116 protein-coding genes (1 of these 116 cut by a window edge) are annotated in these 114454 nt (G+C 47.7%); 71 read left to right on the top strand and 45 right to left on the bottom strand.

Annotated features, from left to right (window positions below; all coding sequences use genetic code 11):
- Positions 1–326 carry the 3' portion of a type VI secretion system baseplate subunit TssE gene (gene tssE, locus Q1A40_RS06860; RefSeq protein ID WP_299998708.1) on the top strand. It extends 127 nt beyond the left edge of the window, so 326 of the gene's 453 nt are visible here — the last part of the coding sequence; its start codon lies off the left edge, out of view; the stop codon is at positions 324–326.
- 14 nt (positions 327–340) lie between these two features.
- Complete coding sequence (locus Q1A40_RS06855) at positions 341–643, top strand: hypothetical protein (RefSeq protein WP_299998707.1); 303 nt, start codon at positions 341–343, stop codon at positions 641–643.
- 22 nt (positions 644–665) lie between these two features.
- Here Q1A40_RS06855 and Q1A40_RS06850 read toward each other — a convergent pair whose 3' ends face one another.
- Complete coding sequence (locus tag Q1A40_RS06850; protein WP_299998706.1) at positions 666–1547, bottom strand: Kdo hydroxylase family protein; 882 nt, start codon at positions 1545–1547, stop codon at positions 666–668.
- A gap of 702 nt (positions 1548–2249) precedes the next feature.
- Positions 2250–3668, bottom strand: a complete 1419-nt coding sequence (locus tag Q1A40_RS06845) for a PLP-dependent aminotransferase family protein (RefSeq protein ID WP_299998705.1) — start codon at positions 3666–3668, stop codon at positions 2250–2252.
- 174 nt (positions 3669–3842) lie between these two features.
- On the opposite strand from Q1A40_RS06845, the gene Q1A40_RS06840 reads away from it, so the two are divergent.
- Positions 3843–4016, top strand: coding sequence for a DUF1127 domain-containing protein (locus Q1A40_RS06840; protein ID WP_299998704.1), 174 nt, complete (start codon positions 3843–3845; stop codon positions 4014–4016).
- 78 nt (positions 4017–4094) lie between these two features.
- Here the strand turns inward: Q1A40_RS06840 and Q1A40_RS06835 are convergent, their stop codons facing one another.
- Both Q1A40_RS06835 and Q1A40_RS06830 read right to left on the bottom strand, forming a co-directional pair.
- Positions 4095–4652: a DcrB family lipoprotein gene (locus Q1A40_RS06835; RefSeq protein ID WP_299998702.1), complete on the bottom strand. Its 558-nt coding sequence runs from the start codon at positions 4650–4652 to the stop codon at positions 4095–4097.
- Between the two features lie 71 nt (positions 4653–4723).
- On the bottom strand, positions 4724–5389 hold the full coding sequence (locus tag Q1A40_RS06830) for a 7-cyano-7-deazaguanine/7-aminomethyl-7-deazaguanine transporter (RefSeq protein WP_299998701.1): 666 nt from the start codon (positions 5387–5389) through the stop codon (positions 4724–4726).
- Positions 5390–5589: 200 nt separating this feature from the next.
- Between Q1A40_RS06830 and tusA the strand changes: the two genes are divergently transcribed.
- Positions 5590–5838, top strand: a complete 249-nt coding sequence (gene tusA / locus Q1A40_RS06825) for a sulfurtransferase TusA (protein ID WP_299998700.1) — start codon at positions 5590–5592, stop codon at positions 5836–5838.
- Between the two features lie 141 nt (positions 5839–5979).
- Here the strand turns inward: tusA and zntA are convergent, their stop codons facing one another.
- The 4 genes from zntA to rsmD form a co-directional block, all read right to left on the bottom strand.
- A complete protein-coding gene (gene zntA / locus Q1A40_RS06820) occupies positions 5980–8196 on the bottom strand; it encodes a Zn(II)/Cd(II)/Pb(II) translocating P-type ATPase ZntA (RefSeq protein ID WP_299998699.1) in 2217 nt (738 codons plus the stop codon).
- 102 nt (positions 8197–8298) lie between these two features.
- Entirely contained in the window at positions 8299–8925 is a 627-nt protein-coding gene (locus Q1A40_RS06815) for a lysoplasmalogenase (protein ID WP_299998698.1), read from the bottom strand.
- 103 nt (positions 8926–9028) lie between these two features.
- Positions 9029–9304 (bottom strand): DUF1145 family protein, encoded by a 276-nt coding sequence (locus Q1A40_RS06810; protein ID WP_299998922.1) that lies wholly within the window; start codon positions 9302–9304, stop codon positions 9029–9031.
- Positions 9304–9891, bottom strand: coding sequence for a 16S rRNA (guanine(966)-N(2))-methyltransferase (gene rsmD / locus Q1A40_RS06805; protein ID WP_299998697.1), 588 nt, complete (start codon positions 9889–9891; stop codon positions 9304–9306). Before rsmD ends, Q1A40_RS06810 begins: the two co-directional genes overlap by 1 nt.
- A gap of 187 nt (positions 9892–10078) precedes the next feature.
- Between rsmD and ftsY the strand changes: the two genes are divergently transcribed.
- The 4 genes from ftsY (at position 10079) to rpoH (ending at position 14601) form a co-directional block, all read left to right on the top strand.
- Positions 10079–11809: a signal recognition particle-docking protein FtsY gene (gene ftsY / locus Q1A40_RS06800; RefSeq protein ID WP_299998695.1), complete on the top strand. Its 1731-nt coding sequence runs from the start codon at positions 10079–10081 to the stop codon at positions 11807–11809.
- A gap of 2 nt (positions 11810–11811) precedes the next feature.
- On the top strand, positions 11812–12474 hold the full coding sequence (gene ftsE, locus Q1A40_RS06795) for a cell division ATP-binding protein FtsE (RefSeq protein WP_299998694.1): 663 nt from the start codon (positions 11812–11814) through the stop codon (positions 12472–12474).
- Positions 12471–13526, top strand: a complete 1056-nt coding sequence (ftsX, locus tag Q1A40_RS06790) for a permease-like cell division protein FtsX (RefSeq protein ID WP_299998693.1) — start codon at positions 12471–12473, stop codon at positions 13524–13526. The genes ftsE and ftsX overlap by 4 nt, the downstream gene beginning before the upstream one ends.
- A 220-nt stretch (positions 13527–13746) precedes the next feature.
- Positions 13747–14601, top strand: coding sequence for an RNA polymerase sigma factor RpoH (gene rpoH / locus Q1A40_RS06785; protein ID WP_299998692.1), 855 nt, complete (start codon positions 13747–13749; stop codon positions 14599–14601).
- Between the two features lie 81 nt (positions 14602–14682).
- Here rpoH and Q1A40_RS06780 read toward each other — a convergent pair whose 3' ends face one another.
- A complete protein-coding gene (locus Q1A40_RS06780; protein ID WP_299998691.1) occupies positions 14683–15150 on the bottom strand; it encodes a hypothetical protein in 468 nt (155 codons plus the stop codon).
- A gap of 329 nt (positions 15151–15479) precedes the next feature.
- Here Q1A40_RS06780 and Q1A40_RS06775 point away from each other — a divergent pair, with 329 nt between their 5' ends.
- Positions 15480–16583 (top strand): branched-chain amino acid ABC transporter substrate-binding protein, encoded by a 1104-nt coding sequence (locus Q1A40_RS06775; protein ID WP_299998690.1) that lies wholly within the window; start codon positions 15480–15482, stop codon positions 16581–16583.
- Between the two features lie 108 nt (positions 16584–16691).
- Here Q1A40_RS06775 and Q1A40_RS06770 read toward each other — a convergent pair whose 3' ends face one another.
- Complete coding sequence (locus Q1A40_RS06770; protein ID WP_299998689.1) at positions 16692–17291, bottom strand: TetR/AcrR family transcriptional regulator; 600 nt, start codon at positions 17289–17291, stop codon at positions 16692–16694.
- 198 nt (positions 17292–17489) lie between these two features.
- Between Q1A40_RS06770 and Q1A40_RS06765 the strand changes: the two genes are divergently transcribed.
- Positions 17490–18695: an MFS transporter gene (locus Q1A40_RS06765; protein WP_299998688.1), complete on the top strand. Its 1206-nt coding sequence runs from the start codon at positions 17490–17492 to the stop codon at positions 18693–18695.
- 64 nt (positions 18696–18759) lie between these two features.
- On the opposite strand, the gene panM is transcribed toward Q1A40_RS06765, so the two are convergent.
- Positions 18760–19140 carry an aspartate 1-decarboxylase autocleavage activator PanM gene (gene panM / locus Q1A40_RS06760; RefSeq protein ID WP_299998687.1) on the bottom strand — a complete coding sequence of 127 codons (381 nt, stop codon included), beginning with the start codon at positions 19138–19140 and terminating at the stop codon, positions 18760–18762.
- 396 nt (positions 19141–19536) lie between these two features.
- On the opposite strand from panM, the gene livK reads away from it, so the two are divergent.
- From livK to ugpQ, 10 genes are all read left to right on the top strand, one after another.
- Positions 19537–20646 (top strand): high-affinity branched-chain amino acid ABC transporter substrate-binding protein LivK, encoded by a 1110-nt coding sequence (gene livK, locus Q1A40_RS06755; RefSeq protein WP_299998686.1) that lies wholly within the window; start codon positions 19537–19539, stop codon positions 20644–20646.
- A gap of 60 nt (positions 20647–20706) precedes the next feature.
- On the top strand, positions 20707–21633 hold the full coding sequence (gene livH, locus Q1A40_RS06750) for a high-affinity branched-chain amino acid ABC transporter permease LivH (protein WP_299998685.1): 927 nt from the start codon (positions 20707–20709) through the stop codon (positions 21631–21633).
- Positions 21630–22907, top strand: a complete 1278-nt coding sequence (locus tag Q1A40_RS06745) for a high-affinity branched-chain amino acid ABC transporter permease LivM (RefSeq protein WP_299998684.1) — start codon at positions 21630–21632, stop codon at positions 22905–22907. The genes livH and Q1A40_RS06745 overlap by 4 nt, the downstream gene beginning before the upstream one ends.
- Positions 22904–23671, top strand: coding sequence for a high-affinity branched-chain amino acid ABC transporter ATP-binding protein LivG (livG, locus tag Q1A40_RS06740; protein ID WP_299998683.1), 768 nt, complete (start codon positions 22904–22906; stop codon positions 23669–23671). The genes Q1A40_RS06745 and livG overlap by 4 nt, the downstream gene beginning before the upstream one ends.
- A gap of 14 nt (positions 23672–23685) precedes the next feature.
- Positions 23686–24399 (top strand): high-affinity branched-chain amino acid ABC transporter ATP-binding protein LivF, encoded by a 714-nt coding sequence (gene livF, locus Q1A40_RS06735; protein WP_299998682.1) that lies wholly within the window; start codon positions 23686–23688, stop codon positions 24397–24399.
- Between the two features lie 346 nt (positions 24400–24745).
- Positions 24746–26062, top strand: coding sequence for a sn-glycerol-3-phosphate ABC transporter substrate-binding protein UgpB (gene ugpB / locus Q1A40_RS06730; RefSeq protein WP_299998681.1), 1317 nt, complete (start codon positions 24746–24748; stop codon positions 26060–26062).
- A 133-nt stretch (positions 26063–26195) separates the two neighbouring features.
- The gene (gene ugpA / locus Q1A40_RS06725; protein ID WP_299998680.1) at positions 26196–27083 is read left to right on the top strand and encodes a sn-glycerol-3-phosphate ABC transporter permease UgpA; all 888 of its coding nucleotides are present in this window, start codon (positions 26196–26198) and stop codon (positions 27081–27083) included.
- A complete protein-coding gene (ugpE, locus tag Q1A40_RS06720; RefSeq protein WP_299998679.1) occupies positions 27080–27925 on the top strand; it encodes a sn-glycerol-3-phosphate ABC transporter permease UgpE in 846 nt (281 codons plus the stop codon). The genes ugpA and ugpE overlap by 4 nt, the downstream gene beginning before the upstream one ends.
- Positions 27926–27928: 3 nt before the next feature.
- Positions 27929–28999: a sn-glycerol-3-phosphate import ATP-binding protein UgpC gene (locus tag Q1A40_RS06715; protein ID WP_299998678.1), complete on the top strand. Its 1071-nt coding sequence runs from the start codon at positions 27929–27931 to the stop codon at positions 28997–28999.
- A complete protein-coding gene (ugpQ, locus tag Q1A40_RS06710; protein ID WP_299998677.1) occupies positions 28996–29754 on the top strand; it encodes a glycerophosphodiester phosphodiesterase in 759 nt (252 codons plus the stop codon). Before Q1A40_RS06715 ends, ugpQ begins: the two co-directional genes overlap by 4 nt.
- 45 nt (positions 29755–29799) lie before the next feature.
- Here the strand turns inward: ugpQ and Q1A40_RS06705 are convergent, their stop codons facing one another.
- The gene (locus Q1A40_RS06705) at positions 29800–30114 is read right to left on the bottom strand and encodes a DUF2756 domain-containing protein (RefSeq protein ID WP_299998676.1); all 315 of its coding nucleotides are present in this window, start codon (positions 30112–30114) and stop codon (positions 29800–29802) included.
- Positions 30115–30168: 54 nt separating this feature from the next.
- Positions 30169–30666 carry a GNAT family N-acetyltransferase gene (locus Q1A40_RS06700; RefSeq protein ID WP_299998675.1) on the bottom strand — a complete coding sequence of 166 codons (498 nt, stop codon included), beginning with the start codon at positions 30664–30666 and terminating at the stop codon, positions 30169–30171.
- A 339-nt stretch (positions 30667–31005) separates the two neighbouring features.
- Between Q1A40_RS06700 and Q1A40_RS06695 the strand changes: the two genes are divergently transcribed.
- From Q1A40_RS06695 to gntK, 4 genes are all read left to right on the top strand, one after another.
- A complete protein-coding gene (locus Q1A40_RS06695; protein WP_299998674.1) occupies positions 31006–32043 on the top strand; it encodes an oxidoreductase in 1038 nt (345 codons plus the stop codon).
- A gap of 124 nt (positions 32044–32167) precedes the next feature.
- The gene (locus Q1A40_RS06690) at positions 32168–32863 is read left to right on the top strand and encodes a pirin family protein (protein ID WP_299998673.1); all 696 of its coding nucleotides are present in this window, start codon (positions 32168–32170) and stop codon (positions 32861–32863) included.
- A 94-nt stretch (positions 32864–32957) separates the two neighbouring features.
- Positions 32958–33953: a gluconate operon transcriptional repressor GntR gene (gntR, locus tag Q1A40_RS06685; protein ID WP_299998672.1), complete on the top strand. Its 996-nt coding sequence runs from the start codon at positions 32958–32960 to the stop codon at positions 33951–33953.
- A gap of 130 nt (positions 33954–34083) precedes the next feature.
- Complete coding sequence (gene gntK / locus Q1A40_RS06680; protein ID WP_299998671.1) at positions 34084–34614, top strand: gluconokinase; 531 nt, start codon at positions 34084–34086, stop codon at positions 34612–34614.
- 37 nt (positions 34615–34651) lie between these two features.
- Here gntK and Q1A40_RS06675 read toward each other — a convergent pair whose 3' ends face one another.
- Positions 34652–35533: a hypothetical protein gene (locus Q1A40_RS06675; RefSeq protein ID WP_299998670.1), complete on the bottom strand. Its 882-nt coding sequence runs from the start codon at positions 35531–35533 to the stop codon at positions 34652–34654.
- A gap of 177 nt (positions 35534–35710) precedes the next feature.
- Here Q1A40_RS06675 and celB point away from each other — a divergent pair, with 177 nt between their 5' ends.
- The 5 genes from celB to Q1A40_RS06650 are packed head-to-tail and all read left to right on the top strand — an operon-like array spanning position 35711 to position 40083.
- Positions 35711–36991, top strand: coding sequence for a PTS cellobiose transporter subunit IIC (celB, locus tag Q1A40_RS06670; RefSeq protein WP_299998669.1), 1281 nt, complete (start codon positions 35711–35713; stop codon positions 36989–36991).
- 35 nt (positions 36992–37026) lie between these two features.
- Complete coding sequence (locus Q1A40_RS06665; protein ID WP_299998668.1) at positions 37027–37992, top strand: N(4)-(beta-N-acetylglucosaminyl)-L-asparaginase; 966 nt, start codon at positions 37027–37029, stop codon at positions 37990–37992.
- On the top strand, positions 37985–39457 hold the full coding sequence (locus Q1A40_RS06660) for a leucyl aminopeptidase family protein (protein ID WP_299998921.1): 1473 nt from the start codon (positions 37985–37987) through the stop codon (positions 39455–39457). Before Q1A40_RS06665 ends, Q1A40_RS06660 begins: the two co-directional genes overlap by 8 nt.
- 1 nt (position 39458) lies before the next feature.
- The gene (locus tag Q1A40_RS06655) at positions 39459–39770 is read left to right on the top strand and encodes a PTS sugar transporter subunit IIB (RefSeq protein ID WP_299998667.1); all 312 of its coding nucleotides are present in this window, start codon (positions 39459–39461) and stop codon (positions 39768–39770) included.
- A gap of 1 nt (position 39771) precedes the next feature.
- Positions 39772–40083 carry a PTS lactose/cellobiose transporter subunit IIA gene (locus tag Q1A40_RS06650; RefSeq protein ID WP_299998666.1) on the top strand — a complete coding sequence of 104 codons (312 nt, stop codon included), beginning with the start codon at positions 39772–39774 and terminating at the stop codon, positions 40081–40083.
- Positions 40084–40146: 63 nt separating this feature from the next.
- On the opposite strand, the gene Q1A40_RS06645 is transcribed toward Q1A40_RS06650, so the two are convergent.
- The 3 genes from Q1A40_RS06645 to Q1A40_RS06635 all read right to left on the bottom strand — a co-directional run bounded on the left by Q1A40_RS06645 (position 40147) and on the right by Q1A40_RS06635 (position 41466).
- Complete coding sequence (locus Q1A40_RS06645) at positions 40147–40449, bottom strand: BrnA antitoxin family protein (RefSeq protein ID WP_299998665.1); 303 nt, start codon at positions 40447–40449, stop codon at positions 40147–40149.
- Entirely contained in the window at positions 40436–40723 is a 288-nt protein-coding gene (locus Q1A40_RS06640) for a BrnT family toxin (protein ID WP_299998664.1), read from the bottom strand. Before Q1A40_RS06640 ends, Q1A40_RS06645 begins: the two co-directional genes overlap by 14 nt.
- A 149-nt stretch (positions 40724–40872) precedes the next feature.
- Positions 40873–41466, bottom strand: coding sequence for a YhgN family NAAT transporter (locus Q1A40_RS06635; protein ID WP_299998663.1), 594 nt, complete (start codon positions 41464–41466; stop codon positions 40873–40875).
- A 162-nt stretch (positions 41467–41628) separates the two neighbouring features.
- On the opposite strand from Q1A40_RS06635, the gene asd reads away from it, so the two are divergent.
- The 6 genes from asd to glgP all read left to right on the top strand — a co-directional run bounded on the left by asd (position 41629) and on the right by glgP (position 52659).
- A complete protein-coding gene (asd, locus tag Q1A40_RS06630) occupies positions 41629–42735 on the top strand; it encodes an aspartate-semialdehyde dehydrogenase (RefSeq protein ID WP_299998662.1) in 1107 nt (368 codons plus the stop codon).
- 479 nt (positions 42736–43214) lie between these two features.
- Entirely contained in the window at positions 43215–45398 is a 2184-nt protein-coding gene (gene glgB, locus Q1A40_RS06625; RefSeq protein ID WP_299998661.1) for a 1,4-alpha-glucan branching enzyme, read from the top strand.
- Positions 45398–47380, top strand: coding sequence for a glycogen debranching protein GlgX (glgX, locus tag Q1A40_RS06620; RefSeq protein ID WP_299998660.1), 1983 nt, complete (start codon positions 45398–45400; stop codon positions 47378–47380). Before glgB ends, glgX begins: the two co-directional genes overlap by 1 nt.
- A 13-nt stretch (positions 47381–47393) precedes the next feature.
- Positions 47394–48677 carry a glucose-1-phosphate adenylyltransferase gene (gene glgC, locus Q1A40_RS06615; RefSeq protein WP_299998659.1) on the top strand — a complete coding sequence of 428 codons (1284 nt, stop codon included), beginning with the start codon at positions 47394–47396 and terminating at the stop codon, positions 48675–48677.
- Between the two features lie 74 nt (positions 48678–48751).
- Positions 48752–50185, top strand: a complete 1434-nt coding sequence (glgA, locus tag Q1A40_RS06610) for a glycogen synthase GlgA (protein WP_299998658.1) — start codon at positions 48752–48754, stop codon at positions 50183–50185.
- 26 nt (positions 50186–50211) lie between these two features.
- A complete protein-coding gene (gene glgP / locus Q1A40_RS06605; RefSeq protein ID WP_299998657.1) occupies positions 50212–52659 on the top strand; it encodes a glycogen phosphorylase in 2448 nt (815 codons plus the stop codon).
- Between the two features lie 38 nt (positions 52660–52697).
- On the opposite strand, the gene Q1A40_RS06600 is transcribed toward glgP, so the two are convergent.
- The 3 genes from Q1A40_RS06600 to glpE form a co-directional block, all read right to left on the bottom strand.
- Positions 52698–53462 (bottom strand): DeoR/GlpR family transcriptional regulator, encoded by a 765-nt coding sequence (locus Q1A40_RS06600; RefSeq protein WP_299998656.1) that lies wholly within the window; start codon positions 53460–53462, stop codon positions 52698–52700.
- Between the two features lie 17 nt (positions 53463–53479).
- Positions 53480–54301: a rhomboid family intramembrane serine protease GlpG gene (glpG, locus tag Q1A40_RS06595; RefSeq protein WP_299998655.1), complete on the bottom strand. Its 822-nt coding sequence runs from the start codon at positions 54299–54301 to the stop codon at positions 53480–53482.
- Positions 54302–54474: 173 nt separating this feature from the next.
- Positions 54475–54801, bottom strand: coding sequence for a thiosulfate sulfurtransferase GlpE (glpE, locus tag Q1A40_RS06590; protein WP_299998654.1), 327 nt, complete (start codon positions 54799–54801; stop codon positions 54475–54477).
- Between the two features lie 241 nt (positions 54802–55042).
- On the opposite strand from glpE, the gene glpD reads away from it, so the two are divergent.
- Positions 55043–56557 (top strand): glycerol-3-phosphate dehydrogenase, encoded by a 1515-nt coding sequence (gene glpD / locus Q1A40_RS06585; protein ID WP_299998652.1) that lies wholly within the window; start codon positions 55043–55045, stop codon positions 56555–56557.
- 59 nt (positions 56558–56616) lie between these two features.
- Here glpD and nfuA read toward each other — a convergent pair whose 3' ends face one another.
- Together nfuA and gntX are read right to left on the bottom strand one after the other, a co-directional pair.
- Positions 56617–57192 carry a Fe-S biogenesis protein NfuA gene (nfuA, locus tag Q1A40_RS06580; RefSeq protein ID WP_299998651.1) on the bottom strand — a complete coding sequence of 192 codons (576 nt, stop codon included), beginning with the start codon at positions 57190–57192 and terminating at the stop codon, positions 56617–56619.
- A 58-nt stretch (positions 57193–57250) separates the two neighbouring features.
- A complete protein-coding gene (gene gntX, locus Q1A40_RS06575; RefSeq protein ID WP_299998650.1) occupies positions 57251–57934 on the bottom strand; it encodes a DNA utilization protein GntX in 684 nt (227 codons plus the stop codon).
- A 37-nt stretch (positions 57935–57971) separates the two neighbouring features.
- On the opposite strand from gntX, the gene bioH reads away from it, so the two are divergent.
- Positions 57972–58766 (top strand): pimeloyl-ACP methyl ester esterase BioH, encoded by a 795-nt coding sequence (bioH, locus tag Q1A40_RS06570; RefSeq protein WP_299998919.1) that lies wholly within the window; start codon positions 57972–57974, stop codon positions 58764–58766.
- Between the two features lie 55 nt (positions 58767–58821).
- Here bioH and hdeB read toward each other — a convergent pair whose 3' ends face one another.
- The 8 genes from hdeB to greB all read right to left on the bottom strand — a co-directional run bounded on the left by hdeB (position 58822) and on the right by greB (position 66553).
- The gene (hdeB, locus tag Q1A40_RS06565) at positions 58822–59139 is read right to left on the bottom strand and encodes an acid-activated periplasmic chaperone HdeB (protein WP_299998649.1); all 318 of its coding nucleotides are present in this window, start codon (positions 59137–59139) and stop codon (positions 58822–58824) included.
- A gap of 14 nt (positions 59140–59153) precedes the next feature.
- A complete protein-coding gene (locus Q1A40_RS06560; RefSeq protein ID WP_299998648.1) occupies positions 59154–59471 on the bottom strand; it encodes an HdeA/HdeB family chaperone in 318 nt (105 codons plus the stop codon).
- Between the two features lie 381 nt (positions 59472–59852).
- Positions 59853–60062 carry a YdgH/BhsA/McbA-like domain containing protein gene (locus tag Q1A40_RS06555; protein ID WP_299998647.1) on the bottom strand — a complete coding sequence of 70 codons (210 nt, stop codon included), beginning with the start codon at positions 60060–60062 and terminating at the stop codon, positions 59853–59855.
- Between the two features lie 253 nt (positions 60063–60315).
- A complete protein-coding gene (gene feoC, locus Q1A40_RS06550) occupies positions 60316–60555 on the bottom strand; it encodes a [Fe-S]-dependent transcriptional repressor FeoC (RefSeq protein ID WP_299998646.1) in 240 nt (79 codons plus the stop codon).
- Between the two features lie 12 nt (positions 60556–60567).
- The gene (gene feoB / locus Q1A40_RS06545; protein WP_299998645.1) at positions 60568–62889 is read right to left on the bottom strand and encodes a Fe(2+) transporter permease subunit FeoB; all 2322 of its coding nucleotides are present in this window, start codon (positions 62887–62889) and stop codon (positions 60568–60570) included.
- 35 nt (positions 62890–62924) lie between these two features.
- Positions 62925–63149 carry a ferrous iron transporter A gene (gene feoA / locus Q1A40_RS06540; protein ID WP_299998644.1) on the bottom strand — a complete coding sequence of 75 codons (225 nt, stop codon included), beginning with the start codon at positions 63147–63149 and terminating at the stop codon, positions 62925–62927.
- 499 nt (positions 63150–63648) lie between these two features.
- Positions 63649–65979, bottom strand: coding sequence for a Tex family protein (locus Q1A40_RS06535; RefSeq protein ID WP_299998643.1), 2331 nt, complete (start codon positions 65977–65979; stop codon positions 63649–63651).
- Positions 65980–66076: 97 nt separating this feature from the next.
- Positions 66077–66553, bottom strand: a complete 477-nt coding sequence (gene greB / locus Q1A40_RS06530) for a transcription elongation factor GreB (RefSeq protein WP_299998642.1) — start codon at positions 66551–66553, stop codon at positions 66077–66079.
- Positions 66554–66790: 237 nt separating this feature from the next.
- Between greB and ompR the strand changes: the two genes are divergently transcribed.
- Together ompR and envZ are read left to right on the top strand one after the other, a co-directional pair.
- Positions 66791–67510, top strand: coding sequence for a two-component system response regulator OmpR (gene ompR / locus Q1A40_RS06525; protein ID WP_299998641.1), 720 nt, complete (start codon positions 66791–66793; stop codon positions 67508–67510).
- Positions 67507–68886: a two-component system sensor histidine kinase EnvZ gene (envZ, locus tag Q1A40_RS06520; RefSeq protein ID WP_299998640.1), complete on the top strand. Its 1380-nt coding sequence runs from the start codon at positions 67507–67509 to the stop codon at positions 68884–68886. The genes ompR and envZ overlap by 4 nt, the downstream gene beginning before the upstream one ends.
- Positions 68887–68957: 71 nt before the next feature.
- Here the strand turns inward: envZ and pckA are convergent, their stop codons facing one another.
- The 5 genes from pckA to Q1A40_RS06495 form a co-directional block, all read right to left on the bottom strand.
- Positions 68958–70577, bottom strand: a complete 1620-nt coding sequence (gene pckA, locus Q1A40_RS06515) for a phosphoenolpyruvate carboxykinase (ATP) (RefSeq protein ID WP_299998639.1) — start codon at positions 70575–70577, stop codon at positions 68958–68960.
- Between the two features lie 291 nt (positions 70578–70868).
- Positions 70869–71747 carry an Hsp33 family molecular chaperone HslO gene (gene hslO / locus Q1A40_RS06510; protein ID WP_299998917.1) on the bottom strand — a complete coding sequence of 293 codons (879 nt, stop codon included), beginning with the start codon at positions 71745–71747 and terminating at the stop codon, positions 70869–70871.
- Positions 71748–71771: 24 nt separating this feature from the next.
- Positions 71772–72173, bottom strand: coding sequence for a ribosome-associated heat shock protein Hsp15 (gene hslR / locus Q1A40_RS06505; protein WP_299998638.1), 402 nt, complete (start codon positions 72171–72173; stop codon positions 71772–71774).
- Positions 72173–72853 (bottom strand): GMP/IMP nucleotidase, encoded by a 681-nt coding sequence (gene yrfG / locus Q1A40_RS06500; RefSeq protein ID WP_299998637.1) that lies wholly within the window; start codon positions 72851–72853, stop codon positions 72173–72175. Before yrfG ends, hslR begins: the two co-directional genes overlap by 1 nt.
- A 63-nt stretch (positions 72854–72916) precedes the next feature.
- Positions 72917–75049: an IgaA/UmoB family intracellular growth attenuator gene (locus Q1A40_RS06495; protein ID WP_299998915.1), complete on the bottom strand. Its 2133-nt coding sequence runs from the start codon at positions 75047–75049 to the stop codon at positions 72917–72919.
- A gap of 320 nt (positions 75050–75369) precedes the next feature.
- Between Q1A40_RS06495 and nudE the strand changes: the two genes are divergently transcribed.
- On the top strand, positions 75370–75930 hold the full coding sequence (gene nudE / locus Q1A40_RS06490) for an ADP compounds hydrolase NudE (protein WP_299998636.1): 561 nt from the start codon (positions 75370–75372) through the stop codon (positions 75928–75930).
- 43 nt (positions 75931–75973) lie between these two features.
- Here the strand turns inward: nudE and mrcA are convergent, their stop codons facing one another.
- A complete protein-coding gene (gene mrcA, locus Q1A40_RS06485; RefSeq protein WP_299998635.1) occupies positions 75974–78520 on the bottom strand; it encodes a peptidoglycan glycosyltransferase/peptidoglycan DD-transpeptidase MrcA in 2547 nt (848 codons plus the stop codon).
- A 141-nt stretch (positions 78521–78661) separates the two neighbouring features.
- On the opposite strand from mrcA, the gene Q1A40_RS06480 reads away from it, so the two are divergent.
- The 12 genes from Q1A40_RS06480 (at position 78662) to trpS (ending at position 88545) form a co-directional block, all read left to right on the top strand.
- Positions 78662–79474: a pilus assembly protein gene (locus Q1A40_RS06480; protein ID WP_299998634.1), complete on the top strand. Its 813-nt coding sequence runs from the start codon at positions 78662–78664 to the stop codon at positions 79472–79474.
- A complete protein-coding gene (locus Q1A40_RS06475; RefSeq protein ID WP_299998633.1) occupies positions 79474–80013 on the top strand; it encodes a hypothetical protein in 540 nt (179 codons plus the stop codon). Before Q1A40_RS06480 ends, Q1A40_RS06475 begins: the two co-directional genes overlap by 1 nt.
- The gene (locus Q1A40_RS06470; protein WP_299998632.1) at positions 80000–80470 is read left to right on the top strand and encodes a hypothetical protein; all 471 of its coding nucleotides are present in this window, start codon (positions 80000–80002) and stop codon (positions 80468–80470) included. Before Q1A40_RS06475 ends, Q1A40_RS06470 begins: the two co-directional genes overlap by 14 nt.
- Positions 80457–80873: a HofP DNA utilization family protein gene (locus Q1A40_RS06465; protein WP_299998631.1), complete on the top strand. Its 417-nt coding sequence runs from the start codon at positions 80457–80459 to the stop codon at positions 80871–80873. Before Q1A40_RS06470 ends, Q1A40_RS06465 begins: the two co-directional genes overlap by 14 nt.
- Positions 80788–82023, top strand: coding sequence for a type IV pilus secretin PilQ (pilQ, locus tag Q1A40_RS06460; protein WP_299998630.1), 1236 nt, complete (start codon positions 80788–80790; stop codon positions 82021–82023). Before Q1A40_RS06465 ends, pilQ begins: the two co-directional genes overlap by 86 nt.
- A gap of 311 nt (positions 82024–82334) precedes the next feature.
- Positions 82335–82856 carry a shikimate kinase AroK gene (aroK, locus tag Q1A40_RS06455; protein ID WP_299998629.1) on the top strand — a complete coding sequence of 174 codons (522 nt, stop codon included), beginning with the start codon at positions 82335–82337 and terminating at the stop codon, positions 82854–82856.
- 57 nt (positions 82857–82913) lie between these two features.
- Complete coding sequence (aroB, locus tag Q1A40_RS06450; protein WP_299998628.1) at positions 82914–84002, top strand: 3-dehydroquinate synthase; 1089 nt, start codon at positions 82914–82916, stop codon at positions 84000–84002.
- Positions 84003–84076: 74 nt separating this feature from the next.
- Positions 84077–85234: a cell division protein DamX gene (gene damX / locus Q1A40_RS06445; RefSeq protein ID WP_299998627.1), complete on the top strand. Its 1158-nt coding sequence runs from the start codon at positions 84077–84079 to the stop codon at positions 85232–85234.
- A 60-nt stretch (positions 85235–85294) separates the two neighbouring features.
- Entirely contained in the window at positions 85295–86119 is an 825-nt protein-coding gene (dam, locus tag Q1A40_RS06440) for an adenine-specific DNA-methyltransferase (protein ID WP_299998626.1), read from the top strand.
- Between the two features lie 45 nt (positions 86120–86164).
- Positions 86165–86842, top strand: coding sequence for a ribulose-phosphate 3-epimerase (gene rpe, locus Q1A40_RS06435; protein ID WP_299998625.1), 678 nt, complete (start codon positions 86165–86167; stop codon positions 86840–86842).
- On the top strand, positions 86835–87545 hold the full coding sequence (locus tag Q1A40_RS06430; protein WP_299998624.1) for a phosphoglycolate phosphatase: 711 nt from the start codon (positions 86835–86837) through the stop codon (positions 87543–87545). The genes rpe and Q1A40_RS06430 overlap by 8 nt, the downstream gene beginning before the upstream one ends.
- Positions 87538–88545, top strand: coding sequence for a tryptophan--tRNA ligase (gene trpS / locus Q1A40_RS06425; protein WP_299998623.1), 1008 nt, complete (start codon positions 87538–87540; stop codon positions 88543–88545). Before Q1A40_RS06430 ends, trpS begins: the two co-directional genes overlap by 8 nt.
- A 63-nt stretch (positions 88546–88608) precedes the next feature.
- On the opposite strand, the gene cysG is transcribed toward trpS, so the two are convergent.
- Together cysG and tsgA are read right to left on the bottom strand one after the other, a co-directional pair.
- On the bottom strand, positions 88609–89982 hold the full coding sequence (gene cysG, locus Q1A40_RS06420; protein ID WP_299998622.1) for a siroheme synthase CysG: 1374 nt from the start codon (positions 89980–89982) through the stop codon (positions 88609–88611).
- A gap of 379 nt (positions 89983–90361) precedes the next feature.
- On the bottom strand, positions 90362–91546 hold the full coding sequence (tsgA, locus tag Q1A40_RS06415; RefSeq protein ID WP_299998621.1) for an MFS transporter TsgA: 1185 nt from the start codon (positions 91544–91546) through the stop codon (positions 90362–90364).
- Between the two features lie 283 nt (positions 91547–91829).
- Here tsgA and ppiA point away from each other — a divergent pair, with 283 nt between their 5' ends.
- The 4 genes from ppiA to Q1A40_RS06395 all read left to right on the top strand — a co-directional run bounded on the left by ppiA (position 91830) and on the right by Q1A40_RS06395 (position 95538).
- Positions 91830–92402, top strand: a complete 573-nt coding sequence (gene ppiA / locus Q1A40_RS06410) for a peptidylprolyl isomerase A (protein WP_299998620.1) — start codon at positions 91830–91832, stop codon at positions 92400–92402.
- Between the two features lie 404 nt (positions 92403–92806).
- Entirely contained in the window at positions 92807–93571 is a 765-nt protein-coding gene (locus Q1A40_RS06405) for an N-acetylmuramoyl-L-alanine amidase (protein WP_299998913.1), read from the top strand.
- A gap of 94 nt (positions 93572–93665) precedes the next feature.
- The gene (gene pabA / locus Q1A40_RS06400; RefSeq protein ID WP_299998619.1) at positions 93666–94229 is read left to right on the top strand and encodes an aminodeoxychorismate synthase component 2; all 564 of its coding nucleotides are present in this window, start codon (positions 93666–93668) and stop codon (positions 94227–94229) included.
- An 88-nt stretch (positions 94230–94317) separates the two neighbouring features.
- Entirely contained in the window at positions 94318–95538 is a 1221-nt protein-coding gene (locus Q1A40_RS06395; RefSeq protein ID WP_299998618.1) for an aspartate aminotransferase family protein, read from the top strand.
- Here Q1A40_RS06395 and Q1A40_RS06390 read toward each other — a convergent pair whose 3' ends face one another.
- Together Q1A40_RS06390 and crp are read right to left on the bottom strand one after the other, a co-directional pair.
- Positions 95539–97626: a YccS/YhfK family putative transporter gene (locus tag Q1A40_RS06390; protein WP_299998617.1), complete on the bottom strand. Its 2088-nt coding sequence runs from the start codon at positions 97624–97626 to the stop codon at positions 95539–95541.
- A gap of 96 nt (positions 97627–97722) precedes the next feature.
- The gene (gene crp, locus Q1A40_RS06385; protein WP_011412109.1) at positions 97723–98355 is read right to left on the bottom strand and encodes a cAMP-activated global transcriptional regulator CRP; all 633 of its coding nucleotides are present in this window, start codon (positions 98353–98355) and stop codon (positions 97723–97725) included.
- A 306-nt stretch (positions 98356–98661) separates the two neighbouring features.
- Here crp and Q1A40_RS06380 point away from each other — a divergent pair, with 306 nt between their 5' ends.
- On the top strand, positions 98662–99066 hold the full coding sequence (locus tag Q1A40_RS06380; RefSeq protein ID WP_299998616.1) for an OsmC family protein: 405 nt from the start codon (positions 98662–98664) through the stop codon (positions 99064–99066).
- A gap of 35 nt (positions 99067–99101) precedes the next feature.
- Here Q1A40_RS06380 and Q1A40_RS06375 read toward each other — a convergent pair whose 3' ends face one another.
- The 3 genes from Q1A40_RS06375 to Q1A40_RS06365 are packed head-to-tail and all read right to left on the bottom strand — an operon-like array spanning position 99102 to position 101236.
- Positions 99102–99971: a phosphoribulokinase gene (locus Q1A40_RS06375; RefSeq protein ID WP_299998615.1), complete on the bottom strand. Its 870-nt coding sequence runs from the start codon at positions 99969–99971 to the stop codon at positions 99102–99104.
- Positions 99972–99999: 28 nt separating this feature from the next.
- Entirely contained in the window at positions 100000–100218 is a 219-nt protein-coding gene (locus Q1A40_RS06370; protein WP_299998614.1) for a YheU family protein, read from the bottom strand.
- Position 100219: 1 nt separating this feature from the next.
- A complete protein-coding gene (locus Q1A40_RS06365; protein ID WP_299998612.1) occupies positions 100220–101236 on the bottom strand; it encodes a hydrolase in 1017 nt (338 codons plus the stop codon).
- 61 nt (positions 101237–101297) lie between these two features.
- Between Q1A40_RS06365 and Q1A40_RS06360 the strand changes: the two genes are divergently transcribed.
- Positions 101298–101900 (top strand): LysE family translocator, encoded by a 603-nt coding sequence (locus Q1A40_RS06360; protein WP_299998611.1) that lies wholly within the window; start codon positions 101298–101300, stop codon positions 101898–101900.
- A 42-nt stretch (positions 101901–101942) separates the two neighbouring features.
- Here Q1A40_RS06360 and Q1A40_RS06355 read toward each other — a convergent pair whose 3' ends face one another.
- Entirely contained in the window at positions 101943–103847 is a 1905-nt protein-coding gene (locus Q1A40_RS06355; RefSeq protein ID WP_299998610.1) for an ABC transporter ATP-binding protein, read from the bottom strand.
- Positions 103848–103964: 117 nt separating this feature from the next.
- On the opposite strand from Q1A40_RS06355, the gene kefG reads away from it, so the two are divergent.
- The 4 genes from kefG (at position 103965) to slyD (ending at position 107319) form a co-directional block, all read left to right on the top strand.
- A complete protein-coding gene (kefG, locus tag Q1A40_RS06350) occupies positions 103965–104516 on the top strand; it encodes a glutathione-regulated potassium-efflux system ancillary protein KefG (RefSeq protein WP_299998609.1) in 552 nt (183 codons plus the stop codon).
- Positions 104516–106321, top strand: coding sequence for a glutathione-regulated potassium-efflux system protein KefB (gene kefB / locus Q1A40_RS06345; protein ID WP_299998608.1), 1806 nt, complete (start codon positions 104516–104518; stop codon positions 106319–106321). Before kefG ends, kefB begins: the two co-directional genes overlap by 1 nt.
- Before the next feature lie 12 nt (positions 106322–106333).
- Positions 106334–106534, top strand: coding sequence for a YheV family putative zinc ribbon protein (locus tag Q1A40_RS06340; RefSeq protein WP_299998606.1), 201 nt, complete (start codon positions 106334–106336; stop codon positions 106532–106534).
- A 197-nt stretch (positions 106535–106731) separates the two neighbouring features.
- The gene (gene slyD / locus Q1A40_RS06335) at positions 106732–107319 is read left to right on the top strand and encodes a peptidylprolyl isomerase (RefSeq protein ID WP_299998605.1); all 588 of its coding nucleotides are present in this window, start codon (positions 106732–106734) and stop codon (positions 107317–107319) included.
- Positions 107320–107368: 49 nt separating this feature from the next.
- Here slyD and Q1A40_RS06330 read toward each other — a convergent pair whose 3' ends face one another.
- The gene (locus tag Q1A40_RS06330; protein WP_299998604.1) at positions 107369–107587 is read right to left on the bottom strand and encodes a protein SlyX; all 219 of its coding nucleotides are present in this window, start codon (positions 107585–107587) and stop codon (positions 107369–107371) included.
- Between the two features lie 230 nt (positions 107588–107817).
- On the opposite strand from Q1A40_RS06330, the gene fkpA reads away from it, so the two are divergent.
- The 9 genes from fkpA to Q1A40_RS06285 form a co-directional block, all read left to right on the top strand.
- Complete coding sequence (gene fkpA / locus Q1A40_RS06325; protein WP_299998603.1) at positions 107818–108639, top strand: FKBP-type peptidyl-prolyl cis-trans isomerase; 822 nt, start codon at positions 107818–107820, stop codon at positions 108637–108639.
- A 208-nt stretch (positions 108640–108847) separates the two neighbouring features.
- Complete coding sequence (locus tag Q1A40_RS06320; RefSeq protein ID WP_299998602.1) at positions 108848–109579, top strand: transcriptional regulator; 732 nt, start codon at positions 108848–108850, stop codon at positions 109577–109579.
- Entirely contained in the window at positions 109579–109965 is a 387-nt protein-coding gene (tusD, locus tag Q1A40_RS06315; protein WP_299998601.1) for a sulfurtransferase complex subunit TusD, read from the top strand. Before Q1A40_RS06320 ends, tusD begins: the two co-directional genes overlap by 1 nt.
- Positions 109965–110324 (top strand): sulfurtransferase complex subunit TusC, encoded by a 360-nt coding sequence (tusC, locus tag Q1A40_RS06310; RefSeq protein WP_299998600.1) that lies wholly within the window; start codon positions 109965–109967, stop codon positions 110322–110324. The genes tusD and tusC overlap by 1 nt, the downstream gene beginning before the upstream one ends.
- Positions 110325–110331: 7 nt before the next feature.
- Entirely contained in the window at positions 110332–110619 is a 288-nt protein-coding gene (gene tusB / locus Q1A40_RS06305) for a sulfurtransferase complex subunit TusB (protein ID WP_299998599.1), read from the top strand.
- Between the two features lie 124 nt (positions 110620–110743).
- Positions 110744–111118: a 30S ribosomal protein S12 gene (gene rpsL / locus Q1A40_RS06300; protein ID WP_110275007.1), complete on the top strand. Its 375-nt coding sequence runs from the start codon at positions 110744–110746 to the stop codon at positions 111116–111118.
- Positions 111119–111213: 95 nt separating this feature from the next.
- The gene (rpsG, locus tag Q1A40_RS06295) at positions 111214–111684 is read left to right on the top strand and encodes a 30S ribosomal protein S7 (RefSeq protein ID WP_259051140.1); all 471 of its coding nucleotides are present in this window, start codon (positions 111214–111216) and stop codon (positions 111682–111684) included.
- A 93-nt stretch (positions 111685–111777) separates the two neighbouring features.
- Positions 111778–113892 carry an elongation factor G gene (gene fusA, locus Q1A40_RS06290; RefSeq protein ID WP_299998598.1) on the top strand — a complete coding sequence of 705 codons (2115 nt, stop codon included), beginning with the start codon at positions 111778–111780 and terminating at the stop codon, positions 113890–113892.
- A 71-nt stretch (positions 113893–113963) separates the two neighbouring features.
- On the top strand, positions 113964–114454 hold a 491-nt coding region (locus Q1A40_RS06285; protein ID WP_299998597.1), incomplete at its 3' end, for a GTP-binding protein.

Genomic DNA, 114454 nt, shown 5'->3' with positions numbered 1-114454 from the left:
TACTCAATTGCCGTGCCGGTACGCTGGCGCATCTGCCGGACTACGGCCTGCCGGATATGACCAAAATTCTCCAGGGCATGCCGGGTGCCGCCCATGAACTGATGGGTACCCTGTCGGCTGTTCTGCTCAAATATGAGCCGCGTCTGAAAAAAATTACTGTCGTCCTGCTGGAGCAGAACGTCCCCGGCGAGTTGCGTTATGCTATTGATGCTGAGCTGAAGGGCATTGGCCTCGTACGCTATGGCACCGAGTTTATGCCCGAGGGGAGAGTGATGCTGAGGCATATGAAACAACAGCAATATATCGATACTGCAATCCGTCTGTAAGGCCAGAGAGCATCATGTCAGTAAAATCACAGCTTCTCGATAAATTGCATACCAGACAGTCTGCTTCGGCTTCATCTGTCAGTAAGAGTAAGACCGATATTGCAGAGTTTCGCTTGCGAATGACGCAACTTCAGGAGCCGATGGACGCGTGGTTGGTGGGTACCAGACTGAATATGGAGACGGTCGGTACATCCGTTACGGACCAGCTGGTTGAGGGGGGTACTTTTGAGATTGACGCCCTTGTTTTTCGTATTGACGACCGGCCTGTAAAAGTTGTGCCGACGTTCTTTTTCGTCCAGGGCTGTAAATTTTATTGAGAGATGTTTTACCTGCTAAAAACTAAATTAACCTCTTATTCGTCAGTGACTCCAGTATGCTAAGAGGAGACTGTTGCGGATTATGCATTTTATTCACCGGTAATAAAAAGGTCTGTTCCAGCATAAACTGTCCCGCCATTGCCGCATGCGGCGTCTGATCAGAAAAACAAATCCAGCTACTGCCTTGCGGGAATTCAATGGCAATCTGGGGCCCATTTTTCTGGTAATCAGCATCGGCTTTCATCGCATCATGCATCTGTAGCATCAGGTGATCGTAGTGGCTGCGATAGCTTTTGGTAATACCGACGGTATTTTGCAGCCAGCTACTAAGGACGGAATAGTTTTTCAGGCGCGGTAAAAAACGCTGTGCGAGAGCGGGGAAAGATTCACCTACACGCCAGCTACGATTTTCACCATGAGGATTAATATTGGTAAAAATACGCAGAATACGTTCGCCATAGTTGGGACGGGAAGGAAACGCATCGACATGCAGACGACTATCATCTTTGCGCCATGAGGTATTTTTAGTCCAGGCTTTCACGGGATGCAGACGCAGACTATTGGTAGGGGTATGCAATGCAGTCTGATATTCTGGCAAGATACCTGCGATCAGCTGGCAGCATGAATGATAATGTCTTTTCAGTAATTCACGAATAGCGGGTTGCTGTGTGCTATTTACGACACCAGTCAGTCTGTCCTGTAGAGGCTGATAACTGATATTCTTACGTTTAGGATCTACCCACACAGGATCAAGCAACTGCTTTTCTTGCTCGCTCAGTGAAAATGCCAGCTGGGGTAAGAAAATAACTTTGCCCTGCTCCAAGTCTTTTACGACTGAGTGTTGCTTACCAGCATCCCATTCAGAGCGAGAGAGTGAAGTGACTGCATGATTAAAAGACGTCATTATTTCCGGCATAACTGAACCCTTGCCAACAACCGTGCATTAATGATGAAAACGAAATCGTTACAATTATAGTCATTTAATAAAACAAAAATTAAACAAAACCTAAACACGAGGCAAACAAGAAAGAAACGACACTGAAAAGGCACAACATCCTAAAATGATGCCGGTACGAACGGGATAAATCCATTCCATCGACAGTTGGAATAAAAACGTCCGATCGGTCTAATACACAATGACATGAATGAATAAATTCTGCGCCATCAAATAAAATGGTGGTATCGCGGTTTTTTATGGCTTCTTCGTTAATATGTATTCCTGATGATTATTAACGACAATGTTTCTTATGAAAAATATAGCGCGAGCAAGATGGTTTATTTATTAGAACATTCAAAGTGATTTGACAAGATGATTTAACTGCATGTTTTTACTATTCTCTTTGCCATAAGTTTAGTTGAAGTGATGCTATTTAGGTTGGGTAAGATATAAAGGCTTATATATTTTTCACACTGTGCGTTACCTGAATATGGCTATTTATACCCGTCATACTTCAAGTTGCTTGGGTGTTACCTGCGTCCAGCCCGCCGAATCACAGAGTTTATCTATGCTCATCGACGGGCTGAACTGGGAGCCTACAAGCAACTCGAATTATTTTGGGTATATACTGCCGGGCAGAGAGATTTCCCGGCAGTATAAATAAAGTTTTTAGCAGTTCTCCATAGCGAAATTCAGCGCCTCACCCAGTATTTTTAGTGCGCCTTCGGTTTCTGTATTAAAAGGCAGAGCATAATTGAGTCGCAGACAATTGCGATACTTTCCTGAAGCGGAAAACAGTGAACCGACAGCAATATAGATGTTCTGGCGGCATAAGGCTTGATTCAGTCTTACGGCATCGACATTTTCTGGTAACTCGATCCACATTAAAAAGCTTCCCTGTGGACGGCTGACGCAAATACCACCAGGAAAATAGTGGCGCACCCAGCAGGTAAAGATATCCAGGTTGCGTTTGTAGTGCTGGCGCATTCGTCTTATATGTCGATGATAGTGACCGGACTGAATAAAATTAGCCACCAGTTGCTGAGTCACTGTGGTCGTACTGCCGGTACCAATATATTTCATATGCAAGGCTATATCCCAGTAGCGACCAGGAATAATCCAGCCAATTCGTAGCCCCGGAGAGAGCGTTTTTGAAAATGAGCTGCATAGCAGAACGCGCCCGTCGACATCCATTGATTTGATTGTCACCGGGCGGGGATAGTCATAGGCCAGTTCGCCATAGACATCATCTTCTATAATTGCAATATCAAAGCGTTGTGCCAGCTGGAGAATTGCTTTTTTACGCTCAACCGGCATGGTAAATCCTAACGGATTATTGCAGTTTGGTACCAGGAAAACGGCTTTGATTGGCCATTGCTCCAGTGCCAGCTCAAGTGCTTCTATACTAATCCCGGTTACAGAATCGGTAGGAATTTCGATAACTTTAATACCAAAGCCACGCAGCATCTGCATGGTGCCGTGAAACGAAGGCGATTCAACCGCAACAATATCGCCCGGTTTGCATACTGCGCGAATCGCAATCGAGAGTGCTTCTACACAACCATTGGTCACCACGATATCGTCCGGCGTGACCAGACACTCGCTGTCCAGCATCAGGCGGGCAATTTGTTCCCGTAAGGCTGGTAAGCCATAAATACTGTCGTAGCTAAGCAAGGTATTTGACTGACACTGGGCAAGCCTAGTCATCTCACGCCACATTGGTTTTATGGTCGATTGTGTCAGGTCGGGTATCCCGCTGCCGAAAGAGATCATGTTCTGGTTACTACGGGAGTTAATTAACTCCAGAACAGCATCCCACTGGGTAATTTCTATCGGCCGCTGGGCTGGGCGGGTTAGTGGCGGTACAGGATGAATAGCTTTACGCGGCGCGACAAAATAACCAGAGCGGGGTTGTGGGGTGATCAGCTGTTGGTCTTCCAGAATATGGTAGGCCTGTTGAACCGTGCTGATACTGACTCCGTGTTCTTGACTCAGAGTACGTACTGAAGGCAGGCGTTCACCGCTCTGGTATAAGCCTTGCTCAATGCGTTCAGTTAGCAAGGTGGCGAGATATTGGTAACGAGTCAAGCTGTATCCTTATTAGAACCATACAGAATCAAAAACCAGTACAGATGGTTGAAAGTAACGCCATTCAGTTAATGTTTTACTCCATCTGTATGTTAAAAAGAATCGTTTTTTGCATCTGTCTGCTTACTGTCCGGCATAGCATGATATGCCCAGAGCCATAAGAAGGAGCAGACGATGGAATTTAATGAAAACCAAGCCCGCAGACCTGTTTTTAGCCTGGGAGCTGTTTATCGGTACTTTCGCCGCAAATCATTGAACCGCAAAACGGTACGTATGTTACGGGAACTCAGCCCGGAACAATTGAAAGATATCGGGCTGAGTAAACATGATTTATCTTACTGGGATTAAGGGCAGAGATTGATGGACGATAGAGCTGAAAAAGGGAGAACAAGCCTGCGGTAGAAGGCCGCAGGCTGGAAGAGAGGGTTATTGCAATGTCAGTGTGTTCAAAATACTTTCCGCGCTTGCCTGGGCTTGGGCCTGGTTATCTGCCGGCAGAGAAATCTGCATAGTTAATAGCTGATCGTCGACTTTACCTAATACGATGGAAGAGTAAGTCGTCTGGCCTTGGGCGGAGATAATCGTATCCAGCTGTTGCAAAGCATGGCCTTTAATTTCAATGGGTTTATTTGAGACAACCTGAAGCTGCGGATCACGCGCGCGTTGCTGTTGTTCCAGCCTTTCAGCCAAGTCAGCAAGCGTGTCAGTGCTGGCTTCGCTGATAATGACAATCACCGCTTTCTGACCTGAAGTATCAGAATAGACATGCATATTGTTCGACTGAGTGCCAACTTTACCGCTTTGATCGCTGATATCTGCCGGAAGAGAAAAACTTATTTTTCCGTCCAATAAAGTCACAGTCTGTGCAGTAGTTGTACTTGCAGCAGAACTATCAACAGCTTCGGTTTTGCTGTCTTTATTGTCACAGGCAGCAAGACCCAGAACTAACAGGCTGACACCGACATATTTTACCAGTTTATGCATTGACTCTTCCTTTCCGTTAGTAAACCGCGAGGCTAATGCCGTTATTTTATCACAAGATGACAAGTATGCTTTTACCCTGGTTGCCATGCTGAATTTTTAGATTCATCGGCAAAATTTTTCAGCAGATAATTCAGGAATACGCCATAGGCGGGTAAGAAGAAGGCCATGCAGATAAGGATCTTAAAGCCGTAATCAACCATCGCAATTTCGACCCAATGTTCAGCCATAAAGGGATCTGTACTGCGCCAGAAAGCAATAAAGAAGAAGGCTATGGTATCGCTCATATTACCAAATATCATGGCAACAGAGGGGGCTATCCACCAATAGTGACTCTTGCGCAGACGGTTGAAGACTTGGATATCAAGAATTTGCCCCAGGGCATAAGCCATAAAACTGGCGATAGCAATACGGGCAACAAATAGATTGAATTGGCCTAATGCCTCCAGACCTTGCCAGCTTCCCATATAAAACAGGGACGATACAGCGTAAGAGATAGCCAAAGCGGGGATCATTACGACGAAAATAATTCGTCGTGCCAGCGGCGCGCCAAAAATACGCACGGTAAGGTCAGTTGCCAGAAAGATAAACGGGAAACTGAATGCACCCCAAGTCGTATGGAGTCCAAAAATAGAGATCGGGAGCTGAACCAGATAGTTGCTGGAAGTAATAACTAACAAATGGAATAGCGACAGCCATAGCAACGCGTTAACGCGCTGGCGTGGATTTAATTGCATCATATTGTAGCCTTTTTAGTGGTGGGGTGAGGGAACCCAATATCAAATACAACAGATGTTATTCTGTTGATTCATCATAAAGCCGGAGGATGATACTGCTTTCCATTTCCTTTGCAATGGTTAATTTTAACGCAATCGTTCACGTGGCTTGCATCAAATTCTGCCCGGCGTAAACTAGCGCAGTTTTCCCGACAGAGGCTGTTATGACCGATTTATTTGCAACACCTGACCATAATCTTGATACCACAGGACTGCGTTGTCCGGAGCCGGTCATGATGGTACGTAAAACTGTACGCAAAATGGCGCCAGGTGAAACGCTGCTGGTGATTGCAGATGATCCGGCAACCACCCGCGATATTCCAGGGTTCTGCCGTTTTATGGAGCATGAGCTGGTCGCATCAGAAGCGGCAAGTAAGCCTTACCGCTATTTATTGCGTAAAAGCCACGCTTAGAGCCCATCCTGTCAGGCTATTTTATTTGCCGTTTTGCCTTGGCAGTGTTCAGAGTTTTCGCGTACTGCGTGTACGCTGCGGTTCTTCCGCGCTGTCCGTGGCTAAATTGCTGTGGTGACAAGCTCTTAAAGCGTTCCTTGCTTATTTCTGGCGCAATAATCTTAAGGCGTTAGCGGTTACTAATGCTGTAGCGCCTGAATCGGCTAATACCGCAATCCATAATCCTGTCATACCCAACAAGGTAGTGACAAGAAACACCAGTTTTAATCCCAATGCAATCGAGATATTTTGGCGAATGGTGGTATGTGTTGCTCTGGCGATAGTTATCATCCGTGACAGTTCGGTCAGACGATTATGGGTGATGGCGGCATCGGCCGTTTCCAGAGCAACATCGGTTCCACTTCCCATCGCTATTCCCATCGTTGCTGCTTTCATCGCCGGGGCATCATTAATACCATCGCCGACCATTGCCAGTGGCGCAGACTGACCTAACTCATTAACGATACGGACCTTATCAGCGGGCAGTAAACTGGCGCGATAATCAATCCCCAGTTCAGATGCAATCGCCGCAGCAGCACGAGGGTTATCCCCGGTCAGCATGATGCCGTTCACGCCTAAAGCATTCAGCGCGTTAACAGCCACTCGTGCATCACTGCGCAGCTGGTCACGCATGGCGAGAGTGCCGAGCAATTGACCTTCGCGTAGAACCACGATGACCGTTTGCCCCTCATCTTCCTGTTGAGTAATACGTTGCTGCCATTTGGCATTCAGACTTCCGTCAGGCAGTTTGTTCGGTGAACTCAGCCGGATCATCTGTCCGGCAATCATCGCTTCAATACCGACTCCAGGTAGTACGCGATGTTGTTCGGTCACAGGTAAAGTGAGCAGTCTTTGCTGAGCTGCATTGATGACAGCCAAAGCTAACGGGTGGGTAGAACCCTGCTCGACAGCAGCAGCTAACGCCAGGAGTTGATTTTCATCGATGCCTTCTGCAGTGACAAGGGTGGTCACTTGAGGCTTACCTGCAGTCAGTGTGCCGGTTTTATCAAAAGCGATTTGCTGGATCTGGCTCAGACGCTCAAGAGCGGCCCCGCCTTTAATGAGTGCCCCGTAACGCGCTGCAGCGGCGAGGCCGGAAGTAATGGCGGCTGGTGTTGAGATAACCAAAGCGCAAGGACAGCCAATCAGTAATAACGTTAGCCCCTTATAAATCCAGGGTTCCCAGAGCTGACCAAATAGCAGAGGGGGAATTATCACAGTCAGCAGTGCCAGCGCCATAATCAATGGCGTATAGACTCTGCTGAAACGGTCGATAAAACGTTCAATAGGGGCGCGACGTTCTTCTGCTTCTTCAATCAGTCTTAAAACCCGGTCAATGGCGCTGTCGCCGGGTTCGGAAACGACTTCCAGCTGTACCAGTCGGTCAATACTGGTCGATCCTGCAGAGACATTCTCACCTTTTTGATGTTCAACCGGAATTGATTCACCGGTCAGGGCGCTTTCGTCAAAACTGGCAAATGCATTTAACAGGCGTCCATCGGCGGGTAAGCGCCCGCCAGCAGCGACTTCAATAATATCCCCCGGGCGTAATTCTGTCTGGGCGACGGTTTCACGCTGACCGTTACGAATACGAATAGCGCTATCGGGTTTTAGCGCCATTAATGCGCTGACGCCGCGGCGGGCACGGCTGGCAGCGTAGGATTCCAGACGTTCTCCAATCAGAAATAATATCAATACCATTGCCGCTTCTGCGGTAGCGCCAATAAACAGTGCGCCAATCGCAGCAACGCTCATCAGGGTTTCGATAGCAAACCAGCTACCACTGCGGATCAGACGTACCGCCTGGCGGACGATGGGGCCCAGCCCTACCAGTGTCGTAATAATAAAGGCCAGATTACCTAATGGATGATTGGCCTGTTCCAGGCCCCAGCTCACCGCCATCAGGACAATCAGGACGATAATTGTCCCATTTTCTTGCCAGAAAGAAGCGGGTGCCGCTTTCGGCGCTGCACTATCGCTGAGTTTATAGCCAGCGGAATTGACCGCCTGTTCTACCTCGCTACGAATATCCCGGCTCGATTTGACGAGTAGTTTTTCGGTCGCAAACAAGACCTGAACCTGCTTAACACCAGCGATATTTTTAACGGCATTCTCAACTTTTCGTGCACAGGCAGCACAATCCATACCTTCCACATGCCAGCTATAACGATCGTTACTGTTGATAGCTGTTGTTTCAGCCGGGGAGGCACAACCATCGCTTTCAGCGCAACAACTGTGCTTTTCTTCGGCCTTCAGTGGGCTGAATTTACTGTGTGAAAACTGTGGCGTTTTTTGAGGGCTTTGAGATGTGTTGTGCATAGCACTCTCCGGGTCATAATTATTATCTTATGGCCTATCCTAAACTCTGGAGCTAACTCCAGAGTCAAGGGTTATTTATCGGAAGTGAGCATTTTTGGTGGTTCAGATAAACAACGAACGGACAATTAAGAAATGTCCGCCAAAGTAGCAGGCTGCCACAATAGCACTGTCGACAGAGAACCGGCGACGATATTGACTGATCAACCAGACCACATTCCCCAGCAGCAATAAGCCCGCCCCCAGATATTCCGACAGGCTGGCGGCAGTATTGCGTGAGAAATAGTTAGCGCCCGCTAACCAGACCATCACCAGTGTGATACCAATGAAAGCCAGGACCGGCATACGCAGCTCATCAAGACGGCTCCAGATGGTGGCAACAAGCAGCGCGCCGACAATGATTAGAGCCAGTGGAAGAGGCCAGTACAAGTCGAAGCTGGTATGGCTGGTAAAATAGAGGCTATACAACAAATGTGAGAGAAAATAGGCGCCAAAAGCATAGAGTAGACGCTGGCGTGGAAGTAGGGTGAGCGCGTCTCCGAGCAGACTCGCCAGCAAGCCAGCAATAATTAAATAGCCTGTAGGGCCAGGGAGAGGCGCCTGTAAGGCAAGCAGCAGTAACAACAGCAGGGTTACGGGCTTAAATACCCACTTTTGCCAGGCAGGCCCTCGATAACAAGAATCAACGTATAACCAACCTGAAAAAAAGACAGCGATAAATGACCAAAGCATGGCATATCCTTATTTTAGTTGTCGTGCGTCATTCCAGTGTACTGGCAGGGAACGAAAAAGCGATGCTTAATTATCCTGTTCGCTGAACGATGTCTTGGAACCGTTATTTTCCCTGGCGAAGTTTTTTTTGCCAGACCAACAGTTCGAAGACACCAAAAAGGAAGATTTTGATCTGGGATGCACTGCTAAGTGGCGGGCCATCTTTAGGTTGAGTTGCTTTCATTAAACCCAGTTGCAGGCCGTGCATTATTACCATAAAAATGAATGCGACATTGACGAAGATATTCAGCGGGCGTGGGAAAGGTTGAACTAAATTGAGCACTAAAAATGCCCAGATACACAACATCAGCAGGCGACCCAGATTAATCAAAACAGACATCATGTGGTTCCTTGTATTTCACGTATAAACAGACGATAGGCAACTTGTCCGGCGACTTTTTCCCGGTGTAATGTCCAGGATGTGGGAACCAGCGGCATACCATTTTCTACTTCACTTTCAACGTAAATCAGTGCGCCATCCGTAAGCCAGTTATTTTTTTCCAGTAAACTGAGGGTCTCGTCGAGTAACCCTTTACGGAAGGGGGGATCGACAAACACAATATGGTGAGGTTTACCGGGTTGTGCCAGCACATTTAAGGTGTTCGCATTCAGTACATTGCCTTGGCTTGCCTGTAAAGTGGCGAGATTTTTCTGTAACTGGCGAGCAACGTTTTTGTCCATTTCAATCAGCGTGGCTGTTGCGGCATAACGTGATAAGGCTTCTAAGCCTAACGCGCCGCTCCCGGCAAAACAGTCAAGGCAATGAGCCTCGACAATATGAGGGGCAAGCCAGTTAAACAGTGTTTCTCTTACCCTGTCGGTGGTCGGGCGTAACCCGGCTGCATCAGGAACGGGAAGTTTTCGGCCACGCCATTGGCCGCCAATAATGCGAATTTGGCCTGAACCCGTGGATTGAGGTTTTTTCATTGTGCTCACTGCATACATGTTGATCTCTGATGTCTATTCTAACGCCCCAGGCTTAAGCCTGGAAACCTTATTCCTGCTGCGTGATGCTGAGGCAGGAAAGTGGTAGACTTATGCACTATTTTTTTATGCTCGTGGCAAGGCGAATCGGACCTGTGCCATAAATAAACAGCGAGGGGTGTAGTCGCAAATGGCGAAAGAGAAAAAACGTGGCTTTTTTTCCTGGCTGGGCTTTGGTCAGAAAGAGCAGCCGGAAGAACCTAAGGTTGAAGCGCAAGACGCCGTAGAGCAGTCTGAACCAGAGGTTGAAGCGGCGGATATAGCCTCACAGATAGCGACACCGGCTGAGCAGGTAGAGCCAGTTCTGGCAGAGCAGGAAGAAGATGCACGTGTCTTACTGGATGAGACCAGTGAGCCGATGGTGGACGTGAAGGAAACTGAGACTGCGGATCCTTCAATTGCAGAACCTGAGTTAGCACAGGACGGAGTATCAAAGTCTGTTGAGCAGGAGATTTTCCAGGCTCATCAAGAGCGGATCGTGACAGAAGAAGTTGCGGCGATAGAGTCTATTATTTCACATGCCGAGGCTCAAAAAACGCCTGAGGCTGCTCCGGCAGATGAGCCTGCAGAAATAGAAACTCATGCTGTCGCTGTGCAGGAAAGAATTGTTACAGAAGAAGTCGCGGCTATTGAATCCCTGCTTCCGCATTCAGCGGAAACCCGTCACGCAGAAGTCATTGAACCGGCTATTGCTCCAGCTTCTGAAAGTACAGTGACTGAAAATCAGCCAGTGGAACCCGCTGGCGAAATGATTGAGTCGGTGATGGTTTCTCCGGTTGCTGAAAGCCCGGTTAGTGAGGAGCAGCCAGAAGAGCTTGCTGCTGAACTAACTGAACCAGTAAATGTGCCGTTGGTAGCCGAAAGTCCACTGGAGATAGCTCAGGACGATATTCCTGAGGAGCCGATAGTCGCTCCGATTGTGGAACAAGAAAAACCGACTAAAGAAGGTTTCTTTGCGCGCCTGAAACGCAGTCTGGTTAAAACGAAACAGAATCTTGGCTCCGGTTTTATGGGGCTGTTTCGTGGTAAAAAAATCGATGATGACTTGTTCGAAGAGTTGGAAGAACAGCTATTAATTGCTGATGTTGGCGTCGAAACCACGCGAAAAATTATCGAAAAACTGACTGAGACAGCCAGTCGTAAGCAGTTACGTGATGCTGAAGTGTTGTATACATTATTAAAAGAAGAGATGAGCGATATTCTGGCGAAAGTCGATGCGCCGCTCAATATTGAAGGTAAAACGCCTTTTGTTATTCTGATGGTCGGGGTCAATGGGGTAGGTAAAACCACCACTATTGGTAAACTGGCGCGTCAGTTTGAACTGGAAGGTAAGTCTGTGATGCTGGCTGCGGGCGATACTTTCCGTGCCGCCGCGGTCGAACAGCTCCAGGTCTGGGGTGAGCGTAATAATATTCCGGTGATTGCTCAGCATACTGGCGCAGACTCAGCATCGGTTATTTTTGACGCGATACAGGCTGCCAAGGCACGTAATGTTGATGTATTAATTGCCGATACTGCCGGGCGTTTGCAAAACAAATCTCATTTGATGGAAGAGCTGAAAAAAATTGTCCGGGTAATGAAAAAACTGGACGAAGACGCTCCGCATGAGATTATGCTCACCCTGGATGCGAGTACCGGTCAGAATGCGATAAGTCAGGCTAAACTGTTCCATGAAGCGGTGGGACTGACAGGGATCACATTGACGAAGTTAGACGGTACCGCTAAAGGAGGCGTTATATTCTCTATCGCGGATCAGTTTGGTATTCCTATTCGTTACATTGGTGTAGGTGAACAACTTACTGATTTACGACCGTTTAATTCAGAAGATTTTATAGAGGCACTTTTTGCCCGAGAGGATTAATAATGGTTCGTTTTGAACACGTCAGTAAAGCCTATCTCGGCGGGAGACAAGCGTTGCAGGGAGTGACCTTCCATATGCAACCAGGCGAGATGGCGTTTCTGACCGGCCATTCCGGAGCAGGAAAAAGTACGTTACTGAAGCTTATCTGCGGCATTGAGCGGCCGAGCGCCGGTCATATATTTTTTAGCGGGCATGATATCAGCCGTTTAAAAAGCCGTGAGGTGCCATTTTTACGCCGCCAGATAGGCATGATCTTTCAGGATCACCACCTGCTAATGGACCGGACCGTTTACGATAATGTCGCGATCCCGCTGATCATTGCGGGAGCCAGTGGTGAAGATATCCGTCGCCGTGTTTCAGCGGCGCTCGATAAGGTAGGTTTGCTGGATAAAGCAAAGAACTTACCTATTCAACTTTCTGGCGGTGAGCAGCAACGTGTTGGGATCGCGCGAGCAGTGGTTAACAAACCTGCACTGCTCTTGGCGGATGAACCAACAGGTAACCTTGATGATGCCCTTTCTGAAGGGATTTTACGCCTGTTCGAAGAATTCAACCGTGTCGGTGTCACTGTATTAATGGCGACCCATGATATGGGGCTTATCTCGCGGCGTTCTTATCGCTTGCTGACCTTAAGCAATGGCCATTTACACGGAGGTGGCGGGTGAATAAACGGGCGGTGTTAAATATTGTTAAGCGCTTTAGTCATAAAATTAACGATTTTAATCAGTCTCATCGACAGAGCGATGGTGGCCGTGGTGGAAAAAAACGGAATAAATCGCCTCAGTCGAAGAAGAAGTCGTTAAAAGGTGGCATTAACGAGCAGTTCCGTTATGCCTGGGAAGGTGCGCTACAAGATCTGAAAAGTAAACCGTTAGCGACATTTTTGACGGTGATGGTGATTGCCATCTCTCTGACCTTACCCAGCGTCTGTTTTATCGTTTATAAAAACGTGAATCAGGCAGCATCTCAGTACTATCCTTCTCCGCAAATCACCGTTTATCTTGATAAAGCACTAGATGACGATGCGGCGCAGCAAGTTCTTGGTATTCTGGAGGCAGAGGAAGGGGTCGATAAGGTTAACTACCTCTCCCGGGATGAAGCATTAGGCGAGTTCCGTAACTGGTCAGGCTTTGGTGGTGCGCTCGATATGCTGGAGGAAAATCCTCTGCCTGCGGTGGCGATAGTTAACCCAAAGCTCGATTTTCAAACGACTGAGCATTTGAATACCTTACGTGACAGACTGACACAGGTTCAGGGTGTGGATGAAGTGCGTATGGATGATAGCTGGTTTGCGCGTCTTGCTGCTTTGACAGGGCTGGTGGGACGAGTTGCTGCAATGATCGGTATTCTGATGGTGGCTGCTGTCTTCCTGGTTATCGGCAACTCGGTGAGACTGAGTATTTTTGCGCGTCGTGATACAATTAATGTGCAAAAATTGATTGGTGCTACCGATGGCTTCATTTTGCGTCCCTTTTTATATGGCGGAGCATTATTAGGCTTCAGCGGGGCATTTTTATCGCTTATCCTGTCGGAAATCCTGGTGATGCGGCTCTCTTCTGCGGTGACTCAGGTTGCTCAAGTATTCGGCACCCAGTTCTCTCTGCGGGGTTTAGGATTTGATGAGTGTTTATTGTTATTACTCGTGTCGTCCATGATTGGCTGGCTGGCCGCATGGCTTGCGACCGTTCAACATTTACGGCATTTTACACCAGAATAAATGATTTTTTGATATACTGAACGCTCGTTACTTTTAGTGTATAAAGTGGGTAGCGAGCTGAAAGAACAGTGTGAGTAACTTATCCACAAAATTATTTTGAACTTGTGGATAACGTGATTGTCCTAGATAGCATGAAGTCGATTGCCCGGTAGTTGCGAGTGTTGTCATCCGATGCCGGTTTTCATGGCAATCCGTTTAAGTTTTTATAGAGAGGGTTTGAATGACCAAAGAAATGCAAAATTTAGCTTTAGCCCCTGTTGGTAACCTGGAATCTTATATTCGGGCTGCGAACTCTTGGCCGATGTTAACGGCTGACGAGGAGAAGGAGCTGGCTGAAAAGCTGCATTATGAGGGTAGTCTGGAAGCAGCTAAGCGGCTAATCCTTTCACATCTCCGCTTTGTTGTTCATATTGCTCGTAATTATTCTGGTTATGGCCTGCCACAGGCAGACTTGATTCAGGAAGGGAATATCGGCCTGATGAAAGCGGTACGTCGCTTTAATCCTGAGGTGGGTGTTCGCCTGGTGTCCTTTGCCGTGCACTGGATCAAAGCCGAAATTCATGAATACGTACTGCGTAACTGGCGTATTGTGAAAGTCGCAACGACCAAAGCACAGCGTAAGCTGTTCTTTAATCTGCGTAAAAATAAGCAACGTCTGGGCTGGTTTAACCATGAAGAAGTCGAACTGGTTGCCAATGAACTTGGCGTAAGCAGTAAAGACGTACGTGAAATGGAATCGCGGATGGCGGCACAGGATATGACCTTTGACATGTCTAATGACGACGAGTCGGATAGCCAGCCTATGGCCCCGGTTCTGTTCCTTCAGGACAAATCATCTAACTTTGCCGATGGCATTGAAGATGATAACTGGGACTCCCATGCAACAGATAAACTCACTGATGCAATGATGGGTCTTGATGAGCGTAGCCAGCAAATCATTCGTGCTCGCTGGCTGGATGAAGATAACAAAAGCACGTTACAGGAACTGGCTGACCGTTATGGTGTGTCAGCAGAACGTGTACGTCAGCTTGAAAAAAATGCGATGAAAAAACTTCGCCTGGCTATCGAAGCCTAATATCTTCACTCACTTATAAAATGACCTGAATTCGGTACTCTGCCGAGTTCAGGTCATTTTTTTTGTCTGTATTTTGGTTTCTTACACGGGTACTCCAATGAATGTATGTGTACAGCAGCGGCAAGTTACCTCAACATCCTTTCCTGTAATTGCTGGATCGACCTGCTGGAGTAGCCCATTTTCGTCAACAAACAGACCGGGATAAAAGCTGCTTTCGCCAATACAGACTAAATCCCTGCGTTGGTGTTCATGCAATGCCACTAGCCAGAAGACGGGGTCAGTGGTATCAAGGCGAGCACTGGCTTCACTGAATACCTTATCCCAGGGTAGTCCTGTCTGTTTGAGCAGAAAGTGAAACAATGGCGTGTAATCTCGACCACGACTCTGCTTTCCGTGCATTGATTCACGTTGCGGCAGTAGCTCATGAGAGAGTTTTTTCGCGTTGCGTTTCCAGCGATACTGAGCCCCCGGGTTATTCGAACGATGCCGTGTAGTGGTATTGACGCTGCGATACAGTTTTTGTGTGCTGCTAATGTGATGAGCTCGCATAACTGGATTCTCGATATGATGGCATAACTGAGAACTTCACCTTGTCAGAGTAGAAAGTTAACACCCTACATTTCTGTTCCTGTCAAAAATCCTTTTCCTGTGACTTATGTCGCCATTCACCTCTCACTACAGCCGCTTTTTAGTATTTTTTCCAGATAAACATTGCTGTGTGACAAAATTGTTATTCCATAAATCGCAAAATAAGGTATGTTTTTTAGCAGAGAATGCTGCAACAGCACATGTGCCATTCTACCTGATAAGATTGATTAAAAAACGTGCTGAACACACAACATAAAAATATGACTCACAACAACATGGGGACTCTCAGGATGAAGATGACGGGCAAAGCCTTACTGGCAGGTTGTATTGCACTGGCCATGAGCAACGTCGCATTGGCGAAAGATATTAAAGTGGCAGTGGTTGGGGCGATGTCTGGTCCGGTCGCACAATATGGTGACCAAGAGTTTACCGGTGCAGAACAAGCCGTTGCGGATATTAATGCCAAAGGTGGTATTAACGGCGATAAGCTGGTTATCACCAAGTACGATGATGCATGTGACCCGAAACAGGCGGTAGCTGTAGCAAACAAAGTCGTTAACGATGGCATTAAGTACGTTATTGGGCACCTCTGTTCTTCTTCTACTCAGCCTGCGTCTGATATTTACGAAGACGAAGGCATTATTATGATAACGCCTGCGGCGACTGCGCCAGAGCTGACCTCTCGTGGTTATCAACTGGTATTACGCACCACCGGTCTTGACTCCGATCAGGGTCCGACGGCGGCAAAATATATTCTTGATAAAGTGAAGCCACAGCGTATCGCTATTATCCATGATAAGCAGCAGTACGGTGAAGGTCTGGCGCGTGCAGTTCAGGACGGCCTGAAAGCGGGCGGTGCTAATATCGTATTCTTTGATGGCGTGACTGCGGGCGAGAAAGACTTTTCTACGCTGGTTGCTCGCTTGAAGAAAGATAATATCGATTTCGTTTACTACGGTGGTTACCATCCGGAAATGGGACAGATCCTGCGTCAGGCACGTGCCGCTGGCCTGAAAACCCAGTTTATGGGACCAGAAGGGGTGGCTAACGTTTCCCTGTCTAATATTGCCGGTGAATCTGCGGAAGGTTTACTGGTGACGAAACCGAAGAACTATGACCAGGATCCAGCAAACCAGCCGATTGTAGAAGCTATCAAAGCGAAGAAACAAGATCCAAGTGGTGCATTCGTCTGGACCACCTATGCCGCGCTACAGACCCTGGCTGATGGTCTGAATAAGACTTCTGATCCGGCGGAAATGGCAAACTACCTGAAAGGTGCGACCGTTGAAACCGTAATGGGCCCACTTTCCTGGGATGAAAAGGGTGACCTGAAAGGCTTTGAGTTCGGAGTCTTTACCTGGAATGCTGACGGGACCTCTTCTGACGCGAAATAAGCGCTTAATTTGAAAGAGCGGCACCGAAGTGGCGCTCTTTCCATTGCGATATAAATAAAAAACTGCACCCCAAAAGCGGAGTTATTCCCTGAGTCAGGTGCAGTTTTTTTATGCCGTAATACCCGGTTTTTTTAATAACCCTTGCAGCAGTAAATCCAGAGCATCCTTCGCCTGACCCAGACGCGCATTCCCATCCTCAGCATTCGCTATCCAGAATGCGGCTTCAGCCAGACTGCCATATATCAGAGTGGCCAAGGCCTGTGGGTCGGTGTCGACTATCATCCCCTGCTCAATAAGGACACTCACCTGCTGTTGCATTGACTCTATACAGTAGCGATATGATTCAGGCAACGTGCCACCGAGTACAGCCCTGGCATCACGCAGAATGATGCGTTGAATTTCAAGCTCCAGAGACATTTCCAGATAAGCATGACAACGGCGACGAAAGCCATCCCAGGGATCCTCTGCACGGTTAAAAGCAGCCTGCAAGCGTTCATCCGTTTCGGCATCGATCTGCTCGACGACTGCTACTAACAGACCCTTCTTATCTCCGAAATGGTGATAGAGTGCACCTCTGGTTAACCCTGCCTGTGCGGTAAGGTCGTCCATTGAGGTATCCGCGTAACCCCGCTCACTGAAAACCTTACGAGCAGTTGCCAGCAATAAAGCACGGGTTTCTTCCATTTCGGCTCGGGTACGACGGACCATCTCATTTCTCCTTTTACAGACATAATGTATTTACATACACAGTGTATCTATAATATGATTTTATTGATACGAGGTGTATGTATTTGACAATATTGTGTCTGACAAACACCGGGTAATCAGGGTTTGAGGCTATATAGTTCAGCAGTTAGCTGCAGTATTGCTCTTTTTAACATATTTTTCATTGCAAGGGGCTAATCCATGAGTTCATCTCCATCCGCGGCGGCAGAAACGGAGGTTCAGCATTCCTGGCTGGCAGTGAGTGCTGTCGGACTGGCTATCTTTTCTGTTGTAACGACGGAATTGCTTCCTGTCGGCTTGTTAACACCGATTGCCGAGGAGTTGAATATTACTTCCGGAACTGCGGGCCTGATGGTCTCTTTTCCTGCATTACTGGCCGCATTCTTTTCACCTCTGGTAATACTGCTATCAGGCGGGACAGACCGACGCCGTATTTTATGTGTCTTGCTGGGACTACTGGTCGCTGCGAATCTGGCATCGGCATTAGCACCCAGCTGGAGCTGGATGCTGGTTGCTCGTGTACTGATTGGGTTCTGTATCGGCGGAATATGGGCAATTGCCAGTAGCCTGGCGGTCAGGCTGGTCCGGCCTTCTGCGGTGGGCTTAGCCACTTCAATTATTTTTGGAGGCGTTGCCGCGGCCTCAGTACTTGGCGTTCCTCTTGGAGCATTAATCGGCGACCTTATCGGCTGGCGCTGGGTTTTCGGCTGTATGGCGCTGTTCAGTGCTGCAGTCCTGGTTCTGCATGTATTGTTCATTCCTTCCCTTCCGGTTAAAGGCTCTGCCAGAGTGCGGCATTTTGTTGAACAGTTGGCTAATCGCAAATTACAAATCGGTATGCTGCTGACCTTGTTACTGGTATGCGGTCACTTTGCTGCCTTTACCTTTGTGCGTCCGCTGCTGGTATCGGTCTCAGGATTTGATGTGCAGTGGCTGGGCATATTGTTATTTGGCTATGGTGTTGCGGGTATGGTCGGTAACTTCCTGACTGGAATAGTCGCTATGCGCCGGACGACATTAACGCTTGCTATCATTGCGCTAGGTCTATTGTTGACACCCGTTTTGTTCCTGACAGTTGGAAACATTTCTGCTGGAGGGGCTGCGGTCTTATTATTCTGGGGTCTGTCCTATGGCGGGATATCTGTGGGACTGATGACATGGGTAATGAAAGCAGAGTCTCGTATGCTGGAGATAGCTACTGCGTTATATGTTGGGGTGTTCAATATATCGATTGGATTGGGTTCATGGGCGGGTGGTCAGTTATTTGACCATTTTGGGTTACTCAGCAATCTCTGGTTTGCCAGCGGTTGCGCAGCTTGCGCATTGTTACTGATCTCTAATGTGGCATATCGGCGTAAAGTTGCCACTCACCCCGTTAGCAGTTAACTCCTCTGTTCTTGCCATTCAGGCCTTTGGGATTAAACCCGAAAGGCCTGAGCTTATTGCAGTGCTATTTTTCCCAGCCCTTCTCTTGTGGCAGAAAGCCGAGAGCTATGGCAAATGCCTGCATAACATCGTGGTTTTCTGTTCCACTGGCGCTTATTGTCCAGTGCGTTATCTCTGGGTTATCACGCAGAACCTCTTCGACTAAATACTGTCCGACACCGCGACGACGGGTGATCTCTCTGACACTGAGTGCGTTTAATACTCCTTGAGTCCCGTTTAGCGTGACTTGTACAGCCCCTAACAGACGGTCATTAAATTTAGCGGCATAGAGACGTTTATTTTCGCTGAGTTCCAGCTGCATTACGGCGTTTTCAGACCATATTTTACCAAGATCAATCTTATCCTGAACATCAGGAGCGAACAGACGAATGATAGTGAGTTTCATAAATGGACAAACCGAAAAAAGGGTAAATAACGAGTGTAACCAATTTATTCGCCCCAGACGCTTTATCTTTTCTGACACCAGGAGGGGCGGTTTAATTTATGTTCACTCCGTAATCCAGAGATAAACATCATCTATTTATAAAATATCAGAATAACATACTAATTTTCAGCAGATTGTTCGGCGCTTTGTATCGCTATTTTATGCTGCAAAACATGCTTTTTTTTGTTTATCTCTGATGAAATACAGAATAATATCTCCAGTTAATCGCATGAAATATAGAGAGTTTAGTCGAAAATATTGTTAAATATTGCGCTAACTCCTTCATGTCATTCATAAAAACAGGTGTTGGTTACAATATAGCTGTTTGTTTTTTAATCGCACCAGAAGGAAAGGAAAATGAAGATGAACGCGAAGACATTACTGGCCGGATTCATTGCTCTGGCGGTGTCTCACGCGGCAACCGCTGAAGACATTAAAGTGGCTGTTGTCGGGGCGATGTCAGGCCCGGTAGCACAATGGGGCGACATGGAATTTAATGGTGCCCGCCAGGCTATCAAAGACATTAATGCTAAAGGCGGTGTTAAAGGTAATAAACTGGTTGCGCTCGAATATGATGATGCCTGCGATCCTAAACAGGCTGTAGCGGTCGCCAACAAAATTGTTAACGATGGTGTGAAATACGTCATTGGTCATTTATGTTCCTCTTCTACTCAGCCTGCTTCGGATATTTACGAAGATGAAGGCATTCTGATGATTTCACCTGGTGCGACGAACCCTGAGCTGACACAGCGCGGTTATGCCACCATTATGCGTACAGCAGGGCTGGATTCTTCTCAGGGGCCAACGGCTGCAAAATATATTCTTGAGCAGGTTAAGCCGCAGCGCATTGGGATCATTCATGATAAACAGCAATATGGTGAAGGTCTGGCACGTTCAGTGCGTGATGAGTTGAAGAAAAATAATGCCAATATCGTCTTTTTTGATGGTATCACCGCCGGTGACAAAGACTTCTCTACATTAGTGGCCCGTCTACAAAAAGAGAATATCGATTTTGTTTACTACGGCGGCTACTACCCGGAAATGGGACAGATCTTGCGCCAGGCGCGTGCTGTTGGTTTGAAAACCCAGTTTATGGGGCCGGAAGGTGTAGGTAATGCATCATTATCGAATATTGCCGGTGATGCAGGTGAAGGCATGCTGGTCACGATGCCAAAACGCTATGACCAGGATCCAGAGAATAAAGCTATTGTTGATGCGTTAGTTGCCGAGAAAAAAGATGCGTCCGGACCTTATGTCTGGATAACCTACGCCGCGGTACAGTCACTGGCGCAAGCCCTTGAACGTAGCGCCAGTGCAGATCCGGCAGATCTCGCTGACGATTTAAAAGAAAAAGGTGCAAACACCGTGATAGGGCCGCTGAACTGGGATGAAAAAGGCGATCTGAAGGGATTTGAATTTGGTGTCTTCCAGTGGCATGCCGACGGTTCCTCTACCGCGGCAAAATAACAACAGTCCTCTGCTACCCTCCCTTCCGGGTCTGCCCGGAAGGCATTAAAAGGTTACGTTATGTCCGAGCAGTTTCTTTACTTCCTTCAGCAGATGTTTAATGGCGTCACGCTGGGTAGTACTTATGCGCTGATTGCCATCGGTTATACGATGGTGTACGGCATTATAGGTATGATCAACTTTGCCCACGGCGAAGTGTATATGATAGGGAGCTACGTCTCCTTTATGATAATCGCCGCTCTTATGATGCTTGGCATTGATGTGGGCTGGATGCTGGTCGGTGCTGGCTTTATCGGCGCGATTGTGATCGCCAGTGCCTATGGCTGGAGTATAGAACGGGTTGCCTATCGCCCGGTTCGTAGCTCCAAGCGCCTGATTGCACTGATCTCTGCTATCGGGATGTCTATCTTCTTACAAAACTACGTTAGCCTGACCGAAGGTTCGCGTGATATTGCCCTGCCAAATTTATTTGATGGTCAATGGATTGTGGGAGCCAGTGAAAACTTTACTGCCACCATCACCACTATGCAGATGGTTATCTGGGTGGTGACTTTCCTTGCTATGCTGGCCCTGACCCTGTTTATCCGCTACTCCCGCATGGGCCGCGCCTGCCGCGCTTGTGCTGAAGATTTAAAAATGGCGAGTTTATTGGGTATCAATACTGACCGTGTTATCTCCCTGACCTTTGTTATCGGTGCTGCTATGGCCGCGGTTGCCGGGGTTCTGCTAGGTCAGTTCTATGGTGTTATCAGCCCCTATATTGGCTTTATGGCCGGTATGAAAGCTTTCACCGCTGCTGTATTGGGTGGTATTGGTAGTATTCCGGGCGCAATGATTGGTGGTCTGATTCTGGGGATTGCTGAAGCGCTGACTTCTGCTTACCTGAGTACTGAATATAAAGACGTGGTTTCCTTTGCGCTGCTTATCGGGGTATTGCTGGTGATGCCTACCGGTATTCTGGGCCGTCCGGAGGTAGAGAAAGTATGAAACCGATGCACATTGTTTTTTCACTACTCTCTGCGGTGATGTTTTTCGTTCTGGCCTCGGTATTTATGGGGGTGCAGCTAAGCCTTTCAGGTACCAAACTGGTGGTGAACAGTGCCAGTAGCGTGCGCTGGGAATGGGTGATGATCGGTACTGCAGTGGTATTTATTTTCCAGCTACTGCGTCCGTTATTTACCAAAGGCATGAAAAAAATCACCGGACCGAAGTTTGTCTTACCGGCCCTGGATGGTTCAACGCCAAAACAAAAAATCTTCCTGCTGGCACTGTTGGTGATTGCCGTTGTCTGGCCTTTTATGGCGTCGCGTGGATCGATTGATATTGCCACCATGACCATGATCTACATTATTCTCGGGCTGGGCCTGAATGTGGTGGTAGGTCTGTCTGGTTTACTGGTGCTGGGTTACGGTGGTTTCTATGCTATCGGCGCTTATACCTTTGCCATGCTTAACCAGTACTATGGTCTGGGCTTCTGGGCCTGTCTGCCGATTGCGGGTCTGATGGCGGCAGCGGCAGGTTTTTTACTGGGCTTCCCGGTACTGCGGTTACGGGGAGACTATCTGGCGATTGTCACCTTGGGTTTCGGTGAAATTGTCCGTATTCTGCTGCTCAATAATACCGCTCTGACTGGCGGACCTAACGGTATCAGCCAGATCCCAAAACCGACGCTGTTTGGTCTGGAATTTAGCCGTACCTCACGTGAGGGGGGTTGGGATACCTTCAGTAACTTCTTCAATATTAGCTATGACCCAATCCACAGGGTGGTATTCCTCTATTTAGTGGCCCTGTTGCTGGTGGTGATTACGCTGTTTGTTATCAACCGTCTGTTGCGTATGCCTCTGGGTCGCGCCTGGGAAGCATTGCGTGAAGATGAAATAGCCTGCCGCTCTCTGGGTTTAAGTCCACGCCGTATCAAACTCACCGCTTTTACGATCAGTGCCGCTTTTGCCGGTTTTGCCGGTACCTTATTTGCAGCACGTCAGGGCTTTATCAGCCCGGAATCATTCACCTTTGCCGAGTCCGCTTTTGTACTGGCGATAGTGGTATTAGGCGGAATGGGGTCACAGTTTGCGGTGATTCTGGCCGCCGTGTTACTGGTAGTCTCGCGTGAAATGATGCGTGACTTGAACGAGTACAGCATGCTGGTTCTGGGCGGTTTGATGGTACTGATGATGATTTGGCGTCCACAAGGTCTGTTACCGATGAACCGTCCGCATTTGAAGCTGAAAACCACTGACGTAAAAGGAGAACAGGCATGAGTCAGCCATTGTTATCCGTCAGCGGACTGATGATGCGTTTTGGCGGCCTTCTTGCCGTTAACAACGTATCGCTTGAGCTTAATGCCGGTGAAATTGTTTCCCTGATAGGCCCGAACGGCGCCGGTAAAACGACCGTCTTTAACTGTCTGACGGGGTTTTATAAACCGACTGGCGGTCAGATTTTACTGCGTGATAAACACCTTGAAGGTTTGCCCGGTCAGGAGATTGCACGTCTTGGCGTAGTAAGAACCTTTCAGCATGTGCGCTTGTTCCGTGAAATGACGGTGATTGAAAACCTGCTGGTCGCCCAGCATATGCAGCTGAAAACCGGTATTTTCGCGGGTCTGCTGCAAACCCCAGGTTTTCGCCGCGCTCAGTCTGAAGCGCTGGAACGTGCCGCCGACTGGTTAGAGCGTATTGGCCTGTTAGAGCAGGCGAACCGTCAGGCCAGTAACCTGGCCTATGGCGATCAGCGTCGCCTGGAAATTGCCCGTTGCATGGTGACCCAGCCAGAAATTCTGATGCTGGATGAGCCAGCGGCTGGTCTGAACCCGAAAGAAACCAATGAACTCGATGAGTTGATCATGGAACTGCGTAACCATCACAATACAACTGTGTTGTTGATTGAGCACGATATGAAACTGGTTATGGGAATATCTGACAGGATCTACGTCGTGAATCAGGGGACGCCGTTGGCTAACGGTACGCCGGAGCAAATCCGCAATAACCCTGATGTGATCCGTGCCTATTTAGGTGAAGCATAGGGGTGAGGCCTAAGATGGAAAATGTAATTTTGTCGTTTGACAAGGTAAGTACCCACTATGGAAAGATCCAGGCGTTGCACGACGTCAGTCTGCATATTAAGCAAGGCGAAATCGTGACGTTAATCGGCGCTAACGGGGCGGGTAAAACCACTTTACTGGGATCGCTCTGTGGCGATCCTCGTGCCTCAAGTGGCCGTATTGTGTTTGATGGTAAAGATATTACTGACTGGCAAACTGCACGTATCATGCGTGAAGCGGTTGCAATTGTTCCGGAAGGTCGCCGCGTGTTTTCACGCATGACAGTGGAAGAAAACCTCGCAATGGGCGGTTTCTTTGTTGAACGAGACTTGTTTCATGAGCGTATTGAGGGGATCTATAAACTGTTTCCGCGTTTGCATGAACGTCGTATTCAGCGTGCGGGTACCATGTCAGGTGGTGAGCAGCAGATGCTGGCTATCGGCAGAGCGCTGATGAGTCAGCCGCGCTTGTTGTTGCTTGATGAACCTTCTTTGGGTCTGGCACCAATTATCATCCAGCAAATCTTCGATACTATTGAACAGTTGCGTAGTGAAGGGATGACTATCTTTCTGGTTGAACAAAACGCGAATCAGGCCCTTAAACTGGCTGATCGTGGTTACGTGCTGGAAAATGGTCACGTTGTTCTCTCTGATACGGGCGATGCCTTGCTCGCTAACGAAGCGGTACGCAGCGCTTATCTCGGAGGATAGTTTCCGCTTATTCTTCTGGCAGGCAGCATGATATTTTGTATCAGGCATGCCTGCCTTATCTTTAAACTGTCATAATTTGTGCTTTTTGATGGTTTAAACATCTCATAATGCTTTTAATTAGCGTCATAATCTAAAATTGTTACACCAATCGATATATCACCTCAAAAAAACACTGTTATCTGGTGTTAAATATTAATTCGATACAAACTGAAATGTTTCTGCAACATAACGGCAACATTTCCGTGATGTAAACAGCATATTTCTGTCATTCAACTGTGTCATGTTACCTCTCGAGCATAAAACGCGTGATTTCGCGCATCCGGCACAATTAAGAGAGTGAATCTGAATGACACTGTTACGACACACCGCTTTAGGGCTGACGCTGGGTCTGGCACTGACCAGCCAGGCGATGGCCGTTACATCTATTCCTTTTTGGCATTCAATGGACGGGCAACTGGGCAAGGAAGTGGATGCCCTGGCGACGCGTTTTAACGAAACACACCCTGATTACAAAATCGTGCCGGTTTATAAAGGCAACTACGAGCAGAACCTGGCGGCAGGGATTGCTGCTTACCGTACGGGTAATGCCCCTGCGATTCTGCAAGTGTATGAAGTGGGTACCGCGACAATGATGGCATCGAAAGCTATCAAGCCTGTATATGAAGTGTTTAAAGATGCTGGCATTGTCTTTGATGAGTCGCAGTTTGTTCCAACCGTATCAGGTTATTACACTGATTCGAAAACAGGGCACTTACTGTCCCAGCCATTCAATAGCTCCACTCCAGTACTTTATTACAACAAAGACGCATTTAAAAAAGCAGGTCTGGATCCGGAAAAACCACCGAAAACCTGGCAGGAAGTGGCGGACTACAGTGCGAAACTTCGTGCATCTGGGATGAAATGCGGCTACGCCAGTGGCTGGCAGGGTTGGATCCAGCTGGAAAACTTCAGCGCATGGAATGGGTTGCCTGTCGCGACTCAAAATAATGGCTTCGATGGAACCGATGCGGTACTGGTGTTCAATGCACCTGAACAAGTCAAACATATCCAACGTCTTCAGGATATGAATAAGAAGGGTGATTTCAGCTACTTCGGTCGTAAAGATGAGTCTACTGAAAAATTCTATAGCGGCGATTGTGCTATCACGACCGCCTCTTCAGGTTCACTGGCCGACATTCGCGAGTATGCCAAATTTGATTATGGCGTAGGTATGTTGCCTTACGATGCCGACAATAAGAACGCGCCGCAAAATGCCATTATCGGTGGTGCCAGCCTGTGGGTTATGGATGGTAAAGATCCGGATACTTACAAAGGTGTTGCTGAATTCCTCGAGTTCCTGGCTGAACCTAAAAATGCCGCACAATGGCATCAGAAAACCGGTTATCTGCCGATTACCACCGCAGCATATGACCTGACCCAAAAAGAGGGATTCTATGACAAAAATCCAGGGGCTGATATTGCCACTCGTCAGATGCTGAATAAACCCCCTCTGGCTTATACCAAAGGTCTGCGTTTAGGCAACATGCCGCAAATTCGTACCGTGGTTGACGAAGAGCTGGAATCTGTCTGGAGCGGTAAAAAGACGCCACAGCAAGCGCTGGACACCAGCGTAGAACGCGGCAACCAACTGCTGCGCCGCTTTGAGCAATCCACTAAGTCATAAAAAATAACGTGTCTCCCCCAGGATAAACGGTGTAACAGCCGTTTATCTTCTCTGTTCTTACCGCAGGGTGACTCAGTTATTAGTCGAATGGAGACCAGCATCATTCCCCGAATTCGTTCAAAAGAGTAACGCTATGTCATCATCTCGTCCGGTATTTCGTTCTGGCTGGTTGCCTTACGCCTTGGTACTTCCACAGTTGGTCATTACCGTTGTCTTCTTTATCTGGCCTGCGGGTGAAGCACTCTGGTATTCGCTGCAAAGTACCGACCCGTTTGGGATTTCAAGTACTTTTGTTGGCCTGGAAAACTTCAGGCAGCTATTCAGTAATAGCTACTACCTTGACTCTTTTTATACCACCATGATTTTCAGTGGTCTGGTCGCTGGTTGCGGTATGCTGATATCGCTGTTTTTTGCCGCACTGGTTGACTATGTGATCCGTGGCAGCCGTTTTTATCAAACACTGCTGTTGTTGCCCTACGCCATTGCCCCGGCGATAGCTGCCGTATTGTGGATGTTTTTGTTTAGCCCAGGACGGGGCTTAATCACGCACGCACTGGAGTATTTTGGTTACGAGTGGAACCATGCCCGTAACAGTGGCCAGGCAATGTTCCTGGTGGTGTTTGCGTCAGTATGGAAGCAAATTAGCTATAACTTTCTGTTTTTCTTCGCAGCATTGCAATCCATTCCCCGCTCGTTGGTTGAGGCCGCCGCCATTGACGGCGCGGGTCCTGTGCGCCGTTTTTTCAAGATCTCATTGCCGCTTATTGCTCCGGTGAGCTTCTTTCTGCTGGTGGTTAATCTGGTTTATGCCTTCTTCGATACCTTCCCGGTGATTGACGCTGCAACCGGAGGCGGGCCAATGCAGGCAACCACAACACTAATTTATAAAATTTACCGCGAAGGTTTTGCCGGTCTGGACCTTTCTTCTTCAGCGGCACAGTCCGTGGTGCTGATGTTCCTGGTCATTATTCTGACAGTGGTTCAATTTCGTTTCGTGGAACGCAAGGTACGCTACCAATGATTGAAAATAACCGTGGCCTGACTTGGTTTAGCCACACGATGCTGGCGCTGGGCGTTATCGTGATTTTATTCCCGTTATATGTCGCCTTTGTCGCGGCGACGCTTGATAACGAGGCGATTTACCAGACGCCGATGACGCTTATCCCTGGCTCCCACCTGTGGGAAAATATCAGCTTTATCTGGAACCAGGGAGTATCCAGTAACAGTGCACCCTTTGGCCTGATGCTGTTTAACAGTGCCTTTATGGCGCTGGCGATAACCTTCGGGAAAATCACCGTTTCGATTCTTTCCGCCTTTGCTATTGTCTGGTTCCGTTTCCCGTTTCGAACGCTCTTTTTCTGGATGATTTTCATCACCCTGATGCTGCCCGTGGAAGTGCGTATTTTCCCGACGGTCGATGTAGTGGCAAGCCTGAATATGATTGATAGCTATGCCGGTTTAACCCTGCCACTGATGGCATCGGCCACCGCGACGTTCTTGTTTCGCCAGTTTTTTATGACGCTACCTGACGAGCTTATTGAAGCTGCCCGCATTGATGGCGCCTCACCAATGCGTTTCTTCATGGATATTGTGCTGCCGTTATCGAAAACCAATCTTGCAGCTTTATTTGTGATCACCTTTATCTACGGCTGGAACCAGTATCTCTGGCCGTTACTGATTATTAGCGATGCTTCGCTTGGCACTGCGGTTGCCGGTATTAAAGGCATGATCTCAAGCGGAGAAGGTTCAACCCAGTGGAATCAGGTGATGGCTGCGATGTTACTGACCCTTGTCCCTCCGGTAGTGGTGGTTTTAGTGATGCAGCGTGCGTTTGTACGTGGACTAGTTGAGAGTGAGAAATAACAAATGGCAGGATTGAAGCTACAGGCAGTCACAAAAAGCTGGGATGGTAAAAATCAGGTTATTCAACCATTAACCGTTGATGTTGCCGACGGTGAATTTATTGTGATGGTAGGGCCATCCGGCTGTGGAAAATCCACCTTATTACGGATGGTTGCCGGGCTGGAGCGGGTAACCAGCGGCGATATCTGGATTGATGATAAGCGAGTGACCGAGATGGAACCCAAAGAACGCGGTATCGCGATGGTGTTCCAGAACTATGCGTTGTACCCGCATATGACGGTTGAAGAGAATATGGCCTGGGGCCTGAAAATTCGAGGGCAAGGAAAAGAGCAGATCCGTCAGAAAGTGCTGGAAGCAGCACGCATTCTCGAGCTGGATAATTTACTGACTCGTCGCCCTCGTGAACTGTCCGGCGGTCAGCGTCAGCGTGTGGCAATGGGAAGGGCGATTGTGCGCTCCCCGGAGCTATTCTTATTCGATGAACCTCTGTCGAACCTTGATGCTAAATTACGTGTACAGATGCGCCTTGAACTGCAACAGTTGCACCGTCGTCTGAAAACCACCAGTCTTTATGTGACTCACGATCAGGTTGAGGCGATGACCCTGGCCCAGCGTGTGATGGTGATGAATAAAGGCATTGCCGAGCAAATTGGCACCCCGGTAGAAGTCTATGAGCGCCCGGCGAGCCGCTTTGTTGCCAGCTTTATTGGCTCCCCGGCCATGAACCTGCTGGAAGGAAAGGTCAGTATTGATGGTCAGCGTTTTGAGCCAGAAGGCGGGGGAATGCTTCCTCTGGGTAATACCCATTTAGCCCTGGCAGGTAAAGCTATCACGCTGGGTATTCGCCCTGAACATATTGCGCTAAGCTCAGAGGCTGCAGGCGGTGTTCCACTGGTAACAGAAACGCTGGAGATACTGGGTGCAGATAACCTGGTGCACGGGCGCTTTGGTCAGCAGAAAGTGATAGTTCGTTTAGACCACAAGCTGCGTCCGGAGCCGGGCAGTAAACTGTGGCTGCAGATACCGGAAGAACATCTGCATTTCTTTGATGCTAAAACTGGACAACGTTTATGAGTCACTGGCCTTACCCAAAAATAGTTGCTCACCGTGGTGGTGGCAAACTGGCACCTGAAAATACCTTAGCTGCGATTGATACTGGCGCACATTACGGGCACAGCATGATTGAGTTTGATGCCAAACTTTCTCAGGACGGGCAAATTTTCCTGCTGCATGACGATACCCTTGAACGAACCAGCAATGGCTGGGGCATCGCTGGTGATCTACGCTGGGATCAGCTGGTGAATGTCGATGCGGGTAGCTGGTTCAGCAGTGAATTTGCGGGCGAGCCTTTACCGCTGTTATCACAGGTTGCCGCGCGTTGCGAGCTGCACGGGATGATGGCCAATATCGAAATCAAGCCAACCACTGGGCTGGAAAGTGAGACCGGCACTGCGGTAGCGCTCGCAGCGCGTGAACTCTGGCGTGGGCAAACGGCACCTTTGCTGTCCTCTTTTGCTGTCGAGGCGCTGGAAGCGGCTCAACAGGCGGCCCCAGAGCTCCCCAGAGGGTTATTGCTGGATAGCTGGCGCGAGGACTGGCTTGAACTCACCACAAGGCTTGGCTGTGTTTCTATTCACCTCAATCATAAATTGCTCGATGAAACGCGTGTAGCGATGCTAAAAGCCGCTGGTTTGCATATTCTGGTATATACCGTCAATTCACCTGCCCGTGCGGCCCAGTTGTTGCTATGGGGCGTTGATGCTATTTGCACCGACAGTATCGACCAAATTGGCCCTCACTTTTCCGCCACCGATGCCCTGTTAGTTTAATCTGATGATTTAACGCCATCTCAATGCTGAGACTGGCGTTAAGTTTTAAGGCAGGCTTCCTGGTCTCTTGCTGCTGTTGTTTTTGGGCGGCTCTTTTTTAATACCTGGCTGTGACTCCAGTACTCGCTGTCTTTGGGTATTGAGACTGTTATTGAGCTGCTGCTGTTGCTGCAAACTCTGGCTCTGGATTTGCTGATTGAGGGTCTTTTGCTGTTGTTGTTGCTGAGCTTGCATCTGGGTCTGCAGCCGCTGCTGTGTTGGGTTCTGATAACCTGGCAAATTGGGATTATTAAGCGAGTTTGGCTCTTGAGCCAGACTACTTAATGGCAGCAGTAACAAGAGTAGCGGTAATTTTTTCATTGTTATCCCCTTATCACAGACGTTCGAACAGTATACTCCCTTTTTTGCATTCGATTATGCGGGTCTGAAACGCGCCATAAAATAGGCGTCAACATACTGGCCGTCGCGAAATGCAAAGCGCTTCCCGGTACCTTCCACTTCGAAGCCGAATTTACGGTATAGCGCCAAAGCGGCTGTATTATCGGTAAAGACGGTCAACTCGATACGTTCGATGCGCAGCCAGTTATCACACAGATTAACCATTTCCTGCATTAATGCTGAAGCCACTCCCTGACCCCGATAACGTTTATCTACGCCCATGCCAAAGGTTGCAACGTGGCTTCGTCGCGGCAAGGGTTCAACCATCAACGTCAGCTGACCCACCACTTTATCGTTGATACAGGCGACCAGGGAGTAATGACCTGTAGGGAGATCTGCGGTACGTGTTTGCCACTTCTTGAGTGTGGGATGGGGCAGCTGTAGAGTGTCACAGTAGAGTGCTGGTTGAGAATAAATCTCATGTAAAGCTTCAGCATCATAAATTTCTGCGTGACGTACAACTACCTGTTCCATTCCTTTTAACCTCAATGAGTTACAAAAACCGTTTTAACATCAGTGACTTTAAACACTAAATCAATGGACATTATTTTTCAAATAGTGCTTTACAAGTGCGAATGATAATGATTATTATTGCCATGCGTTCAGGGGAGACCCCTACGGAGACATCCTGAAAGCACGACATTGCTCACATTGCTTCCAGTATTACTTTAGCCAGCCGGGTGCTGGCTTTTTTTTTCCCTGCTATAACATATCCCTTCTTTTGCCTTTCACAGAAACAACCGCTATTACCGCTAAAAACCGATTAAAAAATGCAGTAAGGTGAAGGTCATTCCCTTTTACAAGGACAATCCTGTGACCTTACAGATAGCCTTTATCGGTTTTGGCAAAAGTACCACGCGTTACCATCTGCCCTTCGTTCTGGTGCGGAAAGATAAGCTGCATGTTGCCCATATTTTTCGTCGCCATGAAAAGTTAGAGCTGGAGCAACAGCCTCAGTATGCGCATATCCATTTTACCAGCCAGCTTGACGATATTCTTAATGACCCGCAGGTTAAACTGGTGGTGATCTGTACTCAGGTCGACAGCCATTTTGACTACGCGAAGAAAGCGTTAGAGGCAGGTAAAAATGTACTGGTAGAAAAGCCGTTCACGCCAACGCTTGAGCAAGCGCGCGAGCTGTTTGCGTTAGCGAAACAGAAAGGACTTATTGTTACACCTTATCAGAACCGACGTTTTGACTCCTGCTTCCTGACCATGAAAAAAGCCATAGCCAGTGGCTTGCTTGGCAGAATCGTTGAGGTTGAAAGTCATTTTGACATGTATCGGCCAGACGCACCAACACAGCCCGGCACAGCTGTTAATGGTGCTTTTTATGGCTTAGGCGTCCATACAATGGATCAAATTATTTCCCTGTTTGGGCGCCCGGACCGTGTGGCCTACGATATCCGCTCGGTACGTAATCCACTCAATCCGGACGATACCTTTGAAACCCAGTTATTTTATGGCGATATGAAAGCGGTGGTGAAAACCAGCCATCTGGTAAAAATTGCCGGTCCGAAATTTATCGTTCATGGAACCAGAGGCTCATTTGTGAAATACGGTATCGATCAGCAGGAAACCAGCCTGAAGGCCTGGATTATGCCCGGAGAGCCTGATTTTGCCGCCGATGACAGCGTGGCACAGCTTGAATATGTTAACGATGCGGGTGACAGCGTACGCGAAACCTGGCAGGCAGAATCAGGGGACTATGGGCGGGTCTATGATGCGTTGTATCAGACCTTATTGCATGGAGAAGCGAATTACGTCAGTGAAACTGATGTTCTCACTAATATGGAACTGCTGGAGCGTGGCTTTGAGCAGACCTCTCCATCAGTGGTTACTCTGAGTTAATGGCAAAGTAAGGATATTCCTCTCTTTCAACTTTTTTGACTATAGGCGTCAGTTTTCCCCCTCTATGATTGTCAGCTAAACAAGTCCACACTTAACTCATCAACGAAATTCAGGAGTTAATAACATGATTTATTTACGACAGGCTCAAGATCGCGGACATGCAAACCACGGCTGGTTAGATAGCTGGCATACCTTTTCATTTGCAAGCTACCATGATGCTAATTTTATGGGATTCTCAGCTCTGCGTGTGATTAATGAAGATGTGATTGACGCAGGCCAGGGGTTTGGCACCCATCCCCATAAAGATATGGAGATTCTGACCTATGTGCTTAAAGGAACGGTTGAGCACCAGGACAGCATGGGAAACAAGGAACAAATTCCAGCGGGTGAGTTCCAGATAATGAGCGCGGGAACCGGTGTCAGACACTCAGAATATAACGCCAGCCAGACGGAACCTTTGCACCTGTATCAGATTTGGATCATTCCAGAAACCAATGGCATCACGCCGCGTTATGATCAACGCCGTTTTGATGCGGCAACCGGACGTCAGCTGGTGCTTTCACCGGATGCCAGAGAAGGTTCGCTGAAGGTATATCAGGATATGGAGCTTTCCCGCTGGCCGCTGGAAAAAGGCGAACAAGCAGCCTACTCAATCGCAGCAGGTCGTCGAGTCTGGATCCAGGTTGTGAAGGGCGACGTTGTCGTTAATGGTACACAAGCAAAAATCAGCGACGGCATCGCGGTCTGGGACGAGCAGGTTCTGGCCATTGAAGCGAATGAAGAAAGCGAAATTCTGTTATTTGATTTGCCACCTGTTTAAGCGTTATAGCTCACAACCTTCCCCTGAAAGGGGGAAGGTTTGTTCTGCTCCATGCTAAACTGGGATACCGATAATCAGAAACCCCGCTGAATGCATGAAAAAGAAAAGACCAGTACTTCAAGACGTTGCCGATCGTGTTGGCGTCACGAAAATGACCGTCAGTCGTTTTTTGCGCACACCAGACATGGTTTCTGCGACAGTGGGCGTGAAAATCGCCGCAGCATTAGAGGAGCTGGGTTATATTCCGAATCGTGCACCGGATATGCTTTCCAATTCAACCAGCCGGGCTATCGGTGTTTTACTTCCCTCCCTGACTAACCAGGTTTTTGCTGAAGTATTGCGTGGTATCGAGGATATCGTCGACGCAAATGGCTATCAGACTATCCTGGCGCACTTCGGTTATAAACCTGACAGAGAAGAAGAGCGGCTGGAGTCGATGCTCTCCTGGAACATTGACGGACTGATTCTCACCGAACGTATGCATACCCCCAGAGCGCTCAAAATGATTGAAGTCGCAGGTATTCCGGTAGTGGAGCTGATGGATAGCGTCTCTCCTTGTCTGGATATCGCCGTCGGATTTGATAACTTTGAAGCTGCTCGTCAGATGACTGCCGCTATGATTACCCGAGGTTATCGCCATGTCGCCTATCTGGGAGCACGGCTTGATGAGCGAACGATTATCAAACAGCAAGGTTATGAGCAGGCGATGCATGATGCGGGTCTTAAGCCGCGCAGTGTGATGACGATGAATGCTTCCTCTTACTCCGCTGGGGCTGAACTCCTGTGCAAGGCTCGTCTTGAATATCCTGAACTGGACAGTATCTTTTGTACCAATGACGACTTAGCGATCGGAGCGGTATTTGAGTGCCAGCGCCAGGGTCTACGTATTCCGCAAGATATCGCGATTGCCGGTTTTCACGGTCACGATATTGGGCAGGTCATGGAACCCCGTCTTGCCAGCGTAATTACCCCGAGGGAACAGATGGGACGGCTCGGTGCTGAGCGGTTGCTGGCACGTATTCGAGGTGAAGAGGTATTACCCAAAAAACTGGATTTAGGGTTTACTCTGTCATCAGGTGGTTCTGTTTAAGCGTTTTTATTGACAGAACTCACATTTATGCCTGCTCCGGCTAGGATGTTTTTGCGTCTTGTCGTATTTTATCTGTAAATGTTACCGATAACATCCTCCAGCGACAGGGTGTTGCTGACCGGAGCTATGCATGAACGTTACTAACCATGATAATCATATTTATGTCCTGATGGGCGTCTCTGGCAGCGGCAAATCTGTGGTTGCCAGCGAAGTCGCCCATCAGCTTCACGCGGTATTTCTTGACGGTGATTTTCTTCATCCACGCCGTAATATTATGAAAATGGCGTCCGGCGAAGCATTGAATGATGAAGACCGGATCCCCTGGTTACAGGCTCTGAATGATGCAGCGTTTGCGATGCAGCGCACCAATAAAGTGTCATTGATCGTCTGTTCTTCGTTGAAGAAAAAATACCGCGACCAGTTACGTGACGGTAATCCAAACCTTTCTTTTATTTATTTAAAAGGGGACTTTGAGGTGATTGAGTCGCGTCTTAAATCGCGTAAAGGCCATTTCTTCAAGACCGATATGCTCAAGACTCAGTTTGCAGCTCTTGAAGAGCCACAGGCAGATGAGACTGATGTACAAGTCGTCGATATCAGTCAGCCTCTGGATGGTGTCATTGCCAGTGTGATTGATCTGGTAGAAGAAAGTCGCCGCTGAGTTTCCAACGGGTCGAGGGCGACATAAGATCTGTCCGCTATCGACCTTTACCATGCAAGGCCCAAAATTTTGCGGGTGTTGTATCCCCCAGTTTCTTCTGCAACCACTGGCAATTATATTGCTCACTCATTTGTTGCAGATACTCATCCAGTTTTATCGTCGCCAGTGCAGGGATAAGAGTGCTAAACGGAGACTCGACTCTCAGGGCTACATCCACCGTTTCCTCCCCTCGAAGTACCAAAGGTAAACTCTGCTCTGCACACCATTTCTGTAATGGATGGTCAGGTGACAATTCGTTTCCGAACAGCTTCTTATTTTCAGTCTCAATAGATTGTATAGCAGCCGGGGTCACAGTCATAAGAGATTCCAGCCAATGGACCACCAGTATTGGTGAGGCACCAGCAAATGCCCGAGAGGCAATCCAGCCACTGACTTCCTCTTGCGCCCACAGGATATGATGTTCGCCCCCATCTTCGGTGAGTAAGTTGATCCGTTGATAAAAAATGCGTAATTTTCCGGGGATCATTCCTGCTTTTAGCGCTTTCTTACCGCGCAGCTCTCTTGCCTCTAAGATATTCATATGTACCAGTTTGGCACTACGCAGATAGCGGTCTAACCCAGCCCGGGAAATACTTTGCTGCATGCCTTCGTTGACAATGACTAGCAGCTCATCAAGCGGCACCATGAGTTTTTGTCTCACAGCATTGATTATCATGCTTTGTTCGGGTCTCAGGGATTTGTGTACGCTTTTTGGTGCCGAGTACTGATCGGCCACATCCTGCCGTTGACGCCAGCGACGTACCGTAGCAACAGAGATCCCCAGCTCTTTTGCCAGCGCCCGATCACTCTTCTCAGAGTTCTGAATATAGCGGCGAATACGCGGTGTCGTGGTGGCATTTGCGTGTAGTTTTATTTCCATACATCCCCCCATTTAGTTGCTGCGGTAATGATATCTAATTTTGTGAGACTTGCTCATTGTGTCCACTGTATTGTGAGCCACCGCAACTTTATCATTACGCTATTCACAGATAATCGCCGCACTGAAAGCCTGTTCCTCCCATTACGACATCATAAAAATTAATTTTCGGAGCGCATTATGAGCAACGTTTTAGGATTTCTTGAGGCAAAACTGATGCCGCTGGCAGCTAAGACTGCACAACAGCGTCATCTGTGCGCAATACGGGGTGCCTATGTTTCATTTATGCCATTTATCATTGTAGGGTCGATATTACTGATTGTTTCGTCGTTCCCCAGCCAGGGCTATCAGCAGTTTATGAACGGTATGTTTGGTTCAAGCTGGAGCAATATCGTAGAGATACCCTTCAACGCCGTATTCTCGACCATGTCACTGTTTATTAGTTTCCTGGTAGCCTATCGGCTCGCTGAACACTATGACGAAGACCGGGTATCCTGTGGCATCCTGGCGCTGGTCTCTTTCCTGATCCTGACGCCTTTTATTAAAGTTGAAGCGTTGGGCAATATTACCGTGATACCAACAGAATGGATCGGTAGTAAAGGCCTGTTTGTGGCGATGATAGGCTCACTGCTTTGGACGGAGTTATTCTGCTTTCTGAAGCGTAAAAAGCTGGTGATTAAAATGCCTGAAGGGGTTCCACCGGCTGTACAAGAGTCTTTTGCTGCTTTGATCCCGGCGTTAATCGTTATTGTGCTCGTATTAGTCATTCGTATTGCGTTTGAGCACACTTCTTATGAAACCATCCACCAGTTTATCTATCAGGCAGTGGCAACGCCGATGCGTCATTTTGGCACTTCTTACGGTGGTGTGCTGCTGACTGTGCTCTCGATTACCATTTTATGGTCGGTAGGGATTAACTCCGGTTCAATGGTAAACGGGATTATTCGTCCTCTGTGGATGGAAAATCAGACGGATAATATTGCCGCGATTCAGGCAGGCGTCACGCCGCCACATATTATTACCGAACAGTTTTTCGATATGGTCTGGATGGGTGGGGCGGGTGCGACATTATCACTGGTGATTGCGATACTCTTCTTTGCGCGTAGTAAAAGCATACGTGAAGTCGGGCGCTTAGGTGCCGGGGCGTCGGTATTTAATATCAATGAGCCTATCCTGTTTGGCCTGCCTATCATCATGAACCCTATCATGCTGATCCCGTTCAATCTGGTGCCTCTGGTACTGGTTACTACGCAATATATCGCAATGAAAATCGGTATGGTCGCCGTCACGACCGGTGTGTTTATTCCCTGGACCTTACCCCCTGTTATCAGTGGTTTTATCGTCACTGGAGATATCAGCGGTAGCCTGATGCAAATCGTTAACCTGCTGATTGGTGCCATGCTGTATCTGCCCTTCTTACGCATATTAGATAAACAATACTGTGCGGCTGAAAAAGCCTGATTTGTGACTGTTAGACAAAGTATTAGGAGCAATACATGTGGGGAATGATTGCAACATGGCGCATGGCGCTCGAAGGCATCACGCACGCCAGTGAAACCCTCAAGAATGGCGGACGGTCAGCGAAAGCGGTGGTGAGCGCCGTTGCTGAGGTAGAAGATTTTCCCTTCTATAAATCTGTGGGTTATGGCGGTTTACCCAGCGAAAATGGCGAAGTTGAGCTCGATGCCGCTTTTATGGACGGCGATAGTCTGGCCTTTGGCGCCGTGGGTAACCTGGTTGATATCGCGAATCCTATTCAGGTCGCCCATGCCTTGAGCCGTGAGCGTTTTAACAGTTTTCTGGTGGGGACGGGGGCACGAGAGTGGGCACTCAGCCAGGGTTTTGCTGAGAAAGCAATGCTTACTGAGCGGGCAATACAGCATTACCGTAAGCGTTGTCATGAAACTATTGATCGTGGACTGAGCCCCTACGATGGCCATGATACTGTCGGTATTATTGGTCTTGATAATCATGGTTCTATGAGCGTCGGGACCTCTACTAGCGGACTGTTTATGAAACGTCGTGGGCGGCTGGGAGACTCGCCAGTGGTTGGTTCTGGATTCTATTGCGACAGTGAAATTGGTGCTGCTACCGCAACGGGAGTGGGTGAAGACCTGATGAAGGGCTGTACCAGCTACGAAATTGTACGTCGTATGGAAGGCGGAATGGCACCACAAGATGCCGCTGATTCTGTGGTCTGTGAACTGGAAGACAAACTGATGGCACGCTTTGGTCGTGTCGGTGATTTATCCGTTGTCTGTATGAATCGCCAGGGGGAATTTGGCGCTGCCACGAATATTCAGACATTTTCCTTCGTTGTCGCAACACGCGACTTACCTGCCACGGTTTATTTAGCTGAACGCCGAGCAGACCGCACTTACTACACCCCTGCAGACGACCAATGGATGGCGGATTATGCCGCGCGTATCCGGGCCCCTATCGGAGATCCTCAATATGATTAATGCTCAGGTTATCAGTAGTCATTTAACAACAGGTATGGGTAACCATCTGATATCTTTTGCGAACAGCCGATTACTGGCAGAAGTGGCGCTCAATCCCGAACTGTTTGGCGGGTTACAGAAAGACGCGGCAGCTTCTGTGGCGGACTGCGCCTACGGTTGCCATCCTTTTGCTCGTATTACCCTGTTGCCTGAAAACCACTGGCTGGATAGTGTTACCTATAAGCTACAAGCGGCGTTACGGCCTCTGTTGCGGAAAACACATTGTCCGGCGCTGATTATCGATTGCAGTCTGTGGGACTGTGGAAATGTTGCGCACCGGGCGCAGATTGTCTCGCTGCTGGCCTTTCTGTTTAATCTTGAATATCAACTCAGTGATTTAGGTTTAAAGACGACAGCATCACAGGCAGTGCGGATTAACCAGATTACGTTATGGTGCCAGCCACAGCAGCAAACCTGTCTTGAAAAATGGCTACGCGAAGCACAAGCCACTTCACGAGGTATGGTAGCTGCTCGCCGTCTTGCGGATTTACCCAGTTCAAGCTGTACGCCGGAATTTGTTGTGAGTGAAATAGCAAAGTGCATTGCTGGCTATCCCGCTCTGACATATGAAGTTCTCGATGAAAACCAGATCAAACAGCAAGGTTTAGGATTGCTTAATGCGGTGGGAAAAGGTGCCACTAATCCACCCCGGCTGCTTATCTTGCATTATGAAGGGCAGAATCAAGGACCTTTCAGGGCTTATGTGGGTAAGGGAATTACTTTTGATACCGGTGGCATGTGGCTGAAAGAAGGGGCCGGTATGTACACCATGAAATACGATATGTGTGGCGCTGCCAGTGTCTTTGGTCTGCTTATCGCTGCTGCTGAACTGAAATTGCCGGTACGGCTGGTGGGTGTCCTGGCGCTGGCAGAAAATATGATTGGCCCGGATGTAATGCGCCCCGGTGATGTTGCTATTAGCCACTCAGGTCTGAGTGTTGAAATCAATAATACCGATGCCGAAGGTCGTCTGGTATTAGCGGATGCCATTTCCTGGGCCAGCCAATTGAGGCTGGATAACCAAAAACCTCAGTCCATTATCGATATGGCAACTCTCACCGGAGCAGTGGTCAAAGCCTTAGGCTATGACCTGACTGGTTTATGGAGTGAAGATTCGGCACTAAGTCAACAACTGGTCCAGGCCGGGCGTGATAGTCGGGACGAAGTCTGGCCCTTGCCATTGGATGCGCGCTTTGCTCCACAGGTTGAAAGTGCGATAGCTGACTTGTCTAACACTCCCCCTAATAATGCCGCAATCAGTACCTCCGCCGCTTATTTTCTGCGCTGTTTCTGTCCGGATGATATTCCTTGGGCACACCTTGATATCAGCGGCACCGCCTTGTGGCGTGAACAAGGACGTAGTGTTGCTTCCGGCAGGCCGATCCCTCTTTTAATGCAGCACTTGCTGAATGATTTGGAGAAATAACATGAAAAAAATTCTGTTGGTGTGTGACTTGGGTATGTCGACCAGTTTGATGGTCAAAAAAATGCAGGAAGCCGCGCTCAGTCGTGGCATTGAGGCTGAAATTTGTGCCAAATCGGTACGTGATTATAAAACCTGTGTGGCTGAATTTGACGTTGCCTTACTGGGGCCTCAAATCCGCTATAAATTACCTGAGTGTGAAAAAATTGCCAAAGAGCATGGGAAACCTGTCGCCTGCATTGACATGATGGCTTACGGTACCATGAAAGGTGACAAGGTATTAGAGCAGGCGCTGGCTCTGATTGAAGGAGCTTGAGATGAACCTTGAAAACGAAGTCATGGAGCTGATTGCTAACGCAGGTTATGCCCGTAGTCTGGTGTTTCAGGCCATTCGCTGTGCGCGTGAAGAGGGCGATTTTGCCCAGGCAGAAACCTACATGCAGCAGGCCCAGGAGGCCTTGTCTTCCGCGCATCATGTACAGACTAAGCTGATTGAAATGGACGAAGGGGAAGGCAAAATCCCAGTGCATTTAGTGATGGTTCACGCCCAGGATCACCTGATGAATGCCATTATGTTGATGGAACTGGGACGCGAAATTATCGCGTTGCATCAGAAAATTGCAGACTAAAAATAACAACTCATGCTCGATAACGGGACTCAGCATTATGGAACTCTGATGCTGAGTCACCCACTATTTTACCTGCTGGCTGCGTAGCATGGCTTCTCGCAAAATAGCGTTAAGTCTTGTCTGATACCCTTTCCCGGGTTCTTTAAGCCACGCCAGAATATCGGCATCAATTCTGACGGAAGCATGTTTCTTCACCGGGCGATAAAACTGCCCGCGAACCGCGTCTTCCCAGAGGTTTGCTGCTGGCTCACCGATATCACTGTAATCAATCTGGCTGTCAGGCTGCTGGCAAAGTGATTTCAGCTCGGCTTCTTGCTTCGCAGTCAAGGAGGGAAGCTCACTGCGTTTAACTCTAACGGTGCTCATAAATCGTCCTCTCTTTCTGACAAGCTTTACGGGCGCTAATGATACGGATCATCTCAGTGCCGTTTTCAAACCGTATCGTATGGGCGACAAGTACTATCAGACATTCTTCTATTGCACCGATGGTCTGCCATCGATATTCAGTATTTTCAATACGATCCTGCACTGAAAGATGAAAGGGGTCTTCAAAAACCAGTGCGGCTGTTTCAAAACGAATTCCGTGCTTTCGTAAATTCGACTTAGCTTTCGCTAAATCCCACTCAAACTCTATTTCCATGAGTCTGCCATTGAATGTCCATTTTGTATATACAAAATAGTACATGCAAAGAGTTTGTTTCTGTCAGAATACGATTTTCAATCTCAGATTTTATTCATTGTCACTATTGGTAGGAGGCGAGTTATTTTGCTGATATCCCTTGTTGAATATCATCCCTGCATCCAGACACGTATCCCGTCGAGGAACATTTGTGTGGCAATCATCACCAGCACCAGGCCCATCAGTCGCTCGAGGGCATTAACGCCTTTTTCTCCCAGCAGGCGCAGGAAAAGTGATGACTGAAGTAAAATAGCGACGGTACCGCCCCAGGCTAACATCAGGGCTATCACCAGGTGTCCCATTTGGTTGGGGTACTGATGGGATAACAACATTAATGTAGCCAGCAAAGAGGGGCCGGCAACCAGCGGGATCGCCAGTGGAACGATAAACGGCTCTTCTCCTGCAGGAAGCCCGCTGGCATTGCCTTCATTACCTGGAAAAATCATCTTAATCGCGATAAGGAAAAGAATAATGCCGCCGGATATAGAGACCGTTTCTGCCCGCAGGTTTAAGAATGAGAGAATTTTTTCCCCGGCAAATAAAAAAACCAGCATCAGTGTCAGGGCTATCAGCAGTTCACGGATCATGATGGCCCGGCGTCGCTTTGGCTCGGTATGTTTAAGCACTGACATAAAGATAGGCAGGTTACCCAGTGGGTCCATAATCAAAAATAGCAGGACGGTAGCCGTGATTATTTCATTCATTTTTTTTCTGAAGGTCCTTGTTAATTCTCAATAATAAGCTTTGTTTCTGATATAACCGAAATCATTGATTAATTTCACTTGCGACTTCTGCTGCATTTTGTAATGTGGGTATATAAATATCACTCACTTTTATACGCAATCATCTCAGCAGGATTAATTTTTATGAAAAATGTAGGTTTTGTTGGTTGGCGTGGAATGGTCGGTTCTGTACTCATGCAACGCATGGTAGAAGAACGCGACTTTGACGCCATTCGTCCGGTTTTCTTCTCCACTTCCCAGGCGGGAGAGCCTGCACCCGCTTTTGCTGGGGTTAATGGCGGTACGTTACAGAATGCCAGTGACCTGGAAGCGTTGAAGGCCCTGGATATTATCGTCTCCTGTCAGGGCGGTGATTATACCAATGAAATCTATCCAAAGCTGCGTGAGAGTGGCTGGCAGGGTTACTGGATTGATGCTGCGTCTTCACTGCGTATGAAAGATGACGCCATTATTATCCTTGATCCGGTTAACCAGCATGTCATCGAAGACGGCCTGAATAAAGGAATTAAAACCTTTGTTGGCGGTAACTGTACCGTAAGTCTGATGCTGATGTCCTTGGGTGGCCTGTTTGCAAATAACCTTGTTGACTGGGTTTCTGTGGCAACTTACCAGGCGGCTTCGGGTGGCGGTGCGCGCCATATGCGTGAATTGCTGAACCAAATGGGACACCTGCATCAGGAAGTCTCCGGTGAACTGGCGTCTCCATCTTCTGCGATTTTGGATATCGAACGTAAGGTCACCGCGCTGGGTCGTAGCGACCGACTGTCAGTCGATAACTTTGGTGTTCCGCTGGCGGGCAGCCTGATCCCATGGATAGACAAACAGTTGGATAACGGCCAGAGCCGCGAAGAGTGGAAAGGCCAGGCTGAGACCAATAAAATCCTTGCGACCTCAACTGCGATCCCTGTTGATGGTTTATGTGTTCGTATTGGTGCGTTACGTTGCCATAGTCAGGCTTTCACTATCAAACTGAAAAAAGATGTCTCTATCCCAACGGTTGAAGAATTACTGGCAGCACATAATCCGTGGGCGAAAGTGGTTCCTAATGACCGTGATATCACAATGCGTGAGCTGACGCCTGCGGCAGTGACCGGAACGCTGCTGACACCAGTAGGACGTCTGCGTAAATTGAATATGGGTCCTGAATACATCTCAGCATTTACTGTCGGCGATCAGCTGTTATGGGGTGCGGCAGAGCCGTTACGCCGTATGCTGCGTTCCCTGGCGTAATATTCTATTTTTCTCCCCCACCGCTCAGATGGTGGGGGATGCCTTCCGGCAGATGGGCCGAGTCATATCGTCTTTCTATACCCAGCGTATTCTGAACAGATAATTAAATTATTTACGTTTACGAACAATAAAGCATTAACAGCAACTTTATTGTACTTAGTGTTAACATAAAACAATTAATCTATTGATTTTAAATAAATATAATTTCCACTCCCTCACAGTCTTAGCAGATAAAAAATAACTCATTTATGGCGTAATAAAGACCTTTTAAGCCTGTTTATTTATTTTTGTCATATAAAAACAATATTCATTGATCAACTTCACTCTCTAAGTGAAATCCATTAGCTATCCTTAAATAATAGTGTGAGTGAATTCTGATAATAGAGGCTGATTTATTGTCATCATCAATATCAGTGTCATGTCGATGTGCACAATGAACATGACTGTTTACACGTTGTAAATTAACAGGGAGATGTGCAATGTCTGTTTTGCCAGAGAAAGACGTGATTGATACGTTGATTGCAGGACATTTTGCCGACCCATTCTCTTTACTGGGGATGCATGAAACAGCGGCCGGGATTGAAGTTCGTGCTCTGTTACCTGATGCCAGCGATGTCTGGGTGATGGATAGCAAAACCGGGCGTAAAGTAGCCAAACTGAACTGTATTGATGCCCGCGGCTTCTTTAGCGGCGTGATCCCCAGGCGTAAAAACCCTTTTCGTTATCAACTTACCGTGACGTGGTTTGGTCAGGATGTACAAATAGATGATCCTTACCGCTTCGGCACATTGATCCAGGAGCTGGATAGCTGGCTATTATCTGAAGGAACCCACTTGCGTCCTTATGAAAGTTTGGGCGCGCATCCCCTGATGATGGATGGGGTTTCCGGTACGCGATTCTCAGTATGGGCTCCTAATGCACAAAGAGTGTCAGTGGTTGGTGAGTTTAATTTCTGGGATGGTCGTCGGCATCCCATGCGATTACGTAAAGAAAGCGGGATCTGGGAGCTATTTATTCCAGGCGTGCGGCAAGGACACTTATATAAATTTGAGCTGCTTGATACTCACGGGCAGCTACGTATTAAAGCTGACCCTTATGCTCTTGAGTCGCAAATGCGACCTGAAACGGCGTCTGTTATTTGTGGGCTACCGGAAAAAACGGAACTCAGTCCTGAGCGCCAGCAAGCCAACAATTTCTCCCGGCCAATTTCTATCTATGAAGTGCATTTGGGCTCCTGGCGACGCCATACCGATAATAACTTTTGGCTGAGTTATCGCGAACTGGCGGATCAGCTGATCCCTTATGTTAAAGAGATGGGCTTTACCCACCTTGAACTACTGCCAATTAACGAACACCCTTTTGACGGGAGCTGGGGCTATCAGCCGCAAGGCATCTACGCCCCGACCCGACGTTTTGGTCCTCGTGATGATTTCCTCTATTTTGTTAATGCCGCGCATGATGCCGGGCTGAATGTCTTGCTGGACTGGGTTCCGGGCCATTTCCCGACCGATGAAACAGGCTTGGCGCAGTTTGATGGAACGGCTCTCTATGAATATAGCGATCCGCGTGAAGGACGTCATCAAGACTGGGATACGCTGATTTATAACTACGGACGGCATGAAGTCAGTAATTATCTGGCCGGCAATGCGCTGTACTGGATTGAGCGCTTTGGTATTGATGGCTTACGTGTTGATGCAGTCGCATCGATGATTTATCGCGATTACAGCCGCAAAGAGGGGGAATGGGTACCCAATGAATTTGGTGGCCGTGACAATCTGGAAGCGATTGAATTTCTACGTAACACCAACCGGATTATTGGTGAGCAAACACCGGGTGCGGTGACAATGGCAGAAGAGTCGACCGATTTCCCGGGTGTCTCTCGACCACCGAGCATGGGAGGGCTGGGTTTCTGGTTTAAATGGAATTTGGGTTGGATGCACGACACCCTTGATTATATGAAACTGGACCCGGTTTACCGTCAGCATCACCACGATAAAATGACCTTCGGTATGCTGTATAACGGCACCGAAAATTTTGTTTTGCCCCTGTCACATGATGAGGTGGTACACGGTAAAAAATCGATTCTCGATCGCATGCCGGGTGATGTCTGGCAGAAATTTGCCAATTTACGCGCTTACTATGGCTGGATGTGGGCATTTCCCGGTAAAAAATTGCTGTTTATGGGGAATGAATTTGCCCAGGGGCGCGAGTGGAACCACGACAGCAGCCTTGACTGGCACTTACTTGAAGGTGATGACAACTGGCATAACGGGGTTCAGCGTCTGGTGCGTGACCTTAACTATTGCTATCGCGACCATGCGCCGATGTATGAACTGGACTTTGATGAAGCCGGTTTTGAATGGCTGGTTGTAGATGATTTTGCTAACTCGGTCTTTATCTTTGTACGCCGTGATGCAAAAGGCAATGAAGTGATTGTTGCCAGTAACTTTACGCCAGTACCCCGTTATCACTATCGCTTTGGTATCAACCAGCCAGGGCGCTGGCGCGAAGTGATCAACACCGACTCAATGTATTACCACGGCAGTAATAGCGGCAATGCAGGCATTATTGAGAGCGATGCGATAGCCAGCCATGCGCGCAGCGACTCGTTGAGCCTGACCTTACCACCGCTTTCGACCATCTGGTTGGTTAAGGAGCCGTAATGACAGCGATTTTAGAGGGAAAGTCAGTACCTTACGGTTCATTCTATGATGGTGAAGGCGTAAATTTTACTTTGTTTTCAGCCGGTGCTGAAAAGGTCGAATTATGCTTATTTGACAGCGAAGGCAATGAGCAACGCTATTGTTTGCCTGGGCGCAGCGGCGATATCTGGCATGGCTACCTGCCTGGTGTCAAACCTGGTCAGCGTTATGGCTATCGCGTTTATGGCCCCTGGTCATTACCCCGTGGTGAACGTTTTAATCCAGCCAAGTTGCTGCTTGACCCTTGTACGCGACAGGTGGCTGGAGGTGTAGAAAACCATCCTTCTTTCCATGATGACGCAGAGAACCCTGACCAGCAGGACAGTGCGCCCTGGATGGCCAAGTCCGTTGTTGTTGAAGATAACTTTGACTGGCAGGACGATAAACATCCCGCAACGCCATGGGGACAGACGGTTATCTACGAAGCCCATGTACGAGGCCTGACTCAGCTTCATCCCGATATTCCTGAAGCTTTACGTGGAACCTATGCTGCGCTCGGTCATCCCGTGATGATTGCCTATTTTAAACGTCTGGGCATTACGGCTATCGAGTTGTTGCCCGTGGCTGATTTTGTTACTGAGCCACGTCTGGCAACGCTCGGGCTGCAAAATTACTGGGGCTACAACCCACGCGCTTTTTATGCCGCTTCGGCTTCCTATGCCGTTGAAGGGAATTCAAGTCTGGCGGCGAATGAGCTGCGCGGAGCAATTAAAGCCCTTCATAAAGCGGGCATTGAAGTACTGCTCGATGTGGTGTTTAACCACAGTGCTGAATTGGACAGGGAAGGCCCGACGTTATCATTCCGCGGAATTGATAACCGCAGTTATTACTGGTTAATGGACAATGGCGACTATCAAAACTGGACCGGCTGCGGTAATACGCTCAATTTAAATCATCCGGGCGTTATGGCCCAGGTCATAGATTGTTTGCGTTACTGGGTTGAGAGCTTTCATGTCGATGGTTTTCGGTTTGACCTGGCAACAGTGCTCGGCCGGACACCCGAATTTCGCCCCGATGCCCCCCTGTTTGAAGCCATTAAAAATGACCCCTGCCTGGCGAAAGTGAAATGCATTGCTGAACCCTGGGATATTGGCCCAGGTGGTTATCAAGTGGGCAATTTTCCGTCCCATTTCGCTGAGTGGAATGACCATTTTCGCGATGAAACCCGGCGCTTTTGGTTGCAACACAATCTCTCAAACGGTGAGTTCGCTCGTCGGTTTGCCGCTTCCAGCGATCTCTATCGCCGTGGCGATAAGCGCCCTTCCAACACGATTAATTTAATCACTGCACATGATGGTTTTACCTTACGCGATTGTGTGAGTTTCAGTCAAAAACATAATCAGGCTAACGGTGAAAATAACCGTGATGGGAGCGGCAATAACTATAGTTATAACCATGGTATTGAAGGTTTGGAGGCCGACCAAACCATTGAGGACAGACGCCTGCGTAGTATCCAGGCGTTACTGACCACCCTGCTACTGTCTCAAGGCACACCGATGCTATTGGCAGGCGATGAGCGAGGCCATAGTCAGCAAGGTAACAACAATGCCTATTGTCAGAATAATGAGCTGACCTGGCTTGACTGGACGACGCAGGACGATGGATTAACGGATTTCACCGCGGCACTTATCCATCTTCGCAAGGCTCTGGCAGCACTCACCGATAACCAGTGGTGGGACGAAGGTGACGGACAAGTACGCTGGCTTAATCATGCAGGACAACCTTTAGCCATTGATGAATGGAATAACGGGATGCGCTGTTTACAAATTCAGTTATCAACTCAATGGCTTTTGCTTATTAACGCGACGGATGAAATCGCGGATATAACCCTGGCTGAGGGGGAGTGGTATGCAGTCTCTCCATTTGCCGGAAAAGATAACCAGGCTGTAATGACTTCATGGCAGTGTTCTGCACAGAGCGTGTGTGTGCTACAGCGGTCATGAAAGGAGAAAAATCATGGTTAGATTTGAGAAAAAGGACCCGTTAATGTTGGCACGCCAACTGCCAATTCAGTCTGTTGCATTAATTCTGGCCGGTGGCCGAGGGACCCGGCTTAAAGACTTGACGAATACACGTGCGAAACCTGCCGTTCACTTTGGGGGTAAGTTCCGTATTATCGATTTTGCACTCTCCAACTGCATTAACTCAGGTATCCGCCGGATTGGGGTTATTACTCAGTATCAGTCTCACACCTTGGTTAAACATATTCAACGCGCCTGGTCTTTCTTTAGTGAAGAGATGAATGAGTTTGTCGACCTGTTGCCTGCACAGCAGCGCGTTGGTGGCGAAAACTGGTATCGTGGTACTGCTGATGCGGTCACTCAGAATCTGGACGTTATCCGTCGCTATTCGGCTAAATATATTGTCATTCTGGCGGGAGATCATGTTTATAAACAAGATTACTCCCGCATGTTGATAGACCACGTAGAAAAAGGCGCCCGCTGTTCAGTCGCCTGTATTCCTGTTCCGGTGACAGAAGCTTCAGCTCTTGGGGTTATGGCTGTCGATGAAACCTCGAAGATTATCGATTTTGTCGAAAAGCCTGAATACCCACCCACTATGCCTGGCGACGATACCAAGTCCCTCGCCAGTATGGGGATTTATATTTTCGATGCTGACTATCTCTTTGAGCTTCTTGAAGAAGATGACCTTGATGAAAACTCCAGCCATGATTTTGGTAAAGATATCATCCCTAAAGTAACCCTGTCTGGTGAGGCCTACGCCCACTCCTTTACGCTCTCTTGTGTTCAATCTGATCCGAATGCTGAACCTTACTGGCGTGATGTCGGTACGCTTGAAGCTTACTGGAAAGCAAACCTTGATCTGGCCTCTGTAACGCCAGAGCTGGATATGTATGACAATAATTGGCCGATTCGTACCTATATTGAATCTCTGCCACCGGCTAAGTTTGTCCAGGATCGTTCAGGTAGCCATGGTATGACGCTGAACTCCCTGGTATCCGGAGGCTGCATAATCTCCGGTTCCGTAGTTGCTCAGTCAATACTGTTCTCGCGTGTTCGCGTGAACTCATTTTGTAATATAGATAGCTCAATTTTATTGCCTGACGTGGTGATCGGCCGCTCTTGCCGCTTGCGCCGCTGCATTATCGACCGGGCTTGTGTTATTCCTGAGGGAATGGTGGTTGGAGAAAATGCGGTAGAGGATGCTCAGCGCTTCTATCGTTCAGAAGAGGGCGTTGTACTGATTACTCGTGAGATGCTGAGGCGGCTTAAGGACTGACACGCTATTAGCGATACGCCGTTTTGTCAGATGGCAGGGAGGCCAACAACATAGCAATGAATACGGGAGTGAGAATGCAGGTCTTACATGTGAGCGCCGAAATGTATCCGCTGCTTAAAACAGGCGGACTGGCAGATGTACTGGGTGCATTACCTGCGGCACAAATTGCCGATGGTTGTGATGTCCGCATATTATTGCCTGCTTTCCCGGATATTCTGGCGGGCGTGAGCGATCGACAAGTCGTCGCCAGGCGAGATACTTTTGCCGGTCATATCCGCTTACTTTATGGATATTTCAATGGGATAGGTGTTTATCTGATAGACGCCCCGCATCTTTATTCCCGTCCGGGTAGTCCCTATCATGACGAGAATCAGTATGCTTATTCCGACAACATCATACGTTTTGCGCTACTGGGCTGGGTGGGGGCTGAAATAGCTTGTGGACTCGATCCGTACTGGCGGCCTGAAGTGGTGCATGCTCATGACTGGCATGCAGGATTAACCCCCGCCTATCTTGATGTTCGTGGGCGTCCGGCCAAGTCGGTATTTACGGTACATAATCTGGCATATCAGGGACTGTTTTACGCACACCACATGCGTGATATTGAACTACCTGCATCCTTTTTTGATATTAATGGGTTGGAATTCTATGGCCAGATATCCTTCTTAAAAGCCGGGCTCTATTACGCTTCGCATATTACCGCAGTCAGTCCAACCTATGCCCGTGAAATTACTGACCCTAATTATGCCTATGGTATGGAAGGATTACTCCGTCAGCGTCACTCTGAAGGTCGGTTATCCGGCATTCTTAATGGGGTCGATGATAAAATATGGAACCCTGCTTCTGATGAATTGCTGCCTGCCATCTATGAGCGCGAAAAATTGACAGGGAAAGCCGAAAATAAACGACAGCTTCAGATCTCTATGGGGCTGACGATTAATCCCAAAGCCCTGTTATTTACCGTTGTCAGTCGTTTAACCCCGCAAAAAGGGCTGGATTTACTGCTGGAAGCGTTGCCAGAGATACTCGCAAAAGGCGGGCAACTGGCATTACTGGGAGCGGGGGATGCGGTATTACAGGAAGGATTCCTGGCTGCAGCAGCGCAATACCCGCAACAGGTTGGGGTGCAGATTGGCTACCATGAAGCTTTTTCCCACCGTCTTATCGCGGGTGCTGATGTTATTCTGGTACCCAGCCGTTTTGAACCTTGTGGACTGACTCAACTCTATGGCCTGAAATACGGCACCTTACCGCTGGTTCGTCATACTGGCGGGTTGGCTGATACCGTTTTTGACTCTTCGCTGGAAAATTTGTCAGAAGGGACTGCGACCGGATTTGTCTTTCCGGACAGTGATGTGAACTCTTTAATGTGTGCAATTCGACGTGCCTTCGTTCTGTGGTCTCGCCCGGCACTGTGGCGTTTTGTCCAGCGTCAGGCCATGAGCATGGATTTTAGCTGGCAAGTTGCAGCGCGGTCTTATCGCGACCTTTATCAACGTCTAATGTAGGTGTACACCTAACAGGAATCGTCATAATGAATCCACGCTTAACTTTTTCTTCACCCGCCTCAAACAGTGAGGCGTTGAAACATTCAATTGCCTATAAATTGATGTTTATGCTGGGAAAAGACCCTACTGTTGCCAATAAACATGAATGGTTGAATGCTACGCTATATGCAGTACGCGATCGGCTGGTTGAACGTTTGTTGAAATCGACCCGAGCCGGAGTATCGCAAGAAGTGCGACAGGTTTACTATTTGTCGATGGAGTTCTTGATTGGTCGTTCACTCTCTAATGCCATGTTATCTTTAGGTATTTATGATGAAGTGAACAATGCCCTTGAAGAGATGGGATTATCACTGGAAGAACTTATCGATGAAGAAAACGATCCCGGATTGGGAAATGGGGGGCTGGGACGGCTGGCCGCGTGCTTCCTTGATTCACTGACAACCCTCGGCTTACCTGCCCGGGGTTATGGTATCCGCTATGACTACGGTATGTTTAAGCAAAGCATTATTGATGGTCGTCAGAAAGAGTCACCGGACTACTGGCTGGAGTATGGTGCCCCCTGGGAATTTAAGCGTTACAGTACCCGTTATACCGTGCGTTTTGGTGGCCGTTTACAAATGGAAGGGGCCAATGTGAAGTGGCTGGAAACCGAAGAGATCCTGGCTGTTGCCTATGATCAAATTATTCCAGGTTACGACACCGATGCAACGAATACACTCCGTCTCTGGAGTGCTCAGGCAAGTACTGAGATCAATCTGGGTAAATTTAACCAGGGGGATTATTTTGCAGCGGTAGAAGATAAAAACCATTCAGAAAACGTTTCGCGGGTGCTCTATCCTGATGACTCAACCTATTGCGGGCGTGAGCTACGCTTACGGCAGGAGTATTTTCTTGTCTCTGCGACGGTTCAGGATATTTTATCTCGTCATTATACGACGCATAAAACCTTTGATAATCTGACGGATAAAATCGCTATCCACCTCAACGACACGCACCCAGTGTTGTCGATTCCTGAACTGATGCGACTGCTTATCGATGAACATAAGTTTCAGTGGCAGGACGCGTTCGATACTGTCTGCCAGGTCTTCTCCTATACTAACCATACATTACTGGGGGAAGCGCTTGAAACCTGGCCTGTTGATATGCTGGGCAGAATTTTGCCGCGTCATTTACAGATAATCTTCGAAATTAACGACTATTTCCTCAAGGGTGTACAAAAACAGTTCCCAGGGGATAATGAGTTATTACGGCGTACCTCGATTATCGAGGAAGGTGGTGAACGTCGGGTTCGTATGGCGTGGTTAGCGGTAGTGGCAAGCCATAAAGTGAATGGCGTCTCTGCACTGCATTCAAATCTTATGGTGCAGTCATTATTTGCTGATTTCTCCCGCATCTTCCCGAACCGTTTCTGTAACAAGACGAATGGCATTACGCCACGTCGCTGGCTGGCGTTAGCTAACCCGGCGCTTTCCACTGTGCTGGATAAAAATATTGGCCCTAACTGGCGTACTGACCTTAATTTACTCAGTGGACTGCAAGAGTTTATTGATTTTCCACAGTTCCATCAGGATGTCAGTAAGGCCAAGCTGGAGAATAAAAAGCGTCTGGCGCTCTATATTGCCGAGCATCTGGATGTCATTGTTAATCCAAAAGCAATGTTTGATGTACAAATCAAACGTATCCATGAATATAAACGTCAGTTGATGAATGTGCTGCATGTCATCACACGCTATAACCGCATAAAGGCCGATCCGACAGCGGCCTGGGTACCACGCGTTAATATTTTTGCCGGTAAAGCCGCCTCTGCTTACTATATGGCAAAACATATTATTCATTTAATCAATGATGTAGCAGCCATTGTGAATAACGATCCGCAGGTAAAAGATAAGCTGAAAGTGATCTTTATTCCCAACTATAGCGTCAGTCTGGCTCAGTTGATCATTCCGGCGGCCGACTTGTCTGAACAGATCTCGCTGGCGGGAACTGAAGCATCAGGCACCAGTAATATGAAGTTTGCTTTAAACGGTGCTCTTACCATCGGGACTTTAGATGGAGCAAATATCGAGATCCGTGAGCATGTTGGGGAAGAGAACATCTTTATCTTTGGCCACACTTCCGATGAAGTCGATGAACTACGCCGTAAAGGGTATAACCCGCGTGAATACTACGACCAGGATGAAGAACTGCATCAGGTACTGACACAAATTGCGACGGGTACCTTTAGCCCTGACGAACCTGGGCGTTACCGTGATCTGGTGGACTCTTTGATAAACTTTGGCGATCACTATCAGGTTTTGGCTGATTACCGAAGCTATGTTGAATGCCAGGAAGAGGTTGATAAGCTTTATAAACAGCCTGAGGTTTGGACGACGCGTACCCTGAATAATATCGCCAATATGGGGTATTTCTCATCGGACAGAACTATCCAGGAATATGCCGACGATATCTGGCATATCAAACCGGTAAAATTGTAGTACCTTGCTTCCCCTCCCGCTAACGGGAGGGGAAGTCATCAGCATAATTCCAGCTGAATATTATTATCTTTGATTACCTGCATAATATCCGCCGGAGGCAATGCATCGGTGTAAATGGCATCGACCAGATTGATACTTCCAAGATTAACCATCGCATTACGACCAAACTTCGAGTGATCCACTACCAGAAGGACATTGCGTGAGTTTTCAATAATGGCGCGTTTAGTGCGGACTTCATGGTAATCGAACTCAAGCAGTGAGCCGTCGCTGTCGATACCGCTGATCCCGAGAATACCGAAATCGAGACGAAACTGGGAAATAAAGTCGAGTGTCGCTTCGCCAATAATCCCACCGTCCCGGCTCCGTAATTCACCACCCGCAAGAATGATTCGAAAATCTTCCTTGACCATCAGTGTTGTCGCTACATTCATATTGTTGGTCACGATACGCAGATTATTATGCTCCAGCAAAGCATGAGCAACGGCTTCTGGCGTAGTGCCGATATCAATAAATAAGGTGGCACCATCAGGAATATTGCTGGCGACACACTGAGCAATGCGAGCTTTCTCAGCGGTTTGTGTCTCTTTTCTGTCATGCCACGGTGTGTTAACTGAACTGGACGGGAGTGCCAGGGCTGCGCCACCATGATGACGCAGAATCATATTCTGGTTGGCTAAATCGTTCAGGTCACGGCGAATAGTTTGTGGACTAACGGCAAACTGCTCTACCAGTTCTTCAGTACTGACATAGCCCTGCTGTTTCACCCGTTCAATAATCGCGTCATGGCGTTGTGTTTGCTTCACAATCAACTCCGTCGTTGTTATGTTCGTTTTCGCAAATTCAGGGTGTCACCCAGCGCCATTGCCAGTCCGACCAAGAAACCTGTCAGATGTGCGGGTAGCACAACGGACTGAGTAAAATATTCTATCACTAGCCAAATAATCGCGAATATCAGTAACCCGCGTTGCATTTGCAGACCCCCTTCAGGATCTCTTTGCCCGCGTAACCAGACATAGCCCATCAGCGCAAAGACTGTGCCTGACAGACCACCGAACAGGGGGCCGTAAAAGGCGGTTTGCATAAAGCCACTGAGCAGAGAAGCGATAAGTGTCAGGGTAATTAATTTACCTGTACCCAGACATTTCTCCAGAGCACCGCCTAAGTACCACCACCATAACAAATTAAATACCAGTTGCAGTGCAGAAAACTGAAGTAACGAATGGCTGAAATAACGCCAGACCTGGTAGTGCTGTTCAGGGGTAATAGGCCAACCCAGAGCATATAACAGTGACTGGTAACCGGTAAGACTGATAACGACAAACAGTATTGCACAAGCTGCCATCACAATCAGGGTGAACGGACCCGCACGTGAAATCAATGTGGCGAAAAAAGGGTAACGTTTATAGCTAAAGCCAACGTTACTTTGCCCGGTGCTCCAGCTAGCGGCCTGATAGCGTGGGTCGGCGGGGTTATCCAGAAACTGTTTCAACTGTGTACGAACTTGCAGTTCTTTACTCTCATCCGCCAGCCAGATATCAGTTTGTGTATGCTGCTGAATAGTAAGAGTAATACCCTGAGTTGCAATATAGTCGACAAAAGCCTGCGCAATACGTGGATTGGCGAATGAGGTGATCATTATCATAAGTGTATAACCTGATTCATCTTAATACCCATTATTGTATATATTCAAAGAGTTATATCACGTCTCCCGCCAGACTTGCGGAGCATTTCTCTTCTTTGTTTGTAATACGAATAATTCAGGGCACAAATAATAGGACCAAGCAGCATAACGATAAGTCGTTATGGCCGAGAGCTTTATGCGTGACTCTCGACTTCTGCCGGAAATTGACGATGCCAGCCATCAAACCCACCATCAATGCTATACACTTGTTCGTAGCCTTGCTGCAGTAAATACTGCGCTGCACCCTTGCTACTGTTGCCGTGATAACACATCACCATCACCGGGACATCGAAGTCATGCTGTTGCATAAATTCAACCAAGGTGTCATTGGTAAGATGGTATGCCCCGGGAGTATGTCCGAGTGCAAAGCTTTGCGGGTCACGAATATCAACTAACACAGCCTGTTTGTGCTGCAACTTCTGATGCGCGTTTTCCAGACTAATACATTCAAATTGATCCATAAGTAATCCCATAAATAAAAAATAATTAACAGGCATAGCCCTGACTGATGCAAGTGAGCTCCGAAACCGTAGTCAGACCTGTGACGGCTATATTAAGGCATAACGCTTTTACATGCTGATATTATCGTCATTGTGCCATCGATATCACAGAGAATGTTTTTTCATTATCTAAGTTCGTTCAGTATTGCTATTATGAGCGTTATTGAGTGTTTTTGGTTCTTATCGAAAGTTCGGGGGCGGCATGGAAATAAAAGATCTTATTGTTATTGGCGGAGGTATTAACGGCGCAGGGATCGCAGTAGATGCTGCTGGCCGTGGGCTATCTGTGCTAATGCTGGAAAAAAATGATTTAGCATGTGCCACTTCATCTGCGAGTTCAAAGCTGATTCATGGTGGTTTACGCTACCTTGAACATTATGAATTTCGTTTGGTAAAAGAAGCACTTGCTGAACGTGAAGTGTTACTTAATATGGTCCCTCATCTTGCTTTCCCGATGCGATTCCGTCTGCCCCATCGTCCACACCTTCGTCCTGCATGGATGATCCGGATCGGCCTTTATCTCTACGATAATTTAGGTAAACGTACGAGCCTTGCTGCCTCGAAAGGCGTGCGATTTGGTCAAGATTCAGTGTTAAAACCTGAAGTAACACGCGGTTTCGAATATTCTGACTGCTGGGTTGACGATGCCCGTCTGGTGTTAGCGAATGCACAAATGGTGGTACAAAAAGGCGGAGAAGTTAAAACCCGTACCCGTGTAACCAAAGCATGGCGTGAAGAAGGTCTCTGGGTTGTTGAAGCCGAAGACAGTGATAGCGGCGAACAGTTTCGCTGGCATGCAAAAGGGCTCGTCAATGCTGCAGGCCCTTGGGTAAAAAGCTTTTTCGATGAAGGGCTGGGGCTAACATCGCCTTATAACATTCGCCTCACCAAAGGTAGCCACATTGTTGTTCCACGCGTCCACCAAGAAGAGCAGGCCTATATTCTGCAAAACGAAGACAAACGAATTGTGTTTGTTATTCCGTGGCTGAATGATTTTTCTATTATTGGTACGACCGATGTGGAATACCACGGCGATCCGCAGACTGTCACTATTGATCAATCTGAAATTGACTATTTGCTCCAGGTTTACAATGCCAATTTTAAGAAGCAACTCAGTGAAAAAAATATCGTCTGGAGTTACTCAGGGGTGCGTCCTTTGTGTGACGATGAGTCAGATTCACTACAGAATGTGACACGCGATTACACCCTGGATATTCAGGATGATAACGGTAAAGCGCCTTTACTGTCGGTATTTGGCGGCAAACTGACGACTTATCGTAAACTTGCAGAGCATGCACTGGATAAACTGCATCAATATTATCCTGAAAGCGGTGAAGCCTGGACGAAAACCAGTCGTTTACCTGGCGGGGATTTGGGCTGTTCCTGTGATGAGTATGTCACCGTCCTGCGTCGTCGTTATGACTGGATTAGTGAATCTCTGGCTTATCGTCTGGCACATACTTACGGAACAAAAAGCGAACAGATCCTTGGGGATGCTAACCATGCGGGCAGACTCGGTGAATATTTCGGTCGTGGTTTATATGAAGCAGAACTGCGTTATTTAGTTGACCATGAGTGGGTCCGCTGCGCGGAAGATGCTATCTGGCGCCGGACTAAGCTTGGGATGCGATTACATAAGCAACAGCAAATCCGTATCGAGCAGTGGATAAGCCAGTACCTGACTCAGAAATCGGTATGGGGTCAGGCGGCTAAATAGTATCGGTCAAAAAATGACCAGGAGCGAACATTCGTTCGCTCCTTTAATCATTTTCTTAACTAGTAGTAGGAGTGCTCGCCGCGCTGGTGTTCTGTTAAGTCGCGTACGCCTTTCAGTTCAGGGAATTCATTCAGCAGTTGCTTTTCGATCCCTTCTTTCAGAGTCACATCGACCATTGAACAGCCATTACAGCCGCCACCAAATTGTAAAATTGCGAGACCTTCGTCAGTAATTTCCATTAACGTCACTTTACCACCGTGACCTGCCAGTTGTGGGTTAATGGTTGCCTGAAGGGTATATTCGACGCGCTCCATCAGTGAGGCATCGTCAGCGACTTTACGCATTTTGGCATTGGGGGCTTTCAGCGTCAGTTGTGAGCCCAGCTGGTCGGTTACGAAATCAATTTCAGCATCTTCGAGATAAGGTGCGCTCAGCTCATCCACATAAGCGGTTAATTGCTCAAACGGTAATGCAGTATCGCTCGCTTCAACCGCATCCGGCGGGCAATAAGACACACCACACTCCGCGTTCGGAGTGCCAGGATTAATGACAAATACGCGAATCTGCGTACCTTCTTCCTGATTTGCCAGTAATTTGGCAAAGTGGGATTGTGCAGCATCGGAAATATGGATCATAGCGATTGCTCAATAGTTGACTATTACAGTCGGTCATAATACGCCCATCATCGAGTCTCTACAAGGTTCGACACAGGCACCATACCTGGATGGTCGCTGCGCCCTGCTTTTTTAGTAAGCGGGTTATCTCTGCAACAGTACTACCTGTCGTCACGACATCATCCACTATAGCGATATGGAAACCTGATAGCGGAATTTCAACTCTGAAAGCGCCTTTCAGATTGGATTTACGTTGCTTTGCGCTCAGCTGATGCTGCTTAAGTCGAGCCTGTATACGGTATATGGCCTGGGGTTCGTAGCGACAGCCCAGCCAGCGGGAGAGAGAAGTAGCAATAAGTGCGCTTTGGTTATAACCCCGCCTGAGGACGTGACGATGGTGTAGCGGAACGCTCAGTATGATATCCGGAAGCCTAAGCTGACGTGTACGGCGGGCGTGTAAAATACTCAGTAGTAGCAGGCGAGCCAAGGCCGGTGCCAGAGCAGGAGTTGCGTTAAACTTCAGATCATAAATTAAACGGCGTAACGGAGGTCGGTAATCGGCCACATAAACTATTTGATCCCAAGGGGGAGTTTGTAGCAGACAGCGGCCACAAGACAGACGCTCGCTTAATGCCGGTAATCCGCACTGAGGGCAGACAGACAAGGGAGGGGGGAATGTGGCTGTACAACTCGAACACAGTCCCCATGAAGGGCAGGCAAGCGGTAAATGGCATAGCCAGCAACGGCCTGGGATTGTTAGCATAATATCCTCCATGATAATCAAACTGAGACAATAAATGATGAGTACGCTGTGGTGGCAGACTGAAGGCGAGGGAAAGATTGATCTTGTGCTGTTACACGGATGGGGGCTGAATGCTGAGGTTTGGCATAACATTATCCCGGAACTCCGCGCACAGTTTCGTCTTCATAGAATTGACCTGCCAGGTTATGGTCGCAGTCACGGGTTTGGTGAACTTAGCCTGGAACAGATGGCAGAGAAGGTCCTTGCGGCACCAGAAATCCCAGAACACGCTATCTGGCTGGGCTGGAGTTTGGGGGGATTAGTCGCAGGGCAAATAGCCTTGACGCATCCTGAGCGAGTCCTGGCTTTGGTTAGTGTGGCCTCTTCACCTTGCTTTAGTGCAAAAGAAGCCTGGCCTGGTATTAAGCCCGATGTCCTTTCCGGGTTTCAGCATATGCTCAGTGTCGACTTTCAGAAAACAGTAGAACGCTTCCTGGCGCTGCAAACCTTGGGAACAGAACATGCCCGGAATGATGCGCGCTTACTGAAGTCAATCGTACTTGAGCAACCAATGCCGAGTATTGAGGTATTGAATGGTGGGTTGCAGATCCTGAAGACGGCTGATTTACGCGAACTATTGGCGACCCTTGACGTACCGCACTGGCGAATTTATGGACAGCTGGATGGTCTGGTGCCACGTAAAATTGTCGAGTTACTGGATGAGCAGTGGCCAGCGAGCCTCTCGTATATCTTACCGAAAGCGGCCCATGCGCCTTTTATCTCGCATAAAGAAAGTTTTTGCCAGTTACTGGTCAGTTTGGGTGAGAGCCTTCATATAGCAGAGGCAAGCTAACTGTGAAGAGGTCGCACTCATGCAGTGGCGACCTCATCCTCCTGCAAGACAGAATCTATTTAGCCAGTTTATCTTTGAAACTGTAGAGTTTTTCTTGCGGGTTTTTCTTACAGAGTTCAAGTAACTGCGGAATGCTGGTGGTATCTGTTTCTGTCAGAGAAACGGTATCGCCACCTTTATAAATTGTCTCTTGATGTTGCATCCACCAGGCGACCGGCAGCATTGCCTGAGGATCCAGATTGATAAACTCCAGGCAAGTCATATCTTCTGGAGTCACTTTATCTGCCGCAAAGGCTACCGTAGAGTTGGACAGGGCCAGGAAAGTTAATCCTCCCAGCAGGGCTGCAATTTTACTGCCTGAACGTATTTTCATCGTATATATCCCGTTTAAAGATGCTTTTTAAATTTATCCCATTCCTGTGAAACAACCTCAGTAAAACTATGCTGAGGTATCTTTGAACAGGCCTGGTAGATTTCGGGTGTCAGGGTTTCGATATCTTTAACATTTAACCCTGTCTGAGAGGGCTGAGCTTTATGATAGAGGGCGCTGGCATAACTGACCGCGACAGGGCGGGAAGACTCCTTGAGAGCGATAAAGTCTTCACAGGTCCAGCCACCGATGACTTTATTGGCCGGTTCCGCTTGCACCAGCGAGGAATTTAGCAGCATGGCAGCGATCATCGCCCCGAATATTATCTTCGTCATCTCTGTCTCCGTGATACTAAGGTGTTGCTTTCACAAAATACGCTGAATATTCCTATTTTAGCCAGTTTCAACAGAGTTGCTAAAAAATATCTTTTCCTGCCAGCATAAGTAAATCAACAGGAGGTCGTGATATTTTCTTAGTGTATTTATTGGGGGGCGGAGCATTATTTGGATGTTTTAAAAAACGTACGGGCTGTTTATCCGTGAATGACCGTTTTTCTCAAAACCAATGAGTGGTTAATATCCGGGGAAAAGGAATAAATATCCTGAAGAGTAGAAAATAAAAAAACCTCCGAAGAGGCTTTTCTGTTCAGCAGCAAAGTGTCGAAATATGACCGCCATCTCTGGCGGCCTTTCCGGCAGTTCCTTCTGCGACCATTCTTATTTATCCAGGTTAGCTGTCATGTGTACCAGGTCACCGACACGGGCGCTGGTGATGGTGTAATGAGAGCCTTGCTGTTCTGCCATCGCAGAGATTTTTGCTTCTGCAGCGTCCAGTGTGGATGCCGTGGCGCTGATACTTTGTGCGAAAGCACCAAAAGACATTACTGAAAGAGCGGCAACTGCAACTAAAGTTTTGATTGATTTCATGGTCGTATTCCTTATATCTCATTATTCATTAAATGGCGATGTTGGCCTGATGTGATAAATAATAGACAGGATGCTGGTTGATTGAAATCGGAACTATTTGCTTTTAATATTCAATTAAATTGAATTAGTTTTGGGGCGCTCGGTGTTGATGAGCTGAAGTGAATAAAGGTATGTATGCCGCAGGGGAAGCCAGAAAACAAAAAGCCTCCAGAAAGGCTTTTTGTTTTAAGTAATCAACAGCATCTTTTCATTGCTACTGGCGTAAAGCCCATAACTCTCTACTGCAACTTTGCCCTTCCGGACACCCCTTGCAGCTACCACTCAGACAGCTATTTGCATCTTCGATGATACGCACTGCTTTACCCATATCTTCAAGGCGCATCAGCATTGCCCTTACCAGCGGTAATGGCGTGGTGAGCTGGCGGCTGAGCTGGCTGGCTTCAAGACGCCCTTGCAGTGCCAGAGTATTACGAATATCGACTAAAGTTGCCATTCGCGTTTTTCCTCAGTGACAATCGCCAGAACGTGTTGCGCAGCATGACTCAGGCAGTTTACCTGTTGTCGGTTGTAGTGAAATACTCACGCGGCTACGGGCGCGACGCAGAGCATATACCAGTATAAGATTAAACAGCACGACGGCAATAATGCAGGTCAGACTGTAACGAGGATGTTCGCTGAACGTGACAGTTTGATAATAAAGTGCAGACAAAGAGTAGGCGAGATTCAGTCCCCAGAGAGCAGAGAACATCATCCAGCCACGGCTTGATTCACGTGCAATGGCTCCCATCACTGAGATACAGGGGATATAGAGCAAGACAAAGATAAGGTAGCTGTAGGCTGCGGCATCACTGCCAAACTTGGCGCTCATGGTCCCCATTGCGCCGCCTGCCATTTCCCCATCACCTTTACTGGCTTCGATAGGGTTTGCGAAGACGCTAAGGCTGAAGGTATCTTTCAAGCTATCCCATGTTTCTGTGACGGCACCTTCAAGTTCATCCAGCAAATTAAAGGTTGCAGGATTAAAATCATCATTCTGAATATTTTCAGCGGTATAGAGTGTATTCAGTGTTCCGACGACGACTTCTTTCGCCATGGCACCCGTAAACAGACCGACAGTTGCCTGCCAGTTATCGTCCTGGACGCCAATGGGATTGAGCAGTGGGGTTAAAACTTTACTGACTGAGGCTAGTGCGGACTGATTGATATTATCAACCGCTTGACCATTAAACGAAAAGCTATTGAGTCCGCCAATAAAAATACTGACCACGATAATGATTTTACCTGCACGTAAGATAAAACCTTTCAGTCGTTGCCAGGTTTGCAGGAACAGACTTTTTAAATGCGGAACATGGTAGACCGGTAACTCCATCACAAAAGGTGAGGCTTCACCACGCATAATCGTATATTTGAGTAGCAGGCCGGTCAGTATGGCCATGACAATGCCCAGAATATAGAGCGAAAAGACCACCAGTGCTCCTTTCTGACCAAAGAAAGCAGCGGAGAACACGGCAAAGATGGCCAGACGGGCACCGCAGGACATAAAGGGTGCCATCATAATGGTCATGATACGTTCGCGTGGAGCATCGAGAGTACGGGCGCCCATGACGGAAGGAACGTTACAGCCAAAACCAACAATCAGTGGTACAAAGGATTTGCCCGGCAATCCCAGAGCTTGCATCAGACGATCCATGACAAAGGCAGCACGCGCCATATAGCCTGAATCCTCAAGGAATGAGAGAAACAGGTACATCATGCCGATTTGTGGCACTAGCGGCAGTACGGTATTGATCCCGCCACCCAGACCCTGGGCCAGAAACACTGTAAGCCATTCCGGAAAGTCAAGAGTATAGCCAAGCCATTGAATACCATTAATAAAAATGGCAGCTGAGCCTGCATCAAAAATGGGCTGTAAAGCGCCGCCGATATTAATGGCGAGGATGAACATCAAATACATCACCAATAAAAATATTGGCAGACCCAGATAACGATTAAGCACCACTCTATCCAGCATCACCGTCAGGCGATTTGGTTTGGCGGTAAGAGTATTACTGACAGTTTCACAGAGAGTAGCAATGGCCTGATAGCGGGCATCAGCAATGATCAGCGCCGGATCATCAAGCGTCTCGGTCAGGCGCTGGTGTGACTCAGCGAGCTGCTGTTCACTATTACCCGCATAAGAGTGGCTATAGATATCCCCTTCCAGCATTTGTAAAGCCAGCCAGCGACGACGATGTTCCGGGATCTCAGTGGACATGCTGTCAGCAAGCTGGTTCGCTTCGGCTAATAATATCTCAGGATAATGCACGGGGTAGGTATGTTGATTTGGCTGCTTTTTATCGATAGCCCGTTTCAAAGCATCAATACCACTGCTTTTGGTTGATACCATTGGGATCACCGGGCAGCCCAGGCGGGCAGATAACGCCTCAATATCGATAGCAATGGCTTGTTTTTCAGCGATATCAAGCATATTCAGAGCAACGATACAGGGTATACCGAGCTCGAGCAGCTGCAATGTCAGGTAGAGGTTGCGTTCAAGATTTGACGCATCAACCACGTTGATAAACACGTCAGCGTCACCACCAAGAATATAGTGACAGGCAATTTGCTCATCCAATGAGGTTTGCGCGGAAATGGTGGTTAGTGAGTAGGTTCCGGGCAGATCGACCAGCGTGACTTGATGTGCTGTCGTTGAAAAGTGCCCTTCTTTACGCTCAACAGTGACTCCGGCCCAGTTACCGACTCGCTGGCGTGAACCTGTGAGCTGGTTAAATAGCGTCGTTTTACCCGAGTTTGGATTACCAATTAAACCAACGGTTAATGTATTCATATGACCTGCGGTACAAACCAGAAAAAAGGAGAGTCTTAGCTGAATGCTTCAAGATTTAATAAAGCGAGATCTTTTTGGCGTAACACCAGACTGACACGGCGAGTTTCGATATGAATCGGGTCGCCTAAAGGTGCGACACGTACCACCTGAAAAGAGGAACCTGGCAACATGCCAAGAGACAGTAATTTTTGTCGGTAGGCGGGGCTAATTTCACGAGAGAAACCAGTAATTTTCCACATACTATTGGGTAATAGTTTCATAGGACCTACTTAGAGTCATGCTCTTTAGTGAAGCAACTTATTCAGGGACGAGTGCTGTCTCGTCGTGAAAGCATATTCATCTGTCAGGAAGAAAAGGGTAACTAGTCTTAATAATGATAATTATTATAGTTCGTATCGGCAATATTTTTTTAAAATCAGATTAAATATTTTTTGTTTTTTTGTTTTTATAGCTTTCTGTTTTTAATTTAATATGTTTTTCATAGTCTTATTTGTGTTTGATGGATATCAAATTACGAGATTTTAATGTGATTATGTTCGTTTTATTTATAATTGTTGAAGTTATGAAAAAAGTTGTTTTCTGACTGTTAATTATTTTCACTTTTGAAGTGACAAAAATAAAATAAGTACTACGCGGAGTATTAAAAAGATTTTTTTTATTAGAAAACATTCTGGCGGGTAAAATAATAATGAAAATTCAATAGCGAACAGATTATTACGAATAGCTCCGTTAGCCTGGCGGACTAACGGAGCGCGGGGATTAGCGTTTTTTACCGAAAGCAGCGCTCAGGGCATCGCCCATGGCACTGTTAGCGCCAGAAGAGGCGGTATTGTTACGTCCACGCGGTGTCGCTGTCGGTTTCTTCTGTTCACGTCCGCTCGGGCCTGAAGAACGGCGGCTATTACTCTCACCGGGTTGCTCATCAAGACGCATCGTCAGAGCAATACGTTTCCGCTGTAAATCGACTTCCATGACTTTGACTTTAACGATATCTCCGGCTTTAACCACTTTATGCGGGTCATCGACAAACTTATCTGCCAGTGAAGAGATGTGTACCAGTCCGTCCTGATGTACGCCGATATCCACAAAGGCGCCAAAATTAGTGACATTGGTGACTGCGCCTTCGAGAACCATTCCCGGTAACAGATCGTTAAGCGTTTCTATTCCTTCTGCGAACTGGGCGGTTTTAAACTCCGGACGCGGGTCGCGACCCGGTTTTTCCAGCTCTTTGATAATGTCAGTGACTGTCGGTAAACCAAAACGGTCGTCGGTAAACTGGCTGGCTTTTAAATCTCGTAGCGCACTACTGTTACCCATTAAGTCCTGAAGAGTCTGCTCAGTTGCTGCCAAAATGCGCTCTACAATCGGATAAGCTTCCGGGTGAACGGTGGAAGCGTCCAGAGCGTTGTCTCCGTGGTTTATTCGCAGGAAGCCAGCGCATTGTTCAAAGGCTTTAGGCCCCAGACGACTCACTTTCAGGAGCTGCTGACGGTTATGGAACTGACCATTTTCATCACGCCAGGTGACAATATTCTGTGCCATCATACGCGTCAGACCAGCAACACGCGTCAGCAGAGGAACTGAAGCCGTATTAAGATCAACGCCGACGGCGTTTACGCAGTCTTCTACCACAGCATCGAGTTTTTTCGCCAGCAGGCTCTGACTGACGTCGTGCTGATACTGACCAACACCAATGGATTTCGGATCGATTTTCACCAGTTCGGCAAGGGGATCTTGCAGACGTCGGGCAATCGACACGGCACCGCGTATCGACACATCGAGGTCTGGAAATTCCTGGGCAGCCAGCTCCGATGCCGAATAGACCGATGCGCCTGCTTCACTAACAATAACTTTCTGAGCGCCGCTAATCGCGGGGAATTGCTGCTGTACGTCTATGAAAAAACGCTCGGTTTCTCTTGATGCGGTCCCGTTACCAATCGCCACCAGTTCTACATGATGCTTTTCGCACAATGCAGCAACGACAGCTGCCGCTTTAGCCGTCTGGCCTGTGTGGGGATAGATGGTATCGGTGGCAACCAGTTTACCTGTGGCATCGACCACGGCTACTTTAACCCCGGTACGCAGACCCGGATCAAGGCCCATGGTTGCGCGTAAACCAGCGGGCGCCGCCATCAGTAAATCACTGAGGTTACGCGCGAAAACGTTAATGGCCTCTTCTTCAGCACGTTCACGTACCGTACCCATTAACTCGGTTTCAAGGTGCATCAGAATTTTAATGCGCCAGGTCCAGCTCACTACAGCACGACGCCAGGTATCAGCCGGGGCGTTGTTTAAGCGTAATTTGAGGTGCTCGATAATCAGCTGTTCGCAATAGCTTTCACGTGGCGGTTCATCAAACTGTGGATCGGCATTGAGTGACAGCTGAAGAATATTTTCATTACGGCCGCGAAACATAGCGAGTGCACGGTGGGAAGGGACGGTTGAGACAGGTTCATGATGATTAAAGTAGTCGCGGAATTTAGCCCCTTCCTCTTCTTTACCTGCGACCACAACAGAAACCAAGTGGGCTTGTTTCCACAGATAGTCACGTATTTTTGCCAGCAAGGTAGCATCTTCAGCAAAACGCTCCATCAGAATATAGCGCGCACCATCCAGGGCAGCTTTAGTATCAGCAATACCTTTATCAGCATCAACATACTGCGTCGCTTCTTGTTCCGGAGAACGTGAGGCATCATTCCAGAGTAAGTCTGCTAAGGGCTCCAGCCCGGCCTCAATGGCGATTTGTCCGCGAGTACGGCGCTTAGGTTTGAAGGGCAGGTAAAGGTCTTCGAGTTCCGTTTTGCTCAAGGTACTGTTAATCGCGTTTTCCAGAGATTCGCTGAGTTTTCCTTGCTCATCAATCGACTTAAGAATCACTTTGCGGCGGTCTTCCAGTTCCCTTAAATATCCCAGACGAGTTTCCAGTTGACGCAATTGCGTGTCATCCAGTCCACCGGTAACTTCTTTACGGTAGCGAGCGATAAAAGGGACGGTGTTTCCTTCATCCAGCAAACGAACGGCAGCTTCTACTTGTTCATTTCTGGCCCGTAGTTCGTCCGCAATAATGCGATAAAGCGAATCATTTATCATGGTATTTAATCTACTCCTGGGCGGAAAATTTAGGGACAGTTATACGGACTGATAGCGAAAATTTCCAGCAACTATCCCTGTTGTATCAAGATAGAGATTAGGGTTTAGAGTATCTGATGTCATTCACATACCAGGTTGCTTCACCGGCAGGGGTCTGAACGGTCGCCACATCGCCACACTCTTTTTTTAATAATGCACGGGCCATGGGGGAGTCTATTGAAATGTAGTCTCTGCGGCCAAATATCTCATCGTAGCCGACAATACGAAAACTCAGTGTATTTCCCTCGTCGTTTTCTATTTCGACCCAGGCGCCAAAAAAAACTTTGCCTTCTTGCTGAGGGGAGTAATCAACAATTTTAAGCTGTTCAAGACATTTCGTGAGATAACGTACACGGCGGTCTATTTCTCGCAGGCGCTTTTTATTGTATTGATAATCAGCATTTTCGCTACGATCGCCAAGGCTCGCTGCCCATGTCACTTTTTTGGTGACTTCGGGACGATCAATGCGCCACAGATAGTCCAGCTCTTGTTTGAGCTTATCGTAACCTTCGCGGGTGATAAGGGGCGTTTTCATCTTTGTCGCCTTGCAATGAAGAAACCAGTATGGTGATTTAAACCGATAGCAGTAAGGGAATGCAATGAGAGGGAGGGACAATTAAGTGTTAAAATTGCGTACTGTTACACGGATAAACGATTGTTAAATATGCTTTGTAACAATTTCGTCTAGAATATATACCAGATTTGACTGGTCGTATGAACATAGTTTTTTAAGAATACGCACTCAACAGTTCTAGCCTTTGGGAGTACTAAGATGCAAGAGAATTATAAAATTCTGGTTGTGGATGATGATATGCGACTGCGTGCTCTGCTGGAACGTTATCTCACGGAGCAAGGCTTCCAGGTTCGCAGCGTGGCGAATGCAGAGCAGATGGATCGTTTGTTGACTCGCGAGTCATTCCATCTGATGGTATTGGACCTGATGTTGCCTGGCGAAGATGGTCTGTCTATCTGCCGCCGCTTACGCAGCCAGAGCAATCCAATGCCTATCATTATGGTGACGGCGAAAGGGGAAGAAGTTGACCGTATCGTCGGTCTGGAAATTGGTGCGGATGACTATATTCCTAAACCTTTCAACCCGCGTGAACTGTTAGCCCGTATCCGTGCAGTACTGCGTCGTCAAGCGAATGAATTACCGGGGGCGCCTTCACAAGAAGAAGCTGTTATCTCTTTTGGTAAATTTAAGCTGAATCTCGGAACGCGTGAAATGTTTCGTGAAGATGAGCCTATGCCACTGACCAGCGGTGAATTTGCCGTCTTAAAGGCACTCGTGACTCATCCGCGTGAACCTCTTTCCAGAGATAAACTGATGAATCTGGCGCGTGGACGTGAGTATTCTGCAATGGAACGTTCTATTGATGTGCAAATTTCTCGCCTGCGTCGCATGGTCGAAGAAGATCCTGCTCATCCACGTTACATTCAGACTGTCTGGGGCCTGGGTTACGTCTTTGTGCCGGACGGCTCTAAAGCATGATCAAAGTTCGCTTCTCACCACGAAGCTCATTTGCTCGTACTTTGTTGCTGATTGTTACTCTGCTGTTTGTCAGCCTGGTGACCACTTATCTTGTCGTGTTGAACTTTGCTATTTTGCCGAGTCTTCAACAGTTCAATAAAGTGCTGGCTTACGAAGTACGAATGCTCATGACTGACAAGCTTCAGCTTGAGGATGGGACACAGCTGGTTGTGCCCCCGGCATTTCGTCGTGAGATTTATCGTGAACTCGGTATTTCGCTTTATTCTAACGAGGCAGCGGAAGACGCCGGCCTGCGTTGGGCGCAGCATTATGAATTTCTGAGTCAACAAATGGCTCAGCAGCTAGGTGGGCCGACGGAAGTCAGGGTTGAGGTTAACAAAAGTTCGCCCGTCGTTTGGCTGAAAACGTGGTTGTCACCCAATATCTGGGTTCGTGTTCCTTTGACTGAGATCCACCAGGGGGATTTCTCGCCTCTTTTCCGCTATACGTTGGCCATCATGCTACTGGCTATCGGTGGGGCCTGGCTCTTTATCCGTATACAGAACCGACCCTTGGTCGATCTTGAACATGCTGCCTTGAAGGTTGGTAAAGGCATTATTCCGCCTCCATTACGTGAATATGGTGCTTCTGAGGTGCGCTCAGTGACCCGGGCGTTTAATCATATGGCGGCTGGAGTCAAACAGCTGGCGGATGACAGAACATTATTAATGGCGGGGGTCAGCCATGACCTGCGTACGCCGCTGACCCGCATTCGACTGGCAACGGAAATGATGGGTCAGGAAGACGGTTATCTTGCTGAATCAATCAATAAAGATATCGAAGAATGTAACGCCATTATCGAGCAATTTATTGATTACTTACGCACGGGTCAGGAAACTATTCTGGAAATGACCGACCTGAACAGTGTGTTAGGTGAAGTCGTGGCGGCTGAAAGTGGCTATGAGCGTGAAATAGAAACCTGCCTGCAACCTGGTGAGCTGCGTATCAATATCAACCCGCTCTCTATCAAACGTGCGGTAGCAAATATGGTCGTGAATGCTGCCCGCTATGGTAATGGCTGGATTAAGGTCAGCAGTGGTTGTGAGCTTAACCATGCATGGTTACAGGTTGACGATGATGGCCCGGGTATTGAGCCGGACCAGCTTGAACATTTGTTCCAGCCTTTTGTTCGTGGTGATAGTGCTCGCAGTACGAGCGGCACCGGGCTGGGCCTGGCAATTGTGCAGCGTATTATCGACAATCATCATGGTCAGCTGGAACTGGGAAAAAGCGAGCGTGGAGGGCTGCGTATAAGGGCTTATCTGCCTTTACCTGTTAGCACTCTTGCTCCATCTGTTGGTGGAAACGGCAAAAATGAATCCCGTACGCATTCCTGATTTTTAGCCTCAAAAAAGGGTTTATGTTATGCATAAACCCTTAATGTTCAGAGCGTCTGTTTACCAGATATTCAGATTTCCGGCCCTACAGCGACCAGAGCAGCACCTGCCGGCGTATCGGTATATTTATCGAAATTCTCAATAAATAACCGTGCCAGTTGAGCCGCTTTATCCTGCCAGAGTCCTGGAGAACTATAGGTTTTGCGCGGGTCAAGAATATCGCTATCTACCCCGGCCAGTTCGACAGGAATGGTAAGGTTAAATATGGGTAACTGTTTTGTTGGCGCTTCGTCCAGGGAACCGTCAAGAATGGCATCAATAATCGCCCGGGTATTCTTAATTGAAATCCGTTTTCCTGTTCCATTCCAGCCTGTATTGACTAAATAGGCTTGGGCTCCAACAGCCTGCATCCGCTTGACCAAAACATCCGCATACTGCGTTGGGTGCAGGGTTAAGAATGCTGCGCCAAAACAAGCTGAAAACGTCGGTGTAGGTTCCGTAATACCACGCTCTGTACCGGCTAATTTTGCCGTGAATCCTGACAGAAAATGATACTGGGTTTGTTCCGGTGTTAGCCTGGAAACCGGCGGAAGCACGCCGAAGGCATCCGCGGTCAGAAAGATAACTTTCGTCGCGTGCCCGGCTTTTGAAATCGGCTTGACGATATTATCGATATGATAGATGGGGTAAGAAACACGGGTGTTTTCTGTTTTTGAGGCATCATCAAAGTCGATAATACCCTCATCATCCACAACCACGTTTTCCAGCAAAGCATCCCGACGAATAGCATGGTAGATATCCGGCTCAGCCTCTTCGCACAGATGAATAGTTTTGGCGTAACAGCCGCCCTCAAAGTTAAATACTCCGTCATCATCCCAGCCATGCTCATCATCGCCAATCAGGCGACGTTTAGGATCGGTCGATAATGTTGTTTTACCGGTCCCTGACAGCCCAAAGAAGACGGCGACATCTTCCTGTTTACCGACGTTGGCGGAACAGTGCATTGCCGCGATACCTTTGAGCGGCAACAGATAGTTCATAATAGAGAACATGCCTTTTTTCATCTCTCCGCCATACCAGGTTCCGCCGATAAGTTGCATCCGTTCGGTGAGATTAAAGGCCACGAAGTTCTCTGAGTTAAGTCCCTGTTCTTTCCAGTCAGGATTGGTACATTTCGCGCCGTTTAGCACCACAAAATCTGGTGTAAAGGTGAGAAGCTCTTCATCAGTGGGGCGAATAAACATGTTCTTAACGAAATGCGCCTGCCAGGCCACTTCGGTAATAAAACGCACAGCAAGGCGGGTGTCACTATTGGCACCACAGAATGCGTCAATAATAAATAAGCGTTTACCTGAGAGTTCCTGACCGACCAGGCCTTTTAAATGCGCCCAGGTTTCTGGTGAGAGTGGTTTATTGTCGTTTTTACCCTTACCTTTATCTGCCCACCACAAGGTATCGCGGGTCGTCTCGTCGCGGACAATATATTTATCTTTCGGCGATCGTCCGGTAAAAATGCCGGTATCTACCGCTATTGCACCTGATGCCGTCTCTCGACCTCGTTCGAAACCTTCGAGTTCGGGCTTGAGTTCCTCACGGTGTAGTGTTTCATAATCGGGATTATAAAGAATGTCGATAACGTCACTAATGCCATAAGTCTTGAGATCCTGCGGAGTTACCTTATTCGCTCGCATTGCCTTACTCCTTAGCTAATCGATTCTGCTTCATATTGTAGGGGTACTTATGGGGCAGAAGCCGCGATGGTCATCATAGATCTTAGACGCCATAAAAAATTATTAGCAAAAAAAACTGTAAAAGTGATTTAGATCAGTTTTGGATGCTGATATTTGGAATTATTAGCAGGGTCAATATATGGTAAATGGAATTAAAAGCAGTGTAATTACTGGCGTAATTATTGCTAACTAGATCGGGTAATTGAGCAAGTTAACCGCTTGCCAGGCTGCAAGCGGTTGAGGTGAGGCTGCTTAATGGATCTGAGAGTCTGCCGCTGAGGCATTATTACGAATAGCAGCAATATCCATTGCATCGAACACATAGTGACTACCACAGTAGTCACAGTTCATATCAATCTCTTTATCCTCTGCCAGAATGTTATCAATCTCTTCGTCTGGCAGGGTTCTGATAGCCGCCGCGCAGCGCTCCCGCGAACAGCTACAGGTGAAGACTACATTCTGTGGATCATAAAGTGTCACTTCTTCTTCATGGTACAAGCGCCACAGCACCTCATTAGCTGGAAGCGTCAGTAACTCTTCTGTTTTGATTGTGTCGGTTAAAGTAGCAAGATGGTTGAAGTCATCAATCTGAGCATCCTGGGCAGGTAACACCTGCAATAGCATACCACCGGCAGCAGCTTTACCCTCTACCGATCCGGTACGGATAAACAGGCGGGTAGGTAGCTGTTCAGAGCGCATAAAATAATCTTCCAGGCAGGCTGCCAGAGTGTCGCCTTCTAACCCAACCACGCCCTGATAACGTTCACCTTCTTGTGGTGAAATGGTAATGACAAGATAGCCATTGCCGATAAGGTCTTTAAGCGAAGCATCATCAGCAACGTCACCTTGAACGCGGGCAACGCCGCGCATTTGTTGGTTGTTGTTACCATTAATCACGGCCAGAGTCATCGGGCCATCACCCTGCAACTGAACCGTAATATCACCATCAAATTTTAGGGTTGCGGTAAGCAGGCTGGTTGCGACCAGCAGTTCACCAAGAATATTTTTAACCGGCTGTGGATAATCGTGATTTTCCATAATCCGTTGCCAGGTATCAGACACGGTTACCAGTTCGCCACGAACCGCGTGATTTTCAAACAGGTAGCGATGTAATTGGTCATGTTGAGTCATCATCATCTCTCTCAGGGATGGGAATTAGGTATTGCCACTGTGTTTAAATTTCATTAAATCACGGCGCTCTTTTTTATCAGGACGGCGATCCGGGTGCGGCATCGTCAGGGCATTCATTTTGCGCGCGAGCGCTATTTTTTCCCGCTTTTCGATGCTTTCTGGCGTCTCATCATATAACTGAGTAGCTTCTGATGCCGGGCGACGCTGGTCAGTGATGGCCAGGATCTTAATCGTGCGTTGATCGTTACCCTGACGTAGTGTTAATACAGCCTGCAGTTCAACCAGTTTGCCTGGTTTAGTATGCTGACCGTTATAATGGACTTTGCCACCTTCAATCATGTCTCGCGCCAGGGCTCGAGTTTTATAGATTCGGGCAGCCCAGAGCCATTTATCCAGACGGATACCTGCAGCAGTTTTTTCTTTCACTACGCCTCCTGGTTCTCAAGTGCAGGAATTAAATCACGGTAGTCACTGACAGCAGGATGCCGCTGAAAAACCTGTTCTTCACGATGCGAATCAGGATTACTTACCCCAAGGCAGTAACGGATACCAAAGGTTTTCGCTGCATCAAGAATCGCTTCTGAATCATCAATAAATAGCGTTCTGCTAGCATCCAGCCCGGTATGTTCAACCACTGCTTGCCATAGTCGTCTATCTTCTTTCGGATAACCAAATGTATGGGTTGAAAGTAATAAATCAAGGTGTGGTGCCAGGTCGGTATATTTTAACTTCACCGCCAGATTATAAGGATGCGCGTTAGTAAGCAGAATACAACGCTTGCCGCTTGCCTTGAGTGCTTTGAGAAATGGAAGTGTATCTTCACGCAGAGCCGCTTTTGGACCTTGTTCATCCATCATGCCATAAATATCGAGCTTTAAACGCTCAGCCCAGTAGTCTAGGCAATACCAGTTTAATGTCTGCTGTACATCGCGATATTCTTGCGCAATCAGTTGGTGGGCATCTGCCAGTGAAATATTACGCTGCACACTGAGTGTTTCAGGAACCCGATGTTGCCAGAAGTGGCTATCAAAAGCTAAATCCAGCAGCGTTCCGTCCATATCAAGCAACAGGGTATCAACCTCCTGCCAGGTAATATCAGTAAGCATAAATAAGTGACTCAACAAAAAAGGAGAGTACCAAGGTAGCACAGATTAACGAAGTAACGGGGATCAGCGTTTCAGGTGTAACGACGATGAAGATTTTAAACAACGGTCATAGTATTGCTGGATTTCAGCAAGGCGTCTGCGGTCACGACGATAGCGATTAATGGCAATGATACTGCTCACTGCATAACATATCAGCATAGACAGGAGTAATAATGAGATAACGGTATAGCGTAAGTGACTATGGGTATCGTTGATATTTTGCAAAACAACGTGTTGTGTACCATTCGTATTGGTATAAGTATTAGTAATCACGCCTTTCGCCGTAAAAGGAACCTGCGACAATTTTTTGGCCAGACTCATAAATTCGCTCCACTGCTCTTGCACCGGATAGTCATACAGAGAGGCTTGCTGAGGAGTATGTGCAAGATCCCGACCCTCATCATTTATCAGAATATACCCCCCCGCGATTGGCGTATTCAGGGTTTGCGCTGTCCGTATTATATCGCGAACAAAGAAGGGCGCTGTAGAAGCGATTATCAAGTTATGTAATGCATCAGCGCTGACGGGACGTAATACGACATTTACGCCGATGAGCTTGCCCGTTTCTACCCGTTTCACCAGCGTGTTCCAGTCTTTCGTATTGCCCAGATTAATCAGCGCATTTTTCAGCCTGACACAGTCTCCTTCCGCATGACATAACGCTTGAGTTTTTTGGACAATACCAGAAAAATCATTGAGTAATATCATGTCGGATTTCTGTATAGCTGCCTCCAACTGTGGATTCACGCCTCTATAGCCTTCTTTGGTGCTGGTGGGATTAATTTGTGAATTCACGACTTCGACCAGCGCCTGCGCCTGCTGAGCCATTTCTGAATCAGCTAATGGTTGAGGAGCAGATTCTTTCCACCTGATTTTTGAACAATCAAAAGGGAGATAAGAAGGATTCTGGTGCGTGGAATAGTCATCCGGAGTATTAATATGGCAGGAGCCGATGCCGCTGACTTTCAGTGTATCCCCGACATGAAGCGTATACTTATCTAATTCACTGAGACTGGATACTTCGATAGTCTTGGCACCACTAAACCAAGAGCTACTGATTTTTAACGGCATTTCTAGTGGTACCCACATAACCATCATCAACAGAGCGGTAAGCGAACCACAAGCAATAATTAACGGGCGCAGCCAGCGTTGGAGTGGAAATAACCGTACTTCATCATGGAGTGACAGAAAATTACCCTGGCGTACAACATGCCCACCGAGATAAATATCGATATTGGTTTTTTGACCCAAATCCTGAGTGATATAAGGCTGCCAGTATGCGGGGTAAACAAGATCGATGACGCCTAATGAAATATTATTTATCTGGTCATGGTTAGACTCACCAAACAGTCCCCATCGTTTGGGAATACCTCGCAAGTTATGTATCTCGCGTAGCTGATGCGTTGTGACCGGAGAGAAAATACTCCACAGACTGGCCGCTATTAGCAGTAGAGCCCCCCCCACCAGCCAAGGCATGAGAATTGAAGGCCCAAGGACGCTGAGCACCAGAACGATAAAGGCAATGCAAATCAGAATTGCCTCAGGCACTTGTCGCGAGGCATTTAAAGTATGCTCTTCGGGCGTTTCCTGGCGTGTGGCGAGTAACTCGATTGGCGTGCTTTCTTCCCGGCGTATAAACGCCCGCTGATGGGGATGGCCTGGTACGATATCCTTGGATATCTCCTGACTGTAATTCTGTAATCTGTGGCCATTGAGAGAAATAACCAACGGCAAAGTATCGGTGAGTATCAGCTCAACATCATTATCATTGGTAATATACTGTTCCCACAGCAGGGGCAGATGAATCTCTGTTGAGTCCAGGTAAAAACGCCACTGATTCGTATCGTCGACAGAGAAACTGTAACGTGTAATGGCATGGGTGAGGGAGATAACCGTATGGCTCCGGCTGCTCAGTTGCAGTCGGGAGGGCGGGGCGCTGGCACCCGAAGGGGTTATTGTATCCTGGGAGCGAGAGGATAGCTCAAGATACTGCTCAATAGTTGCAAGCTCTTCTGGCGTTAGCTTGCGTGTTTTCGCTCCGCTAAACGAAGGCTCGCGTGGCGAATAAACATGTCTTCTCAGGGTGTGCCATATTACTCCCCCAGCAATCAGGAAGCATGTGAGCATCGCCAGCAATAGAAGTAATGAGGTACTCATCATTTACCCATCAAACGGTCGTTTTATCCATCAATCGCAGCAAGTTATACCTCTTATTAAGGTGAATATCGGCGGATGGGCCTTTTTACTTTAAGTCACTTATGTGATAGCTCGCCTAGGCTAACGTTATGCTAGCAAACTGACAGTGAATTAAACATGAGTTAAATCCTATTTACTTATCGTAATCTTGACATTGTGATACTCACATGCTCCTGTACTATGAGCTAACGATCAGAATGTAAATAATAAATATGTGCGTTGCGCAAAGTATACGGCATATCGCACAATCACTTAACTGTTCCACTGTTAACGTCAGTCACATGAGCAAAATACTAAAAAAACCGACAATTTTACAGGTAGAAACTGTGGCGCGTTCGCGGCTGTTTACCATTGAAACGGTAGACCTGGAATTCAGTAATGGTGTGCATCGGGTTTATGAACGCATGAAACCGAGTACCCGGGAAGCCGTACTGATAGTCCCTGTTGTCGATGATCATATCATCCTGATCCGTGAATATGCTGTCGGGACTGAGTCTTATGAACTTGGCTTTCCGAAAGGGCTCATCGACGAAGGTGAATCCGTTATTGAAGCCGCAAACCGTGAGCTAAAAGAAGAAGTCGGTTTTGGTGCTCAGGAGCTGACTTTTATTACCCGGCTGGGAATGGCTCCGTCCTATTTTTCAAGCAAAATGAATATTGTGATTGCCGAAGGCTTATACGAAGAATCTCTCGAAGGAGATGAACCCGAAGAACTTCCGCAAGTTCGCTGGCCACTCGCCAATCTGATGGCACTGCTCAATGAACAAGACTTCACTGAAGCACGCAATGTCAGTGCTTTGTTTTTGCTTCGGGAATGGTTAAAAGAGCAAGGACGCCTCTAGTCCGGGCATCAAGAGGCTATCAGGCCTCTTGATGCGGGGAAACTTAGAATAACTCGCGTTCTTCGCCATTATCCATAATTGTTGTTCCGGCTTCACTTATCGCCTGATGTGTCGGTTGAGTACCTTCGATAAAGTATTCGTCCCGACTACTTCCACCGTTCGACAGCTGGCCTGTAGCACGGTCAATCGTGACGGCGACAACCCCTGGAGGCGGCGTTAATGGCACTTCCGGTACACCTTCCAGAGCAATTTTCATGAACTCATCCCAGGCAGGCTGAGCGCTTTTTGCCCCTCCCTCATAGCCTGAAATTTGATCTTTAATCACCCCGGATGCGCTGGTACGTCCCAGAGCACGACGATGGTCATCAAAGCCTATCCAGACAGAAGTGACAACATTGGCACCAAAACCTGAGAACCAGGCGTCTTTAGAGCTGTTGGTTGTCCCGGTTTTTCCGCCAATATCACGACGCTTCAAGTCACGACCCGCGCGCCAGCCAGTGCCCTGCCAGCCTGGTTCGCCATAAATATTACTGTTCAGCGCACTTTTAATCAAAAATGCCAGCGGGGTACTTATCACATGTGGCGCATACTCTGATTCAAGAACTGATTTATCCGTGGTGACCGGTTCCAGCTCAGGTGTTGGCACCGGGAGATTCTGCGCCGTCTGGGACGTTGCGACATCTTCAATATTCTGATTATTCAACATGTCTGATTTTGGAATATCACCATAAATAACAGGGAGTGAGCATTCCGGACAAGCGACTTTGGGCTGGGCTTCAAACAGTGTCTGACCATTGTCATTAACAATTTTGGACAGATAATACGGCGTTACCAGGAAGCCACCATTTGCCATTACCGAGTAACCTCGTGCGACCTGTAGTGGTGTAAATTCAGCGGCTCCCAGAGCCAGGGATTCGGTTCGGGAGATATTCTTTTCCGGGAAGCCGAAACGCTGCAAGTAATTGGCGGCATAGTCGACGCCCATGGCGCGCATGGCGCGAACCATCACCACGTTTTTCGACTGCCCAAGCCCCTGACGCAAACGGATAGGGCCGGAATATTTAGCGGGTGAGTTTTTCGGTCGCCAGTCAGAACCTGCGCCTGCATCCCAGCGTGAAATAGGCACATCATTGAGGATACTGGCCAGAGTCAAGCCTTTATCCATCGCTGCGGTATACAGGAATGGCTTAATATTGGAACCCAGCTGGCGTAATGCTTGTGTGGCACGGTTGAATTTACTCAGATTAAAATCAAACCCACCCACTAACGCCAGCACCGCTCCATCTGTCGGATTCAGCGAGACTAACGCTGAGTTGACGTCCGGTAACTGTCCTAACCACCAGATATTATTAACCTGGCGTACCCAAATCTGCTGACCTGCCTGAACCACTTCAGTAACGTTGCGTGGAGTCGCACCCTGCGCGGTATCTGATCGATAAGGACGTGCCCAGCGCATCCCTTCCATTGGTAAAGTAATGTTCTGTCCGTTGGCCATCACTGCTGTGGCTTCAGTGGCTTGGGTAGCGATGACGACGGCAGGCTGGAACGGACCATAGCGGGATATTTTTTTCAGCGTATCGAGGATTTGCTGTGTATCCCAGGTATTTTCTCCGGCCTTCCAGAGTACTTGCGAAGGCCCGCGATAGCCGTGGCGCATATCGTAGGCAATGACGTTATTACGCAGGGCCTGTTCAGCACCGAGCTGAATGTTTCGGCTGATAGTGGTGTAAACCTTATAGCCATCCTCGTAAGCATTTTCACCATAGCGGTTCAGCATATCCTGACGAACTAACTCTGACAGATAGGGGGCTGAAAACGCAATTTCCGGCGCGTGATAATAGGCTTTAATAGTCTGGCTACGCGCTTCATCATACTGTGCGTTAGTGATATAGCCTTCACTGAGCATACGCGACAATACAACGTTACGACGTGCTGTCGCACGTTCAAGTGAGTAGATTGGGTTAAACGTAGAAGGCGCTTTAGGAAGCCCGGCGATCATCGCCATTTCATTCAGCGTCAGCTCATTGACATTCTTACCAAAGTAAACCTGAGCAGCAGCGCCGACACCATAGGCGCGATAACCAAGATAAATTTTATTGAGATACAGATTAAGAATTTCATCTTTCGTCAGTAACTGCTCAATGCGTATCGCGAGGAAAACCTCTTTGATTTTACGCATGAGTGTTTTTTCCGGGCTCAGGAAGAAGTTACGTGCAAGCTGTTGGGTTATGGTGCTGGCGCCTTGAGAAGCGTGGCCAGAGAACAGTGCAACGCTTGCTGCACGGAAAATACCAATAGGATCAACCCCATGATGCTCGTAAAAACGGCTATCTTCGGTGGCAACGAAAGCATGGATCATGACCGGAGGAATTTGATCCAGTGTTAAAGGAATACGACGTTTCTCACCGTACTGGGCGATAAGCTCCCCGTCGGCACTGTAAACCTGCATGGGTGTCTGCAAGCGTACATCTTTTAATGTCGCAACGTCAGGCAATTGCGGCTCAATATATCTGTATAAGCCGTATAGCGAGGCCACACCAAGAAGTATGCAACAGATTGCAAGGATGAATAAATACTTTACGAACTTCACCTTAAGACTCTCATTCGGTTTCAATTGGGTAGTTTATAAACACCAGCCCGGTAGTATAAAGACAAGCCAGACGCTTTGATATACCCGTGATGTTTTCAGGTTGATTGCGAACTGACATGCGGAAGAATAAGGAGATCGCGCATGATATTTTCTGGCTGGCAAATTGGTTTGGATATACAAACGGAAGGAGTACGTGCTGTTGCCGTACAGAAGCATCGGCAAGGCTGGCAATTGCGGCAGTGGTGGAATTTGCCATTCCCGTCGCTGGTTTCTGTTGATGATATCTTATCACAACCAGCGGTATTGCTAGAGATACTGGATGTCTGGCGTAAACAGCTACCACATCGCTTTCGACTCAGCGTGAGTTTCCCGACAGAGCGTACCTTTCAACAAAGTATACCGATCCCGGATAAAAATCTCAGTGAAGCAGTACGTGAAAATTATGTTGCTTATACCACCGCTCGGCGATTACAGATGCCAGCCTCACAACTCTGCTATGACTACCTTGAACACTGTAATGAACTGAAAGTTACGGCTTCCCGCCAGAGCGATCTCGATACACTTCTTACAAGCCTTGCCTCGGTGCAGTTATATCCAGATGCTGTAACGCCGGGTGACAAAGTACTCTGTGCATTACCAGCAGCATGTTATCCGCAGAGTTGCCAGTACCGGATTCATGAAGAGGCGGGTTATTGGCTATGGGCTTGCAATAACACACAAACGTCAGGCTGGCAGGAGAAGCAGCAGTATCCTGATTTAACGGCGCTTTGTCGATGGCTGAATACAACGCCTGAAAATATCGCTTTTAGTACTACCAGCCCCGAAAATAGCACTGATCTTGCAGTACATGAACTTGATGTCTGGAAGTTGCTCACTCGGTTATATCCTCCGCTTCCCCGAACCAAAGGCCGCTACACCATTGCGCTGGGGCTGGCATTAGGAGGGGCTTGCTGATGGCAGTGTCCGTCAATTTATTGCCCTGGCGTCACTTGCAGCGTCAGCAGCGGCAACGCTGCCGTATCAGTGTCATGGTATCCGTGATAGCGCTACTGATAAGTAGCCTTTGGGTGGAGTGGTTTGTGCTCAGTCAGGGGGTAGGTGTCGTACAAAAGCAGGAGCGTGAGTTGGAAAACCAGCAGCGCAGGCTACAAGATATTTTGCATCAACAGCAAGGGGAGCGATTGCAGGATAAACGGCAATATCGGGGAAAGGAACAGCTACACCGAATATCACGCTGGGAAGATATATTGACAAAATTAGCCAATAAATTACCAGAAAGTAGCCGGTTACAAATGATGAACTGGCAGTCGAATACGCTGACGTTAGAGGGATATACATCAGAAATAGACGATCTTGAAAAAATTGAAACACTCTTAAAGCAGTTACCAGGTGTTTTCCATATTAAGACTGGCCCGGTTCGTTACCAGGAAGAGCAGGGATTGGCGTATACCTTTATCATGGAAGATACGGGAGGCGCGTTTGTCTCACCTTAAATACCTTTTTATTCACAGCAGCCGCCGATATTTTTTGATAATTCTCTCTGGTTTATTGCTAACGGGAATTGTTGCGGGTTATTTGCTACAGGCAGATTATCAACAGCAATATCGTTATATCCAACAACGAAATATGCGGCTTGAGCAGCATATCGTTACTTTAAAACAAGAAGTGAATACATTGCCGCCTGCTACGTCGATATTCACACCGGTGGCCGTTGCGCCAGTATTTTCCGTTATAGAAATACTCAAAAAATCTGGCGGGCGACTCATTAACTGGCAGCCAGGTGAGCCGCAGGAGACGCTTGAGTTTTTACTTCGTTGGGAAAAAGTGCCTTGGATCTTCCGGCATCTTTCATATTATCAAGGTATTAACCTGACGTCGTTTTCGATTGGTGATACGAAAGATCCCATGGTGGTGATGTTGACTCTGGTATTCAGCCATGAAAATAAGTAGCGGGATCTTTTGCCTGGGAATGCTGTTATCGCTGGAGCTTCACGTCAGTATACGTAACCCCTTTGTGATGCCATTGTCACGCTGTGACACGACTCTTCAGCAGCTTGACGGCTGGCGGCTACAAGGCGTGATAGTTTCTGCTTCCCGCAGTCTGGCCTTAATGACTGATTCGCAGCAACGGCCATTAAGAGTGGCTCCAGGTTCTGCTTTGATGGCAGGGGTAACGATAACGAATATAAGCCGATGCAGAGTGAGTGTTTCACTGACTGAAATATGCGACGGAGCGCATTATCACTGGTATCTATCTGGAGGAAAAAATGACAAGGAAAGTCGTTATCGTTCTACTGCTATGCCTGCCGCTTATCACTCGGGCAAACCATCGCGTCACTCTGATAGCAGATGACGCCCCTGTCACTCAAATCTTGCAAGCAATAGCCGAACAGCAACAGCATAATCTAGTCATTGCGCCTGGTGTTGAAGGTCGGCTGTCGTTACATTTAGTCGATGTGCCTTGGGAGCAGGCTTTTTCCCTGGTATTGAAACTGGCCCATCTCTCCTCATCAAAAACCGGCAATATACTCCAGGTCCAGGGAAAAGAGAGTGTTGCTCGTCAGCAGGAACAGCTTGAGGTGGCCCGTAAACAGCAGCTTGAGGCTCGGCCATTAGTGCACAAAGTCTATACTCCGCGCTATGCTGATGTGACTGAACTTGCAACGGCGCTTAAGCAAAATGGTGACAAATTACTGGGCCCCAAGGGATATGTTACTGTAGATACGCGGACTAACCGACTGGTGGTGCGAGACAGCAAGCAGGCACAGCAGCAAATTGCACAGTGGCTGGCTGATATGGACATTCCTATGGGGCAAATTGAGCTGTCAGCGCACATTGTTACTATCAATCAGGAAGCATTACGCGAGCTGGGCATAAAATGGACCACGAAAACGAGTAGCAGTGAGTTATATCGGCCATCGACAGCGACGAGTCATCTGGTTGCGGGTGTTGCATCAGCAGGTTTCAATATCGGTCGAATTGGTGGTCAAATGCTGGAACTTGAACTCTCTGCTTTGGAACAACAGCAGCGGCTTCAAATTATCGCCAGCCCACGACTGCTGGTGGCTCATCAACAGTCTGCGAGCATTAAACAAGGGACTGAAATTCCCTATCAAGTGTCTGGTGGGGCGAATAGTGCAAGTTCTGTCGCATTTAAAGAAGCGGTATTAGGTATGGAAGTCACGCCTGTTATCAATGCTCATGGTAATATTCGTTTAAAATTACGTATTACCCAGAACATGCCGGGGAGGAGTATCCAGCATGCAGAAGGGGAAGCTCTTGCTATCGACAAGCAAGAAATAGAGACTCAGGTTGAAGTACTGGATGGTGAAACCCTGGTTTTAGGCGGAATTTTCCAGCAACAGCAGCGAGCGGGCTCTCGGAATGTCCCTTTGCTCGGTGATATCCCCCTGATAGGCAGGCTGTTTCACCAGGATGATAAGAAAAGTCACAGACAAGAGTTAGTGGTGTTTATTACGTCTAAATTATTGCGTAAGTTGTAAATTATTCTCTCAGATTTACGGATTTTTCCCTGAATCCATGTCCATATGTTTGACGTAAGAGAGGAATTAGCTTACAAGGTGTACCGTTTCAAGAAACCGGATAATGATATTCTGTAACTGATAAAAGCCGTTCGTTTTTCCATCTTATGGAAATGAATGATTTATTCAGTTGCCAAACAGCCTTGAGTGTTGAGATAATTTTTAGTCTGATTCTCGACTCACGCTTATGAGGTTTCAGTTCATGTCCCGCTGCACCTGGTGAATACCGGGCGGGTTTATCATCAACGAATAGTCTTAGTAATACCAAAAAAATGGCAGAGAAACGCAATATCTTTCTGGTTGGGCCTATGGGTGCCGGCAAAAGCACTATTGGGCGTCAGTTAGCTCAGCAGCTCAATATGGAATTTTTCGATTCCGATCAAGAAATCGAGAAACGTACCGGAGCTGATGTCGGCTGGGTATTCGACGTTGAAGGTGAAGAAGGCTTCCGCGATCGCGAAGAAAAAATCATCAACGAACTTACAGAAAAACAAGGCATTGTGCTGGCGACTGGGGGTGGGTCTGTTAAGTCCCGTGAAACCCGTAACCGTCTTTCAGCAAGAGGCGTAGTGGTGTATCTTGAAACCACTATCGAGAAGCAACTTGCTCGTACTCAGCGTGATAAAAAACGTCCGCTGCTTCAAGTTGCTACACCGCCTCGCGAAGTGCTTGAAGCATTAGCGGAGGAGCGCAATCCACTGTACGAAGAGATTGCCGATGTGACGATTCGCACCGACGATCAAAGCGCCAAAGTTGTTGCTAACCAGATTATTAATATGCTGGAAAGTAACTAGTTCTGGCTTGAGAAACACTATGCCTGCGGGCAATGTTATTAAGGTAGGCTCCGCACGATGGAGAGGTTGACAGTCACTCTTGGGGAACGTAGTTACCCTATTACGATTGCTGCTGGATTATTTAATGATCCAGCGTCCTTTTGGCCGTTGAAAGCAGGCGACCAGAGTATGCTTGTAACCAATGAAACTCTGGCTCCTGTATATCTTGAAAAAGTACGCGGCCTTCTGGAACAGGCAGGCGTAAAAGTTGACACTGTTATCCTCCCTGATGGCGAACAGTTTAAGAGCCTTGCTGTCATGGATACCGTCTTTACCGCTTTACTGAAAAAACCGCATGGCCGTGACACGACACTGATTGCGCTTGGTGGTGGTGTCATTGGAGATTTAACCGGCTTCGCCGCGGCATGTTATCAGCGTGGCGTGCGGTTTATTCAGGTTCCTACTACCTTACTTTCACAAGTAGACTCTTCGGTAGGTGGAAAAACCGCTGTCAATCACCCGCTTGGGAAAAATATGATTGGCGCTTTTTATCAGCCAGCATCAGTTATTGTGGATATCGACTGTCTTTCCACGCTACCTGAACGTGAGTTTGCTTCTGGCCTGGCTGAAGTCATCAAGTATGGCATTATTCTGGACGGCGAATTCTTCCAGTGGCTGGAAGAGAATCTCGATGCTCTGTTAAAGCTGGATAGCGAGGCCCTCGCTTACTGTATTCGCCGTTGTTGTGAGCTTAAAGCCGAGGTCGTTGCGGCTGATGAGCGTGAAGGTGGTGTTCGCGCTTTACTGAATTTAGGCCATACTTTTGGTCATGCTATAGAAACTGAAATGGGTTATGGCAATTGGCTGCATGGTGAAGCCGTATCTGCGGGTATGGTTATGGCAGCACGTACCGCGCAGCGTTTGGGTAAGTTCAGCGAAGCCGATGTTCAGCGTATTATTGTCTTGTTGCAGCGTGCTGGTCTGCCAGTCAACGGGCCAAAAGAGATGTCAGTTGACGCGTATATGCCCCATATGATGCGTGACAAAAAAGTTCTGGCGGGTGAATTACGTCTGATTCTGCCATTAGCAATTGGTGCCAGTGAAGTTCGTGGTGGTGTACCACATGACGTTGTTCTGTCTGCAATTACTGATTGCCAGCACGGTTAATGGCTATAGCCTGTGCGATATTAAATTTTGGGCGATGTGCTAACTCTGGCATAAGCCTGTTAGTGGGGTGGTAAATGGATAAGTTTAAACCAGAAGACGATCTGATCCCTGATCCTGACGATCGTCAGCCTGGGCGTTCTCGTAAACAAGATGCCTTTGATAATGAGCCACAGTTTAATGTTGATGATATCAATATTGATATGGACGATCGTCGGGTATCAAAGTCGAAGCGTGTTCGTGAGGATGATGAAGACGCATTTGAGACAGATGAGGAAATGGCAGCAGATGCCCGCCCCTCACGTGGACGTAAAAAAGCAGCAAGGCAGAAAGCGCCCGCCACGCGTCAGTATCTGATGATCGGAACCGGTGTTTTGGTTTTACTGTTACTTATTTTTGGTATTGGTTCCGCGTTGAAAGCACCATCAACAAGCTCCGACACTGCCAGCCAGTCCCCTGGTGCTGAAAAAAGTATCGATTTATCTGGGGCAGACGGAAACAACAGTCCGGTATCTGAATCACCTTCTGCTATTTCTTCGTCCCAGGATATTTCTGTCCCGCCAATTTCATCGACACCCACTCAGGCTCAGAATATCCCTCAGCCTGAAGGTCAGCAGCGTATTGAGCTGCAAGGTGATTTGGGTAACTCTCTGATGCAACAACAGAATCAGATTGAAAATGTCGTTACGGGTTCAACTCTACCAATGGAACCTGCAACGGTTGCTTCTGTTTCGGGAAGTAAGGTGACAGAATCTCGCCCTGAGCGTAAAACAGCGGTGATTGAGCCAGCGCAAAAGACTCCTGCGCGTCAGGCTGCGACACACACAGAAAGTAAACCAGCGCCCGTTAGACGTACTGAGTCAGCTCCTGTTGTAGCGACTCCGACTAAAACGCCTCCAGTAGCCAAAGCTCCGGTCGCACCGGTTCAAACCAAACCTGCTGTATCAGCAACCAATACTCAGGCGATAAAAAATGCACCTGGCAGCAGCTATACACTCCAGCTCAGTGCCTCTTCAAACTCAGCAAACCTGAATGCCTGGGCGAAGAAAGAGAATTTGCAAAACTATGTCGTATATCAAACCTCGCGTAATGGTCAGCCGTGGTATGTTATGGTCAGTGGTATCTATGCCAGCAAGGCTGAGGCAGAACGTGCGGTATCAAGTTTACCTGCCGCTGTTCAGAGTAATAAACCTTGGACTAAGCCAATTCGGCAGGTTCAGTCAGAAATTAAGTAGTAATAAGCGCAGTCGCTGTCGGAACCTTTCCACAGCTGGATAAGGTAATACTAAGGCAGCATGAAAAAGAATCGCGCTTTTCTTAAATGGGCAGGGGGGAAATATCCCCTGCTTGAGGATATTAAAAGTCACCTTCCTGAAGGTGACTGCCTCATTGAACCCTTCGCGGGGGCAGGTTCAGTCTTTCTGAACACTAATTATCAACGTTATATTCTTGCTGATATTAATAGCGATCTAATTGAACTCTACACGATTGTTAAACTCCGTGCGGAGGAGTATGTTCGCGAAACACGCTTAATGTTTTGTCAGCAGAATAATCAAGAATCGACTTACTACGCCTTAAGAACTGAATTTAATCAGAGCACTGACCAATTCCGTCGTGCGGTACTGTTTTTGTACTTGAACAGGCATGGTTATAATGGTCTGTGTCGCTATAATTTACGTGGTGAGTTTAATGTCCCGTTTGGGCGTTACAGAAAACCCTATTTTCCGGAAGAAGAACTTTATTTCTTTGCTGAGCATGCAAAAAAGGCCCACTTTGTTTGTCAGTCTTATAATCTAAGCATGGCGGATGTGTCCACGGGATCTGTTGTCTATTGTGATCCTCCCTATGCCCCTTTGTCTGCAACTGCAAACTTTACTGCCTATCACACCGCCAGCTTTAACGCTGTACAGCAGCAACACTTAGCCGAAATGGCAGAAGTATTATGCCAACAGCAGATACCTGTTTTAATTTCTAATCACGATACTGAATTGACACGACAGTGGTATCACAACGCTACCGAACTTCATAAGCTGCAAGTCAGACGAAGTATCAGCAGAAACGGTAGTACTCGTAATAAGGTGGACGAACTTCTGGCGCTTTATCATTCTAAAGATGCCTGAACCGTTTCGTCCGCCACTGAAAGATGAATTGCACTGGAGAAGCGGATGAAACAATTTTTGATTGCCCCCTCAATCCTCTCTGCTGACTTCGCCCGTTTGGGTGAGGATACGGCTAAAGCGCTGGCTGCAGGTGGAGATATTGTCCATTATGATGTCATGGATAACCACTACGTACCGAATCTGACTATGGGGCCTATGGTATTAAAGGCACTACGTGACTACGGTATTACCGCCCCTATTGATGTTCACCTGATGGTTAAACCCGTGGACAGAATTATCCCCGATTTTGCCGCTGCGGGTGCCAGCTATATTACTTTTCATCCTGAAGCCTCCGAGCATGTTGACCGTACACTACAGCTGATTAAAGAACATGGCTGTAAGGCTGGTTTGGTTATCAATCCGGCAACTTCGCTTTCATGGCTGGATAACGTGATGGATAAACTCGATGTCATTCTACTGATGTCGGTTAATCCAGGGTTCGGTGGTCAATCATTTATTCCTCATACGCTTGAAAAACTGCGTCAGGCGCGTAAACGTATTGATGAGTCTGGCTATGATATCCGTCTGGAAGTGGATGGTGGTGTGAAAGCTGAGAATATTCGTGCAATTGCTGAAGCCGGAGCGGACATGTTTGTTGCCGGATCGGCCATTTTTGGCCAACCAGACTACAAAACCGTGGTTGATGATATGCGTGCTGAATTATCGAAGGTCAGCCATGGCTAAGTTTAAAAATATACGCGGTATCGCTTTTGATTTAGATGGTACTTTGATTGACTCATCTTTGGGGCTCAGTCAGGCAGTAGACATGACATTATATGCCATGGAGTTCCCTGCCGCAGGTGAAGAGCGTGTTATCACCTGGATAGGTAATGGCGCTGATATTCTGATCCAACGAGCACTGACATGGGCACTTAAAGACGAGCAGCCTTCTCTTGGCCAGTTAACAATGGCACGGAAACTATTTGACCGTTTCTATACTGAGACCGTGGAAGAGGGAAGTTTTTTATTTCCTGAAGTGGTGACGACACTGTCATCACTCAAGGAACAAGGGCTTATGCTCGGTGTGGTAACCAATAAGCCCACACCTTTTGTCATGCCTTTGCTTGAACGTTTTGGCATTGCACATGACTTCCAGGTCATTATTGGTGGGGATGATGTTAAACAGAAGAAACCGCATCCCGAAGCGTTGTTTAATACCATGAGTGCCATGAAGTTAAGTGCGGAAGAGTTACTGTTTGTCGGTGATTCCCGTAATGATATCCAGGCGGCGAAAGCCGCAGGATGTTTGAGCGTAGGCCTGACTTACGGTTATAACTATGGCGAAGCTATCGAATTGAGCAACCCCGACGTTGTTTTTGATAGCTTCGGTGATTTATTGCCCTTACTGGGGCAACCACAAGCTAATCAGGAATCAGAACATGAGTAAGCCCATCGTTTTTAGTGGCGCGCAGCCTTCAGGTGAATTAACCATTGGTAACTATATGGGTGCGCTGCGTCAATGGGTGAACATGCAGGATGATTACCACTGTATTTACTGCATTGTTGATCAACATGCCATTACTGTACGCCAGGACCCGATAGCGCTGCGTAAAGCGACGCTGGATACTCTGGCCTTATATCTGGCATGCGGCATAGACCCTAAAAAAAGCACCATTTTCGTACAGTCTCACGTACCCGAACATGCACAACTAGGATGGGCGCTTAACTGCTACACCTATTTTGGTGAATTAAGCCGTATGACCCAGTTTAAAGACAAATCCTCCCGTTATGCTGAAAATATTAACGCCGGGCTTTTTGACTATCCGGTACTGATGGCGGCGGATATCCTACTGTACCAAACGACTCAGGTTCCGGTTGGTGAAGACCAGAAACAGCATCTTGAGTTAAGCCGAGATATTGCCAGCCGTTTTAACGCGCTTTATGGCGAAGTTTTCAAGATCCCTGAGCCTTTTATTCCTAAGTCTGGCGCACGCGTGATGTCATTGCTTGAGCCGACCAAGAAAATGTCGAAATCAGATGATAACCGTAACAATGTTATCGGCCTTCTTGAAGATCCGAAAGCGGTAGTGAAGAAGATTAAACGAGCGGTGACTGACTCTGAAGAACCACCTGTAGTGCGTTACGATGTTGCTAATAAAGCTGGTGTTTCCAATCTCCTGGATATTCTGTCTGCTGTTACGGGTAAGCCCATCGCCCAGTTAGAAACTGAATTTGAAGGTAAGATGTACGGCCACCTGAAAGGTGAAGTAGCTGAAGCTGTATCAGGCATGCTGACTGAGTTACAGGAGCGCTACCATCGTTACCGTAATGACGAAGCATTTTTACAGCAAGTGATGAAAGAGGGGGCTGAAAAAGCCCGTCTGCGTGCCGGTGAAACGCTGGCTAAAGTGTATGAAGCGATTGGCTTTGTAGCCAAGCCTTTGTAATTTTTCATTGCCATTGTGCCTGCTGTTACCCGTGTAGCAGCAGGCATTTTTATCAGGTTTCTGCTAATGGTTAGAAAACCAGTTTAACTTGCTGCGCAGGCCAACGACAGTACCGACAATAATCAGTGCCGGGCTCTCAACTTGTTTTGCCAGCTCACCTAACTGATCAAGTTTGCCGTCCACCACTCGTTGATTCACCGCTGTTCCATTTTCTACCAATGCGACAGGTGTCGTTGCTTCCATACCATGTGCGATTAACTGTTGTTGGATAAAGGCTGCCTGGCCCAATCCCATATAGAAAACCAGGGTCTGTTTTTCTGCTGCCAGATTTGCCCAGTCCAGCTCATCACCATTTTTTAAATGTCCGGTAACCAGACGTACACTCTGGGCATAATCACGGTGCGTTAACGGAATGCCGGAATAAGCCGAGCAGCCAGAAGCAGCCGTAATGCCGGGAACGACAGAAAAGGGAATATTTTCATTACAGAGTATCTCCAGTTCTTCCCCCCCCCGGCCAAAGATAAACGGATCGCCGCCTTTCAGCCTGACAACACGTTTTCCTTTACGGGCTTCATTAAGCAGGATCTGGTTGATCTCTGACTGAGGGACACAGTGGAAACCCGCACGTTTTCCCACGAAGACGCGATCTGCGTCTCGGCGGACGAGATTCATAATATCGTCAGAAACCAGTCTGTCGTAAACCACGACATCGGCTTGCTGAATTTGCTGCAGGCCTTTTAGTGTTAACAGACCAGCATCTCCCGGACCGGCTCCGACCAGAACCACTTCACCCCGATTATCGAGCGGTGCGGAAAATAATGATGTTATCTCTTGGTCAACAGCCTGTTTATCTTCATTTGCAAGATATTGCGCCAGTCTGTCATTCGTGAAGAATTTTTCCCAGAACATACGACGTTCAGCCATAGTCGAGAACGTATTTTTCACCCGCCCGCGTAGTGTGCCGGCATATGCCGCAATTTTGCCGAGATGTAATGGCAAAATAGATTCGAGTTTTTCACGTAGTAAACGGGCGAGAACAGGAGAGGTTCCCCCCGACGAAATAGCGACCATTAGCGGTGAACGATCGATGATAGAAGGCATAATAAAACTGGCCTGTTTTGGCGCATCGACGACATTGCAAAAAATACGGCGCTCATCGGCGGCATCACTCACCTGCTGATTAACGATGTCGTCATCTGTTGCCGCAATGGCCAGCCAGCAGTTATCCAGTAAGGCAGGTAAAAAGTCGCCTTCTGCCAGTATCAGTGCCCCTTGTTCAGCCCAGACCACAAACTGGGGAGAGAATTGCCGGGCATTTACGGTAAGGCTCGCACCTGCATCCAGTAACAAACGTGCTTTGCGTTCAGCTACAGCGCCACCGCCAACCAACAGGCAAGCGCGGCCACGTAACTGACAAAATATAGGCAGATGCTCCACATTAAATCCTCAATAGATGCCAAAAATGACCACTTTTTCTCTAGCATATATCAATAATCCGAACGGATGAATACTACGATGAAATCTGAGGGTTAACGGGGAAAAAAAGTGACATTGTTTATGGTTAAATCAGTATGTGTTTTTGAACAAGATGCTGATTTATATGTCTATTATTCTGTGATTGGAAATAATGATTAATCGATATTCCGAATATGCATTTCATATTCGCCATCTTGATAAGGTCATAAAAAATTACCAGAAACTCACATTAAGAAAATCGTTATAACGATGATGATATACCAAGTGGCGGTCGGAGGTGGTGTCGTGAGCGTGAAGACTTTCTCCTGGTTCGGCAGAACCAGGAGAAAGGAGAGGATCATTATTTTTTATTATCTGCAGGCTGATTTTGATGGTGTTTACTGACAAAAGCCATCAGTACGCACATCACGAAGGTTACAGCATATAATCCATTTGCAGTTAATAGCGCAGCATGAGGACCGTTACCCGCGACAATCGGGCCAGTGACCACGAAGGTTAACATGGTACCAACGGTGCCACAGGTCAGAATAAAGTTAACCAATTTTGGTGAAGCAATTTTGGTTTGTAGCGATCCGAGGGTGATAATCGAGGTGTAAATTGCGCTGGAGAAAAAGCCCAAAGCCAGAATGAACCATGACAGATGATTTGGCTCACCGTGGTTAAACAGATACATCAGCACCGCTGACGCGCCAACCAGTACCATCAAAATACGTTGTAAATCGAAGAAGCGCAGAATAAAGCTAAATGCCCACATGCCCAGCATATAAGACAGCCAGAAGTTACCCACTAGCTTCCCGGCTTCGTTAATATCCATACCCAGCGTTTTGGCATATTCCGGAACCCATGAGATAAAACCAAGTTGGCCGAGGATATAGCACAGTGCGGCGACGGCGAGGAACAGAACACCAATGCCCCATTTTTCTTTGACGACGGGTTTATTCTCTACTATTGCGTGTTTACCTAAGGCCGGGAAGGTACAGCCCAGAGTAAGCAGGAAGATGGCAACGTAAATCAGTCCAATACAGATATAAACCCAGTACCAGTCAATGCTGCGTGCCAGTAAATAGGCCGCAACCATTGGGAATATCATCCCTGCCATACTGAAGAATGAATCGGTAAACAGCAGGCGAGAACCGCGCTGGCGACCTTCATACATTTGGGTTATCAGGAAGGTACCGATAGACATCGTGATACCGCTGACGACGCCAAGTACGAACATCGCAGCCGAGAAAATCGCCAGGCTGTGACCGAACACCAGACCAGCTATCGCCAGTACCATAAGCAAAAAGCCGAAGCGTAACTGTGTTTTTAGTGGGATGATTTCCATCAACCACGCATTCAGGAAGATAGCAATCAAGATACCAGTATTCAGGAAGGTAAAGGTATTACTCATGCTGGAAACAGGCAGATTAAAGTACTCTGCGATATCCCCCATGACCATACCTGTGACAATAACTAGCGCACCGGTTAGCGCATAAGAGAAAAAGCTTATCCAGAGCAGACGATTTCGGCTGATACTGTTCATTAGGGAGTCCAAAAAGAATAGAAGTGTAAAACGCATTGACAACGTATGGTATAGGTAAGTCTAGTCACTAATGTGATATTTTTAAATAAAATGTCGATTTTTTATAAAAAAAATCTTTTTAATCAATGATCCTGGCATATATTGGTATTCTGGCTGGTCGAAGTTTCACAGTAATCTATTGATTTTTGTGAAAGTAAATAACCGTAAATGGCTGGCACCCGCAGCTTCTCATCTTTACAATCATAGAACTAGCTTCATTCACTGCCTTCGTAAGGAATTTTCCATGCTCAAATCGACACTGGCGGCTGTTGCAGCTGTATTTGCTCTTTCCGCACTTTCGCCTGCTGCGCTAGCGGCAAAAGGCGATCCACGCGTTTTGCTGACGACTTCCGCTGGCAATATTGAGCTTGAGCTAAATAGCCAAAAAGCGCCAGTTTCAGTAAAAAATTTTATCGATTACGTTAACAGTGGTTTTTACAACAACACCACATTCCACCGTGTTATTCCTGGATTTATGATCCAAGGGGGGGGCTTTACTGAGGATATGAATCAGAAGCAACCGAATCCGCCAATTAAAAATGAGGCTGATAACGGACTCCGTAATACGCGTGGTACCATCTCTATGGCCCGTACCGCGGATAAAGACAGCGCAACCAGCCAGTTCTTTATCAACGTAGCTGATAACGCGTTTCTCGATCACGGACAGAGAGACTTTGGTTATGCCGTTTTTGGTAAAGTCATTAACGGAATGGACGTAGCAGAAAAAATTTCTCATGTTCCTACCCGTGATGTAGGCCCTTATCAGAATGTACCATCAAAACCTGTCGTCATTATTTCGGCGAAGGTTCTGCCTTAATCTCTACGGGCTGCGCGGAAATGAATGCCGTGCAGCCTGACTTTGCTGTCACCCTCAGTTACCCCTGTCAAAAATATTTATCCTGGATATTGTTACCAGGTTAAGATTAATTATTTGATTTTTATGATTTTATTATCCCTGATAAGCGAAAAGTGAAAGTTATTGCATGCGTATAACGCTATATCTTGATGCCTGTATTTATGCATCACAGCGTTTTTACCATGAGGTGACGACATATGCCGCTAGAAAAGATTGAAAAGGGCGCTGTTCCGCCTGTCGTTCCAGTAACAGAAAGTACGTACCCCACTACTTACAAGAATAATTCGGAAAAGCAGACACGCTTTCAGGATCAGCTTAGTGAGGTCCGGCAGTCACATAGCGACATTGAACCGGGCTCCAATAGTGTGAGGTCTATTGATTACAATTCGTACCGTGCTGTAAGAAGTTTTAATTCACGGGTGCGTTTTATCGTCATACATTACACCGCAACAGACTTCAAAAAATCGGTCGATCTCTTAACACATGGGCCTGCCAGTGCACATTATCTGGTTCCCGACCCCAGCGACCCTTCATACCGTGAAACAGGCAATAAAGACGTAAAGATTTTTAACCTTGTTGATGAAAAAGATCGTGCCTGGCATGCCGGGGTCAGTTTTTGGCGTGGACGCCAAAACCTCAATGACACCTCTATTGGTATTGAAATCGTCAATCAGGCAACTGATGACGGAAACGGACATTTTATTTTTCCACCGTTTCATCCTCAGCAAATTTCGGCTGTTAAAGAGCTGGCGACCAATATCATTCAGCGTTATCCGGATATCAGCCCAGTGAACGTTGTCGGACATTCAGATATTGCTTCCGGGCGTAAGAGTGATCCTGGCCCCGCCTTTCCCTGGCAGCAGCTTTCTGAGGCCGGCATTGGTGCATGGTATGATGAAAGTACAAAAGCAAAATATGCGACACAGTTTAGCCAGGCTATGCCATCAATAGCTGAGATTACAGGCAAACTAAAAACCTATGGTTACGACGTAGCAGGAACTACACGTCCGAATGGTTTGAAAGAGCTGGTACGTGCTTTTCAGCTTCATTTTCGACCCGCTGACTACAGCGGCAAAATCGATATCGAAACGGCAGCTATATTATATGCCCTGGTTGAAAAGTATTCCTGATAGCCTGACAGGCCGGTCAGAGTCGATGAGGAACCATGACGCTATCTCGAAAAACGCATAGAATAGCGCGGTTCTTTTTCGCATCGGAGCTGACATGTTACTGCTTATTGATAACTACGATTCATTCACCTGGAACCTCTATCAGTATTTCTGCGAATTAGGGGCTGATGTTGTCGTTAAGCGTAATGACGAGATAACACTGGCAGAAATAGCACAGCTCGCCCCACAGAGGCTGGTTATTTCTCCAGGTCCATGTACGCCCAATGAGGCGGGTATTTCGCTGGCTGCTATCCGTCAATTTTCAGGAAAAATCCCGCTGTTAGGAGTTTGTCTGGGGCACCAGGCGATAGCACAGGCATTTGGTGCAACCATTGTGCGTGCTGCTCAGGTTATGCACGGTAAAACATCAAATATCATGCATAACGGACAGGGGATTTTTCGGGGGCTAAAGGATCCTCTGACGGTAACGCGCTATCATTCTTTGTTGATCGATCCGGATACATTACCTGATGAGTTTGAGGTAACCGCCTGGACGGAGCAGCGTGAAATTATGGGGATCCGGCATCGTTCCTTGGCTGTCGAAGGGGTACAGTTTCATCCGGAGAGCATTCTGAGCGAACAAGGGCATGATTTGCTGGCTAATTTCCTTGCCAGCTAAATTCTTGCTTGCCTTAATTTGATTTTTTATTCATATTTTATGACTATATTTTCAATTTCAATCAGTGTGTAAATGGATGGATAATGAAATGGCAACTGAACAACCAGCAGTAACCCGGGCTACATTTGACGAAGTTATACTGCCAATTTATGCACCGGCGGAATTTATTCCGGTAAAGGGTAAAGGAAGTCGAGTCTGGGATCAGCAGAATAAAGAGTATGTTGATTTTGCAGGCGGGATTGCAGTTACTGCGTTGGGCCATTGCCATCCTGTCCTCGTGGAGGCACTGAAAGCCCAGGGTGAAACACTGTGGCATACCAGTAATGTCTTTACTAATGAGCCGGCATTAAAGCTGGCTCGCAAGCTGACTGAGGCCACTTTTGCTGAGAAAGTGGTATTTCTCAACTCGGGCACTGAAGCAAATGAAACCGCATTTAAGCTGGCCCGCTATTATGCTTCTACCCGCCATAGCCCGTTTAAAAGCAAGATTATTGCCTTTTATAATGCTTTTCATGGTCGTTCCCTGTTTACCGTTTCGGTAGGCGGACAGGCTAAATACTCTGATGGCTTTGGTCCAAAACCTGCTGATATTGTCCATGTACCTTATAACGATCTTGCGGCTGTTAAAGCCGTAATGGATGACCATACCTGCGCGATAGTCGTTGAGCCTATTCAAGGCGAAGGCGGCGTCACTGCTGCTACGCCCGAATTTCTACAAGGTTTGCGTACGTTGTGTGATGAGCATGATGCCTTGCTGGTATTCGATGAAGTACAATCGGGTATGGGGCGTACGGGAGAGCTGTTCGCTTATATGAATTATGGTGTGACACCAGACATTCTTACCAGCGCCAAAGCGCTCGGCGGCGGTTTCCCGGTCAGCGCGATGCTGACTACACATGAGGTAGCTTCAGCTTTTCATGTGGGTACTCACGGCTCTACCTATGGCGGCAACCCGCTGGCTTGCGCTGTCGCCAGTGCGGCATTTGATATCATTAATACCCCTGAGCTGCTTCGAGGCGTTACCGCTAAGCGTCAGCAATTTGTTGAACACTTACAGAAAATTAATGCTCAATACGCTATTTTCGAAGATATTCGCGGTATGGGATTACTGATCGGTGCTGAGCTAAAGTCTGCGTATAAAGGACGTGCCCGTGAGTTCTTACACGCCGCGGCAAAAGCTGGTGTGATGGTACTCAATGCCGGGCCTGATGTAATGCGTTTTGCTCCTGCACTGAATATCGACGCTGCAGATATTGACGAAGGCATGGATCGTTTTGCTCGCGCTGTTGCCGAGGTTGTCGCACAGTAACTAATGTGAGTTTTGCAAATGGCGGCCTATCCATCCGTGAGGCCGCTCTTTCCAGGCGACCGAAGAAATTGAGTGCATCGTACTCAGATGACCCAGAATCCGTTGTAAATGTAGCTCAGTAGCCGTACGTGGTGCCTCTGATATTTGATTACTATCCAGCTGGGCCTTTTCCTCTGCACTCTCGTTATCCTCGGTACCATCATAATCGAGTCGCTGCTGACAACTCTGCAACGCATTGTCACAGAGCTGGAAATAATACTGTTTCTGCTCAGCCGATAGCTCCCCTTTTTCCCGTGTCAGACCCGTCATCGCATTGATATGATCAACAACAAACTGACTGTGCGTCACCCAGAGTCGCATATCGGCAAGATAATGGTTATTAAACCCTGGCTCTTGCATTGCCTGGTTAAATGAGTTGAACAGGGTGTTATGCGCCTGATTGACACGCATTCTCTGATAAGAGAGTGGGGTAGGTTGTGGATCGGGGCCCAGAATCAATTTAAGCGCTTCCTGATAGGTACTCAGGGCATCGTGTGCGTTTTGGCGCAACAGACCGCTTTGCCATTGTGGCCACAGCCAGATCAGGCCGCCGAAGGCTATCATACAGCCGAGCAGGGTATCGATTAAGCGAGGAATGATAAATTGTTCGGCATTCAGGGTAATTAGCTGCAAGGTATAGACCGCTGTTACAGTAAAACCAATAGTCGCCCAGCCATAACTCTTACGAATATACAGATAGCTGATCAAGGTAATACACAGCATAGTAACCAAGGTATAACTGCTGGCGATATTAAAGTGTAATGCTCCCCCGGCAATACATAATCCGGCGATAGTACCAGCGGCTCGGTTTACAATGCGTACCCGGGTTGCCCCGTAGCCATTTTGGGTGACAAATATCACTGTCATTAAAATCCAGTAAGATTTGGGCAGATGTAAATAGGCTCCCAGCAAACTGGCTACGATGAGCATAGCGCCCAGTCTGGCTGCATTGCGCAGGGCCGCAGATTTTAATGAGCAATAGCTTTTGATTGTCTGTAAAACCGTTAAACGCCGAGGTTCACGCCCCATCAAATCGCGGATATACAGGGGTCTTTGCGTGCGTAGCGCGCGCGCGATGCGACGGAGATGAGAATAACAAAAATGAGCTGCGGAGTTATCCGGATGCTGACGGGCAATTTTCCCGAGCGCAGTAATTTGCTTATCCATATTAAAACGGTCGGGATTATGATGGTAAAGAATATCATCGGCCAGTATCCGTAATCTGCTGGCAATAGTTTGAGCATTCCAGCGGAGCACTGCATCAGCGTTACTCTGATCGATCAGTCTTTGTACTTCTTCAGGCTGGTACAAGCTGACGGAGACATGCTCTTGTATATCAATTGCTACCTGGAATATTCGCAGCAGGCGCTTGTACTCTTGTCGCTTATTGCCTGACAGCATGTGTAGTTGCTGATAACACTGGGTTATCATATCCACCGTTTTTTGCTGACGGATCAGCAGGGGCGGCAGTGAAACTTTTGGGTCTGTGTGTTTATCCAGTGAACTGTATTTGGCTTCGCAGTAGTCGGCCAGAAGCCGATAGAGTTGGCTCAATGATTCCCGTAACGGTTGTTCACGCCATAACCGAAACCAGAACCAGTTAAAAAATCCATACCAGATAGTTCCGGTGATATACAAAGCGATAGGCTTCCATATTGGCATATTGCCGGCCATCGCCAAGGTAAAAATAGCCACTACCAGCGAGGCAGGAAGCAGACGGGCAGTGAGCGGACCGACTTCAGCGCAAATACCTAATGACAGCGCCATCAGAGCCAAGATAACCGGTAGAGGAATACTGCTATAAGCCAACAGTAACTGCATGACCAGACTACAGCAGGCAAACAGGCTGGCACCCATAATGAGGCGCTTGAAGAAATGTCTGTGGGGCGTATCTAACCCAGCAAGGTTGCAACAGGCAGGAACTAAGGCAAACATCAGACCGTATATCAGGTTATCAACCAGTAAACCCACAATAACGGGAAGGCTGAGCACCAGAGTCTGGCGTAATGCATAATTCACTTCTGGATGATAAATAAGTCGGCGCCACATAGACAGTTAAAATTCAGTTAGGGGGCGGGCAACAATTACGTCGGCTCTGAAGGAGAGCAGGTGTACTACAGTAGTAGTACACCTGTTCAAGACTAATTAACGGGTACCATAAACTACGATGGTTTTACCGTGTGCAGAGATCAAGTTTTGATCTTCCAGCATTTTAAGAATACGGCCAACCGTTTCTCGAGAGCAGCCAACAATTTGACCAATCTCTTGACGTGTTATTTTAATTTGCATTCCGTCAGGGTGGGTCATCGCATCAGGTTGTTTAGCCAGATTGAGTAAAGTCTGTGCGATACGCCCTGTTACATCAAGGAATGCGAGGTTACCCACTTTTTCCGATGTCACCTGAAGACGACTCGCCATCTGAGAAGAGAGTCTCATCAGAATATCAGGGTTAACCTGAATCAGCTGACGAAATTTTTTATATGAAATTTCAGCAACTTCACAAGCCGTTTTTGCCCGCACCCAAGCACTACGCTCCTGGCCTTCTTCGAATAAGCCCAGTTCACCAATAAAATCACCCTGATTCAGATAAGAGAGGATCATCTCCTTCCCTTCTTCGTCCTTAATCAAAACGGCGACGGAGCCCTTGACGATATAGTAAAGAGTCTCCGCTTTTTCACCCTGGTGGATAAGCGTACTCTTGGACGGATATTTATGAATGTGGCAATGGGACAAGAACCATTCTAAAGTAGGGTCTGTTTGCGGTTTGCCAAGCACCATGCGTGATTATCCTCTGTTATAAACTGGCTGCCAAGGACAAGTACAACTGTGTTGTCTTTGACGTTGCAATAGTGAATCTTACTACATTCTGATGAGTCGTGGGCAGAGTAGTTATATAGCCTGTAGTTAGTCATTTTGCTCTGCATACATGTTTCACATCACTATTTCGATGTAGCATCTAAAGTGTTGTAACATAGCTTTTAACGAGTGTCTCCTATTGTCTCGTTTCAGCTTGACCTGTGTCGTCATATCCAGACCTTTTTTACCGGACTGGTAAGCAAATATTATCTGGCAGGAGTCATCATCATGCAGGCGCGTGTAAAATGGGTTGAGGGGCTCACTTTTATTGGTGAGTCTGCTTCGGGGCATCAAATTTTAATGGATGGTAATGCCGGAGATAAAGCACCAAGTCCGATGGAAATGGTGTTGATGGCTACCGGTGGTTGCAGTGCGATTGACGTGGTCTCTATTTTGCAAAAAGGGCGTCATTCTGTGACCCATTGTGAAGTGAAACTAACTTCCGAACGTCGGGAAGAAGCACCGCGGTTGTTCACTCATATTAATTTGCACTTTATTGTGACTGGTAATGCACTAAAGGAAAGTGCTGTTTCGCGTGCTGTCGAGTTATCAGCAGAGAAATACTGTTCGGTCGCTTTGATGCTGGAAAAAGCAGCGAATATCACGCATAGCTATGAAGTTATTGAGGTATAGCCCAAATGAAGGGCGGGAGGCACCGCCCTTCATTTTCAGGCTTGCTTACTGTTCTCGGCGAGTCGCTGAACCAGCGGCGTCATAATTAACTCCATCGCCAATCCCATTTTGCCGCCTGGTACTACAATAGTATTGATATGCGAAATAAACGATCCCTGTAACATCGTAAGTAAATACGGGAAATCGATATTCTCCAGACCACGAAAATGGATGACGACAAAACTTTCATCCAGTGAGGGGATCGCGCGCGCTGCAAAAGGATTCGAGGTATCAACGGTAGGAACACGCTGGAAGTTGATATGAGTACGTGAAAACTGCGGGGTGATATAGTTGATATAATCATCCATAGAACGTACTACAGAACCCATCACCGCTTCACGTGAGTGCCCACGCTCACTGGTATCGCGTATCAGTTTTTGGATCCATTCCAGGTTTACTATGGGGACCACACCGACCAGCAAGTCCACGTAATCTGCGACTTTGTGCTGGGGCGTCTCGACGCCACCATGCAGCCCTTCATAGAACAACACATCACTGTTTTCAGGCAGGGGCTGCCAGGGTGTGAAAGTCCCGGGAACCTGGTTCCAGGGGACGGCTTCATCATAGGTATGCAGATACTTACGTGATTTCCCCTGACCTGACTGTCCATACTCTATGAAGGTCTGTTCCAGAAGTTTGAAGTCATTTGCTTCAGGACCAAAATAGGAGATATGCCTGCCTGCATCGCGAGCTTTACGAATCGCCATATCCATTTCAGGGCGGGTATAGCGATGAAAACTATCCCCTTCGACTTCTGCGGCGCGTAAATTTAGCTGCTGGAAAATTTTACGAAATGCCTGGCTGGTGGTACTGGTTCCGGCACCGCTAGAACCTGTTACCGCAATAACCGGATGTTTGGCTGACATAAAAACTCCGTGGTCTTGAACGAGGATCTTAGCCGCGAAACTGCCCGCGGGGCATGATATTGACGGTTTCGTGGAGTTCGGACCATACCAGGACGGCTTCTCCACTCTGTAATTGTGTTTTCACATCGCTGACTTTTTGCGCCAGGGTTCGCTCTTGTTCACCATAATCTGTCCCTTCGCGTAATACAAAAGATTCTATCAGACTGTCGAGCGTTTCAGGGGCAATCTCTTGCCAGGGAATAATCATTTTAGTGATCCAAATAACGCGTTAACCAGTCCGGAATACGTTTTTCCAGCCACATCTGTGGCCGCAACAATGTGCCACCGACAAACCCAACGTGTCCCCCATATTGGGTTAGCTGATAGTGGATATTAGCCGGTAGTAAATTTTTATCCGGAATAACATGATGATCCATAAAAGGATCATCTTGTGCATGAATGATCAGTGCAGGAACACTGATATCAGGCAGCATCGGCATAGCGCTGCACTGACGATAATAGTCCAGCGCATCAGCGTAACCGTGAATTTTTGAGGTGATCAGATCGTCAAATTCCCGAATACGCCGCAGACTTTTAAGCTGACGCACATCGATAGGTAATGTGCCCGGGTAACTTTTGAGTTTACGCGCAGCATTTTTTTTCAGTAAATTCAGCAGGTAACGTTGATAAACACGCGAAATACCCTGTTCCATATGATAACAGCACTCTTCCAGCATCAGGGGGGCTGAAACCACGACGCCGGCCTTAAGAGTGCACTGCTTACCTTGCTTGGCCATCAGGCAGGCTAACACATTGCCGCCTAAAGAAAAGCCAACCGCCACGGTTGGAACCTCACCATATCGCTGGTTGAGCCAGGAAAGAAAGTAGCTGCCATCTTCGATTTCACCGGAGTGATAAATACGCTCATTTCGGTTGGGAACACCACTACAACCACGAAAGTGCATTACAACACCTAACCAGCCACGATTTTTAGCCGCTTCTATCAGGCCATGAGCGTAAGGACTGTACAGACTGCCCTCAAGACCATGAAATATGACGAGACGGGGCTTATGCAGTGCCGTTTGTGGGTCTTCGCTCCAGGCGAGATCGACAAAGTCACCATCTGGCATATCCAGACGTTGCCAGTGAGGGGTGAAATTAAGACGTCGACGAATCAAACGCGGCAGCATGGTTTGCAGGTGGGGATTGCTCATCCCACGCATAGGAATAAAATCATCACCGTCATCATGTTGAACGTTTAATTCTAAAGAGCTTGTACTGGACATATCACACTGTTAGTTTCATTTAATTCGCTAATGAGTTAACGGGGTGTGGATCACCCGCTTCATGGACGTAACACTTTTTCTTTCTATGCTTGGTTTTCTCTGGGTTGCTGCTATTACGCCCGGACCTAATAATACGTTACTTACTGCTGCCGGAGCGAATTTTGGTTTTTTCCGCAGCCTGCCATTGATGACAGGCATTATGCTCGGCATGCAGTGTATTTTACTGTTGGTCGCCTTTGGGGTTGGCAGTTTGCTTTTGCTTTACCCCGCACTGCACCTTACTTTGAAAATAGCCGGGAGTGCCTACCTTTTATGGCTTTCCTGGAAAATCGCTACAGCAAAATACGAACGCCTTGAGACTAATGTAACTGCCGCGAAACCGCTAGCTTTTTGGCAAGGAGGGCTGCTGCAAATCATCAATCCGAAGGCTTGGATTATGGCGCTGGGCGCCGTAGCGAGCTTTAGTTTAGCGGGTTCTGCCTACTTACATTCAGTCTTGATGATAAGTGCCGGAATTGCGATAGTGAATATCGTCGCCGGGATTATCTGGATCCTCTTTGGCAGCCTGATAGGACTGTTTCTGCGTAGTCAGCGTGCCTGGATGATATTTAATATTTTCATGGGGCTGCTCACGGCAGCCTGCGTGTTACTGATCTGGCATTAACAAGGCTGAGGGGGATAAATCCTGATTTATCCCCTACCTCACTTATTCGCTCTGTAGCATTTGTTCCAGCTGTTCCTGAATATCCAGCCAGTCCATTTCACATTCTTCCAGTGATGATTTTGCTTTAGCCTGTTGTTTCAGGCATTCATTCATCTCGTCTTTACGGCTCTGGCTGTAGATATCACTGTCGGCTAACCTTTCTTCTGCCTCATTAAGCTGGGCAGTAAAGGTTTCCATTTGCTTTTCTAACTGACTCAGTTTCTTGCGTAATGGCTGAGTTTGCACTCTGAGTTCCGCTTCACGGCGTTTCTGATCCTTACGTGCCAGTGCGCTATTGCTATTATCTTTCGACGACTCTGCGGGCTGATTTTCCTGCTTTTGAATCGTGCTCAGCCATTGTTGATAATCTTCCATATCACCATCAAAAACATCCACACTTCCGTCGTGCACCAGATAGAGTTCGTCGGTGGTTGAACGCAACAAATGTCTGTCGTGCGAGACCACAACCAGCGCCCCCTCAAAGTCCATCAAGGCTTCTGTTAGTGCCTGACGCATATCAAGATCAAGGTGGTTGGTCGGTTCATCCAGCAGTAACAAATTAGGGCGTTGCCAGACGACCAGTGCAAGTACCAGACGTGCTTTTTCACCACCGGAAAAACGGGCTGTGTGTTCGTTGACTTTATCGCCCTGGAAGCCAAATCCGCCCAGATAATCACGCAGTTGCTGTTCCAGTTCACGGGGTGCAAGGCGGGCAAGATGTTGCAACGGAGACTCATCGGCCCGGAGATATTCCAGCTGATGCTGAGCGAAATACCCAAGCTTAATCCCTTTTGCCAGGTTCATCTCGCCTTGCAATGGCTGTAATTCACCTGCCAGTAGCTTAATCAGCGTCGATTTACCCGCACCATTGCGTCCAAGTAAACCGATGCGAGAACCAGGAACCAAGTTTAACTTGATAGCATTCAGAATCGTGCGATCACCGTAACCGGCGCTGACTTTATCCATTCGGAGCAGGGGAGTCGGCAGGCTTTCAGGTACCCGAAAGCTAAAGCGGAATGGATTATCAACCAGTGCAGGGGCAATCAGTTCCATTCGTTCGAGCATTTTAACCCGACTTTGCGCTTGTCGTGCTTTGGTCGCCTGGGCTTTAAAACGATCAATATATTTCTGGAGATGTGCGACTTTGAGCTGTTGGTGTTCGTATTGCGACTGCTGTTGTGCCAGGCGCGTTGAGCGTTGTAGCTCAAATGACGAATAGTTACCGGTATATTCGAACAGGGTTTGCTGTTCAATATGAATGATTTTATCGACCACTGGATCAAGAAAATCCCGGTCATGGGAAATCAGAATCAATGTTCCCTGATAACTCTTCAACCAGCGCTCCAGCCAGATAACGGCATCTAAGTCGAGGTGGTTAGTCGGCTCATCCAGCAACAGCAGGTCTGAGCGGCAAATCAGGGCTTGAGCGAGGTTAAGACGCATACGCCAGCCACCAGAAAAGTCGCTGACCGGACGGTCGAGTTGCTCATTACTGAACCCCAGTCCGTGTAGCAGACTGGCTGCGCGTGAGCGCATGGTCCAGGCATCAATCGCTTCAAGTTTACCGTGAACCACTGCAATAGCATGGCCATCGTTACGTACATTGGCTGCTTCTAATTCGTTTTGTAGCTGTCTGTATTCACGATCGCCGTCGATAACATACTCAATAGCAGGAGTTGCCAGCGCAGGTGTTTCTTGATTAACCCAGGCAAGCTGCCAGTTTCCCGGATAATTCATACTGCCGCCATCAACGCTGATTTCATGTTTCAGCAGCGCCAGCAAGGTCGATTTTCCACAGCCGTTCTTGCCTACCAGGCCCACTTTTTGTCCTGGATTAATCGTGGCGGTTGCATTGTCCAACAGGACACGAGTGCCACGACGAATTTGTAACGAAGAGATAACAATCATAACGCGCCGTCAGTTCAGAGTATGTTAAATTATGAGTTATTAGCATGCTGCATAAGTAGCAAGTCGGCTGCATGGTAGCCGAAAACAATGACAATGACGACGTCCTGGAGAGTAATCATGCCACAGCCGCCGAAAGTTTTGCTGCTGTACGCCCATCCTGAGTCTCAGGATTCTGTAGCCAATCGGATTTTACTCGAGCCAGTGCATCAACTTGCCAATGTAACCGTACACGATCTTTATGCTCACTATCCCGATTTCTTTATTGATATAAATCATGAGCAATCTTTACTGCTGCAGCACGATATCATCGTTTTTCAGCATCCTCTTTATAGCTATAGCTGCCCGGCATTATTAAAAGAATGGATAGACCGGGTACTGCATCGCGGATTTGCCAATGGAGTGGGAACTCAGGCCTTGAAAGGAAAATACTGGCGTAGCGTTATCACCACAGGAGAACCAGAAGGTGCCTATCGGCGTGATGGGCTTAATCGGTTTTCAATGGACAATATTTTGCTGCCTTTTGAACTGACCGCCGGAATGTGCAGTATGCACTGGATGACGCCAATGATTCTCTATTGGGCACGGCGTCAGTCTCATCAGACGTTGGTGAATCATGGCAAATCTTATGCCGAATGGCTGACAACGCCCTTACCCGTAGGAGAGCATTGATGCAAGGTGCGGACTTTCTGTTAGCCGGTGTATTATTTCTGTTTGCCGCGGTTGTTGCCGTTCCTATCGCTTCTCGTCTTGGTATCGGAGCTGTGCTGGGTTATTTGCTGGCGGGTATCGTCATTGGCCCCTGGGGATTTGGGTTTATCAGTGATGTTGATGAGATTCTACACTTTTCAGAACTGGGTGTGGTTTTTCTGATGTTTATCATTGGCCTGGAACTTAATCCTGCAAAACTCTGGAAACTCAGGCGTTCTATTTTTGGTATTGGTGCTGGGCAAGTTGTGTTCAGTGCGATTATCCTTGGCGGTTTGCTGATGTTGGCGCAATTTTCCTGGCAGGCTGCCGTTATCGGTGGTATCGGCCTGGCGATGTCTTCTACAGCGATGGCGCTGCAACTGATGCGTGAAAAAGGAATGAACCGCAGTGAGTCGGGTCAGTTAGGTTTCTCGGTACTGCTATTCCAGGATTTGGCCGTTATTCCTGCAATGGCCTTGGTGCCACTGCTTGCTGGGCGAGGCGAAGAACATACAGATTGGGTGACTCTGGGACTTAAAGTTTTAGCGTTTATCGCCATGCTGGTCGGTGGCCGTTTTTTATTACGTCCACTGTTTCGCTTTATTGCGGCTTCTGGAGTACGCGAGGTATTTACGGCGGCATCGCTGTTATTGGTACTCGGTTCCGCGATGTTTATGGAAATGCTGGGGTTCTCAATGGCCCTCGGGACATTCCTGGCGGGTGTTCTCTTGGCAGAAAGTGAGTATCGTCATGAACTTGAAATTGCTATCGATCCCTTTAAAGGACTGCTGCTGGGACTATTCTTTATTTCGGTAGGAATGGCGCTCAATATTGGTATTTTATTTACCCATATTATCTGGGTACTGGTAAGTGTCTTACTGCTTGTCGCCGTGAAAGTGCTGGTGCTGTATACACTCGCTAAAGTGCATGGTCTGAGACGTTCAGAAAGTTTACAGTTTTCCGGTGTGCTGAGTCAGGGTGGTGAATTCGCTTTTGTCCTCTTCTCGGTTGCGGCGGCACAAAATCTCTTCCAGGGCGACCAGATGCCCTTATTGCTGGTTACGGTCACATTATCGATGATGACGACACCGTTGCTGATGAAAGCTATCGATAAAATACTCTTTCAGCGTTATAACACCGGGGAGGAGAGTGAAGAAAAACCTCATGTGGAAGATGATGAACCCCAGGTAATTATTGTCGGCTTCGGTCGTTTCGGTCAGGTCATTGGCCGTTTGTTAATGGCAAACAAAATGCGTATCACCGTGCTGGAACGTGATGTCAGTGCAGTGAGTTTAATGCGCCGTTACGGATATAAAGTGTATTACGGGGATGCAACTGAACTGGAGCTGTTACGTGCGGCAGGTGCTGATTCTGCGAAATCCATTGTGATAACCAGTAATGATCCTGAAGATACCATGAAAATTGTTCATCTCTGCCAGCAGCACTTTCCCCATCTGGCCATACTTGCCCGAGCGCGTGGGCGTTTTGAAGCGCATGAGCTGTTACAGGCTGGCGTGACGCAGTTTTCACGAGAAACGTTCGCCAGTGCGCTGGAATTAGGGCGTAAAGCGTTATTGACACTGGGTATGCACCCACACCAGGCTCATCGCGCTCAGCAGCATTTCCGGCGACTGGATATGCGTATGTTACGGGAACTTATGCCTATTCATACTGATAATGCTCAGATATCCCGAGTGCGCGAGGCACGGCGTGAGCTGGAAGAGATTTTTGAACGTGAAATGCAAAGTGAACGTCGCCGACTTGATGGTTGGGACGAACTGGAATAGAAGGTGAAATCAATGCCAGTACGTAAGCGTTTTATTGCCGGTGCAGTCTGCCCTGCCTGTCAGGCCAGAGACTCACTCGCGCTATGGCGTGAAAATAATGTCGATATTGTCGAATGCGTTAAGTGTCATCATCAAATGCGTGAAGCGGATAAGCAGGCGCAGGGACATGTTCGTGAACAAGAGCAAGTGATTGGTATTTTTCACCCTGACTAAAAATTTATCTGTCTGGAGATGACTTACATCAGACTGGTTAAATGACACCGTTTGTCTGTTTTCATCAAGGTGTTTGACCTGGTGTTGGCCTGTAACCCGAATTATTTTGGGGATAGATTTTTTGGCAGAGGGACACAAGCCGAGATTTCCGCTACAATCGGCGTCAGTTTTTTTCCGATGCTCACTCAGGAGATATCATGAAAGTAGCAAAAGACTTGGTGGTCAGCCTGGCCTATCAGGTACGTACAGAAGATGGTGTATTGGTTGATGAGTCTCCGGTGAGTGCGCCGTTGGACTATCTGCACGGCCATGGTTCTCTGATCTCCGGATTAGAAACCGCACTGGAAGGTCATGAAATTGGCGATCGTTTCGATGTGAACGTTGGTGCTAATGACGCTTATGGCCAATATGACGAAAATCTGGTTCAGCGTGTACCAAAAGACGTCTTTATGGGTGTTGATGAGTTACAGGTTGGCATGCGTTTTATGGCTGAAACCGATCAGGGTCCAGTCCCGGTAGAAATTACCGAAGTGGAAGACGAGCACGTTGTGGTTGATGGTAACCACATGCTGGCTGGTCAGAACCTGAGCTTTAACGTTGAAGTTATCGCTATTCGTGAAGCAACAGCTGAAGAGCTGGCGCATGGTCACGTTCATGGCGCACACGATCATCACCACGACCATGGTGATGGCTGCTGTGGTGGTCATGGGCACGATCATGACCATGACCATGGACACGATCATGGTAAAGGTGGCTGCGGTAGCGGTGGTTGTGGTTGCCACTAATCGCGGTAAGAAAAAAGCGTGCCTGGCACGCTTTTTTTATGTCCGTCATTCAGTAATGAGGAGGTGGAGTTTCTTCTGCCTGAGAAGCGACCATTGATGGTTGACTGGTTTTAAGTTTCTCAACTAATAAACGCAGATGCTCACGTAACTTAATCATTTCAAGTTCATGGGCGATCACCGTTTGATTTAATTCTTCAATCGTATTTTCTTGGAAAGCAAGACGACTTTCCAGCTCTTCGAGCCGCTGTTCGGTGAGTTTGATGTCCATTGGAGTTTTCCTTACGGCTTGTCTGACGAACAAAGAGCGATGATTTTACGGCAAGTTGTCAGATATTGCAGTGTAAATACTGTAAGCAGGAAACTTATTTAAACAAAAAGAATCTCAATTAGACTCGATAACTTACTGACAGATGGTGTAGATTCCCCTGATAGCACTATAATTAAGTTAATGCTGCTCACTTTAATTTATCGAGTGGTTCCTCGCTTATGGAGAAATGGATGAAATCATTATTTAAAGTAACGCTTCTGGCGACAGCAATGACCGTTGCACTGAATGTTCCAGCATTTGCCGCTCAAACTGAGCCGGCTAAAGATGCTGCCGAGAGCAGTGCATCTGTTTTCAAAAATGATGACCAGAAAGCGGCTTATGCGCTGGGTGCATCGCTTGGTCGTTACATGGAAAATTCTTTGCAAGAGCAAGAGAAGTTAGGTATCAAACTGGACAAAGATCAGCTGATTGCAGGCGTTCAGGATGCATTTGCGAACAAAAGCAAATTATCTGACCAAGATATCGAACAATCATTGCAGTCTTTTGAGGGCCGCGTACAAGCCGCAGCTCAAGAAAAAATGAAAAAAGAGTCTGCTGAAAGTGAAGCAAAAGGCAAAGCGTTCCGTGATGCTTTTGCTAAAGAAAAAGGTAGCAAAACCTCTTCTACCGGCTTGATCTATAACGTTGAAAAAGAAGGTAGCGGTGATGCTCTGAAAGATAGCGATACCGTTGTTGTTAACTACAAAGGAACGCTGATTGACGGTACAGAGTTCGATAACTCCTATACCCGTAAAGAGCCTCTTTCTTTCCGTCTGGATGGGGTTATCCCTGGCTGGACTGAAGGTCTGAAATACATCAAAAAAGGCGGTAAAATTAAGCTGGTCATCCCACCAGAACTGGCTTACGGCCCTAATGGCGTCCCGGGAATTCCACCAAACTCTACTCTGGTATTTGAAGTAGAACTGCTGGACGTTAAACCTGCTGCGAAAGAAGAGGAAGCAAAGGCTGAAGCGAAGGACGAGGTTAAGGCTGACGCGCCAGCTAAGAAGTAATCAATCCCCTTCCAAAATCACCGCCCGAAGGGCGGTGGTTTTGTTTTCCGGCTCTCACTTCAGTATCTTGATTTCCCGTTAATACAATAAAAGCTGGAAAGAATATCTTACGTTGTATTACCTTAACACTCTGCGCAATAACTGAAAATGAGTCTGCCCTGACACGAATAAAGCGCGACAGGCTCTCTGTAGAGGGTGGTATAGGTATATGTCTAATTCACTTTTAACCAATGAAACCAGCGAGTTTGATTTGCTGGATCAACGTCCTTTTGATGCTGCTGATTTTGATATTTTAAAATCTTATGAAGCTGTGGTCGACGGATTAGCAATGCTAATTGGCCCCCATTGTGAAATTGTCCTGCATTCGTTACAGGACTTAAAGTGTTCCGCAATTCGTATTGCTAATGGTGAACACACTGGCAGAAAGATAGGCTCGCCGATAACCGATTTGGCGCTGCGCATGCTGCATGATATGACCGGAGCGGATAGCAGTGTTTCCAAATGCTATTTTACGCGTGCGAAAAGCGGCGTTCTGATGAAGTCAGTAACGACGGCTATCCGTAATCGCGAACAGCGCGTGATTGGCTTGCTGTGTATCAATATGAACCTTGATGTGCCTTTCTCACAAATTATATCGACGTTCATGCCACCAGAAACCCAGGATCAGGAAGTCCCGTCTTCGGTTAACTTTGCCTCTTCTGTTGAAGACCTGGTAATGCAAACGCTTGAATTTACGATTGAAGAGGTCAATATTGACCGTTCGGTTTCAAATAACGCTAAAAATCGCCAGATTGTCCTCAATCTCTATGAAAAAGGTATTTTCGATATAAAAGATGCCATCAATCAGGTTGCCGATCGTTTGAATATTTCCAAACACACGGTGTATCTCTATATTCGCCAGTTCAAAAGTGGCGATTTTAGTGGTCAGGATAATAAGTAATGCGTTTTGCGTTAATGGTGACAGGACCTGCCTATGGGACACAACAGGCCAGTAGTGCGCTGTTGTTTGCCCGGGCGGTACTGGCTGAAGGCCATACTCTTGATAGTATTTTTTTCTATCGGGAAGGGGTCAGTAACGCGAATCAGTTAACTTCTCCGGCGAGTGACGAAGTGGATTTGGTTCGTGCCTGGCAGGCATTACACCAGCAGCATAATGTCGCTTTACATATTTGCGTTGCTGCGGCTTTACGTCGTGGGGTCTCTGATGCTGAACAGGCCCAGGTACAAGAGCTCAGTGACGGTAATTTACAGTCCGGGTTTATGCTTACCGGACTGGGAGCATTAGCAGAAGCGGCGTTAACGGCTGACAGAGTGGTACAGTTTTAATGAAGCGCGTAGCGTTTGTTTTTCATTCTGCGCCTCATGGCAGCAGCGCAGGACGCGAGGGATTGGATGCATTGTTGGCTACCTCAGCCCTGTCAGATGATATCGGCGTTTTTTTTATCGGCGATGGCATACTACAGATTCAGCCCGATCAACAACCTGAGCTGATACTTGCAAGAAATCATATTGCAACATTTCGTGTGCTGCCACTCTATGATATTGAGACGTGTTTTCTTTGTGCTGCCTCAGCGCGTGAACGCGGTTTGCCACCGAATAACGCCTGGGTGATTGATGTGCAGATGCTGGAACCTGAAGCATTAGGCGAAAAACTCAAACACTATGATGTGGTACTCACTTTCTGAGGTACTGATGCTGTACACTTTCCGTTACTCTCCCTTTAACTCAGATATCTCTGCTCTGTTACGTTATATGCAACCCGGGGATTGCTTATTACTGACAGAAGATGGAGTATTAGCGGGTTTGACAGATACTGCATCACTTGAAGCTTTGCTCGCTTCCCCGCTGTCTGTTTATGCCTTACAATACGATGTCGAAGCACGTGGGCTCTCCGTCCGTTTTTCGGACAAAATTCCGTGCATCAGCTATACTGACTTCGTTAAATTGACGATTGAGCATCAGCAACAATTCGCCTGGTAGCATTATATCGTTGTATATTTCTTGACACCTTTTCAACTCAGCTCTAAAATTCTGCGTCCTCGTATCATACGAGGTCGATTTATTACGTGTTTACGAAGCAAAAGCTAAAACCAGGAGCTATTTAATGGCAACAATTAATCAGCTGGTTCGCAAACCACGCGCACGCAAAGTTGCTAAAAGCAACGTGCCAGCGCTGGAAGCTTGCCCGCAAAAACGTGGTGTATGTACTCGTGTATATACTACCACTCCTAAGAAACCAAACTCAGCACTGCGTAAAGTTTGCCGTGTGCGTTTGACTAACGGCTTTGAAGTGTCTTCCTACATCGGTGGTGAAGGTCACAACCTGCAGGAGCACTCAGTGATCCTGATCCGTGGTGGTCGTGTTAAAGACTTGCCAGGTGTTCGTTATCATACCGTTCGTGGTGCACTTGACTGCTCCGGTGTTAAAGACCGTAAGCAAGCTCGTTCTAAATATGGTGTGAAACGTCCTAAGGCTTAATGGTTCTCCGTTAAGTAAGGCCAAACGTTTTAAATTAATGTCAAAACAAACTCTTTGAGTTTTGGACAATCCTGAATTAACAACGGAGTATTTCCATGCCACGTCGTCGCGTCATTGGTCAACGTAAAATTCTGCCAGATCCTAAGTTCGGATCAGAGTTGTTGGCTAAATTTGTAAATATCCTGATGGTAGATGGTAAAAAATCTACTGCAGAAGCTATCGTTTATACCGCGCTGGAGACCCTGGCTCAGCGTTCTGGTAAAAACGCACTGGAATCTTTTGAAGTCGCTCTGGACAACGTCCGCCCGACTGTCGAAGTTAAATCACGCCGTGTTGGTGGTTCAACTTATCAGGTACCAGTAGAAGTCCGTCCGGTTCGTCGTAATGCATTAGCAATGCGTTGGATCGTAGAAGCTGCTCGTAAACGCGGTGATAAATCCATGGCTTTGCGCCTGGCGAACGAACTTTCTGATGCTGCAGAGAACAAAGGTACTGCAGTTAAGAAACGTGAAGACGTTCACCGTATGGCCGAAGCCAACAAGGCGTTCGCACACTACCGTTGGTAATAAAACCGGCGTAGTGTTAGTCACCAAGCGGGCGCTTCAAGAAGTTGCCCGCTTTGGGTTATCTAATGAACGTCCCAGGATAAGAGGAATCAAATGGCTCGTACAACACCCATTGCACGCTACCGTAATATCGGTATCAGTGCACACATTGACGCCGGTAAAACCACGACTACCGAACGTATTCTGTTCTACACCGGTGTAAACCATAAACTCGGTGAAGTTCATGATGGCGCAGCTACCATGGACTGGATGGAACAGGAGCAGGAACGTGGGATCACCATTACTTCTGCTGCAACTACTGCATTCTGGTCAGGTATGGCTAAGCAGTATGAGCCGCACCGCGTAAACATTATCGATACCCCTGGACACGTTGACTTCACCATCGAAGTTGAGCGTTCTATGCGTGTTCTTGACGGTGCAGTAATGGTTTACTGCGCAGTTGGTGGTGTTCAGCCACAGTCTGAAACCGTATGGCGTCAGGCAAACAAATATAAAGTTCCGCGTATTGCGTTCGTTAACAAAATGGACCGTATGGGCGCGAACTTCCTGAAAGTTGTTGGCCAGATCAAAACTCGCTTGGGTGCAAACCCGGTTCCATTGCAGTTAGCAATTGGTGCTGAAGAGCAATTCACCGGTGTTATCGACCTGGTGAAAATGAAGGCTATCAACTGGAACGAAGAAGATGCAGGTCTGACCTTCACTTATGAAGATATTCCAGCAGAGATGCAGGAACTGGCTGATGAGTGGCGCCAGAATCTGATCGAAGCCGCTGCTGAAGCTTCTGAAGAACTGATGGAAAAATACTTGGGTGGCGACGAGCTGTCTGAGGAAGAAATCAAAACTTCACTGCGTCAGCGCGTACTGAACAACGAAATCATTCTGGTTACCTGTGGTTCTGCGTTTAAGAACAAAGGCGTACAGGCAATGCTGGATGCAGTTATTGATTATCTGCCATCTCCAGTCGATGTACCGGCAATTAACGGTATCCTGGATGACGGTCAAGATACTCCAGCTGAGCGTCACGCAACTGACAATGAGCCATTCTCAGCGCTGGCATTTAAAATTGCTACCGACCCATTCGTGGGTAACCTGACGTTCTTCCGTGTTTACTCTGGTGTTGTTAACTCCGGTGACACAGTACTGAACTCAGTAAAAGCTGCACGTGAGCGCTTCGGCCGTATCGTACAGATGCACGCTAACAAGCGTGAAGAGATTAAAGAAGTTCGTGCAGGCGATATTGCTGCTGCGATCGGTCTGAAAGACGTTACCACTGGTGACACCCTGTGTGATCCAAATGCGCCAATCATCCTTGAGCGCATGGAATTCCCAGAGCCGGTAATTTCTATCGCAGTAGAACCGAAAACCAAAGCTGACCAAGAAAAAATGGGTCTGGCTCTGGGCCGTCTGGCTAAAGAAGACCCGTCATTCCGCGTATGGACTGACGAAGAATCTAACCAGACTATTATCGCTGGTATGGGCGAATTGCACCTTGATATCATCGTTGACCGTATGCGTCGCGAGTTCAACGTAGAAGCTAACGTAGGTAAACCACAGGTTGCTTACCGTGAAGCTATTCGCGCTAAAGTTACTGATATCGAAGGTAAGCACGCTAAACAGTCTGGTGGTCGTGGTCAGTACGGTCATGTTGTTATCGACATGTACCCACTGGAGCCGGGCTCGAATCCGAAAGGTTACGAGTTCATCAACGACATCAAAGGTGGTACTGTTCCTAGTGAATATGTCCCTGCTGTTGATAAAGGCATCCAGGAACAGCTTAAGTCTGGTCCACTGGCAGGTTATCCTGTTGTTGATCTGGGCGTACGTCTGCACTTTGGTTCATACCATGACGTTGACTCCTCAGAACTGGCGTTTAAACTGGCTGCTTCTATCGCCTTTAAAGATGGCTTTAAGAAAGCAAAACCTGTTCTTCTTGAGCCTATCATGAAGGTTGAAGTTGAAACGCCTGAAGAGAATACCGGTGACGTAATCGGTGACCTTAGCCGTCGTCGTGGTATGCTGCGTGGTCAAGAATCCAACGTTACTGGTGTTGTGATTCATGCTGAAGTTCCATTGTCTGAAATGTTCGGATATGCAACTCAGCTGCGTTCACTGACCAAAGGCCGTGCATCTTACTCCATGGAATTCCTGAAGTATGATGATGCGCCGAGCAACGTTGCCCAGGCCGTAATCGAAGCTCGCGGCAAATAAGTCCGGGTTTTAAAAACAATTATCCCGTGCTCTCTCCATGAGGGGAGAGCGCAATAGTAAGGAATATAGCCGTGTCTAAAGAAAAATTTGAACGTAAAAAGCCCCACGTTAACGTCGGTACTATCGGCCACGTTGACCATGGTAAAACTACTCTGACCGCTGCAATCACTACCGTACTGGCTAAAACCTACGGCGGTGCTGCTCGTGCATTCGACCAGATCGATAACGCACCAGAAGAAAAAGCGCGTGGTATCACCATCAACACTTCTCACGTTGAGTATGACACCCCGACTCGTCACTATGCGCACGTTGACTGCCCAGGGCACGCCGACTACGTTAAAAACATGATCACCGGTGCTGCTCAGATGGACGGCGCTATCCTGGTTGTTGCTGCGACTGATGGCCCAATGCCACAGACTCGTGAGCACATCCTGCTGGGTCGTCAGGTAGGCGTTCCTTACATCATCGTGTTCCTGAACAAATGCGACATGGTTGATGACGAAGAGCTGCTGGAACTGGTAGAAATGGAAGTTCGTGAACTTCTGTCTCTGTACGACTTCCC

The organism is uncultured Cedecea sp., from assembly GCF_947498825.1.
Classification (GTDB): domain Bacteria; phylum Pseudomonadota; class Gammaproteobacteria; order Enterobacterales; family Enterobacteriaceae; genus JGM124.
Note: the sequence above shows the minus strand (reverse complement) of the source record. Positions and strands in the feature narration are given on the sequence as shown.

Excerpts from the sequence above, each read along its gene's own strand:
- Q1A40_RS06855 (WP_299998707.1), top strand. The coding sequence starts at position 341 with ATGTCAGTAAAATCACAGCTTCTCGATAAATTGCATACCAGACAGTCT.
- Q1A40_RS06850 (WP_299998706.1), bottom strand. The coding sequence starts at position 1,547 with ATGACGTCTTTTAATCATGCAGTCACTTCACTCTCTCGCTCTGAATGG.
- Q1A40_RS06840 (WP_299998704.1), top strand. The coding sequence starts at position 3,843 with ATGGAATTTAATGAAAACCAAGCCCGCAGACCTGTTTTTAGCCTGGGA.
- Q1A40_RS06835 (WP_299998702.1), bottom strand. The coding sequence starts at position 4,652 with ATGCATAAACTGGTAAAATATGTCGGTGTCAGCCTGTTAGTTCTGGGT.
- Q1A40_RS06830 (WP_299998701.1), bottom strand. The coding sequence starts at position 5,389 with ATGATGCAATTAAATCCACGCCAGCGCGTTAACGCGTTGCTATGGCTG.
- tusA (WP_299998700.1), top strand. The coding sequence starts at position 5,590 with ATGACCGATTTATTTGCAACACCTGACCATAATCTTGATACCACAGGA.
- zntA (WP_299998699.1), bottom strand. The coding sequence starts at position 8,196 with ATGCACAACACATCTCAAAGCCCTCAAAAAACGCCACAGTTTTCACAC.
- Q1A40_RS06815 (WP_299998698.1), bottom strand. The coding sequence starts at position 8,925 with ATGCTTTGGTCATTTATCGCTGTCTTTTTTTCAGGTTGGTTATACGTT.
- Q1A40_RS06810 (WP_299998922.1), bottom strand. The coding sequence starts at position 9,304 with ATGTCTGTTTTGATTAATCTGGGTCGCCTGCTGATGTTGTGTATCTGG.
- rsmD (WP_299998697.1), bottom strand. The coding sequence starts at position 9,891 with ATGAAAAAACCTCAATCCACGGGTTCAGGCCAAATTCGCATTATTGGC.
- ftsY (WP_299998695.1), top strand. The coding sequence starts at position 10,079 with ATGGCGAAAGAGAAAAAACGTGGCTTTTTTTCCTGGCTGGGCTTTGGT.
- ftsE (WP_299998694.1), top strand. The coding sequence starts at position 11,812 with ATGGTTCGTTTTGAACACGTCAGTAAAGCCTATCTCGGCGGGAGACAA.
- rpoH (WP_299998692.1), top strand. The coding sequence starts at position 13,747 with ATGACCAAAGAAATGCAAAATTTAGCTTTAGCCCCTGTTGGTAACCTG.
- Q1A40_RS06780 (WP_299998691.1), bottom strand. The coding sequence starts at position 15,150 with ATGCGAGCTCATCACATTAGCAGCACACAAAAACTGTATCGCAGCGTC.
- Q1A40_RS06775 (WP_299998690.1), top strand. The coding sequence starts at position 15,480 with ATGAAGATGACGGGCAAAGCCTTACTGGCAGGTTGTATTGCACTGGCC.
- Q1A40_RS06770 (WP_299998689.1), bottom strand. The coding sequence starts at position 17,291 with ATGGTCCGTCGTACCCGAGCCGAAATGGAAGAAACCCGTGCTTTATTG.
- Q1A40_RS06765 (WP_299998688.1), top strand. The coding sequence starts at position 17,490 with ATGAGTTCATCTCCATCCGCGGCGGCAGAAACGGAGGTTCAGCATTCC.
- panM (WP_299998687.1), bottom strand. The coding sequence starts at position 19,140 with ATGAAACTCACTATCATTCGTCTGTTCGCTCCTGATGTTCAGGATAAG.
- livK (WP_299998686.1), top strand. The coding sequence starts at position 19,537 with ATGAAGATGAACGCGAAGACATTACTGGCCGGATTCATTGCTCTGGCG.
- livH (WP_299998685.1), top strand. The coding sequence starts at position 20,707 with ATGTCCGAGCAGTTTCTTTACTTCCTTCAGCAGATGTTTAATGGCGTC.
- Q1A40_RS06745 (WP_299998684.1), top strand. The coding sequence starts at position 21,630 with ATGAAACCGATGCACATTGTTTTTTCACTACTCTCTGCGGTGATGTTT.
- livG (WP_299998683.1), top strand. The coding sequence starts at position 22,904 with ATGAGTCAGCCATTGTTATCCGTCAGCGGACTGATGATGCGTTTTGGC.
- livF (WP_299998682.1), top strand. The coding sequence starts at position 23,686 with ATGGAAAATGTAATTTTGTCGTTTGACAAGGTAAGTACCCACTATGGA.
- ugpB (WP_299998681.1), top strand. The coding sequence starts at position 24,746 with ATGACACTGTTACGACACACCGCTTTAGGGCTGACGCTGGGTCTGGCA.
- ugpA (WP_299998680.1), top strand. The coding sequence starts at position 26,196 with ATGTCATCATCTCGTCCGGTATTTCGTTCTGGCTGGTTGCCTTACGCC.
- ugpE (WP_299998679.1), top strand. The coding sequence starts at position 27,080 with ATGATTGAAAATAACCGTGGCCTGACTTGGTTTAGCCACACGATGCTG.
- Q1A40_RS06715 (WP_299998678.1), top strand. The coding sequence starts at position 27,929 with ATGGCAGGATTGAAGCTACAGGCAGTCACAAAAAGCTGGGATGGTAAA.
- ugpQ (WP_299998677.1), top strand. The coding sequence starts at position 28,996 with ATGAGTCACTGGCCTTACCCAAAAATAGTTGCTCACCGTGGTGGTGGC.
- Q1A40_RS06705 (WP_299998676.1), bottom strand. The coding sequence starts at position 30,114 with ATGAAAAAATTACCGCTACTCTTGTTACTGCTGCCATTAAGTAGTCTG.
- Q1A40_RS06700 (WP_299998675.1), bottom strand. The coding sequence starts at position 30,666 with ATGGAACAGGTAGTTGTACGTCACGCAGAAATTTATGATGCTGAAGCT.
- Q1A40_RS06690 (WP_299998673.1), top strand. The coding sequence starts at position 32,168 with ATGATTTATTTACGACAGGCTCAAGATCGCGGACATGCAAACCACGGC.
- gntR (WP_299998672.1), top strand. The coding sequence starts at position 32,958 with ATGAAAAAGAAAAGACCAGTACTTCAAGACGTTGCCGATCGTGTTGGC.
- gntK (WP_299998671.1), top strand. The coding sequence starts at position 34,084 with ATGAACGTTACTAACCATGATAATCATATTTATGTCCTGATGGGCGTC.
- Q1A40_RS06675 (WP_299998670.1), bottom strand. The coding sequence starts at position 35,533 with ATGGAAATAAAACTACACGCAAATGCCACCACGACACCGCGTATTCGC.
- celB (WP_299998669.1), top strand. The coding sequence starts at position 35,711 with ATGAGCAACGTTTTAGGATTTCTTGAGGCAAAACTGATGCCGCTGGCA.
- Q1A40_RS06665 (WP_299998668.1), top strand. The coding sequence starts at position 37,027 with ATGTGGGGAATGATTGCAACATGGCGCATGGCGCTCGAAGGCATCACG.
- Q1A40_RS06660 (WP_299998921.1), top strand. The coding sequence starts at position 37,985 with ATGATTAATGCTCAGGTTATCAGTAGTCATTTAACAACAGGTATGGGT.
- Q1A40_RS06655 (WP_299998667.1), top strand. The coding sequence starts at position 39,459 with ATGAAAAAAATTCTGTTGGTGTGTGACTTGGGTATGTCGACCAGTTTG.
- Q1A40_RS06650 (WP_299998666.1), top strand. The coding sequence starts at position 39,772 with ATGAACCTTGAAAACGAAGTCATGGAGCTGATTGCTAACGCAGGTTAT.
- Q1A40_RS06645 (WP_299998665.1), bottom strand. The coding sequence starts at position 40,449 with ATGAGCACCGTTAGAGTTAAACGCAGTGAGCTTCCCTCCTTGACTGCG.
- Q1A40_RS06640 (WP_299998664.1), bottom strand. The coding sequence starts at position 40,723 with ATGGAAATAGAGTTTGAGTGGGATTTAGCGAAAGCTAAGTCGAATTTA.
- Q1A40_RS06635 (WP_299998663.1), bottom strand. The coding sequence starts at position 41,466 with ATGAATGAAATAATCACGGCTACCGTCCTGCTATTTTTGATTATGGAC.
- asd (WP_299998662.1), top strand. The coding sequence starts at position 41,629 with ATGAAAAATGTAGGTTTTGTTGGTTGGCGTGGAATGGTCGGTTCTGTA.
- glgB (WP_299998661.1), top strand. The coding sequence starts at position 43,215 with ATGTCTGTTTTGCCAGAGAAAGACGTGATTGATACGTTGATTGCAGGA.
- glgX (WP_299998660.1), top strand. The coding sequence starts at position 45,398 with ATGACAGCGATTTTAGAGGGAAAGTCAGTACCTTACGGTTCATTCTAT.
- glgC (WP_299998659.1), top strand. The coding sequence starts at position 47,394 with ATGGTTAGATTTGAGAAAAAGGACCCGTTAATGTTGGCACGCCAACTG.
- glgA (WP_299998658.1), top strand. The coding sequence starts at position 48,752 with ATGCAGGTCTTACATGTGAGCGCCGAAATGTATCCGCTGCTTAAAACA.
- glgP (WP_299998657.1), top strand. The coding sequence starts at position 50,212 with ATGAATCCACGCTTAACTTTTTCTTCACCCGCCTCAAACAGTGAGGCG.
- glpG (WP_299998655.1), bottom strand. The coding sequence starts at position 54,301 with ATGATAATGATCACCTCATTCGCCAATCCACGTATTGCGCAGGCTTTT.
- glpE (WP_299998654.1), bottom strand. The coding sequence starts at position 54,801 with ATGGATCAATTTGAATGTATTAGTCTGGAAAACGCGCATCAGAAGTTG.
- glpD (WP_299998652.1), top strand. The coding sequence starts at position 55,043 with ATGGAAATAAAAGATCTTATTGTTATTGGCGGAGGTATTAACGGCGCA.
- nfuA (WP_299998651.1), bottom strand. The coding sequence starts at position 57,192 with ATGATCCATATTTCCGATGCTGCACAATCCCACTTTGCCAAATTACTG.
- gntX (WP_299998650.1), bottom strand. The coding sequence starts at position 57,934 with ATGCTAACAATCCCAGGCCGTTGCTGGCTATGCCATTTACCGCTTGCC.
- bioH (WP_299998919.1), top strand. The coding sequence starts at position 57,972 with ATGAGTACGCTGTGGTGGCAGACTGAAGGCGAGGGAAAGATTGATCTT.
- hdeB (WP_299998649.1), bottom strand. The coding sequence starts at position 59,139 with ATGAAAATACGTTCAGGCAGTAAAATTGCAGCCCTGCTGGGAGGATTA.
- Q1A40_RS06560 (WP_299998648.1), bottom strand. The coding sequence starts at position 59,471 with ATGACGAAGATAATATTCGGGGCGATGATCGCTGCCATGCTGCTAAAT.
- Q1A40_RS06555 (WP_299998647.1), bottom strand. The coding sequence starts at position 60,062 with ATGAAATCAATCAAAACTTTAGTTGCAGTTGCCGCTCTTTCAGTAATG.
- feoC (WP_299998646.1), bottom strand. The coding sequence starts at position 60,555 with ATGGCAACTTTAGTCGATATTCGTAATACTCTGGCACTGCAAGGGCGT.
- feoB (WP_299998645.1), bottom strand. The coding sequence starts at position 62,889 with ATGAATACATTAACCGTTGGTTTAATTGGTAATCCAAACTCGGGTAAA.
- feoA (WP_299998644.1), bottom strand. The coding sequence starts at position 63,149 with ATGAAACTATTACCCAATAGTATGTGGAAAATTACTGGTTTCTCTCGT.
- Q1A40_RS06535 (WP_299998643.1), bottom strand. The coding sequence starts at position 65,979 with ATGATAAATGATTCGCTTTATCGCATTATTGCGGACGAACTACGGGCC.
- greB (WP_299998642.1), bottom strand. The coding sequence starts at position 66,553 with ATGAAAACGCCCCTTATCACCCGCGAAGGTTACGATAAGCTCAAACAA.
- ompR (WP_299998641.1), top strand. The coding sequence starts at position 66,791 with ATGCAAGAGAATTATAAAATTCTGGTTGTGGATGATGATATGCGACTG.
- envZ (WP_299998640.1), top strand. The coding sequence starts at position 67,507 with ATGATCAAAGTTCGCTTCTCACCACGAAGCTCATTTGCTCGTACTTTG.
- pckA (WP_299998639.1), bottom strand. The coding sequence starts at position 70,577 with ATGCGAGCGAATAAGGTAACTCCGCAGGATCTCAAGACTTATGGCATT.
- hslO (WP_299998917.1), bottom strand. The coding sequence starts at position 71,747 with ATGACTCAACATGACCAATTACATCGCTACCTGTTTGAAAATCACGCG.
- yrfG (WP_299998637.1), bottom strand. The coding sequence starts at position 72,853 with ATGCTTACTGATATTACCTGGCAGGAGGTTGATACCCTGTTGCTTGAT.
- Q1A40_RS06495 (WP_299998915.1), bottom strand. The coding sequence starts at position 75,049 with ATGAGTACCTCATTACTTCTATTGCTGGCGATGCTCACATGCTTCCTG.
- nudE (WP_299998636.1), top strand. The coding sequence starts at position 75,370 with ATGAGCAAAATACTAAAAAAACCGACAATTTTACAGGTAGAAACTGTG.
- Q1A40_RS06480 (WP_299998634.1), top strand. The coding sequence starts at position 78,662 with ATGATATTTTCTGGCTGGCAAATTGGTTTGGATATACAAACGGAAGGA.
- Q1A40_RS06475 (WP_299998633.1), top strand. The coding sequence starts at position 79,474 with ATGGCAGTGTCCGTCAATTTATTGCCCTGGCGTCACTTGCAGCGTCAG.
- Q1A40_RS06465 (WP_299998631.1), top strand. The coding sequence starts at position 80,457 with ATGAAAATAAGTAGCGGGATCTTTTGCCTGGGAATGCTGTTATCGCTG.
- pilQ (WP_299998630.1), top strand. The coding sequence starts at position 80,788 with ATGACAAGGAAAGTCGTTATCGTTCTACTGCTATGCCTGCCGCTTATC.
- aroK (WP_299998629.1), top strand. The coding sequence starts at position 82,335 with ATGGCAGAGAAACGCAATATCTTTCTGGTTGGGCCTATGGGTGCCGGC.
- aroB (WP_299998628.1), top strand. The coding sequence starts at position 82,914 with ATGGAGAGGTTGACAGTCACTCTTGGGGAACGTAGTTACCCTATTACG.
- damX (WP_299998627.1), top strand. The coding sequence starts at position 84,077 with ATGGATAAGTTTAAACCAGAAGACGATCTGATCCCTGATCCTGACGAT.
- dam (WP_299998626.1), top strand. The coding sequence starts at position 85,295 with ATGAAAAAGAATCGCGCTTTTCTTAAATGGGCAGGGGGGAAATATCCC.
- rpe (WP_299998625.1), top strand. The coding sequence starts at position 86,165 with ATGAAACAATTTTTGATTGCCCCCTCAATCCTCTCTGCTGACTTCGCC.
- Q1A40_RS06430 (WP_299998624.1), top strand. The coding sequence starts at position 86,835 with ATGGCTAAGTTTAAAAATATACGCGGTATCGCTTTTGATTTAGATGGT.
- trpS (WP_299998623.1), top strand. The coding sequence starts at position 87,538 with ATGAGTAAGCCCATCGTTTTTAGTGGCGCGCAGCCTTCAGGTGAATTA.
- tsgA (WP_299998621.1), bottom strand. The coding sequence starts at position 91,546 with ATGAACAGTATCAGCCGAAATCGTCTGCTCTGGATAAGCTTTTTCTCT.
- ppiA (WP_299998620.1), top strand. The coding sequence starts at position 91,830 with ATGCTCAAATCGACACTGGCGGCTGTTGCAGCTGTATTTGCTCTTTCC.
- pabA (WP_299998619.1), top strand. The coding sequence starts at position 93,666 with ATGTTACTGCTTATTGATAACTACGATTCATTCACCTGGAACCTCTAT.
- Q1A40_RS06395 (WP_299998618.1), top strand. The coding sequence starts at position 94,318 with ATGGCAACTGAACAACCAGCAGTAACCCGGGCTACATTTGACGAAGTT.
- Q1A40_RS06390 (WP_299998617.1), bottom strand. The coding sequence starts at position 97,626 with ATGTGGCGCCGACTTATTTATCATCCAGAAGTGAATTATGCATTACGC.
- crp (WP_011412109.1), bottom strand. The coding sequence starts at position 98,355 with ATGGTGCTTGGCAAACCGCAAACAGACCCTACTTTAGAATGGTTCTTG.
- Q1A40_RS06380 (WP_299998616.1), top strand. The coding sequence starts at position 98,662 with ATGCAGGCGCGTGTAAAATGGGTTGAGGGGCTCACTTTTATTGGTGAG.
- Q1A40_RS06375 (WP_299998615.1), bottom strand. The coding sequence starts at position 99,971 with ATGTCAGCCAAACATCCGGTTATTGCGGTAACAGGTTCTAGCGGTGCC.
- Q1A40_RS06370 (WP_299998614.1), bottom strand. The coding sequence starts at position 100,218 with ATGATTATTCCCTGGCAAGAGATTGCCCCTGAAACGCTCGACAGTCTG.
- Q1A40_RS06365 (WP_299998612.1), bottom strand. The coding sequence starts at position 101,236 with ATGTCCAGTACAAGCTCTTTAGAATTAAACGTTCAACATGATGACGGT.
- Q1A40_RS06360 (WP_299998611.1), top strand. The coding sequence starts at position 101,298 with ATGGACGTAACACTTTTTCTTTCTATGCTTGGTTTTCTCTGGGTTGCT.
- Q1A40_RS06355 (WP_299998610.1), bottom strand. The coding sequence starts at position 103,847 with ATGATTGTTATCTCTTCGTTACAAATTCGTCGTGGCACTCGTGTCCTG.
- kefG (WP_299998609.1), top strand. The coding sequence starts at position 103,965 with ATGCCACAGCCGCCGAAAGTTTTGCTGCTGTACGCCCATCCTGAGTCT.
- kefB (WP_299998608.1), top strand. The coding sequence starts at position 104,516 with ATGCAAGGTGCGGACTTTCTGTTAGCCGGTGTATTATTTCTGTTTGCC.
- Q1A40_RS06340 (WP_299998606.1), top strand. The coding sequence starts at position 106,334 with ATGCCAGTACGTAAGCGTTTTATTGCCGGTGCAGTCTGCCCTGCCTGT.
- slyD (WP_299998605.1), top strand. The coding sequence starts at position 106,732 with ATGAAAGTAGCAAAAGACTTGGTGGTCAGCCTGGCCTATCAGGTACGT.
- Q1A40_RS06330 (WP_299998604.1), bottom strand. The coding sequence starts at position 107,587 with ATGGACATCAAACTCACCGAACAGCGGCTCGAAGAGCTGGAAAGTCGT.
- fkpA (WP_299998603.1), top strand. The coding sequence starts at position 107,818 with ATGAAATCATTATTTAAAGTAACGCTTCTGGCGACAGCAATGACCGTT.
- Q1A40_RS06320 (WP_299998602.1), top strand. The coding sequence starts at position 108,848 with ATGTCTAATTCACTTTTAACCAATGAAACCAGCGAGTTTGATTTGCTG.
- tusD (WP_299998601.1), top strand. The coding sequence starts at position 109,579 with ATGCGTTTTGCGTTAATGGTGACAGGACCTGCCTATGGGACACAACAG.
- tusC (WP_299998600.1), top strand. The coding sequence starts at position 109,965 with ATGAAGCGCGTAGCGTTTGTTTTTCATTCTGCGCCTCATGGCAGCAGC.
- tusB (WP_299998599.1), top strand. The coding sequence starts at position 110,332 with ATGCTGTACACTTTCCGTTACTCTCCCTTTAACTCAGATATCTCTGCT.
- rpsL (WP_110275007.1), top strand. The coding sequence starts at position 110,744 with ATGGCAACAATTAATCAGCTGGTTCGCAAACCACGCGCACGCAAAGTT.
- rpsG (WP_259051140.1), top strand. The coding sequence starts at position 111,214 with ATGCCACGTCGTCGCGTCATTGGTCAACGTAAAATTCTGCCAGATCCT.
- fusA (WP_299998598.1), top strand. The coding sequence starts at position 111,778 with ATGGCTCGTACAACACCCATTGCACGCTACCGTAATATCGGTATCAGT.